At 67.4% G+C, this 102,258-nt stretch carries 95 protein-coding genes and 1 tRNA gene; 66 read left to right on the forward strand and 30 right to left on the reverse strand.

From position 1 onward, the window contains the following. Window positions 1-85: 85 nt before the first annotated feature. Window positions 86-973, reverse strand: coding sequence for a DNA adenine methylase (locus ACTICP_RS02875; protein ID WP_441889310.1), 888 nt, complete (start codon window positions 971-973; stop codon window positions 86-88). 591 nt (window positions 974-1,564) lie between these two features. Here ACTICP_RS02875 and ACTICP_RS02880 point away from each other — a divergent pair. Next, a tRNA-Pro gene (locus tag ACTICP_RS02880) sits at window positions 1,565-1,638 on the forward strand. A gap of 135 nt (window positions 1,639-1,773) precedes the next feature. Here ACTICP_RS02880 and ACTICP_RS02885 read toward each other — a convergent pair. Next, complete coding sequence (locus ACTICP_RS02885) at window positions 1,774-3,891, reverse strand: FAD-dependent oxidoreductase (RefSeq protein ID WP_441889312.1); 2,118 nt, start codon at window positions 3,889-3,891, stop codon at window positions 1,774-1,776. Window positions 3,892-3,999: 108 nt separating this feature from the next. Here ACTICP_RS02885 and ACTICP_RS02890 point away from each other — a divergent pair, with 108 nt between their 5' ends. After that, on the forward strand, window positions 4,000-4,371 hold the full coding sequence (locus ACTICP_RS02890) for a hypothetical protein (protein ID WP_441889314.1): 372 nt from the start codon (window positions 4,000-4,002) through the stop codon (window positions 4,369-4,371). Between the two features lie 42 nt (window positions 4,372-4,413). On the opposite strand, the gene ACTICP_RS02895 is transcribed toward ACTICP_RS02890, so the two are convergent. After that, window positions 4,414-6,036, reverse strand: a complete 1,623-nt coding sequence (locus ACTICP_RS02895) for an ATP-binding cassette domain-containing protein (protein WP_441889316.1) — start codon at window positions 6,034-6,036, stop codon at window positions 4,414-4,416. A gap of 248 nt (window positions 6,037-6,284) precedes the next feature. On the opposite strand from ACTICP_RS02895, the gene ACTICP_RS02900 reads away from it, so the two are divergent. Then, window positions 6,285-6,614, forward strand: coding sequence for a sugar ABC transporter ATPase (locus tag ACTICP_RS02900; protein WP_441889318.1), 330 nt, complete (start codon window positions 6,285-6,287; stop codon window positions 6,612-6,614). Here the strand turns inward: ACTICP_RS02900 and ACTICP_RS02905 are convergent, their stop codons facing one another. The 3 genes from ACTICP_RS02905 to ACTICP_RS02915 are packed head-to-tail and all read right to left on the reverse strand — an operon-like array spanning window position 6,615 to window position 8,193. After that, a complete protein-coding gene (locus tag ACTICP_RS02905; RefSeq protein WP_441889320.1) occupies window positions 6,615-7,319 on the reverse strand; it encodes an NADPH-dependent F420 reductase in 705 nt (234 codons plus the stop codon). It abuts the gene before it with no gap. 27 nt (window positions 7,320-7,346) lie between these two features. Next, window positions 7,347-7,751: a VOC family protein gene (locus ACTICP_RS02910; RefSeq protein WP_441889322.1), complete on the reverse strand. Its 405-nt coding sequence runs from the start codon at window positions 7,749-7,751 to the stop codon at window positions 7,347-7,349. 10 nt (window positions 7,752-7,761) lie between these two features. Next, on the reverse strand, window positions 7,762-8,193 hold the full coding sequence (locus ACTICP_RS02915; protein WP_441889324.1) for a helix-turn-helix transcriptional regulator: 432 nt from the start codon (window positions 8,191-8,193) through the stop codon (window positions 7,762-7,764). A 128-nt stretch (window positions 8,194-8,321) separates the two neighbouring features. Here ACTICP_RS02915 and ACTICP_RS02920 point away from each other — a divergent pair, with 128 nt between their 5' ends. Beyond that, window positions 8,322-8,777, forward strand: coding sequence for a DUF1801 domain-containing protein (locus tag ACTICP_RS02920; protein WP_441889326.1), 456 nt, complete (start codon window positions 8,322-8,324; stop codon window positions 8,775-8,777). Window positions 8,778-8,786: 9 nt separating this feature from the next. Continuing rightward, the gene (locus ACTICP_RS02925) at window positions 8,787-10,166 is read left to right on the forward strand and encodes an FAD-dependent oxidoreductase (RefSeq protein ID WP_441889328.1); all 1,380 of its coding nucleotides are present in this window, start codon (window positions 8,787-8,789) and stop codon (window positions 10,164-10,166) included. Window positions 10,167-10,181: 15 nt separating this feature from the next. Here ACTICP_RS02925 and ACTICP_RS02930 read toward each other — a convergent pair whose 3' ends face one another. Next, a complete protein-coding gene (locus ACTICP_RS02930) occupies window positions 10,182-10,841 on the reverse strand; it encodes a DedA family protein (RefSeq protein ID WP_441889330.1) in 660 nt (219 codons plus the stop codon). A 129-nt stretch (window positions 10,842-10,970) separates the two neighbouring features. Between ACTICP_RS02930 and ACTICP_RS02935 the strand changes: the two genes are divergently transcribed. Further along, window positions 10,971-11,348, forward strand: coding sequence for a hypothetical protein (locus ACTICP_RS02935; protein WP_441889332.1), 378 nt, complete (start codon window positions 10,971-10,973; stop codon window positions 11,346-11,348). A gap of 58 nt (window positions 11,349-11,406) precedes the next feature. Here ACTICP_RS02935 and ACTICP_RS02940 read toward each other — a convergent pair whose 3' ends face one another. From ACTICP_RS02940 to ACTICP_RS02955, 4 genes are read right to left on the reverse strand one after another with little or no spacing between them, the layout of a single operon-like run. Then, on the reverse strand, window positions 11,407-12,210 hold the full coding sequence (locus ACTICP_RS02940) for an alpha/beta fold hydrolase (protein ID WP_441889334.1): 804 nt from the start codon (window positions 12,208-12,210) through the stop codon (window positions 11,407-11,409). A 39-nt stretch (window positions 12,211-12,249) separates the two neighbouring features. Next, window positions 12,250-15,651 (reverse strand): error-prone DNA polymerase, encoded by a 3,402-nt coding sequence (locus tag ACTICP_RS02945; RefSeq protein ID WP_441889336.1) that lies wholly within the window; start codon window positions 15,649-15,651, stop codon window positions 12,250-12,252. Next, window positions 15,651-17,213 carry a DNA polymerase Y family protein gene (locus ACTICP_RS02950; RefSeq protein WP_441889338.1) on the reverse strand — a complete coding sequence of 521 codons (1,563 nt, stop codon included), beginning with the start codon at window positions 17,211-17,213 and terminating at the stop codon, window positions 15,651-15,653. Before ACTICP_RS02950 ends, ACTICP_RS02945 begins: the two co-directional genes overlap by 1 nt. Next, the gene (locus ACTICP_RS02955) at window positions 17,210-17,929 is read right to left on the reverse strand and encodes a hypothetical protein (protein ID WP_441889340.1); all 720 of its coding nucleotides are present in this window, start codon (window positions 17,927-17,929) and stop codon (window positions 17,210-17,212) included. The genes ACTICP_RS02950 and ACTICP_RS02955 overlap by 4 nt, the downstream gene beginning before the upstream one ends. 124 nt (window positions 17,930-18,053) lie before the next feature. Between ACTICP_RS02955 and ACTICP_RS02960 the strand changes: the two genes are divergently transcribed. The 7 genes from ACTICP_RS02960 to ACTICP_RS02990 all read left to right on the forward strand — a co-directional run bounded on the left by ACTICP_RS02960 (window position 18,054) and on the right by ACTICP_RS02990 (window position 24,746). After that, complete coding sequence (locus ACTICP_RS02960) at window positions 18,054-18,533, forward strand: prepilin peptidase (RefSeq protein ID WP_441889342.1); 480 nt, start codon at window positions 18,054-18,056, stop codon at window positions 18,531-18,533. Between the two features lie 47 nt (window positions 18,534-18,580). Continuing rightward, window positions 18,581-18,793, forward strand: a complete 213-nt coding sequence (locus tag ACTICP_RS02965; protein ID WP_441889344.1) for a response regulator — start codon at window positions 18,581-18,583, stop codon at window positions 18,791-18,793. Continuing rightward, window positions 18,786-19,433 (forward strand): CYTH domain-containing protein, encoded by a 648-nt coding sequence (locus ACTICP_RS02970; RefSeq protein WP_441889346.1) that lies wholly within the window; start codon window positions 18,786-18,788, stop codon window positions 19,431-19,433. Before ACTICP_RS02965 ends, ACTICP_RS02970 begins: the two co-directional genes overlap by 8 nt. 62 nt (window positions 19,434-19,495) lie before the next feature. Then, window positions 19,496-20,650, forward strand: coding sequence for a type III polyketide synthase (locus tag ACTICP_RS02975; RefSeq protein ID WP_441889348.1), 1,155 nt, complete (start codon window positions 19,496-19,498; stop codon window positions 20,648-20,650). Window positions 20,651-20,691: 41 nt separating this feature from the next. Further along, the gene (locus ACTICP_RS02980) at window positions 20,692-21,363 is read left to right on the forward strand and encodes a methyltransferase domain-containing protein (protein WP_441889350.1); all 672 of its coding nucleotides are present in this window, start codon (window positions 20,692-20,694) and stop codon (window positions 21,361-21,363) included. After that, complete coding sequence (locus ACTICP_RS02985) at window positions 21,350-22,459, forward strand: FAD-dependent oxidoreductase (RefSeq protein WP_441889352.1); 1,110 nt, start codon at window positions 21,350-21,352, stop codon at window positions 22,457-22,459. The genes ACTICP_RS02980 and ACTICP_RS02985 overlap by 14 nt, the downstream gene beginning before the upstream one ends. 22 nt (window positions 22,460-22,481) lie before the next feature. Further along, window positions 22,482-24,746 carry a TIM-barrel domain-containing protein gene (locus tag ACTICP_RS02990; RefSeq protein WP_441889353.1) on the forward strand — a complete coding sequence of 755 codons (2,265 nt, stop codon included), beginning with the start codon at window positions 22,482-22,484 and terminating at the stop codon, window positions 24,744-24,746. Here ACTICP_RS02990 and ACTICP_RS02995 read toward each other — a convergent pair whose 3' ends face one another. After that, the gene (locus ACTICP_RS02995; RefSeq protein WP_441838981.1) at window positions 24,747-25,646 is read right to left on the reverse strand and encodes a diacylglycerol kinase; all 900 of its coding nucleotides are present in this window, start codon (window positions 25,644-25,646) and stop codon (window positions 24,747-24,749) included. A gap of 1 nt (window position 25,647) precedes the next feature. Continuing rightward, window positions 25,648-27,279, reverse strand: a complete 1,632-nt coding sequence (locus tag ACTICP_RS03000) for an FAD-binding oxidoreductase (RefSeq protein ID WP_441889355.1) — start codon at window positions 27,277-27,279, stop codon at window positions 25,648-25,650. Window positions 27,280-27,299: 20 nt separating this feature from the next. Here ACTICP_RS03000 and ACTICP_RS03005 point away from each other — a divergent pair, with 20 nt between their 5' ends. Further along, window positions 27,300-27,908 (forward strand): TetR/AcrR family transcriptional regulator, encoded by a 609-nt coding sequence (locus ACTICP_RS03005; RefSeq protein WP_441889357.1) that lies wholly within the window; start codon window positions 27,300-27,302, stop codon window positions 27,906-27,908. After that, the gene (locus ACTICP_RS03010) at window positions 27,905-29,482 is read left to right on the forward strand and encodes an FAD-dependent oxidoreductase (protein WP_441889359.1); all 1,578 of its coding nucleotides are present in this window, start codon (window positions 27,905-27,907) and stop codon (window positions 29,480-29,482) included. The genes ACTICP_RS03005 and ACTICP_RS03010 overlap by 4 nt, the downstream gene beginning before the upstream one ends. Here ACTICP_RS03010 and lpdA read toward each other — a convergent pair. Continuing rightward, a complete protein-coding gene (lpdA, locus tag ACTICP_RS03015; RefSeq protein ID WP_441889361.1) occupies window positions 29,472-30,869 on the reverse strand; it encodes a dihydrolipoyl dehydrogenase in 1,398 nt (465 codons plus the stop codon). The two genes, ACTICP_RS03010 and lpdA, sit on opposite strands and share 11 nt — an antisense overlap. A 9-nt stretch (window positions 30,870-30,878) precedes the next feature. Further along, window positions 30,879-31,520, reverse strand: coding sequence for a copper resistance CopC family protein (locus ACTICP_RS03020; RefSeq protein ID WP_441889363.1), 642 nt, complete (start codon window positions 31,518-31,520; stop codon window positions 30,879-30,881). A gap of 100 nt (window positions 31,521-31,620) precedes the next feature. On the opposite strand from ACTICP_RS03020, the gene ACTICP_RS03025 reads away from it, so the two are divergent. The 3 genes from ACTICP_RS03025 (at window position 31,621) to ACTICP_RS03035 (ending at window position 33,458) form a co-directional block, all read left to right on the forward strand. Beyond that, entirely contained in the window at window positions 31,621-32,106 is a 486-nt protein-coding gene (locus ACTICP_RS03025; protein WP_441889365.1) for an FHA domain-containing protein, read from the forward strand. Continuing rightward, entirely contained in the window at window positions 32,106-32,795 is a 690-nt protein-coding gene (gene ftsR / locus ACTICP_RS03030) for a transcriptional regulator FtsR (RefSeq protein ID WP_441889367.1), read from the forward strand. Before ACTICP_RS03025 ends, ftsR begins: the two co-directional genes overlap by 1 nt. 117 nt (window positions 32,796-32,912) lie before the next feature. After that, window positions 32,913-33,458 carry a MerR family transcriptional regulator gene (locus ACTICP_RS03035; RefSeq protein ID WP_441889369.1) on the forward strand — a complete coding sequence of 182 codons (546 nt, stop codon included), beginning with the start codon at window positions 32,913-32,915 and terminating at the stop codon, window positions 33,456-33,458. A 202-nt stretch (window positions 33,459-33,660) separates the two neighbouring features. Here the strand turns inward: ACTICP_RS03035 and ACTICP_RS03040 are convergent, their stop codons facing one another. Beyond that, window positions 33,661-34,473: a ParA family protein gene (locus ACTICP_RS03040; RefSeq protein ID WP_441889493.1), complete on the reverse strand. Its 813-nt coding sequence runs from the start codon at window positions 34,471-34,473 to the stop codon at window positions 33,661-33,663. 93 nt (window positions 34,474-34,566) lie between these two features. On the opposite strand from ACTICP_RS03040, the gene ACTICP_RS03045 reads away from it, so the two are divergent. Genes ACTICP_RS03045 through ACTICP_RS03055 form a run of 3 tightly spaced genes read left to right on the forward strand, consistent with a single transcriptional unit; the run spans window position 34,567 to window position 39,989 of the window. Beyond that, the gene (locus ACTICP_RS03045) at window positions 34,567-37,974 is read left to right on the forward strand and encodes a pyruvate carboxylase (RefSeq protein WP_441889371.1); all 3,408 of its coding nucleotides are present in this window, start codon (window positions 34,567-34,569) and stop codon (window positions 37,972-37,974) included. A gap of 42 nt (window positions 37,975-38,016) precedes the next feature. After that, window positions 38,017-39,492, forward strand: coding sequence for a MinD/ParA family ATP-binding protein (locus ACTICP_RS03050; RefSeq protein ID WP_441889373.1), 1,476 nt, complete (start codon window positions 38,017-38,019; stop codon window positions 39,490-39,492). Next, window positions 39,492-39,989, forward strand: coding sequence for a peptide deformylase (locus ACTICP_RS03055; protein ID WP_441889375.1), 498 nt, complete (start codon window positions 39,492-39,494; stop codon window positions 39,987-39,989). Before ACTICP_RS03050 ends, ACTICP_RS03055 begins: the two co-directional genes overlap by 1 nt. A gap of 43 nt (window positions 39,990-40,032) precedes the next feature. On the opposite strand, the gene ACTICP_RS03060 is transcribed toward ACTICP_RS03055, so the two are convergent. Further along, on the reverse strand, window positions 40,033-41,859 hold the full coding sequence (locus ACTICP_RS03060) for an AMP-dependent synthetase/ligase (RefSeq protein WP_441889377.1): 1,827 nt from the start codon (window positions 41,857-41,859) through the stop codon (window positions 40,033-40,035). A 182-nt stretch (window positions 41,860-42,041) separates the two neighbouring features. On the opposite strand from ACTICP_RS03060, the gene ACTICP_RS03065 reads away from it, so the two are divergent. After that, on the forward strand, window positions 42,042-42,728 hold the full coding sequence (locus ACTICP_RS03065; RefSeq protein WP_441889379.1) for a lysophospholipid acyltransferase family protein: 687 nt from the start codon (window positions 42,042-42,044) through the stop codon (window positions 42,726-42,728). Window positions 42,729-42,766: 38 nt separating this feature from the next. Next, complete coding sequence (locus tag ACTICP_RS03070; RefSeq protein WP_441889381.1) at window positions 42,767-44,101, forward strand: class II 3-deoxy-7-phosphoheptulonate synthase; 1,335 nt, start codon at window positions 42,767-42,769, stop codon at window positions 44,099-44,101. Between the two features lie 225 nt (window positions 44,102-44,326). Here the strand turns inward: ACTICP_RS03070 and pknB are convergent, their stop codons facing one another. Both pknB and ACTICP_RS03080 read right to left on the reverse strand, forming a co-directional pair. Further along, window positions 44,327-46,279 (reverse strand): Stk1 family PASTA domain-containing Ser/Thr kinase, encoded by a 1,953-nt coding sequence (gene pknB, locus ACTICP_RS03075; RefSeq protein ID WP_441889383.1) that lies wholly within the window; start codon window positions 46,277-46,279, stop codon window positions 44,327-44,329. Between the two features lie 65 nt (window positions 46,280-46,344). Continuing rightward, window positions 46,345-47,334 (reverse strand): LysM peptidoglycan-binding domain-containing protein, encoded by a 990-nt coding sequence (locus ACTICP_RS03080; RefSeq protein WP_441889385.1) that lies wholly within the window; start codon window positions 47,332-47,334, stop codon window positions 46,345-46,347. Window positions 47,335-47,494: 160 nt separating this feature from the next. Between ACTICP_RS03080 and ACTICP_RS03085 the strand changes: the two genes are divergently transcribed. Beyond that, window positions 47,495-47,842, forward strand: a complete 348-nt coding sequence (locus ACTICP_RS03085; protein ID WP_441889387.1) for an Rv2175c family DNA-binding protein — start codon at window positions 47,495-47,497, stop codon at window positions 47,840-47,842. 3 nt (window positions 47,843-47,845) lie between these two features. On the opposite strand, the gene ACTICP_RS03090 is transcribed toward ACTICP_RS03085, so the two are convergent. Further along, window positions 47,846-48,934, reverse strand: a complete 1,089-nt coding sequence (locus ACTICP_RS03090) for a polyprenyl synthetase family protein (protein WP_441889389.1) — start codon at window positions 48,932-48,934, stop codon at window positions 47,846-47,848. A gap of 89 nt (window positions 48,935-49,023) precedes the next feature. On the opposite strand from ACTICP_RS03090, the gene ACTICP_RS03095 reads away from it, so the two are divergent. The 19 genes from ACTICP_RS03095 (at window position 49,024) to ACTICP_RS03185 (ending at window position 67,344) form a co-directional block, all read left to right on the forward strand. Further along, on the forward strand, window positions 49,024-49,413 hold the full coding sequence (locus tag ACTICP_RS03095; protein ID WP_441889391.1) for a DUF3040 domain-containing protein: 390 nt from the start codon (window positions 49,024-49,026) through the stop codon (window positions 49,411-49,413). Window positions 49,414-49,665: 252 nt separating this feature from the next. Next, window positions 49,666-50,097 (forward strand): division/cell wall cluster transcriptional repressor MraZ, encoded by a 432-nt coding sequence (gene mraZ / locus ACTICP_RS03100; RefSeq protein WP_441889393.1) that lies wholly within the window; start codon window positions 49,666-49,668, stop codon window positions 50,095-50,097. 100 nt (window positions 50,098-50,197) lie between these two features. After that, entirely contained in the window at window positions 50,198-51,136 is a 939-nt protein-coding gene (gene rsmH, locus ACTICP_RS03105; RefSeq protein WP_441889394.1) for a 16S rRNA (cytosine(1402)-N(4))-methyltransferase RsmH, read from the forward strand. After that, entirely contained in the window at window positions 51,133-51,708 is a 576-nt protein-coding gene (locus tag ACTICP_RS03110) for a hypothetical protein (protein ID WP_441889396.1), read from the forward strand. The genes rsmH and ACTICP_RS03110 overlap by 4 nt, the downstream gene beginning before the upstream one ends. A 20-nt stretch (window positions 51,709-51,728) precedes the next feature. Then, complete coding sequence (locus ACTICP_RS03115; protein ID WP_441889398.1) at window positions 51,729-53,507, forward strand: peptidoglycan D,D-transpeptidase FtsI family protein; 1,779 nt, start codon at window positions 51,729-51,731, stop codon at window positions 53,505-53,507. A gap of 28 nt (window positions 53,508-53,535) precedes the next feature. Next, on the forward strand, window positions 53,536-54,948 hold the full coding sequence (locus ACTICP_RS03120; protein ID WP_441889400.1) for a UDP-N-acetylmuramoyl-tripeptide--D-alanyl-D-alanine ligase: 1,413 nt from the start codon (window positions 53,536-53,538) through the stop codon (window positions 54,946-54,948). Further along, window positions 54,945-56,054, forward strand: a complete 1,110-nt coding sequence (gene mraY, locus ACTICP_RS03125) for a phospho-N-acetylmuramoyl-pentapeptide-transferase (RefSeq protein ID WP_441889402.1) — start codon at window positions 54,945-54,947, stop codon at window positions 56,052-56,054. The genes ACTICP_RS03120 and mraY overlap by 4 nt, the downstream gene beginning before the upstream one ends. After that, the gene (gene murD / locus ACTICP_RS03130) at window positions 56,051-57,583 is read left to right on the forward strand and encodes a UDP-N-acetylmuramoyl-L-alanine--D-glutamate ligase (RefSeq protein WP_441889404.1); all 1,533 of its coding nucleotides are present in this window, start codon (window positions 56,051-56,053) and stop codon (window positions 57,581-57,583) included. The genes mraY and murD overlap by 4 nt, the downstream gene beginning before the upstream one ends. Further along, window positions 57,552-58,739, forward strand: coding sequence for a putative lipid II flippase FtsW (gene ftsW, locus ACTICP_RS03135; protein ID WP_441889406.1), 1,188 nt, complete (start codon window positions 57,552-57,554; stop codon window positions 58,737-58,739). The genes murD and ftsW overlap by 32 nt, the downstream gene beginning before the upstream one ends. Continuing rightward, a complete protein-coding gene (locus ACTICP_RS03140; RefSeq protein WP_441889408.1) occupies window positions 58,736-59,815 on the forward strand; it encodes a UDP-N-acetylglucosamine--N-acetylmuramyl-(pentapeptide) pyrophosphoryl-undecaprenol N-acetylglucosamine transferase in 1,080 nt (359 codons plus the stop codon). Before ftsW ends, ACTICP_RS03140 begins: the two co-directional genes overlap by 4 nt. 23 nt (window positions 59,816-59,838) lie before the next feature. After that, entirely contained in the window at window positions 59,839-61,251 is a 1,413-nt protein-coding gene (gene murC, locus ACTICP_RS03145) for a UDP-N-acetylmuramate--L-alanine ligase (RefSeq protein WP_441889410.1), read from the forward strand. A 3-nt stretch (window positions 61,252-61,254) separates the two neighbouring features. Further along, window positions 61,255-62,175 (forward strand): FtsQ-type POTRA domain-containing protein, encoded by a 921-nt coding sequence (locus ACTICP_RS03150; protein WP_441889412.1) that lies wholly within the window; start codon window positions 61,255-61,257, stop codon window positions 62,173-62,175. A 181-nt stretch (window positions 62,176-62,356) separates the two neighbouring features. Further along, window positions 62,357-63,505, forward strand: a complete 1,149-nt coding sequence (ftsZ, locus tag ACTICP_RS03155; RefSeq protein WP_441889414.1) for a cell division protein FtsZ — start codon at window positions 62,357-62,359, stop codon at window positions 63,503-63,505. 8 nt (window positions 63,506-63,513) lie between these two features. Then, window positions 63,514-64,218 carry a YggS family pyridoxal phosphate-dependent enzyme gene (locus ACTICP_RS03160; protein WP_441889416.1) on the forward strand — a complete coding sequence of 235 codons (705 nt, stop codon included), beginning with the start codon at window positions 63,514-63,516 and terminating at the stop codon, window positions 64,216-64,218. A 40-nt stretch (window positions 64,219-64,258) separates the two neighbouring features. Continuing rightward, complete coding sequence (locus ACTICP_RS03165; protein ID WP_441889418.1) at window positions 64,259-64,735, forward strand: cell division protein SepF; 477 nt, start codon at window positions 64,259-64,261, stop codon at window positions 64,733-64,735. Window positions 64,736-64,738: 3 nt separating this feature from the next. Next, window positions 64,739-65,038 carry a YggT family protein gene (locus ACTICP_RS03170; protein WP_441889420.1) on the forward strand — a complete coding sequence of 100 codons (300 nt, stop codon included), beginning with the start codon at window positions 64,739-64,741 and terminating at the stop codon, window positions 65,036-65,038. Between the two features lie 108 nt (window positions 65,039-65,146). Further along, complete coding sequence (locus tag ACTICP_RS03175; protein ID WP_441889422.1) at window positions 65,147-65,776, forward strand: DivIVA domain-containing protein; 630 nt, start codon at window positions 65,147-65,149, stop codon at window positions 65,774-65,776. Between the two features lie 9 nt (window positions 65,777-65,785). Further along, window positions 65,786-66,421, forward strand: a complete 636-nt coding sequence (gene lspA, locus ACTICP_RS03180) for a signal peptidase II (RefSeq protein WP_441889424.1) — start codon at window positions 65,786-65,788, stop codon at window positions 66,419-66,421. A gap of 2 nt (window positions 66,422-66,423) precedes the next feature. Continuing rightward, on the forward strand, window positions 66,424-67,344 hold the full coding sequence (locus ACTICP_RS03185; protein WP_441889426.1) for an RluA family pseudouridine synthase: 921 nt from the start codon (window positions 66,424-66,426) through the stop codon (window positions 67,342-67,344). Between the two features lie 7 nt (window positions 67,345-67,351). Here ACTICP_RS03185 and ACTICP_RS03190 read toward each other — a convergent pair whose 3' ends face one another. Beyond that, on the reverse strand, window positions 67,352-67,951 hold the full coding sequence (locus ACTICP_RS03190) for a TetR/AcrR family transcriptional regulator (protein ID WP_441889428.1): 600 nt from the start codon (window positions 67,949-67,951) through the stop codon (window positions 67,352-67,354). Window positions 67,952-68,063: 112 nt separating this feature from the next. Here ACTICP_RS03190 and ACTICP_RS03195 point away from each other — a divergent pair, with 112 nt between their 5' ends. From ACTICP_RS03195 to ACTICP_RS03235, 9 genes are read left to right on the forward strand one after another with little or no spacing between them, the layout of a single operon-like run. Further along, window positions 68,064-68,660, forward strand: a complete 597-nt coding sequence (locus ACTICP_RS03195; RefSeq protein WP_441889430.1) for a DUF6230 family protein — start codon at window positions 68,064-68,066, stop codon at window positions 68,658-68,660. Further along, a complete protein-coding gene (locus ACTICP_RS03200; protein WP_441889432.1) occupies window positions 68,651-69,112 on the forward strand; it encodes a DUF6114 domain-containing protein in 462 nt (153 codons plus the stop codon). Before ACTICP_RS03195 ends, ACTICP_RS03200 begins: the two co-directional genes overlap by 10 nt. Continuing rightward, entirely contained in the window at window positions 69,109-69,882 is a 774-nt protein-coding gene (locus ACTICP_RS03205) for a hypothetical protein (RefSeq protein ID WP_441889434.1), read from the forward strand. The genes ACTICP_RS03200 and ACTICP_RS03205 overlap by 4 nt, the downstream gene beginning before the upstream one ends. An 11-nt stretch (window positions 69,883-69,893) precedes the next feature. After that, entirely contained in the window at window positions 69,894-70,337 is a 444-nt protein-coding gene (locus ACTICP_RS03210; protein ID WP_441889436.1) for a GNAT family N-acetyltransferase, read from the forward strand. Between the two features lie 41 nt (window positions 70,338-70,378). Further along, window positions 70,379-73,897, forward strand: a complete 3,519-nt coding sequence (gene dnaE, locus ACTICP_RS03215; RefSeq protein ID WP_441889438.1) for a DNA polymerase III subunit alpha — start codon at window positions 70,379-70,381, stop codon at window positions 73,895-73,897. An 11-nt stretch (window positions 73,898-73,908) separates the two neighbouring features. Next, on the forward strand, window positions 73,909-74,883 hold the full coding sequence (locus ACTICP_RS03220; RefSeq protein WP_441889440.1) for a hypothetical protein: 975 nt from the start codon (window positions 73,909-73,911) through the stop codon (window positions 74,881-74,883). Between the two features lies 1 nt (window position 74,884). Further along, on the forward strand, window positions 74,885-76,213 hold the full coding sequence (gene hisD, locus ACTICP_RS03225; protein WP_441889442.1) for a histidinol dehydrogenase: 1,329 nt from the start codon (window positions 74,885-74,887) through the stop codon (window positions 76,211-76,213). 4 nt (window positions 76,214-76,217) lie between these two features. After that, entirely contained in the window at window positions 76,218-76,694 is a 477-nt protein-coding gene (gene nrdR, locus ACTICP_RS03230; RefSeq protein ID WP_441889444.1) for a transcriptional regulator NrdR, read from the forward strand. Window positions 76,695-76,704: 10 nt separating this feature from the next. Further along, the gene (locus tag ACTICP_RS03235) at window positions 76,705-77,733 is read left to right on the forward strand and encodes a quinone-dependent dihydroorotate dehydrogenase (RefSeq protein ID WP_441889446.1); all 1,029 of its coding nucleotides are present in this window, start codon (window positions 76,705-76,707) and stop codon (window positions 77,731-77,733) included. A 244-nt stretch (window positions 77,734-77,977) separates the two neighbouring features. Here the strand turns inward: ACTICP_RS03235 and ACTICP_RS03240 are convergent, their stop codons facing one another. Next, the gene (locus tag ACTICP_RS03240) at window positions 77,978-78,541 is read right to left on the reverse strand and encodes a DUF3043 domain-containing protein (protein ID WP_441889448.1); all 564 of its coding nucleotides are present in this window, start codon (window positions 78,539-78,541) and stop codon (window positions 77,978-77,980) included. 46 nt (window positions 78,542-78,587) lie between these two features. On the opposite strand from ACTICP_RS03240, the gene ACTICP_RS03245 reads away from it, so the two are divergent. The 5 genes from ACTICP_RS03245 to ACTICP_RS03265 all read left to right on the forward strand — a co-directional run bounded on the left by ACTICP_RS03245 (window position 78,588) and on the right by ACTICP_RS03265 (window position 83,652). Next, on the forward strand, window positions 78,588-80,015 hold the full coding sequence (locus ACTICP_RS03245) for a dipeptidase (protein ID WP_441889450.1): 1,428 nt from the start codon (window positions 78,588-78,590) through the stop codon (window positions 80,013-80,015). An 83-nt stretch (window positions 80,016-80,098) separates the two neighbouring features. Continuing rightward, on the forward strand, window positions 80,099-80,461 hold the full coding sequence (gene erpA / locus ACTICP_RS03250; RefSeq protein ID WP_441889452.1) for an iron-sulfur cluster insertion protein ErpA: 363 nt from the start codon (window positions 80,099-80,101) through the stop codon (window positions 80,459-80,461). Window positions 80,462-80,557: 96 nt separating this feature from the next. Then, a complete protein-coding gene (gene ctaC, locus ACTICP_RS03255; protein ID WP_441889454.1) occupies window positions 80,558-81,463 on the forward strand; it encodes an aa3-type cytochrome oxidase subunit II in 906 nt (301 codons plus the stop codon). A 5-nt stretch (window positions 81,464-81,468) separates the two neighbouring features. Continuing rightward, window positions 81,469-83,214 (forward strand): aa3-type cytochrome oxidase subunit I, encoded by a 1,746-nt coding sequence (ctaD, locus tag ACTICP_RS03260; RefSeq protein WP_441889456.1) that lies wholly within the window; start codon window positions 81,469-81,471, stop codon window positions 83,212-83,214. 3 nt (window positions 83,215-83,217) lie between these two features. After that, a complete protein-coding gene (locus tag ACTICP_RS03265) occupies window positions 83,218-83,652 on the forward strand; it encodes a cytochrome c oxidase subunit 4 (protein WP_441889457.1) in 435 nt (144 codons plus the stop codon). A 156-nt stretch (window positions 83,653-83,808) separates the two neighbouring features. Here ACTICP_RS03265 and ACTICP_RS03270 read toward each other — a convergent pair whose 3' ends face one another. The 5 genes from ACTICP_RS03270 to ctaE form a co-directional block, all read right to left on the reverse strand. After that, on the reverse strand, window positions 83,809-84,228 hold the full coding sequence (locus ACTICP_RS03270) for a rhodanese-like domain-containing protein (protein WP_441889459.1): 420 nt from the start codon (window positions 84,226-84,228) through the stop codon (window positions 83,809-83,811). A gap of 93 nt (window positions 84,229-84,321) precedes the next feature. After that, window positions 84,322-86,136, reverse strand: coding sequence for a cytochrome bc1 complex cytochrome b subunit (gene qcrB / locus ACTICP_RS03275; RefSeq protein ID WP_441889461.1), 1,815 nt, complete (start codon window positions 86,134-86,136; stop codon window positions 84,322-84,324). Continuing rightward, window positions 86,133-87,209, reverse strand: coding sequence for a cytochrome bc1 complex Rieske iron-sulfur subunit (gene qcrA, locus ACTICP_RS03280; RefSeq protein WP_441889463.1), 1,077 nt, complete (start codon window positions 87,207-87,209; stop codon window positions 86,133-86,135). The genes qcrB and qcrA overlap by 4 nt, the downstream gene beginning before the upstream one ends. Window positions 87,210-87,245: 36 nt before the next feature. After that, on the reverse strand, window positions 87,246-88,049 hold the full coding sequence (gene qcrC, locus ACTICP_RS03285) for a cytochrome bc1 complex diheme cytochrome c subunit (RefSeq protein ID WP_441889465.1): 804 nt from the start codon (window positions 88,047-88,049) through the stop codon (window positions 87,246-87,248). A gap of 21 nt (window positions 88,050-88,070) precedes the next feature. Next, window positions 88,071-88,727 (reverse strand): aa3-type cytochrome oxidase subunit III, encoded by a 657-nt coding sequence (gene ctaE, locus ACTICP_RS03290; protein WP_441889467.1) that lies wholly within the window; start codon window positions 88,725-88,727, stop codon window positions 88,071-88,073. Between the two features lie 179 nt (window positions 88,728-88,906). Between ctaE and trpD the strand changes: the two genes are divergently transcribed. Genes trpD through ACTICP_RS03305 form a run of 3 tightly spaced genes read left to right on the forward strand, consistent with a single transcriptional unit; the run spans window position 88,907 to window position 92,208 of the window. After that, window positions 88,907-89,971: an anthranilate phosphoribosyltransferase gene (gene trpD / locus ACTICP_RS03295; protein ID WP_441889469.1), complete on the forward strand. Its 1,065-nt coding sequence runs from the start codon at window positions 88,907-88,909 to the stop codon at window positions 89,969-89,971. 6 nt (window positions 89,972-89,977) lie between these two features. Next, complete coding sequence (locus ACTICP_RS03300) at window positions 89,978-90,964, forward strand: PHP domain-containing protein (RefSeq protein WP_441889471.1); 987 nt, start codon at window positions 89,978-89,980, stop codon at window positions 90,962-90,964. Beyond that, window positions 90,961-92,208 (forward strand): MFS transporter, encoded by a 1,248-nt coding sequence (locus ACTICP_RS03305; protein WP_441889473.1) that lies wholly within the window; start codon window positions 90,961-90,963, stop codon window positions 92,206-92,208. Before ACTICP_RS03300 ends, ACTICP_RS03305 begins: the two co-directional genes overlap by 4 nt. A 16-nt stretch (window positions 92,209-92,224) precedes the next feature. On the opposite strand, the gene ACTICP_RS03310 is transcribed toward ACTICP_RS03305, so the two are convergent. From ACTICP_RS03310 to ACTICP_RS03320, 3 genes are read right to left on the reverse strand one after another with little or no spacing between them, the layout of a single operon-like run. After that, window positions 92,225-93,145, reverse strand: coding sequence for a 5'-3' exonuclease (locus ACTICP_RS03310; RefSeq protein ID WP_441889475.1), 921 nt, complete (start codon window positions 93,143-93,145; stop codon window positions 92,225-92,227). A 34-nt stretch (window positions 93,146-93,179) separates the two neighbouring features. Further along, a complete protein-coding gene (locus ACTICP_RS03315; RefSeq protein WP_441889477.1) occupies window positions 93,180-93,956 on the reverse strand; it encodes a hypothetical protein in 777 nt (258 codons plus the stop codon). A 59-nt stretch (window positions 93,957-94,015) separates the two neighbouring features. Then, the gene (locus ACTICP_RS03320; RefSeq protein WP_441889479.1) at window positions 94,016-94,558 is read right to left on the reverse strand and encodes a hypothetical protein; all 543 of its coding nucleotides are present in this window, start codon (window positions 94,556-94,558) and stop codon (window positions 94,016-94,018) included. A 209-nt stretch (window positions 94,559-94,767) separates the two neighbouring features. Between ACTICP_RS03320 and rpsA the strand changes: the two genes are divergently transcribed. The 6 genes from rpsA to ACTICP_RS03350 all read left to right on the forward strand — a co-directional run. Continuing rightward, window positions 94,768-96,234: a 30S ribosomal protein S1 gene (rpsA, locus tag ACTICP_RS03325; protein WP_441889481.1), complete on the forward strand. Its 1,467-nt coding sequence runs from the start codon at window positions 94,768-94,770 to the stop codon at window positions 96,232-96,234. A 149-nt stretch (window positions 96,235-96,383) separates the two neighbouring features. Continuing rightward, the gene (locus ACTICP_RS03330) at window positions 96,384-97,226 is read left to right on the forward strand and encodes an ABC transporter ATP-binding protein (protein ID WP_441889483.1); all 843 of its coding nucleotides are present in this window, start codon (window positions 96,384-96,386) and stop codon (window positions 97,224-97,226) included. Next, window positions 97,223-98,251, forward strand: coding sequence for an aliphatic sulfonate ABC transporter substrate-binding protein (locus ACTICP_RS03335; RefSeq protein WP_441889485.1), 1,029 nt, complete (start codon window positions 97,223-97,225; stop codon window positions 98,249-98,251). The genes ACTICP_RS03330 and ACTICP_RS03335 overlap by 4 nt, the downstream gene beginning before the upstream one ends. Further along, window positions 98,251-99,099, forward strand: a complete 849-nt coding sequence (locus ACTICP_RS03340; RefSeq protein ID WP_441889487.1) for an ABC transporter permease — start codon at window positions 98,251-98,253, stop codon at window positions 99,097-99,099. Before ACTICP_RS03335 ends, ACTICP_RS03340 begins: the two co-directional genes overlap by 1 nt. Then, a complete protein-coding gene (gene acs / locus ACTICP_RS03345) occupies window positions 99,090-101,126 on the forward strand; it encodes an acetate--CoA ligase (protein WP_441889489.1) in 2,037 nt (678 codons plus the stop codon). Before ACTICP_RS03340 ends, acs begins: the two co-directional genes overlap by 10 nt. Continuing rightward, window positions 101,123-102,258, forward strand: a 1,136-nt coding sequence (locus tag ACTICP_RS03350) for an O-acetylhomoserine aminocarboxypropyltransferase/cysteine synthase family protein (protein ID WP_441889491.1), incomplete at its 3' end; no start/stop codon positions are given. The genes acs and ACTICP_RS03350, both read left to right, overlap by 4 nt.

Consider the following 102,258-nt stretch of genomic DNA (forward strand, 5'->3'; position numbering starts at 1 on the left):
ACCGCCTAGGAATCAACTAAGCCGAAGCCCCGTACACAAAGGAACGGACAGACCCAGCAAGTCGAACCGATCATCCAGTTCATGCTCAAGCCACTAGATTCTGCAGCAGCGTAAGCGTGTGAGCGATGTCTGGTGAAGCGATCAGCAGCTCGTCCGAAGCGCCCGGATGACGCGCTGAATAGTTCAGTTCGTAGCGGCACATGAAATGGTGCTTGTACAGATCCTCGATCAGTGGAGAGACATCGTAGGTCATGAGCCACTGTGCCTTGTCGATGGTATCGACGATGCGGGCGAGTGCGCGGTGATCACGATGCTCGAAGGCATTCAGATATAGGCGTGAACCGGCTCGCACATAGGGGGGATCGATGTACATGAAGGCGTTGGAGTCTGACGAGTATTGAAGTATCACGCTTCGGCCATCAATCGATGTAACAGAAATGCTGTCTCGCAACTCGCCTATCGCCGACACTCGATCGATCAGAGTAGATCGGTTGAAACGGGCATCGATCTTGTAATTGCCAGTTTGCGCTTGCCCTCCGATAACTCCACCAGTTAACACGCCTGAGCGGTTGGTGCGATTCAGATAGAAGAAGGCAAACCCTAGATCTAGCGGATTCGAAACGTCAGCTTGCTTGTAGATCAGGCGTTGCCGCTGCCATTCATCGATCGTGAGCGGGGTGGTCTCGATCAGTTTGATGAAGGCTTCGGTGTGGGTGGTGATAGCGCTCCAGAACGCGTGGACGGTCGGGTCAAAGTCGTTGATGACGAGTTTTGAGATCAGCCCTTCTCGAAGCAATGCAACGCCTGCGCCAGCTCCGCCCGCGTAAGGCTCGATGTAGGTGGGGTCTGACATGCCGAGGCTTTCAATCAGGTCCGCGAACAGACCGGCGAGCGCCGCTTTACCTCCGGGGTAGCGCAACGGGGAGAGCGTGCCGTACCGACGGGAGGCTCTGATCTTTACCGATTCAGTCATGACTCAGCTCCTTTCGCGCCCGGAACGCCGACACACGGCACCGCGCTGAACAGTAGAGGGCTCCGCGCCGTGCGAGCCACTCAGTACCGCAGTGCAGGCAGCGCTGATATGAGCCCCGCCGCCGCAAGTGTTCCGATCGAAGCTGTCCGCCGAGCAGAGTCAGTTCGCCTGAAGACATCTTCTCGAGGTCTGCCACGTAACAAATACTAACTGTTACACAAGCAGTCCGCGGAAACGACGCGCTGGCTCTCTCAGTTTTCGGTCCGCGCTTCCACGGCGCGGTGGCATATAGGGCGAGGGAACTGTGGGGTCAACGCGACGGGCCTCTGAGTCGTGCCTGATGCGGGTAGGGGGTGCTGGACGCGTGCTTCGATAAACCCCACGTAAACTCGACGAGGTTGTCGGCGACTACCAAGAGCCGGGACCTGGCCGGGACCTGATGCATGCAAGCCATGCAATCCATGACGTGAAATAGGGCCGTTCGAGGGGCAGAGAAGCCCGGAAAATCAAGGATTCGGCCTGAACCGTCTACCTGGGGGTTAAGTGGTTTACCACTCTTCGGTCGGCCCAAACAACTGAAAAACAATGCCACGGGCTGTGGCGCAGCTTGGTAGCGCACTTGACTGGGGGTCAAGGGGTCGCAGGTTCAAATCCTGTCAGCCCGACAGAAACAGATCTAGGCCCGGGAATCTCGCAAGAGTTTCCCGGGCCTTCTGCATGTTCGGGAAGCGCGGGTTATCGGCGACTTATCGGCATAAACGTGTGGATGGCGTCGATTGCGGCCTGGCACGCCATCGCATTCACGCGGGGCTCCACCCCCGATGCAGGGCGGATGCTGCGAAGAACCAGGCGAACCGGGCGAGCGCTCGCGCCCGTCGCGGTCCGGTGAATCCCTGGCCGCGCATCGAGAGGAACAGGCGCGCGAGGTCACGCGGCGTGAAGTTGAGGAGCACACGCTCCTCACGAGCGGCAGAACCGGACCCGCTCGAGATCGTGGTGCGCAGCGTGGTGAGTCCGCGCACCAGCCCCCACGGCGTTCGCCCTCGCATGATCTTCACGCCCGTGATGAGCGGTGCGCCGTCGCTGAGCCCGCGCAGCGTGTAGACCATCGCCTCTGGCCGGCCGTTCGGAAACAACGAGAGGGTGCCGTCCACGGCAAGCGGTGCCGCAACCGCCCGCGCGAGCGATCCCGAGACCGAGATCGCGTGGGCGGGGTCCGCGAGGAAGCGGTCGATGGAGGGAATCCGTGCGGTCAGTGTGAGCGCGGTGCCGGTGCGATCCCGCATCCGCTCGGCGAAGGTGACGCCGTTCCCGGCCGTGGACGCGCGTCGTCGTGCCATGAACGCGAACGCGGCATCCTCTGGGACGGGCGCCGGGCTGACCTCGGGCCATTCCGGCGCGCGCCAGTCGTCGTGGCCGGCGTCTCGGATGATGTGTTCGAGCGCCCGCTCGGCGGCGGCCAGAATCGTCGCCGAGGGGTTCACGCCGGTCGCCGCCGGAATCGCTGCACCGTCCACGACGTAGAGGCCGTCGTACCCGTGGAGCTGCCCGACATCGTCGACCACACCCTCGGCAGTGCTGCCGCCAGTCGGCACCCCGCCGAGCGCGTGCACCGTGACGGAGCGGCGGAACAGCGACCACGAGAGCGGAGCAGCGACACGCGCTCCAAGGCCCCGGGCGATCACCGGACCGACCCGGCCTTGCGCACGATACAGGTGCGCCTGCCAACGGTTGCGCCAGGCCAGTGCCGCCCGGCCGTGCTTGTCCAGATGCAGCTTCCCCTCGGCGGCATCCTGACCCATCGCGAGTACCGCGAACCGGTGACGCGGATCGATCCCTCGCCATCGTCGCCAAGCCCGGCGGATGCCGCGGGCGGGCAGCATCTCGTCGATGAGGCGTCCGAGAGATGGGGGATATGCGCCGTCCTGCACCTGGAACCACACCGAGTCGCGCCCCTCAGGCACGTCGAGCACGGTGGTCGTCGTGATGGTGGGCCCGGTGGTCATATCTCCTTCTGCACGGGGCAGATTCGCGACGGCGAGATAGTCGCCGTTGCCCGAGAACCCGGTTCCGAGCCGCGCCGAGAGGCTGGGGAGGGTGCGGTCGACGTCGCGGGCGCGCAGCAGCAGCTCGGTCGTCGCGACCGCTCCGGCGGCGAGGAAGACGCGGGGAGCATGCCAGTCCCTCGTCGCCGTATTGGGATCGGACGGTTTCCTGCTGGTGACTGCGTAACCGCCGGGAACAGGACGGATGCCGGTCACCTCTGCGTCTGTCACGGCCCGAGCGCCCGCAGCCTCGGCGATGGCGAGATACGACGTATCGAGAGTGTTCTTCGCGCCGTGGTTGCAGCCGAGCACGCATTCGCCGACGAATGCGCAACCGCGGCGCGGCACACCGTGCCTGTTGTCGTGCCACGCGTCGGGGTCACCGAAGGTCACCGCGAGATTCGGGCGCACGACCGCCTCGCGGATGTCGGAGGCCGACATCATCGTCTCCACTGCCCGGGTGCGAGCGGGCAGGCGACCGGTTCGCGGGTCGAGTCCCGGCCGGTCGATGCCGATCATGTGTGCGGCGAGGTCGTAATACGGATCGAGCCCCGCCCGGCGCAGGTGTTGCGGCCAGCGCTCGGGGAGTGCTGCGTCGGAGGGGCGTGCGAATACATTCGCGTAGACGAGGGAGCCGCCGCCCCACCCGGCACCCTGAACCGATGCCATTCCGTCGAGCCAGCGGATGTCGTACAGGCCGTGGTCCTTCTGCCACAGCCATCCTTCGTCGAGGCTCGCGCTGCGGGGGAAGGATCCGAGCTCCCATCGTCGACCCCGTTCGAGCACGACGACGTCGAAACCGGCCTGGGCGAGTCGCGCAGCGGCGACCGCTCCGCCGAACCCGCTGCCGACCACGATCGCGTCTGCATCCATCAGCCGTTCCTCTCAAGCACGTACACGTGTGAGTGAGTATACACTCACTCTTTCGCACCCGTACGGGCCCTCAGGGTGCCTCATATGTGGTTTCGCTACCCTCGGAGCATGCGTCGCATCGTTTTCGTTCCACTCGTCCTTGCCGCAGGCCTCCTCGTCGCGGGCTGCTCGCAGGTGGCTCAGGTCGCCGGTGATGCCCTCGGCGTCGATGTCCAGGAGACCTGTACAACGATCGACGACGCCTACGCGCAGTACCAGACGCTGCTCGATCAGGGTGGCGCATCGGCCGAGCAGGTCGACTCCGCTCGCGACGAGCTCGTCACGACACTCGATACGCTCGCGGAAGATGTCGACGGACAGCTCGGTGATCTCATCGAGTCGGGTGCGCAGCAGATCAGCGGGCTGAGCGATCTGCAGGCACCCGAGACGATTGAGGCGATCGATCAGCTCAAGGACTCGCTCTCAGCCTTCTGTGATTGAAGCCACCCAGGCTCTGAACCGTCAGACTGAACGCGTCCGCCGTCAACCGGTCAGCCTGAGCTGCGGCCAGGCCGCGAGATCGCGGCGCATCTGCCGATCGTGGGTGGCGACGACGACCGCGGCTGCGGTGACCTCCAGTGCCTCGGTCAGCTCGTCGACCAGCGTGATCGAGAGGTGGTTGGTCGGCTCGTCGAGCAGCAGCACGTGCGGACGCGCCGCCAGCGCCAAGGCGAGGTCGACGCGGCGCTGCTGGCCCATCGACAGCGCGGAGAACGGCCGTCGGCGGTCCGCCGAACTGAGCAGTCCGAGCGAGGAGAGCGACGGGCTCTCGCCCGCACCGGCATCACGGCGCGTCTGCTCGAGCTGCGTCTCGAAGAGATCGTGGACGCTCCGGTCGCTCTCGCGCATCGACTCCTGCGAAAGCAGCCGCAGCCGAGCCGTGCGGGCGCGGCGCACCGTTCCGTCGGTCGGCTCCAGCGACCCTTCGAGCACGGCAAGAAGGCTGGACTTCCCGGCGCCGTTCGGGCCGGCGATCACGAGTCGATCGCCCGATTCGACGGTCAGCGAGACCGGCCCCCTCAATCGGTCGGCGACCTGCACGGCCTCGGCGCGCACGAACGCCGTCCCCGGACGTGCCGGGAGCTCGGGCATCCGGAACCGCAGGGGCGGATCGGGCACCGTGATCGCGTGCTTCTCGAGGTCGTCTCGACGGCGGTGCACCGAACGGACGAGAGCCGGCGCGCGCGTCGCTCGCTGATGCTTCCCGGTGCCCTTCGGGGGCCGCCACCCCGACACGAGACGATTCTGTGCTTCGGAGAGGTCTTGCGTGAGGCGGGCGTGATCGGCGCGCTGCTGCTCGTACTCGGCCACCCAGCGTTCCCACTCCGACTCGCGTCCTTCGCGGTACGTCTCGTACCCGCCGCCGTAGACGCGAGGACGGTCATCGATGCTGGGGTCGAGATCGAGGATCGTGGTGGCGACGTCGGACAGCAGCGCCCGATCATGGCTGACGAGCACGACGCCGCCGCGGTGGGCGCGCAGCGAGCTGGTGAGGAACGCGAGCCCGTCAGCATCGAGATGATTGGTCGGCTCATCCAGCAACAAGAAATCGTGCTCCGCGCCGAGCAGACACGCCAGACGCACCCGGTACCGCTGACCGACCGACAGCGTCGACAGCGGCCGGTCGCGGTTCGTCTCGGCGCCGAGGGCTTCGAGGGCGATGTCGACGCGCCTGTCGGCATCCCAAGCGTCGAGCTGCTCCGCAGCTGTCAGCGCATCGGCGAAGGCCTCGGCAGCTCCCTCGCGTTCATGGGAGAGGTCGGAGGCGGTGGCATCCAGCGCCGCGACCGCGGCATGGGCTGTGGCGAGCTCGATGTCGATCACATCGCCGACCGTACGGTCGTCGTGAATCGGCAGCGACTGCTCCGCCACTCCGAGAGTGCCGTGCCGGCGGATGGTTCCGGCATCCGGAGTCAGGGTTCCGGCGAGAACGTGCAACAGGGTCGACTTGCCGCGACCGTTCTCGCCGACGACACCCCATCGCGACTGCGGAGTGACGAGCATGTCGACGTCGGTGAGCACCGGGCGTCCGGAACGGGTGACGTGGATGCCGGAACCGGACAATTGTGCCTGCGCGCGCGCAGGCATGGGAAGCGTGAGAGGCATGGTGATTCCAATGAGTCTGAGTGCGGGCGCGCCGCCCACGGCGCGCAGATACGCGAAGGACCGTCCGCGGCCAGTAGGCGGGACGGTTGGCTCAGATCACAGGAAGTAGAGATGCACGAATCCAGGCTAACAGCCGTGCGCTGTGAGATCGAAGAGAGTCAACCCCCTGTTCGATGCGCATCGCGCCGCTGAAGATTGCAGATCAGGGCGGAGCATCCCGTCCTGACGACCGAGCCGAAGGAGGACTCATGGAATCGACATCGGGCGCGATCTCCGACGCCGGAGACGATGAAGAGATGCAACCGCTTCGTGACGGCGATGCGACCACGACCGACGATGCGAATGACGACGCCGCCCAGGCGGAATGGGACCGGACCCGTGTCGCTGAAGCGGGCGACGGCACGGTGCCCGCGACGGCGACCGGACGTGATCCGGATGAGATCCCTGACCCGGAGGACGAAGTGCCGTTCGAAGACCTGCCGGCTCCGGGAGCGGAGCCCGATACACAGGGCGATGAACCCGTCGATGCGGAGCTCGGAGAAGAAGGGCAGGGCGACCTCGCGCCAGAGGATCTCTGATCAGCAGTCGTACGAGGGGCGACCGCGGCGGGTCCGCGCCACGACGATGCCGCGCTGAGAGTCCCAGAACCGGTCGAGCATGGCGCGCAACTCGTCGGCATCCACGTCGGCGCCGAACGCCTCGGCGCCCGGCTCGAGCATGATTCCCACAGCGAGGGAACCGGCGTGGACCGGATCGAAGCCGAGCGCATCGACGAGCGCCGAGACGACCGCGACATCGTCGGCATCGTCACCGGCGACCGCGATCGCCTTGCGCTCCGGCGCGCCGGCCGGCCGTGCTTCGTCCTCGAGATCCTCGTACCCCATATGACTCAGCGCCTTCACCACGCGTGCGTCGGAAAGGTGGGCCTGCACGAGCTCGCTGGTCGACGTGCGCGGATCACTCAGATCGTCGCGGATGCCGTCGGTTGCCCACCAGTAGTTCATGGCGTCGATGACGAGTTTGCCGCGCAGCGTCTCGGCGGGCAGCATCCGGTACTTCCCGAGCGGGAGCGCGAGGACGACAGCATCCGACTCCTCGATCACCGCCGCGGTCGATGCGGCCGTCGCCCCGATCGCGCGCATGCGCTGGGCGATCGGCGCCGGGTCGCCCGAGCGCGCGATGAGGACGCGCAGTCCTGCCCTCTCGGCGAGCCGAGCGAGCACCGTGCCGACGCGGCCGGCGCCGAGGATGCCGAGCGTCTGAATCCTGTGCGGGGTCTCCACGGGGCCATCGTACGGCCGCGTCGGTCCTCAGAGCTGGTTGACCCGGATGAGATTGCCGGCGGGGTCCCGGAACGCGCAGTCGCGCACGCCGTAGTCCTGATCGGTCGGCTCCTGGACGATGTCCGCTTCAGCGGCCTCCAGCCGCTCGAACAGCGCGTCGAGATCGTCGGTGGCGAGCGTCACAGCGCCGTAGACGCCCTTGGCGATGAGGTTCATGATCGTCTCGCGCTCCTCGTCGGTGATGCCCGGGTCGACGGCCGGAGGAGTCAGCACGATCGAGGTCGAGCTGCCCTCAGGCGCCACCGTGATCCAGCGCATGTCCTCATAGCCGACGTCATTGCGCACCTCGAAACCGAGCAGGTCGCGGTAGAAGCCGAGCGCCGCTTCGGCGTCGGTGTGGGGCAGGAACGCGTAGTGGATGTTGATGTTCATGCAGGCAACGTTAGGCGGATGCTGTCGGCTGCGCTTCTCGATTCCTGACCGGTCTGGTCACCTGCTTCGCCAAGCACGGCGGGATGCCCTCGACCGAATGGGACGGGTCGTCGCGGTAGCTGCTCGGTGACACCCCGACGAGTTCGGAGAATCGGGAGCTGAAGGTGCCGAGCGACGAGAAGCCCACCGCGAAGCAGATATCGGTCACGCTGAGATCGCCGCGGCGCAGCAACGTCATGGCGCGCTCGATCCGTCTCGTCATCAGATACGAGTACGGCGGTTCGCCATAGATGCGTCGGAACTCGCGACTGAGATGCCCCGCAGACATGTGCACGCCCCGGGCGAGGACTTCGATGTTGAGCGGATGCGCGAACTCGCGGTCGATCCGATCGCGCACGCGGCGCATGACAGTGATGTCCGCCCGGGTGTTCGCGTCCGCCATGCGTCCATCCTGACACCATCGTGTGCACCCTTGGATGCCGTGTGCCGAACCGGTCAGGAATCGAGAAGTGCCGGGGTGGAGGCCACCGATAGCGTGGACGCCACAAGCCCCGTGAAGGAGATGCACTCATGACGAAGAGCGATGCCGGAGGATTCTCCGCACAGGAGCGGCAGTCGATGAAGGAGCGCGCCGCCGAGCTCAAAGCCGAGGCGAAGCGCGCCAAGGGCGCCGAGAAGGCGGCGGCCGAGGAGGCCGAACTGCTCGCGAAGATCGCGCAAATGCCGGACGGTGACCGAGAGATGGCAGAGCGCGTGCATCAGATCGTGGCGAGGGTCGCGCCCAGCCTCGCGCCGAAGCTCTACTACGGGCAGCCCGGTTATGCGCGCGGCGGCAAGGTCGTCGTGTTCTTCCGCAGTGGACAGATGGACAAGGAGCGGTACTCGACATTCGGGGTCAGTGCGCAGGCGGCGCTCGACGCGCCGAGCGGTTTCTGGCCCACCTCGTATGCGCTCATCGACCCGACCGAGAAGGCCTGGGAGCAGCTGGCGGAGATCGTCGAGCGCGCGGCGGGTGACGCGTCGTAGGGTGCTGTCATGGCAGATATCGACGTCGACGTGCTGGTCATCGGCTGGGGCAAGGGCGGCAAGACGCTCGCCGGAGCCGTGGGGAAGCAGGGGCGCACGGTCGCGCTCGTGGAGCAGTCCGCCTCGATGTACGGCGGAAGCTGCATCAACGTCGCCTGCGTGCCGACCAAGGACCTCGTGCACAGCGCCGCTCGACGTCGTGCAGAGGATGATCCGCAGGCGTGGTTCACGGATGCCGTCGCCGGACGTGACGCTCTCACCGAGAAGCTTCGGGCGCGCAACCATGCCATGCTCGCCGACGTCGAAACGATCACCCTCATCGACGGCAGAGCCGAATTCACCGGTCCGCACGACGTCGAGGTGACCGCCGGCACGGACCGCCTCAGCATCCATGCCCAGTCGATCGTCGTCAACATCGGGACGGTTCCAGCGGCGCCGATGTTCGACGTCGAGAGCGCGCGGGTGTTCGATTCGACGACGATCCAGCACATCGACCCGCTGCCGGAGCGCCTCGTCATCGTCGGCGGCGGCTACGTCGGGCTGGAGTTCGCAGCCATGTTCGCGAGTTTCGGTTCTCGGGTGACGCTGCTCGACCACGGCGGGACCTTCCTCAAGAACGAGGACCGCGATGTGGTGGACGCCGTGCGGTCACTGCTCGAGGAGTCCGGGGTGCAGATCATCCTGGGCGCCGATGTCCGAAGCGTTCGAGACAGTGTGGACAGTGCGGTCGTCGAGGCCGCCATCGGCGACGAGACGCGCGAACTCACCGCAGATGCCGTGCTGGTCGCGGTCGGTCGGCGACCAGTCACCGACGACCTGAACCTCGGTGCCGCCGGTGTGGAGGTCGACGAGCGCGGCTTCATCGTCGTCGACGACGGACTGCGCACCGCGGCGGAGCACATCTTCGCCGTCGGAGACGTCAACGGCGGGCCCCAATTCACCTACATCTCGCTCGACGACAACCGGATCGTCATGGACCAGCTCAGCGGTGCGGGGCGTCGATCGACAGCCGATCGGGTCGCCGTGCCGTACACCGTCTTCCTCACCCCGCCGCTCGCCCGCGTCGGGATGAACGAAGCGGAGGCGCGTACGAGCGGGCAGAACGTCGTCGTCGCCGCGAAGGCCGTCGCCGACATCGCCGCGATGCCGCGCCCGAAGATCGTCGGCGAGACCCATGGCCTGATCAAGGTGCTCATCGATGCCGACACCGATCTGGTCCTGGGCGCCACCGTGTTCTCGATCGATGCGCAAGAGGTGATCAACCTCATCGCCCTCGCCATGCGTCAGGGAGTGACGGCGAGCGAGCTGCGAGACAGTATCTGGACCCATCCGTCGAGCACGGAGGCGCTCAACGAGGTACTCGCCGCTGCGCAGCCGCTGACCGGTTGAACCCCGCCATTTCGATCAGTCGACGGCGACGCTCTCGTCGGCGGCCCGATTGCGCCGCACCTGGCGTATGCGGAGGACGATCCAGGCCACGACCGCGATCACGACGACGGCGATGACGACCTTCTGGAAGATTCCCGCGTACTCCTCGACGATGTGCCAGTTGGCGCCGAGATAGAAACCGGCCAGCACGAAGATCGTGTTCCAGATCGCGCTGCCAGCCAGCGTCAGCAGCGTGAACCGCATCAGCGGCATCCGCTCGATGCCGGCCGGAATCGAGATCAGACTGCGGAAGATCGGGATCATCCGCCCGAAGAACACCGCCTTCGAGCCGTGCCTGTCGAACCACGCCTCGGTGCGCTCGACGTCCTCGACCTTGATGAGCGGCATCCGCTGGGCGATCGCGTACATCCGTCGGCGCCCGAGCCACGCCCCGACGCCGTACAGGGCCAGCGCGCCGACGACCGACCCGATCGTCGTCCAGATCAGCACCTCGATCAGCCCGAGCGTGCCCTGGGCGGCGGCGAAACCAGCCAGCGGCAGAATGATCTCGCTCGGCAGCGGCGGGAACAGATTCTCCGCGGCGATGGCGACGCCGGCGCCGACACCGCCGAGGGTTTCCATGAGAGAGACGGCCCACGCCGCGATCGCGTTGAGGTTCTCTGCTCCGGCATCCATGACCTTCAGCGTAGGAGAACCAGTCTGGGGATCTGCGCAGAGACACTGGATGTTCACGTTCGTGCGCCGCGCACGAGACGTCGACGGAATCAGTACCCCTCGAACCACTCGAGTTCGTAGGCTGTAGTCATGGACAGGACGATCGTCATCGCGATTCCCGCACCGATCCCGCACGGCCACCGTGTCGAGGTGGTCGAGCGGGCGAATGAGAACGGTGAGCGCACGGTCCTGACTGTGACGGATCTGGAGACCCGAATCCGTTATCAGCATGGTGTCTCGGCCGCCGGTGCGGCGACCTGGGTCGGTCGGGTGCTGGAGTGCACGATCATGCCCGTCCGTACCGGTGTCAGCACGACGCTCCTGGTCGACCCGGTCGGCCCCGGCGCAGCCGAGGCGGATATCGCGCTTCGCGGGGCGGATGCTGCGGCATCCACGGTCACGAGCGAAGCACTCCGCTGGGGTGGCGCAGATCGCGTCCCCGAGCCGGAAACGCCGCGATTCTGGTGAAGCCCTGCGTCGCGGGGTGAATCCGCGGGGCTGGTAGCCGGCTGTTCTGGTGGGCGCGTCAGCGCAGCGCGGTGAGGAGCACGTCGGCGACCGCTTCGGGTGCGTCCAGCGGCGCGGTGTGTCCCGCGCCGGGAATGACATGTTCCACGATGCCTTCGGTGTCTGCCCAGTGCGGCATGGCGGTGGCGATGTTGCCGGTGCGATCCTCCGCGCCACGGATGAGCGTCAGCGGAACCGGCGATCGATAGTCGGCATCAGGTCCGACCAACGACACGGTCGCGCGCCAGACATCGAGGAACGTCTGCTTCGGTATCCGCGCGAAGCAGTCCCTGGCGTACTCGATCGCGTCGGGCGTGGTGGCGGATGCCGTCGCCATCAGTCCAGGAAGACGCGAAGCGGGGATCAGCGCGAGGAGAGGCGCAGCGAGACGCAGGCTCGTTCTCTCCAGCCAGGTGAGCGGCCCCGCATTCCACGTCGAGTCGACCACCACGAGGTGTGCCGACTGATCCGGGCGTCGCCGCGCGAACTCCTGCACGAGGTTGCCACCGAGGGAATGACCGACAAGGGTCGGGCGGATGAGCCCGAGGTGATCGATCAGGGCGGCGAGATCGTCAAGAGCATCCTCGCCGCGAAAACGGATGCCGTCTTCGATGGTCGAAGAACCGTGACCGCGCATGTCCCAGTTGATCGAGCGGAATCCGGCTTCGCTCGCCGCCGCGAACTGCGGATCGAACATCGTATGGTCCACACCGGCGCCGTGCGTGAACACGATGGGGGAACCATCGCCTCCTGAATCGACACCGGAATCAACATAGTGCAGTGTTGCGCCGGGTCGAGTGAGCGTCTCGGCAAGGTGCACCATGTCTTCGAACCTAGCGGCTCGTGCACGATTCTGGGGCGCTCACCGGAAGTCGCGGGAGCGGTGCTCGAGCCCGGTGCGCAGATCCTGGAAGGCATCCGCGAGCACGTTGATCACACCCTCGGGTGAGCGCTCCAGGATGCCGCGCACGATCAGCGCAGGGGAATCCCGGGCGATACGGCGGTAGCGGCCCCAGACCCCCGCCGAGCAGACCACGTTGACGAGACCGTACTCGTCTTCGAGATTCATGAACGTGATGCCGGATGCCGTCGCCGGCCGCTGCCGGTGAGTGACCAGGCCCGCCACCTCGATGCGTCTGTCGACCTCGTGGTCGCGCAGCTGCTCGGCGGTGAGCACTCCGCGATCAGCCAACGCGGCACGGAAGTGCGTCATCGGATGGTCGTCGACGGAGACTCCGGTGGCCGACAGGTCAGAGGCCAGCAGCTCGTAGCTGGACTGGTCGGTGAACAGCGGCGGCTGCACAGACATGGTCGTGCCAGGGAGGAAGCGTGCCCGATCCTCGGCGGCGGAGCCTGCGAGCCAGACGGCCTCGCGTCTGCTCAGCCCGAGGCATTCGAAGGCACCGGCGGTTGCCAGAGCCTCCAACTGTGCGGCCGTGGCATCCGTCCGCCGCACCAGATCATGCAGATCCTGGTACGGACCGTTCGCCTCGCGCTCTGCGACGATGCGCTCCGCCATCGGCATCCCGATCCCGCGCACGCTGCCGATTCCGAGCCGCACGGCGAACGCGCCGTCGCGGCGGTGCTCTGCCGACTCGTCCGGTGCGTCACGGTCGAACTCGCCCGGCGTCGGCTGCGCGTACACGGTGCAGGAATCGAGCCCGGTGACGCCTGCTTCGGCATCGTCACGCGGCTCCAGCGATGCCGCAGCACCCGAGGCGTGCAGATCAGGTCGCTGCACCTGCACACCGTGCCGTCTGGCGTCGGATGTGAGCGTGGCGGCGGAGTAGAACCCCATCGGCTGAGCGTTCAGGAGCCCGGCGAGGAACGCGGCCGGATAGTGCAGCTTCAGCCACGAACTGGCGTAGACCAGCAGCGCGAAAGACAGCGAGTGCGACTCGGCGAACCCGAAGTGCGCGAACGCCTGGATCTGCTCGTAGATGCGGTCGGACTGCTCGTCGGACAGTCCGTGCCGCGCCATGCCGGTGTACAGCTTCTCGCGGATGCTGTCGATCCGTTCCAGCCCGCGCTTGGAGCCCATCGCGCGGCGCAGAGTATCGGCCTCATCGGCGGTGCAGTCGCCGATCGTCGTCGCCATCTGGATGAGCTGCTCCTGGAACACCGGAATCCCCATCGTGCGCTCCAGCACCGGTTCGAGCACCGGATGCGGGTAGGTGACCGTGTCGGTTCCCATCTTGCGGCGCACGAACGGATGCACGGCGCCGCCCTGGATGGGGCCGGGGCGGATGAGGGCGATCTGGATAGCGAGATCGTAGAAGCGCCGCGGCTGCAGTCGGGGGAGCAGCCCGATCTGTGCCCGGGACTCCACTTGGAACACCCCGATCGAGTCGGCACGGCACAGCATGTCGTAGACCGCTGCCTCCTCTTTGGGGATCGTCTCCAGTTTCCACGTCTCACCGGTTGCCGCGGCGATGAGATCGAAGCAGTTCTGCAGGGCGGCGAGCATGCCCAGGCCCAGCAGATCGAACTTCACCAGCCCCATCCATGCCGCGTCGTCCTTGTCCCACTGGATGACCGTGCGATTCTCCATCCGGGCATGTTCGAGGGGAACCACCTCGCCCACCGGACGTGCGGTGAGCACCATGCCGCCGGAATGGATGCCGAGATGCCGGGGAGCCTTCATCACCTGGCCGGCATACTCCAGCACCGTCTCGGGGATGTCGTGGCCGTCCGCGAGCGTCAGATCGGCTCCCCAGCCGTCGACCTGACGCGACCAGGCATCCTGCTGGCCGGGGGAGTAGCCCAGTGCCCTCGCCATGTCTCGCACGGCGTTCTTCGGTCGGTACTGGATGATGTTCGCCACCTGCGCCGCGCGCTCGCGCCCGTACTGCTCGTAGACCCACTGGATGATCTCCTCGCGACGACCGGAGTCGAAATCCACGTCGATATCGGGCTCTTCCTCGCGGGTGCTGGCGAGGAACCGCTCGAACGGCAACCCGTAGAGGATCGGATCGACGGCGGTGATGCCCAGCAGATAGCAGACCGCGCTCGCCGCTGCCGACCCCCGGCCCTGACAGAGGATGCCGCGGCGCTTCGCCTCGGCGACGATGCCGTGCACGATGAGGAAGTAGCCGGGGAAGTCCTTCTCCTCGATCACATTCAGCTCGCGCTCGATGCGCGCTCGGCCGGCATCGTCCAGGTTCGGATAGCGGGTGGGCACGGCATCGCGCACCAGATGCCGCAGCCAGCTCATCGGGGTGTGACCGTCCGGAACCTTCTGCGACGGCAGATCCGGACGGGCGCGGCGCAGCTCGAACGCCGACTCCCCGGCGATGCGCAGCCCGTGCGCGATCGCGCCGGGGTAGCGGCGGAACCTCTCGGTCATCTCGGCCCCGCTGCGCAGATGCGCCGCGCCATGCGCGGGCAGCCAGCCGTCCAGATCGTCCATGCTGCGCACCGCGCGCACCGCAGCGACCGCCTCGGCGAGCCCGGCGCGGTGGGGGGCGGCATAGTGCACATTGTTCGTCGCGACGACGGGGAGCCGGTGTGCTGCGGCGAGATCGGCGAGGGCGTCGTTGCGGCGGGAGTCCTGCGGATCGCCGTGGTCGAACAGCTCGACGGTTACGCTGTCATGCCCGAACAGGTCGACCAGCCGCCGCAGCGGGGTCTCGGCATCTCCGCGCGCCAGCCCCTGGCGGACTCCGCCCTTGCGGCACCCGGTGAGGATCGTCCACTGCCCGTCCGCACTGGCCGCGAGGTCGTCGAGATCGTAGACCGGGCGGCCCTTCTCGCCGCCGCGCAGCTGCGCGCGGGTGATCGCGCCGGAAAGCCGGTGATACCCCGCCATGCCGCGGGCGAGCACGAGCAGATGCTCGCCGACCGGGTCGGGCTCCCCGCCCTGCGGCGCGGGCAGATCCAGCGACAGCTCGGCGCCGAAGATGGTCTGCAGATCGATCTCCGGGTTGCGAGTCTTCATGAGATCGGCCGTCTCGGCGAACCGTGCTGCGCCGTAGAAGCCGTCGTGATCGGTGATCGCGAGCGCGCTGAGACCGAGCCGGGCGGCTTCGGCGAGAAGATCCTCGGCCGGCGAGGCGCCGTCGAGGAACGAATAGGACGTATGCGCGTGCAGTTCGGCGTAGGGGACGGCGTTCTCGGGAGGGGTGATCGGCGGTGGCGGCTCGGCTCTCCGGCGCCGACTGACCGGCCCCGGATCTGTCCTCGTCATCGATGGCTCCGGCGCACCGCGCCCGCTGAGAGTCTGCTCGAGCTCCTTCCAGGGCATCGCCGGGTTATGCCAGCCCATCAGCGATACCGCCCCTCGACCCACCAGGATCCGTCCTCCCAGATGGCGAGCCAGGCTCGCTGGGATTCGTCGACGATCTGGAATCTCTGCGCCGTGCGGGCGCGTTCGGCATCCCACGCTCGCTCCCGCAGCGGCCACGGCCCCGCCCAACTGCGCACGGGGACATCTTCGATCCGCGCCGGCGGTGCCGACAGTGCTCCGCGCTCGTCCACCGTCGGGGCGGTGCCGTCGGCGGCCGTCACCCGGGCGGGCAGCGGCGGGATGAAAACCTCGGAGGGGAGCGGCGCCGGAAGACTCCCCGGCCACGGCAGCGTCGCGTTGCGCTCGTGCGGCGTCTTGTCGCCCCAGGGCTGGAACAGCTGCCGCTCGGCGAGCCGGCGCCCGCCGGTGACCTGTGGGGTGACCACACCGCGATGCCCGAGCAGCGCCTGCACGCGAGACACGGCGTGGTGCAGCCGCTGCTCCGGACCCTGCCCGAACAGCCCCGGTTGGTGGTGCGCGCTGTCGTCGACACGGGTGGGCGTGATCCGCACCTCGAGGATGCCGGCGGCGGTTCGATCGGTGGAGGCCCGTTCGGTCGCGGCGAAGGCGCCCGCCAGCCCCTCGAGCTGCCACCGCACCCGATCGACCAGGTCGCTCGCCTCGAATGAGGTGGGGTGCATCCAGACGCGTGAGTTCACTGCTCCGTCGTCGTCGGTGAGGTCGATGCGCACCTCGGTGCACACCTGAGAGAGCTCGGCGAGGCCGGCGGTGACGGCATCCGCCGTCCGGCGTACCGCGAAGGCGACCTGTTCGGCCTGCGTCAGCGGGCCGTCGAACACGATCTCGCGGGCGAGCTGCGGTTCCGGCGCCTGCGGCACCAGCGGTCGCGAATCAGCCCCGCCCGCCAGATCATGCAGACGCACACCACGCTCGCCGAGCCGGTCGCGGACGAGATCTGCCTCGAGTGCTGCGAAATCGGCCAGTGTGCGCACACCGAGCTTCGTCAGCAGCGCCGTGATCTGCGCATCGTCCAGCGCCTGGACGGGGAGCGGGGCGAGGAAATCGCGCGATGCGCCCGGCTCGACCACGCGCACGGGGGCGGCGTCAGACGACGCAGGTCCGGTCAGACGCGCGGCCTGCTCTGCCGTGAACAGGCCGTCGGCGACCCCCGCTCGGACTCCGGGATGGGTGTGGTCGGCGAGGGCGTCGATGAGATGGAGCGCCGCCTGCTCCTCTCCGCCGTAGTAGCGGGCGGCACCGCGTGCGCGCAGGGCGACCAGTCCCGGCCGCAGGGGCTGGATGCCGGGCACGAGCTCTTCGAGCAGTCGCAGCACGGGCACGAACATGCGCTGCTCCTGCTGCGGATCGGCGGGGAAGATCCGCAACCCGGGGGAACGGGTCTGCGCGAGCCGACGGCGCTGTCCGCGCCGCACCCCCTGGGCGCGCGCCGACGCCGAGCAGGCGACGATGGTGTTCGCCGCCGCGACCGCGACCGGCTCGTCTCCGGGAGGAGTGCCGAGTGCCGCCCGGACCGGCCAGTCCGGCAGCCACAGCACGAGATGACGGGGAGGGGCGTTCATCCGGCAACCGCCAGCCGATCAGGAGCAGATGCCGGCGTCGGCAGAGCGGCCATCGGCCGCAATGCGGCGGGGGCGGCTCCCACCCGCCCGAGCGAGGTGGGCATCTGCACGCGCACCCGGCGGCCGGACTCGAACCGGCGCCCCGAGGCCCGCAGCGTCACAGAGCGATCGGAGAGCAGCCCCCACCCCGAGCCCAGGCCGTGCCACTCGGTCTCTTCCACCCGGATCGTCGCCTCGGCCTGCGGCCAGGGTGCGGTGACCAGCAGGGTGCAGCCGCGATCGCGCAGCCGTGCGTTGAGTCGGGCGATGTCGGCGTCGGCGACGCGGCTGCGCGGATGCACCGCGATGATCGGGATCACCTCGGACAGAGCCGTCGCGACGGTGAGCCAACGCGGGCCGGGATCGGGCACGAGGATGAGGCGCTCGAGCTCGACGCCGAGATCGCTCATCGCTTCGACTCCGAGCGTGGGCATGCCGACGACCGCGCACCACGATCCTTTCTGCGACGGTGCGGCCAGCAGCGCTCCCAGCAGACTCGGAGAGGGGGAGAGGGAGTAGGCGGAGCCGACCCGCAGACCGGGATCGGGCAGCAGCCCTTCCAACGCGGGATCGAGCGGAAGAAAGGGCACGTCGCTGCGCCGCCGCTGCATGCGGGAGATCTCGCTGCGCAGGCGATGGACCTCCTGCGCGCGAGAGGCGGTGTTCACGGTGCTCATGCATCCATCCTCGAATTTATGTACGAATAAATCAAGCTGTGTTCTGATCGTAATTCGCACATCGGACATCGAGGTTATCCACAGGCGGAAATCACCGCATCCGCTTTTCTCATAACCTTCGGGCATGCCCTCCGTCTCTGTGTACGACATCGTCGTCACGGTCGTGCACCTGGGTCTGGCGGGCATCGGTATCTGGCTGCTGGCGATCGATGCACGTACGCACCGACTGCCGAACCGCATCGTGCTGCCGACCCTGGGGGCATCCCTCGTGCTGGCCTGCGCTGACGCGCTCGTGACGCAGCGCACCGGCGCCCTGATCGGCGCGCTGGCGGGCATGCTGATCCTCGGCGCTCTCTACGCCGTGCTCCGCGGCACGAGCGGAGGTGGGATCGGCGGAGGAGACGTCAAGCTCGCAGCCCTCATCGGCCTGGTGCTGGGCTGGCATGGCTGGCAGGTGCTCGTGATCGGCGCGGCATCCGCATTCGTCCTCGGTGCGCTCTACGCGCTCGCTCTCATGGCGCTCCGGCGGGCGAACAGATCCACGCGCATCGCGTTCGGGCCCTGGATGATCATCGGCGCCGTGCTCGGCATCGCGGTCGGGTGAGGGGGCAGCATCGCGAAGAGGGCGGTGAAGAGGACTATGGTGTGCTCATGGCAATCGCACGACTCCACGGCGGCCCGCTGGACGGGCAGATCGTTCCCATCGAAGACGTCGAAGACCGACTGATCGTCCCCTACAGCGAGACGCAGGTGGTCTACGACCGCCGTGGCGACGCGCACAACACCGGAACCGACGACGGCCCCACCGAGATCGATTACTGGTTCGACGAGTCGCTGGAAGATCTCACCCTCGACGATGACTGAGGGCACCCGCACTGTCGAGATCGAGCGCAAGTACGACGTCGACGTCGGTACGCCGCTGCCCGAATGGATCGGGATCGACGCCGTCGACAGCGTCACCGATGGCGAGCTGCGTGAGCTCGACGCCCGCTATTTCGACACGACGGATACGGATCTCGCCCGCGCGGGCGTCGCCGTGCGCCGCCGCACGGGCGGACCGGATGCCGGCTGGCACATCAAGGGTCCTCGCGAAGGGGATGGGCGCCTCGAGATCGCCTGGCCGCTGGATATCGGCGGCCCCGATCACGACGGTGCGATCCCGGATGCCGTCACCGCAGCCCTCGTCCGCTGGACGACCGCGCCGCTGACACCGCTCGCGCGCATTGAGAACAGCCGAACCGCCTACCTGCTCACCGGGCCGGACGGTGTCATCGCCGAGTTCGTCGACGATCGTGTCCGCGCCACGGATCTGCGGCGGCCGGAATCACCGCATACCCCCGTACCGCGCGAATGGCGGGAGTGGGAAGTCGAGCTGGGCCCGGCCGCTCCGACCGACGAGGCGGGGCGCACCGCCCTGTTCGCGGCGGTCGAGAACGTCGTCTTCGCCGCGGGCGCCCGTCCCGCAGCATCCGATTCGAAGCTCGCCCGCGCACTCGGCCACTGACGACCTCGGTTTTCTGACGCAACCCCCTTCTGCCGGAGGAGCCGGCGTGCTTGAGTGACCTCATGAGCCACTCCGCCATACTGCGCTCGCTGCAGACGATCGTCCCCGACACCGAGCTGCGACAGGACGAGGTGCGCGACGTCTTCGCCGCTCAACCCGACCTCGGCAGGCTGGCCCAGCGCATCGTGACGGCGTCGTTCAACGGCTCGGGGATCGACACCCGGTACACCGTGCTCGACGAGCTGTCGCTAATCTCAGACGCGGAATCGCCGCAGTTCTATGACCGGGCGAGCGGAGCGCTGCTGTCGCCGGCGACGAAGGTACGCAACGAGATCTACGTGCGCGAGGCATGGAAGCTCTACGTCGACGCTGCTCGGCGGAGCCTCGAATCCGACCCGGACATCACCGCCGCCGACATCACCCACGTGATCACCGTGTCGTGCACCGGCTTCTACGCACCCGGCCCCGACTACGAGATCGTGCGCGCTCTCGGGTTGGCGGACAGCGTGCAGCGCTATCACCTCGGGTTCATGGGATGCTACGCGTCGGTGCCCGCGCTGCGAGCCGCGAGCCAGTTCTGCGCCGCCGATCCGGATGCTGTGGTGCTCGTTGTCAGCGTCGAACTGTGCACTCTGCACCTGCGCTCCTCCGAGGACCCCGACATGATCGTGGCCACATCGCTGTTCGCCGACGGCGCGGCCGCCGGTCTCGTCACCGCGCGGAAGTTCGTCTCCGCCGTACCGGGCTTCGCGCTGGACCGCTTCCACACCGGGATCATCCCGGAGGGCAAGAAGGACATGGCCTGGATGATCGGCGACGAAGGGTTCGAGATGATCCTGTCGACCGCGGTACCGCAGCTCATCGGGGACCACATATTCGACGCGCTCCGCCCGCTGTACGCTGACCGGGCAGAGCTCGCCACGGCCTTCGATGACGGAACGATCGGCGAACAGATCGCACACTGGGCGATTCACCCGGGTGGGCGCAGCATCTTGGATCGCGTCGAGGAGCGATTGGGCCTCTCCGAGCAGCAGCTCGGCCCCGCACGAAAGGTGCTCCGGCAGTACGGCAACATGTCCAGCGCCACCGTGCTGTTCGTGCTGCGGCGCATCTTGGAGCAGGAGGGCGCCCGCGACGGCGACCGGGTGGCGGCGATGGCGTTCGGGCCCGGCCTGACGGCAGAGGCGGCGCTCCTGACCGTCGTCGCGCCCACGTGATGGCAGACCTCTCCTCCCGCGCGGTCGACGCACGAGAACTGATGGACGACCCCGCAGCGGATGCCCGGATGCTGGAGCGGACCTACGAGCGCTTCCCGCTCGTCAACGCCGTGGTCTCTCGGTGGCGGGCGGTGTACCGGCGCGACATCCGCCCGCGAGCCCGACGAAAGCCGATCCGTCTGCTCGACGTCGGGTCGGGCGGCGGAGACGTGTCGCGGGCGCTCGCCGCGTGGGCCCGCCGCGATGCTCTGCCGGTCTCGATCACGGCGCTGGATGCCGACGAGCGGGCGATCCGCTGGGCGCGCCCGCGCGGAGGCGGGGTCGAATACCGGTGTGCGAGCACGACCGCGCTGGTGGATGCCGGTGACCGCTTCGACATCGTCATCTCCAACCATCTGTTGCATCACCTGTCCCGTACGGAACTGCCGACGGTCCTGGCGGACTCCGTCGCGCTCGCCGCGGACGACGGGCTCGTACTGCACCGCGACATCGAACGCGGCCGGTTCGCGTACTGGGGATTCGCGGCCGGGACGCTGCCGTTCGCGAGGAATCTGCTCGCGGACTCGTTCATCCGCGATGACGGGCTCACCAGCATCCGCCGTGCGTACACGGCGTCGGAGCTCACGGCGATCGCACCACCGGGATGGCAGGTGCGGCGGGCGATCCCTGCGCGACTCGAACTGCGATGGGAGGCGTGGGATGCCCGACCATGACGTCGCGATCGTCGGCGCAGGGCCGGTCGGGCTGCTCCTGGCCTGTCTGCTCGCGCAGCGCGGCGTCGACGTCGCGGTGTACGAGATGCGTGCGGGCGCTGACGACCGTTCTCGGGCGATCGGCATCCATCCGCCCGGTCGTGCCGCGCTCGACGATGCCGGGATCAGTGCCGAGGTGCGCGCCGAGGCGCTCGCGCTCGAGGGCGGCGACGTCGTCTGCGACGGCCGCATCCTCGCGTCGCTCTCGTTCACCGCAGCGCAGCGTGTGCTGATCCTGCCGCAGCACCGTACCGACGCGCTGCTGCGGCAACGGCTGTCGCGGCTGCAGGAAGGAGCGCTGCACTTCGCCCACCGCGTCACCCGGGTGCACGACGAGGGTGCAGCCGTCAGCCTGTCGTTCGAGACAGGCAGAGAGAAAACCGCCTCGTTCGTCATCGCCGCCGACGGGGTGCGCAGCGGCATCCGTCGTCAGCTCGGTATCGACTGGCGTGAGCGACCGGGCACCGGATGGTACGCGATGGTCGATGTCCCCGATGCTCACGCCGACCTGCGCGCGCGGCTGCACTGCGAATCTGCCGGGCTCGTCGAATCGTTCCCGCTTCCGGAGGGCCGGCGGCGGTGGGTCGCCTCGGATCCGCAGCGGATGCTCGATGATGCGCCGACCTTCATCGATGCGATCCGTCGACGCACCGGCATCCGTCTCGACCTGCCCGACGGCACTGCGCCGACTGTTTTCGCGGCCAGGCAGCATCGTGCGTCACGTCTCACGGCCGGACGGATCGTCCTCGTCGGCGACGCCGCGCACGAGACGAGCCCCATCGGCGGGCAGGGGATGAACCTCGGCTGGGCGGCGGCAGGCCGTCTTGCCGCGGCCATCGAACGCTCTCTCGGTACCGGGGTGTTGGTGTTGAGCGACTACGAGCGCCCCACGATGCGCGCTGTCGCCGGGGCGCAGCGCCGCTCGTTCTTCTACATGACGATGGGGCGTCCGGCCCGCGGCCCCGTGCTGTGGGGGCGCAACGTCGTGATCGGGGCGCTCGGCACGGCGCCCCTGCGCCGTCGAACGGCCGACATGATCACGATGCGGGGCGCGTGAGCGGCGAATCTATACTGAACGGGTGACCGACAACGATGCCGTCCCTCGCCGTCGTGGGCGTATCGGACGCCGAGTCGGACTCGCAGCTCTCGCACTTGTCGTCGCCGCAGCGATCCTCGGCACCGTGTTCGTCATCTTCAGACTGCCGGCGCCGTCGACAGCTCTCGCCGATCCGCCGCGCGGTGAGCTGCTTGCGGACGGGGCCGAGGGGGAGTGGCAGGTCGGCGGTTTCACCGTCCGCCTCGACACCGCCCTGCACATCACCCATCCGGATGCGGCAGCCGCGGTGTGGGAGACGGTGCCCGGAGAGGCCTTTCTCAACGCGGCAGATGCCGACGCGCAGTTCGTCGACGATCTGGGCCTCGTACGCGTCAGCGATCATCAGACCACAGCCTGGGCGGATCAGCACGTCGTCTCTGCGACCGCCGATCCGGACGGTTCGCTCCTGCTGAGCGGCACCTTCGACGACGACCTCATCTGGGAGATGCGGTTGACCGAGCGCGCACCGGGCCGACTGGATGCTGCGGTCTCGGTCGATCCCGCCGCGAACCGTCTGTATCTCTCCGCGGCGCTGGAGGCCGATGAAGGTGTTCACGGACTCGGTGCGCAGTCCGCCGGGTGGGATCTGCGCGGCGACCGCATTCCGCTCATCCCGCGCGAGCAGGGGATCGGGCGCGGAGAGCAGCCGTTGTCCTTCCTCGTGGATCTCGCGGCGAGCTCGGCCGGGGGGCAGGACACGACGTATCTCCCGAGCGCCGTCAACGTCACCGACCGTGCGCGCAGTCTCGTCTACCGGGGCGATGCGATCTCGTCGGTCGACCTGCGACCCGACGATCGGATGATCTGGGAGGTCTGGGACGACCGGGCCGAGTTCTCACTCACGGCCGCGGCGACACCGGCTGAGGCGGTAGCCATCCAATCCGAGTGGATCGGTGCGGCTGAGCCTGCTCCGGCATGGACCTCGACGGGGATGATCGCCGGAATCCAGGGCGGCACCGAAGAGGTGCGCGCGAAGGTCGGCACGCTGCAAGAGGCGGGCGTTCCGCTTGCCGCCGTCTGGCTGCAGGACTGGGTGGGCAGACGCACGACCGACTTCGGCGAGCGGCTGCAGTGGAACTGGGAGCTCGACGAGGAGCAGTACCCCGGCTGGGACGAACTGGTCGCCGATCTTGAGGAGCAGGGCATTCGCGTGCTCACCTACGTGAATCCGTCGCTCTCGGTCGACAGCGGTGCGGCCGCGGCCGAGCGCGGCGGTCGTGACCTCTATGCCGAGGCGGCCGCTGCCGGCTACCTGGCACGGGACGAGGACGGCGCCGTGATCGATGCCGACCAGCACGGATTCACTGCGGCCACGGTCGATCTGTCGAATCCCGACGCCCGCGAATGGTTCGCGCAGGTCATCGCCGACGAGGTCGCCGGTGCCGGAGCATCCGGCTGGATGGCGGATTTCGCCGAAGGCCCACCGCTGGATGCCGTGCTCGCAGGCGGCTCCGGCGCAGACTGGCGCGTGCAGTGGCCGGTGCTGTGGCAGCAGGTCAACGAGCGGGCGCTGGAGCTCGCCGGACTCACCGATGACGGATTCGTCTGGCACCGCAGCGGCGGTACCGTGTCGGCCGGGGCAGCGGATGCTCTGTGGCTGGGCGATCAGACCCAGGACTGGTCGCGCACCGATGGGCTCGCGTCGACCGTCACGCTCACCCAGGCGCTGTCGGCGAGCGGCATGGCGCAGGTGCACGGCGACATCGGCGGGTACACCAGCGTCGAGCTGCCCGTCATCCCCGATGTCGTCCGCGACGACGAGCTCGTGCTGCGGTGGGCGGAGGCGTCTCTGCTGCAGCCGGTGTTCCGCACCCACGAGGGCAACCGTCCGGCATTCTCCTCGCAGCCCGCCGAAGACGCAGTGCTCGCCGCGCGCCTGGCAGATCTTACCCGCGTGTTCGTCGCGCTGGCGCCGGAGCGCGAGCGCCTGGCCGCCCAGGGGCCACTCGCGGGAGCGGTGCAGCACCCCTGGATGCTGGATTCCACTGCCGATCTGAACGGCGGCGCCGACGATGAGCTGCAGCTCGGACCGGACGTGCTGCTCGCGCCCGTGCTCACCGCCGGGGCGAACACGGTGGAAGTCGCTTTCCCGCCCGGCCGCTGGCAGAACATCTGGACCGGTGAGGTCTTCGGCGACGATTCGTCGGTGATCCGGGCGAACGTCGATGCGCAGCTCGGACGGCCGGCACTGTTCGTCCGTGCGGGGACCGCTGCGGCGAACGACCTCGCGGGGTTCGCCGCAGACTGATCACTCCGGCAGCAGAATGCTGAGCGCTCCGGCGACCACCCGGATCCGGACGCTCTCGGTCCCGACGCGCTCGCCGTCGGCGTAGACCACGAGCCCCGGGGCTGAGACCTCGACCTCGCTTCCGCGCATCGTCGTGACCTGCGGAAGCTGCACATGTGTGCCGCGCAGCAGATGCGGGAAGAAACGGATCAGCTCGAACCGCCCGATCGCCGCGACATGGACGACGTCGAGCAACCCGTCATGCGGATCGGCATCCGGGCACACGGGCATCCCGCCGCCGTAGCTGCGCGTGTTGCCGACCGCGACGAGCGTGCCGTCGGAGACCGGGCTGTCGGTGCCGTCGACGCGCAGGGAGAAGCGCATCGGTGCCAGGCGCAGCAGTTCGATGACCAGCGCCAGGTAGTAGCGGGCGCGCCCGCGCGGCCACCGCAGCCGGTTGGTGCGTTCGCTGACCTTGGCATCGAATCCGATGGCCGCGACCGTGAGGAAATGGGTCATGCCGTCCGCGCAGATGGCCTGGCCGATATCCAGGGATCGTACGACGCCGTCGACAGCGGCGGCTGCGGCGTCGGCCGCCGCCTCGTCGGAACCGAACGGAATGCCCAGCGAACGGGCGAGGTCGTTGCCGGTCCCGGCCGGGACGAGGACGAGCGGGACGCCGGAGCCGGCCAGCACGTCCACCACGGTCGAGAGCGTTCCGTCCCCACCGACGATGACGAGGGCGTCCGGCTTCGCCGCGACAGCAACAGCTGCGAGTCGGCACGACTCCTCGGGTGACGCGCCGGAGTGGATGACGGGGTCGAGCCCGCGCGCGCGCAGCGCCGTGATCGCGGCATCCGCTCTCGTGGATCCGGTGCCGCGCCCGGCATCCGGGTTGATCAGAACGTGGACGTTCCGCACGTCAGCCCGCCTGGGGAGCCGCGAGCAGCGCGCCGGGGTTCATGATCCCGGTCGGGTCGAGTTCGGTCTTGAGCGCCCGCAGCATCCGAACGCCGCCGTCGCCGATCTCCGTCGCCAACCAGGGGGCGTGATCGCGGCCGACACCGTGGTGATGGCTGATCGTGCCGGCATTTTCGAGGATCGTGTCGTTCACCCGCGACTTGATCGTGTCCCATTGCGCGAGGACGTCGCTCTCTTCGGTGCCCTTCAGATTCCCGATGATCGTGAAGTAGAGGGCGGCGCCGGTGGGGTACACATGCGAGATGTGACACATCACCAGGGACTTCGCATCGTGGTCGGCGAAGCCGGCACGGAGCGTCTCGGTGACCGCGGTCTTCAGTCGGTCGATGTTCGCCCAGACGGTCGCGGTCTCCAGCGTCTCGCAGAACACCCCGTGATCGATGAGCGCATCGCGCAGGTACGGCGCGCCGAAGCGGCCCTTTGCCCAGTCTTCGGCCGGAGAGGCGCCGGAAGACCGTCCGCCCGCGGCGGTGAGCACGCGCTCGGTCAGCGCCTGGCGGGCGGCAGCGACCTCCGGCCTGCCCTCGAACACTGTCACCGCACTGCACCCCTTCGACAGTGCCTTGCCGATCTTGCCGTGCTGCGCGAGTCCGATCCCGGTCTCGGCCTCATCGGAGAGACGGATCACCGTCGGTCCCGTGCCGAGCTGTGCGACCTGTCGCAGCGCATCGACGCCGGTCGCGAAGTCGGGGAATGTCCACCCCTGGTGGATGCGGCTTTCCGGCAGGCGGTGCACGCGCAGCCGGAGCTCGGTGATCACCCCGAGGATCCCCTCTGAGCCGAGGAACATCCGCATGAGGTCGGGGCCCGCGGCGGTTCCCGGGGCCCCGCCGAGCGCGATCTCGCCGGTCGGCGTCGCAACGCGCAACGCCGTGACCATCGTGTCGAACCTGCCGTTGCCTGCCGAGTTCTGACCCGACGAGCGCGCCGCGGCGAAACCGCCGAGCGTGGCGTAGAGGAAGCTCTGCGGGTAGTGGCCGAGCTCGAAGCCGCGCTCGGCGAGCAGACGCTCGGCCTCCGGGCCGGTGGTGCCGGCGAGGAACCGTGCTTCGCCGCTGACCTCGTCGAGGTGCAGTAGGCCGCTGAGCCGTCGCAGGTCGAGGGCGATCACAGCGCGGTGGTCGCCGCGCTCCGGGTCCAGCGCGCCGACGACGCTCGTGCCGCCGCCGAACGGCACGACCGCGATCGAGCGCTCTGCCGCGAGCATGATGACGGCGAGCACCTCGTCGTGACCAGCGGGGGAGACGACAGCATCCGGCGCATCCTGATCGGTGGCACGCCGGTGCATGAGATCGATCGTCGACCGACCCCCGGCATGGCGGATCCGCGTTTCGTTATCGGTGCTGACGTGCGCGTCGCCGACGATCGCGGCCAGTGCCGCCCGGTCGTCCGCGGTCAGTGCGGAGGCGGCGATGCGCACATCCGAGAGATCGACAGCCGCGTCCGGACGGTGCACCTTGCCGAGGACCGTGGGCAGCAGTGCGCGCACGGCGAGCGGCAGATCCTTCGCGAGCGCCGGGTCGCCCCAACCGTTCCATCGCATCGTCGCTGCTGGTGTCGTTTCCGTCGTCATGCGTTACAGTGTGACACATCATGAAAGAACGTCAAGATGTCATGAGCTCATTCCTCGAGCAGCTCCCGGTCTGGGACGAGGTCGAGGCGCGGCTGCTCGATCACGCTGCCGCACTCATCGCCACGCGCGGGACCGGCGGTCTCACCATCGCCGAGCTCTCGCGGGAAGCCGGTGTGAGCCGGCCGACGATCTACCGTCGCTGGCCCGGTGTCGACGAGGTGGTGCGAGCGGCGCTGCTTCGCCAGACCGTCTCGATCCTGGCGCGCTTCTCACCCGCGATCAGCGCTCGTGACGAGTTCGTCGACGAGATCCTCGACTTCGCCGATGCATTCGCCGCCGACCCGGTGTTCGAGCGGCTGCTGGCCAGAGAGCCCGAGGCGTTCACCCAGTACAGCCTCGAGCGTGTGGGATCGAGCCAGCGCGTCATGCTCCGCTGGCTCGCCGAAGCCATCGCACGCGGACAGCACGGCGGAACGGTGCGGGAGGGCGATGCGGACGACATGTCCGTGATGCTCCTGCTCATCGTGCAGTCCGCCGTCCTCTCGCACAACGCGGTCTCATCGCTGATCGGAGCGGCCGAATGGCGCGCCGAGCTCGCCCACGCCGTGGACGGATACCTGCGATCATGACCCGCGAGAACGGCGTGCGCGCCTCATCCATGCTGAACGCCGCTCGGCGCTCGCGCGAGCTCGACGCGCTCGCGGGCGACGGCGAGGTCGACCTTCTTGTGATCGGCGGTGGGATCACCGGCGCCGGCGTCGCCCTGGATGCCGCGAGCCGCGGCCTCTCCGTCGTCCTCGTCGAAGCACAGGATCTCGCCTTCGGAACGAGCCGGTGGAGTTCGAAGCTCGTGCACGGCGGCCTCCGCTATCTGGCGTCGGGAGACTTCGCAGTCGCGCAGGAGAGCGCGCGCGAGCGGCATCTGCTCATGACGCGCATCGCCCCGCACCTCACTCGCACGCTGCCGCAGCTGCTGCCGTACGTCGAGGGTGTGACGACCACGCAGCGCGTGATCAGCAGTCTGGGTTTCTGGCTCGGCGATGGCCTGCGCCGCGTGGCGCGGACGCCGGGTTCGGTGCTGCCGCGGCCGCACCGGGTGTCACCGGCCGAGTCCGTGGCGATCTTCCCCGCTCTGAGCCGACGAGGTCTGCGCGGCGGGATCGTCAGCACGGACGGTCAGCTCATCGACGACGCACGTCTGGTCACCGCCATCGCACGCACCGCCGCTGCCCACGGCGCGACGGTGCTGACCCGAACCCGGGCGGCCGACGTCGACGGCGGCGGTGCGACACTGCACGACGAGGTCGGCGGGGGCTCGCTGCGCCTGCGCGCTCGGGCCGTCGTGAATGCCGCCGGTGTCTGGGCGGCCGAGCTGGATCCCGACATCCGACTGCGGCCGAGCCGGGGAACCCACCTGGTGCTGGATGCCGCGGCGCTCGGCAACCCGACCGCAGCGCTCACCGTTCCGCACCCCGGTTCCATCAGCCGATTCGTGTTCGCGCTGCCCGTTCAACTCGGGCGCGTGATCGTCGGACTCACCGACGTCGACGCTCCGGGGCAGGTTCCGGATGTACCGACGGCGACCGATGACGAAGTTGATTTCCTCCTGGACACCGTGTCCCGAGCGCTGAACCGACCGCTGACGCGCGAGGACGTGCGCGGAACCTTCTCGGGCCTGCGTCCGCTCGTCGAGTCCGGCGCGGGCGAGTCGACCGCAGACATCTCGCGCCGCCACCGCGTCGAGGTGTCGTCGAACGGGAGCATCGGCATCCTCGGTGGAAAGCTGACGACGTATCGCGCTATGGCGAAGGACGCCGTCGGTCTCGCGCTGCAGCAGGCAGGGCTCGTTGACCCCGGATGCCGGACCGATCGCCTGCCACTCGTCGGTGCGCCCGACTCGCCGGTGCCGATCCCGGATGCCGGCGCTGCCCGTCGCCCGTCGTCAGCGCTTCGCGCGCGTTACGGCGCGGAAGCGGCATCCGTTCTCGCCGCCGGAGGAACCAGTGGCGCCGAGCGCGTGGCCGACGGGATCGACGTCGTGCGGGCCGAGGTCGCGTTCGCCGTGCGCGCGGAGGGTGCTCTCGACGCGGACGACGTCCTCGACCGGCGCACCCGCATCGGGCTGGTTGCCGAAGAGCGGGCGGCCGCGGCCGAGGTCGTCGCGCAGGTCGTCGCAGAGACGCTCGAAGACCTCAGAAGTTGATCATGTGGCCGGCCAGGCCGTGGAAGCCCTCCTGCAGTGCCTCCGACAGCGTCGGATGCGTGTGCACGTTGCGCGCGAGCTCGAGAGCGGTGAGATCCCACTTCTGAGCCAGCGTCAGCTCGGGGAGGAGCTCGGAGACATCCGGGCCGATCATGTGGGCGCCGAGCAGTTCGAGGTGCTCGGTGTCGGCGATCATCTTCACGAACCCGACGGGCTCGCCCAGGCCGTGCGCCTTGCCATTGGCCATGAACGGGAAGGTGACGACCTTGACGTCGTGCCCGTCGTCCTTGGCCTGCTGCTCGGTGAGACCGAACGAGGCGACCTGCGGCGAGCAGAACGTTGCACGAGGCATCATGCGGTAATCGCCCAGGGTCTGGGTCTCGGCGCCGCCGATGGTCTCCGCCGCTACGACGCCCTGGGCCTCGGCGACGTGGGCGAGCTGCAGCTTCATCGTGACGTCACCGATGGCGTAGATGCCGTCGACGTTCGTCTTCATGTGGTCGTCGATATCGATAGCACCGCGCTCGGTGAGGGCGACGCCAGTCTTGTCGAGTCCGTAGCCCTCGACGTTCGGGGCGAACCCGACGGACATGAGCACCTTGCCGGCGTCGATCGACGCCGGCTGGCCATCCTTGCCGGTGTAGGTGACGGTGACAGAGGAGCCGTTGTCGACGACCTTCTCGACCTTCGTGGAGGTCAGGATGTCGACGCCGTAGTTCTTGTACTGCTTGGTGATCTCCTTCGACACGTCAGCGTCCTCATTGGGGAGCGCGCGGTCGAGGAACTCGATGATCGTGACCTTGACGCCGTAGTTCGTCAGGACGTATGCGAATTCCATGCCGATGGCGCCGGCGCCGACGATGACGATCGACTCGGGCAGCTCGCGGCTGAGGATCTGCTCCTCGAAGGTGACGACGTTCTCGCTGAGCTCGACGCCTGGCAGCAGACGTACCTTCGAGCCGGTCGCGATGATGACGTTGTCGAACGTGACCTCTTCGGTGGAGCCGTCGGACTTCGCGACCGAGATCGCCTTCGGTCCGGTGAAGGTGCCGCGACCGTCGTACTCGGTCACCTTGTTCTTCTTCATCAGGAAGTGGATGCCCTTGACCCGGCCATCGGCGACCTCGCGCGAGCGGTCGAACGCCTTGCCGAAGTCGATGGTGAAATCACCCGAAATGCCGAAGAAGTCGGCCTTGTGGTTCAGGGTGTGAGCGAGCTCGGCATTCTTCAGGAGCGACTTGGAGGGGATGCAGCCGACGTTGAGGCAGATACCTCCCCAGTACTTCTCTTCGATGATCGCGGTGGACAGTCCGAGCTGTGCGCTGCGGACTGCGGCGACGTACCCGCCGGGGCCCGCGCCGAGGATGACGACGTCGTAGTGTGGCATGCCTTAAGCCTAGCGCTCTGCGGGGTCGTCCGACTCGGAATCGGCGGGCTTGCGACGGCGCAGCAGAAGGAACAGCAGAACCACCACGATGAGCACGACGACGGCTCCGCCGATGAGCCAGCCCGGAGAGAATCCGGCCGGGGACTCCACGTTCGAATCTTCGGGCGCATCGGCTGACTGCGTCTCATCGGGCGCCGGGCCGACGGTCTCCTCGGCGGTGGGGGCGGCGGAGGGATCAGAGGTGACCGTGCTCGTCGTCACGGTGAAAGTGAACTCTCCCGAGGTGGGGTGTCCGTCGCTGGAGACGATCTTCCAGAGCACGTGATACTCGCCGGCATCTGCCTCGGCGACGAGCGGCTGGGTCACCATGGCTCCGTCGAGTGCGGCGGCGCCATCTGTGACCGACTCGCCAGCGGCATCTGTCACGACGATCTCCGTCGATCCTTCACCGCCGATCGGCACGGCGCTGAACGTCAGGGTGAGTTCCTCCGGCAGTGTGTCCACGGTCGAATCGGCGGCAGGAGTGGAGTCGATGAGGGTGTCGTGCGCGGCCGCGGACTGCGGCCAGGCGAACAGCAGCACGAACGCGACGAGCAGTGTCACTGCGGTGATGAGAGGGGCGGTGGAGCGGGAGATCGTTAGGGTGCGCACAACTCAAGCATAGGAAATCGCGATGTGCACCCGTTGAGTCGCACACACCCTCGCTCGTCGGCCAGCCGATCCGTTAGTCTGGATCGGAAGGAGGGCCACCGTGACAGATTTTGAGAGCCGACCGGCGAACGACGCGGCTATTCACCGCGACGGAGAGCAGCGGAGCGATGCCACACAGACGTTCGGACATGATTCCGACCTTTCCTTCGTGCCCTTCGGTGCCGAGCTCACCGATGTCGAGCAGGGGGCCATCGCCGCGCTTCCCTCCGGCTCCGCGCTGCTGCTGGTTCGCTCCGGTGCCCTAGCCGGCGCGCGTTACCTGCTCGACACCGACGTCACCACGATCGGACGTCACCCCGAGGCGGACATCTTCTTCGACGACGTCACTGTCTCGCGTCGTCACGCCGAGATCACCCGTTCGGGCAGCGCTTTCGAGATCGTCGACCAGCGTTCGCTCAACGGCACCTATGTCAACGGCGAGCGCGTCGACCGCAGCGCTCTGGCCAACGGCTATGAACTGCGTGTCGGCAAATTCCGATTGAATTTCTTCGTCTCACCCATCGATCTCGCTGCGGCGACTGAGTGATGGCGGCACTTCCTGCCCGCGATCGCTCAGCGTCCGCGGGTCTTCTGAGTATCGGTCAGGTGCTCGCCAGGCTGACGCCGGATTTTCCTGATCTCACTTCGAGCAAGCTGCGCTTCCTCGAAGTGCAGGGCATCGTCAGTCCCTCGCGCACCGAGTCCGGGTACCGGAAGTTCTCGCAGTCCGACATCGAGAGACTGCGGATCGGGCTCACACTTCAGCGCGATCATTATCTGCCGCTCAGCGTCATCCGCGAGCAGCTCGACGAGGCCGAGGCCAATGGTCGCACCGGTCCGGCTTTCGCTCCACCGCAGTCGATCGCACCGGCACCGCGCCGGTATCGGCGCGGTGAGCTGCTGTCTGCCGCCGGTGCGGGACCGCAGATCCTCAATGACGCCATCAGCACCGGCATCATCGCTGCCGCCGAGACCTACCCGGAATCGACCGTCACGCTGCTGCGGGGCCTGGTCGCTCTCGACCGTCACGGCATCGAGCCGCGACACCTGCGCACCCTGCGGCAGAGTGCGGAGCGCGAGGTGTCCCTGATTGAATCGGCCATGTCGGCGCTGCTGCGCAGAACCGACGCCACCTCCCGCGGCAAGGCGCGCGAGATGGCACCGGAGCTGGCGACGAAGATCGGTGAGGTGCGCGCGGTGTTCGTCGGCGAGGCGCTCAGCCGCGTTCTCTCGTAGCGACCGGCGCTTTCGTAACGAACAGGTTGCGACACACCTTCGACCCGATGCGGATGTCGTTGCCCGGGATCGGGCACTGCTCTAGCGTGGGGGATAACCCATCAGAGAGGAAGTCATATGAGTGCGGATGAGCGTGCAGGCGACCCGCAGTTCGTGACCGAACTCCTCTTCACGGACGGTCTTCCCGCCATGGACGACGAGGTCGGCTACCGTGGCGCCGTGGCGGCGCGCGCCGCTGGCATCACCTATCGTCAGCTCGACTACTGGGCGCGCACCGAACTCGTCGAGCCCACCGTGCGCGGTGCGAGCGGCTCCGGGTCGCAGCGTCTGTACGGCTTCCGCGACATCCTGGTGCTCAAGCTCGTCAAACGACTGCTCGATACCGGCATCTCGCTGCAGCAGATCCGCACGGCCGTGGACCAGCTCCGCGCCGCCGGCATCCGCGATCTCGCCGGCACCACGCTGATGAGCGACGGAGCCTCGGTGTACCTGTGCACCTCGAACGACGAGGTCATCGACCTCGTCAGTCGCGGCCAGGGCGTGTTCGGCATCGCCGTGGGCAAGGTGCTGCGCGAGGTCGAGACGACGCTGGTCGAGTTCGACCCCACGGCCCCCGACCCGGTCGACGAATTGTCCGCGCGACGCGCGAAGCGCACGGCGTAGCGGGGCGTCGGGGTCGCGGCCGAGGTCGAGGCTTCGACTCGCTGCGCTCGCTCAACCCGTTTCGTCTCGCTGACGCTCGCTCAACGCCCGTTGTGTCTCCGTGGGGCGTAGCGTTCGCGGGTCGTTGAGCAAGGGAGCCGCAGGCGACCGCGACGAAACGCGTTGAGCGAGAAGCGCAGCGACGAGTCGAAACGGGCCCGCCTCAGGCCTGCGCGCCGACTTCCTGCACAGGCACTCGGCCGGTGCGAATGATGCGATCCAGCAGCAGATCGAAGTCGCCCGCAAGCTCCTGAGCGGAGTCTCCCGGCCAGATGTGCAGCGGCTTCGCGGCCCCCTGCGCCTGCTGCAGCGATGTGCGCTCCGGCAGCTGCGGCGAGAGCACGAGCGGTCCGAACATGTCGCGCAGTTCTTTGATGCGGAACTGGTGCTCGATCGACTGGGGTCGCACACGGTTCACGACGATCCCGAGCGGCTGCAGTCGCGGTGACAGCCCCCGGCGGATCTCTTCGATCGCGCGCAGCGCGCGGTCGGCGGCGGCGACAGAGAACAGTCCGGGCTCCGTGACGACCATGACGCGGTCACTGGCGGCCCAGGCCGTGCGGGTGAGGGCATTCAGTGACGGAGCGCAGTCAATGAGCACGAGGTCGTAGTCGGCCTCGACGGCGGCCAGCGCCTCTTCGAGCTTCCACACGTCGCGCACGCTCGGGTGCGGGCCGTCATAGTTGATCGCCGACGGGCTGCCGATGAGCACGTCGATGGTTCCGGGGTGCACCTTCGCCCAACCGCTGGCGGTGATCGCCTGGCGGACCACCTTCTCTTTGGGGTTGGCGAGCACGTCGGCGATGTTCAGGCGCCCCGCGACCTGGATGTCCATCCCGGTCGAGACGTCTGATTGCGGATCGAGGTCGACGACGAGGGTACGGATGCCCCGGGCGAAGGCCGCGGAGGCCAGGCCGAGAGTCACGGTCGTCTTACCGACACCGCCTTTGAGAGAGCTGACGCTGAGTACGTGCACGGAGACCACGTTACCTTCCTCTAGGCTTGGAAAACACTCAGCCCCGCCCCGTGTGCGTCGATCGTGCCGCACATCGAGCTATCAGAGGTGTGCATGTTCCAGAAGATCCTTGTGGCCAATCGTGGAGAGATCGCGATCCGCGCATTCCGTGCGGCGTTCGAGATGGGGGCGCGCACGGTCGCGGTGTTCCCCTACGAAGATCGCGGTTCACAGCACCGGCTGAAGGCGGACGAGGCGTACGAGATCGGCGAACGAGGACACCCGGTTCGCGCGTACCTCGATGTCGACGAGATCATCCGCGTCGCCCGCGAATCCGGTGCAGATGCGATCTACCCGGGGTACGGATTCCTTTCCGAGAACCCCGACCTCGCTGAGCGTGCCGCAGCATCCGGGATCGTCTTCATCGGCCCGCCGTCGAACGTGCTCGAGATGGCCGGGAACAAGGTCGAGGCGAAGCGCCACGCGATCGAGGCGGGTGTGCCCGTCCTGCGCTCGACCGAAGCCTCTGACGACGTCGACGCCCTTGTCGCCCAGGCCGACGAGATCGGCTTTCCGCTGTTCGCGAAGGCGGTCGCCGGCGGAGGCGGGCGCGGGATGCGCCGTGTCGAGTCGAAGAGCGAACTCGCTCCGGCCCTCGCCGAGGCGATGCGCGAGGCACAGAGCGCATTCGGAGACCCGCGCATGTTCCTCGAGCAGGCAGTGCTCCGGCCCCGCCACATCGAGGTGCAGATCGTCGCAGACAAGACCGGCGAGACCGTGCACATGTTCGAACGCGACTGCTCCGTACAGCGCCGCCACCAGAAGGTCGTCGAGATCGCCCCCGCGCCGAACCTCGATGACAGCATCCGCACCGCTCTGCACGGCCATGCCATCGCCTTCGCCCGTTCGATCGGCTACGAGAACGCCGGCACGGTGGAGTTCCTGCTGGAGACGGCGGGGGAGCGCACGGGCGAGGTCGTTTTCATCGAGATGAACCCGCGCATCCAGGTCGAGCACACCGTGACCGAGGAGATCACCGACGTCGACCTCGTGCAGACGCAGATGCGCATCGCCGCTGGTGAGACACTCGCCGAGCTCGGTCTGCAGCAGGGCGACATCCGCCTGCGCGGCGCGGCGCTGCAGTGCCGCATCACCACAGAGGATCCGACGCAGGGATTCCGGCCGGACACGGGCAAGATCACCACCTACCGGTCGCCCGGCGGGGCCGGCATCCGTCTGGACGGCGGCACCGTGCACCAGGGCGCGCAGATCAGCCCGCACTTCGACTCCATGCTCTCCAAGCTGACCTGTCGCGGGCGTGACTTCCCTGCCGCTGTAGGACGGGCCCGCCGCGCGCTGGCCGAGTTCCGCATCCGCGGGGTCTCCACCAACATCCCGTTCCTGCAGGCCCTGCTGGACGACGAGGCCTTCGTCGCCGGCGACGTGAGCACTTCCTTCATCGATGAGCGACCCGATCTGCTGCAGGGTCGTGTCTCGAAGGACCGCGGTACGAAGCTGCTGAACTGGCTCGTCGACGTCACCGTCAACAAGCCCAACGGTGAGCACCCCGGCGCGATCGCTCCCGCTGAAAAGCTGCCGCAGATCGACCTGAACTCAGAACCCGTCGCCGGTTCCCGCCAGCGGCTGCAGGAGCTCGGCCCGGAGGGATTCGCCCGCAGCCTGCGCGAGCAGGCGGCTCTGGCGATCACCGACACCACTTTCCGCGACGCGCATCAGTCGCTGCTGGCGACCCGGGTGCGCACCAAAGACCTCGTCGCTGCGGCTCCGTATCTCGCGCGACTCACCCCCGGACTTCTTTCGGTCGAGGCCTGGGGAGGGGCGACCTACGACGTCGCGCTCCGCTTCCTCGGCGAAGACCCCTGGGAGCGGCTCGACAAGCTGCGCACCGCGCTTCCCAACATCAACATCCAGATGCTGCTGCGTGGGCGCAACACGGTCGGCTACACCCCGTACCCGACGGCGGTGACCGAGGCTTTCGTGAGCGAGGCCGCCGCGAGCGGCGTCGACATCTTCCGCATCTTCGACGCCCTCAACGACGTCTCGCAGATGCGCCCGGCCATCGATGCGGTACGCGCGACGGGAACCTCCGTCGCCGAGGTGGCGCTGTGCTACACCGGCGACCTGCTGAACCCGGCCGAAGACCTGTACACGCTGGATTACTACCTGCGCCTGGCGGAGCAGATCGTGGATGCCGGTGCCCACGTCCTCGCCATCAAGGACATGGCGGGGCTGCTGCGCCCCGCGGCGGCGGCGAAGCTCGTCACCGCCCTGCGCGACCGCTTCGAGCTGCCGGTGCATCTGCACACGCACGACACCCCCGGCGGTCAGCTCGCAACCCTGCTCGCGGCCAGCGCCGCCGGCGTGGATGCTGCGGATGCGGCATCCGCCCCGCTTTCGGGCACCACCAGCCAGCCGTCGCTCTCATCTCTCGTGGCCGCTCTCGCCCATACCGATCGCGACAGCGGCATCGACCTCGGTGGCGTCTCGGATCTCGAGCCGTACTGGGAGGCGGTCCGCAATCAGTACGCGCCGTTCGAGTCGGGGCTTCCCGGGCCGACGGGGCGCGTCTACCACCACGAGATCCCGGGCGGCCAGCTGTCGAACCTGCGTCAGCAGGCCAAGGCGCTGGGCCTTGCCGATGATTTCGAGCTCATTGAGAACATGTACGCCGCCGCCGACCGCATCCTCGGCCGCGTGCCGAAGGTGACGCCGTCGTCGAAGGTCGTCGGCGATCTCGCCCTGCACCTCGCAGCGGTCCGGGCCGACCCCGCCGATTTCGAGGCGAATCCGGAGAAGTACGATGTGCCCGATTCGGTCGTGAGCTTCATGGCGGGAGAGCTGGGAGACCTTCCCGGCGGGTGGCCGGAGCCGTTCCGCTCCAAGGTGCTGGCCGGGCGCGAGGTGCGGGTCGGTCTCACCGAGATCTCCGCCGACGACGAGAAGGCGCTCGGCGGCTCCAGTGCCGAGCGGCGCGATCGGCTGAACACGCTGCTGTTCCCCGCTCCGACCCGCGATTTCGCCCAGCAGCGCGAGCTGTTCGGCGACCTGTCCGTGCTCGACACTGCCGACTACCTGTACGGGCTCGTCCAGGGGCAGGAGCATCTCGTCGAGATCGACCGCGGCGTGCAGCTCTATGTCGGTCTCGAGGCGATCGGCGAGGCCGATGATCGCGGCATGCGCACGGTGATGACCACGCTCAACGGCCAACTGCGGCCGGTGTTCGTGCGTGATCGAACCGTTGCGGTGGACGCGCATGAGGTCGAAAAGGCCGACACCTCGAAGCCTGGGCAGGTGGCGGCTCCGTTCTCGGGCGTCGTCTCGTTGAAAGTCGAGGTCGGCACGACGATCCGTGCCGGAGAATCGGTGGCGTCCATCGAGGCGATGAAGATGGAAGCGGCCATCACCGCCCCCGTCGGCGGAGTCGTCGAACGCCTCGCGATCGGCGCGACGCAGCAGGTGGATGCCGGTGATCTTTTGGTCGTCATCACTCCGGCCAAGTAATCTTGTGCGGGCGACGCGCTCGCACAGGCTTGGAGTGAGAAAGTGACATCGAAGAACAACACCGACCCGGAGGGCGACGACTTCGGCGTCCTCGATGAGGCGGCCTCTCTGGATACGACCTCGTTCGGCATCCTCGGACAGACCGCGCAGGTCCGCGTGACGCTGCCGGGCGGTGGGGACGACGATGATGACCTCGCGGAGGACTCCGTCGTCGACGGCGAGATCCCGACGGAGGTGTTCGAGGGCGTGATCGAGGTGGAGATCAGCGCGGAATCGGATGCCGGGGCCACGGCATCCGACATCCACGACGCCGAGCCGATCGAAGAGCCCGCCGACGTCGAGCCCGTGACGGAACCGGAGTCTGCACCAGAGCCGGAGCCCGAACCGGAGCCGGAGTCCGCGCCACAGCCCGAGCCCGCACCGGAACCCACGCCAGAGCCTGAGCCGGAGCCCGCACCTGTCGCCGCTGTGGCGCCCGCGCCCGCGGTGGCCGCCGAGCCCGCTCGGGATGCCGAGGCGGCCGAGGTCGTGCTCGCGTCGAAGCGTCTCGACGACCAGCGCGGCCACTCCCACCGGGAGACCGCTGACCTTCTGACGGCCGACCGCCTGCTCAACCCCAGCCAGGTCGTCAAGCCCGAGCCTGAGGGCGCCTGGAGCCACCTGCTCTACACTCTCTCAGGCCGTCGCATCAACATCGGTGACGGCAAGCGAGCTACGGAGCGCAAGGCTCTCACCGCGCGCATCGCGAGTCCGCTGGGCGGCAGTGCCCGCTTCGTCCCCGTGCTCTCACGCAAGGGCGGCGTCGGCAAGACGACCATCACGGCGCTGCTGGGCATGGCGCTGGCAGACGCCCGCGAAGATCGTGTGATCGCTGTGGACGCCAACCCCGACCGCGGAACCCTCGCCGACCGGATCGTCCGCTCGGGCGCCGGAAAGTCGGTGCGCGACCTCGTGCGCATCCATGACGAGGTGAAGGGCTACCACGACATCTCGGCGATCGTCGCCCGCGATTCCACACGCCTGGACGTGCTGGCATCCGATGTCGACCCGCGCATCGCCGAGGCGTTCAGCGATGAGGACTACCGCAACGTCGCCGATGTCGCGGCGCACTATTACTCGCTCGTGCTCACCGACACCGGAACCGGGATCGTCCACTCGGTGATGGACGCAACGCTCGATATCGCGGATCAGATCGTCATCGTGTCGGGGCTCAGTGTCGATGAGGCCCGTCTGGCATCTGAGACGCTGACGTGGCTCGAGACCAACGGTCGCGAAGAGCAGGCGCGCAACGCCGTCATCGTCCTCAACCAGTCCACCCCCGGCAGCCCCCTGGTGCGCCTCAACGAGCTGGAGGCGCACTTCAAGACCCGCGCCAGGAACGTCGTGCGCATGCCGTACGACAGCCAGATCGCCGGCGGGGGAGCGATTGTCTTCGCGAATCTGCAGCCCGAGACACGGCAGGCTGCCCGCGAACTGGCGGCACTGCTCATCGAGGGGCTGCGGGCGAGGGCTGCCTGATGACCGCTCGTGAGATCCGGGTCTTCGGCGACCCGGTACTGCGATCCGTGTGCGCACCCATCGACGAGATCGATGACGGTGTGCGGTCGCTCATCGCCGATCTCGTCGACAGCGTGGAGCTGCCCGGTCGTGCCGGTGTCGCAGCACCCCAGATCGGTGTTGCTGCACGTGCATTCAGCTACAACATCGATGGAGATATCGGCTACGTCATCAACCCGGTGCTCACCGAGGTGCGCGGCGAACCCGTGCCGACAGGGGAGGGATGCCTCTCGGTGCCCGGTCTCTGGCATGATGCGCTCCGGCATCCGTGGGCGCGGGTCGAGGGCATCGACCTCGAAGGGAACCCGGTCGTCCTCGAAGGCGAGGGGCTGCTCGCGCAGGCACTGCAGCACGAGACCGACCACCTCGACGGGATGCTGTACCTGTCCCGACTCACGCCCGAAGATCGCAGACGCGCCATGCGCGAAGTGCGGGAGAGTGACTGGTTCTTGACGTGAGTCGGGTCAATGCTGCGCAGCAGCGTTGACCCGCCTCTCACGATCAGCCGATGGCGACGTTCGTCGTCTTGACGGGCTCGTCGTAGATCTCAGCGATCTGGTCGGCGAAGTCCGACACGATCACGTTGCGCTTGATCGACAGCTTCGGGGTCAGATGACCGCTCTCCTCGGTCCACTCGCTGTCGAGGATCGTGAACTTGCGGATCGACTCGGCGCGCGAGACATTGTTGTTCGCGATGTCGACGGCCCGCTGCACCTCGGCGCGGACGGCCTCATTCTTGGCGGCATCCGTCAACGGCATGTCCGCAGGCAGGCCGTTGTTGCCCAGCCACGTCGGAAGCATCTCCGGGTCGAGCGTGATCAGAGCCGAGATGAACGGCTTCTGATCTCCGAGGACGACGACCTGCCCGACGATCGGGTTCGCGCGGATCGGGTCCTCGAGCGCGGCGGGTGCGACGTTCTTGCCGCCGGCCGTGACGATGATCTCCTTCTTGCGGCCGGTGACCGTGAGGAACCCCTCGGAGTCGAAGCTGCCGATGTCGCCGGTGTGGAACCATCCGTCGTCGAATGCTTCGGCCGTCGCCTCGGGGTTGTTCCAATACTCCTTGAAGACGTTGATGCCCTTGACCTCGATCTCGCCGTCTTCGGCCAGACGCACGCCGACACCGGGAAGCGCGGGGCCGACGGTGCCGATCTTCGACTTGTCGGCGAGGTTCACCGTCGCGGGGGCCGTCGTCTCGGTGAGACCGTAGCCCTCGAGGATCACGACGCCGAGACTGTGGAAGAAGTGGCCGAGACGCGCACCGAGCGGTGCTGACCCCGAGACGGCGTACTGGATGTTGCCGCCCATCGCCTCGCGCAGCTTGTTGTAGACGAGCTTGTCGAACAGCGCGAACTTGATCTTGAGGCCGAACGGCACCTTCTTGCCCTCTTCGAGCAGACGCGAGTGCTCGATCGCCGCCGCAGCGGCGGCGCGGAAGATCTTGCCCTTTCCGCCGCCCTCGGCCTTCTGCTCGGCGGAGTTGTAGACCTTCTCGAACACACGAGGCACGGCAAGGAGGAAGGTCGGCTTGAACGATCCGAGCGCCGGCAGCAGCTGCTTCGTGTCAGGCTGATGGCCGGTGCGGACGCCCGCATGGATGTTAAGAATCGAGATGAAGCGTGCGAACACGTGCGCGGTCGTGATGAAGAGCACGGTCGATGCGCCCTTCGTCTGCACGACCTTGTCCAGCGACTTCGCGGAGTTGCGGCAGAGCTCGACGAAGTTGCTGTGCGTGAGCACGCAGCCCTTGGGCCGGCCGGTGGAGCCGGAGGTGTAGATCAGGGTCGAGATGTCGGAACCGACGGCGAGGTTGCGGCGACGCTCGATCTCGGCATCTTCGACGCCGGCGCCAGCCGCCGTCAAGGTGTCGATCGCGCCGAGGTGCAGTTGCCAGACCTCGCGGATAAGGGGCAGGTCGCCGCGGATCTCATCGACCTTGACGAAGTGCTCCGCTGACTCGACGATGAGGGCGATCGCACCGGAGTCCTCCATGATCCACTGAATCTGGGCCGGGGAGCTGGTCTCGTAGATCGGGACCATCAACGCGCCGGCATAGAACAGTGCGAAGTCGACCAGTGTCCACTCGTAGGTGGTGCGAGCCAGGAACCCGACCTTGTCGCCGGGCTGGATGCCGGCCGAGACGAAGCCCTTGGCGAGGGCGATCACGGCAGTCTGGAAGTCGGCTGCGGTGATGTCGCGCCAGCCTTCCCCTTCCGGAACGGAGAACAGGGCGAGGTTTGGCGTCGCCTCGACGCGCTTCACCAGAAGATCGGTGATGTTCGCTTCGGGATCGGCGGGAACGATCGCGGGAACTTCGAATTGGACCACGGCAACTCCTTCGGTACCGGTCGGGCACGGCTTCCCCTGAGTCTAGGGCACATGCTCGCGCTGACTCGGCGACATTTGGTATTCAGTAGCGTATCAATTGACACTGAGTCGCATCGACAAGAACAGGCTGTGAAAGGTCGTGGTGCTCGGCGGTCGGATGCCCGGCGATAGACTTCCTGACGATGTTCTACTGGCTGATGAAGTACGTGGTGGTCGGCCCCATCGTCAAGGCGGTCTTCCGGCCTTGGATCGTGGGGCGCGGCAACGTGCCGCGCAACGGTGCGGCGATCCTGGCGAGCAATCACCTGTCCGTGTCGGACTCGGTCTTCCTGCCGCTGCTGATCGACCGGCCGATGAGCTTCCTCGCCAAGAGCGACTACTTCACCGGGCGCGGTCTCAAGGGGTGGGCGACGAAGCACTTCATGAAGGCGACCGGGCAGATCCCCATCGATCGCTCCGGGGGGAAGGCATCCGAAGCATCCCTGAACACCGGCCTGCAGGTGCTCGGTCGGGGCGACCTGCTCGGCATCTATCCCGAGGGCACCCGCAGCCCCGACGGTCGGCTCTACCGTGGGCGCACCGGCATCGCCCGGATGGCACTCGAGGCGAAGGTGCCCGTGGTCCCGATCGTCATGGTCGACACCGACACCGCGATGCCGATCGGGCGCAGCGTGCCGCGCGTCGTGCGCGTCGGAATCGTCATCGGTGAGCCGCTCGACTTCTCGCGCTACGCGGGCATGGAGAACGATCGCTACATCCTGCGGTCGGTCACCGACGAGATCATGGTTGCCCTGCAGAGATTGGGCGAACAGCGATACGACGACGTGTACGCATCGTCGGTGAAAGATCGGATGCCGCGCGCCGTCTGACGGTCCGACGGGGCGCGTTGCCCCAGTAAGCTGGGGCAATGCCACAGCAGCACGACCTCGACACCTGGCGCGACCTCCCGATCAAGCAGCAGCCGACCTGGCCGGACTCCGAGCGGGTCGCCGACATCTCGCGGCAGATCGCGGCGCTTCCACCCCTGGTGTTCGCCGGTGAGGTTGATAACCTTCGCGACCGTCTGGCGCGCGCGGCATCCGGTGGGGCCTTCCTGCTTCAGGGCGGTGACTGCGCCGAGACGTTCGCCGGTGCGACCGCCGAGCAGATCCGCAATCGCATCAAGACCGTGCTGCAGATGGCCGTCGTCCTCACCTACGGTGCATCGATGCCGATCGTGAAGATGGGCCGGATGGCCGGGCAGTTCGCCAAGCCCCGCTCCAGCGACTCCGAGACACGCGGTGACGTGACGCTGCCCGCCTACCGCGGCGACATCGTCAACGGCTACGACTTCACCGAGGGCTCACGGCAGGCTGACCCCGGACGACTGCTGCAGGGCTACCACACCGCAGCATCCACGCTCAATCTCATCCGCGCGTTCACGCAGGGCGGTTTCGCGGACCTCCGCGAAGTGCACTCCTGGAACAAGGGATTCGCGCAGAACCCCGCCAATCAGCGGTACGAGCGCATGGCCGCCGAGATCGACCGTGCCATCAAGTTCATGGAGGCTGCCGGCGCCGACTTCGACGAGCTCAAGCGGGTGGAGTTCTTCACCGGTCACGAGGGTCTGCTGATGGACTATGAGCACCCGATGACCCGGATCGACTCGCGCACCGACACGCCGTACAACACCTCGGCGCACTTCCTCTGGGTCGGGGAGCGCACGCGCGACCTCGACGGCGCGCACATCGAGTACTTCTCGAAGATCCGCAACCCTATCGGCGTCAAGCTCGGGCCCACGACGACCCCCGAGACGGCGCTCGCGCTGATCGACAAGCTCGACCCGGAGCGCGAGCCGGGGCGTCTCACCTTCATCACCCGCATGGGCGCGGGCCAGATCCGCGATGCTCTGCCCCCGTTGCTGGAGGCCGTGCGCGACTCCGGTGCGACACCACTGTGGGTCACGGACCCGATGCACGGCAACGGCATCACCACGCCCACGGGCTACAAAACGCGCCGCTTCGACGACGTCGTCGACGAGGTGCGCGGCTTCTTCGAGGCGCACCGGGCCGTGGGCACGTTCCCCGGCGGCATCCACGTCGAACTCACCGGTGATGACGTCACGGAATGCCTGGGCGGCTCGGAGCACATCGATGAGGAGCGCCTCGCGACGCGCTACGAGAGCCTGTGCGACCCGCGGCTGAATCACATGCAGAGCCTCGAGCTCGCATTCCTCGTGGCCGAGGAGCTCGAGAAGCGCTGAGGTTCGAGGGGGCTGCGGCAGTTTCGACTCCGTCGCCTTCGGCTCCCTCGCTCAACCCGTTTCGTCTCGCTCCGCTCGCTCAACGACCCGCAAGACTGAACTCGTCCTCACGCCGGCGCTGACTGCGCGGGGCGTTGAGCGGAGGCGCGGAGCGCCGGAGACGAAACGGATTGAGCGAGCGCAGCGAGTCGAAATCGGACCGGCCGAGCGACTCCGCCCGGCGACTCACCCGCTGATCTGAATGGTGAGCTCGACCTCGGCACCGGATCGGAGCGGATCGCCGGAACCGGGGTTCTGTGCCGTCACCGTCGCCATGTCGCCGAAACCGGGCAGGTCGCCCCAGGCGGCGTACGTCGCAGCGAAGCCGCCCTCGCTCGAGGAGAGTGCTTCCTTGGCTTCCGTGAGAGTCATGCCGGTGACATCAGGCACCTCGAACAGTTGCGGCCCGAGCGAGACCACGAGCGTCATGGTGTCTCCGGGGCGCCAGTTGCCGCCGGAGTCCCGATCGGCGACGCGGATCACGCGACCCTCTTCGACGTCGTTGCTGTACTCTTCGACGGTCGTCGTCTGAATGTCCTTCTCTGCCAGGCCCGAGGAAGCTTCGGATGCGGACATCCCCGTAACATCCGGAAGGCCGCCGAGCGACACGATGAGGTCGACGGTGTCGGCCTCGAACGCCTCGCAGCCCTCGCCGCACGCGATCGGGTCGCCGCCCGCGCGCGGGGTGACGTCGGCGTTGATAACAATACCGTCGTCGGCGCCCGAGTAGAGCAGCAGGGGATCGTCGGAGACGGTGAGGCCGAGTTCGGTGAGATAGGCGCGCGCGTCGTCGGCGGTCTTGCCGTTGAGCGCCTCGATACTGCGCGATGCGGGGCCGCTCGAGACGAAGACCGTCACGTCGGCGCCGTCCTCGAGTCGCTCGCCCTCGGCTGGATCGGTGTGGATGGTGAGCCCGGGTTCGACGTCGACTGAACTCTCGTCCGCTTGCACGGGTACGAATCCGTCGGCCTCGAGGGCACCAGCGGCATCCTCATAGCTGAGTCCCGCGACCGACGGCACCGCGATCAGCGAGCCGGGCCCCGAGCCGAACCACCAGCCGACGCCGCCGGCGAGCACGGCGAGCAGCAGGACGAGCGTCATCAGGAACGCCCCGCGCGCACGTCGCTTCGAGGTCTTGCGGCGCAGGAGAGTGGCGTTATCGACCGGCTGAGGGGTGACGACCGGGCCGGTGGGATCGTCGACGACCATGGTCGCCGGCATGACCTTGGTCAGATCCCCGGAGTCGGCCTGCGCGCGCATCGGCATCGTCGTCGCGGCAGGGGTGGGGGAGATGTCGAGTTGGCGCTCCACCTCGCGGAGTCGATCGAGCATCTCCTGGGCATCGTCCGGTCGCTCATCCGGCGACTTCTCTGTCGACCACAGCACGAGCTCGTCGAGCTGCTCGGGAACGCCGGGGTTGCGAACGCTGGGACGCGGGACCGATTCTGTGGCGTGCTGGAACGCGATCTGCATCGGCTGCTCGCCCTTGTACGGCTGTTCGCCGACGAGCATCTCGTAGAGCATGATGCCGAGCGCGTAGATGTCGCTGCGGGCATCCGCGGTGCCGCGGGTGACGAGTTCCGGCGCCAGGTAGGCGATCGTCCCCAGGAGCTGCTGCCCGGTGGCGGTGTTCGCCGTCGTCGCGCGGGCCAGGCCGAAGTCGCCGATCTTGATGCGCCCGTCCTCGGCGAGGAGCACGTTCTCCGGCTTGACGTCGCGGTGCACGATTCCGGCTTTGTGCGCCGCGGAGAGGCCGGAGAGGATCGCATCCATGATCGAGATCGTCTGCGGGATCGAGAGCCGCTTCTGCTCCCGCAGCAGTTCGCGCAGCGTGATGCCGGGCAGATACTCCATTACCAGGTAGGCCAGCTCGCCGTCCTGCCCCTGGTCGAACACGTTGACCACATGCGGATCGGCGAGGCGTGCGGCCGCGCGGGCCTCCTGGATGAAGCGGCTCTGGAACACCGAGTCGTCGCTCAGGTGCCCGTGCATGACCTTCAACGCGATGCGCCGTTCGAGCCGGAGGTCGGTCGCGACATACACAGTGGCCATGCCACCACGCGCGATTCGAGCCCGCACGCGGTAGCGGCCGTCGACAAGCCGCCCGATGAGGGGGTCGGCCTGCTGATTGGTCGTCACGTACAGATTCTATGGAGAACAGGCTGTGAGCCCTGGGAACGCCTCACCCCTTTAGCCAGGCCGGATCAGCCGTAGAGGGCGAGCCATTCGTGGGCTGCAGCCTCCCATTTCGCGTATCGGTCGGGGTATGCCGAGATCTGAACCGCCTGTGCGGCGTCGGCGAACGACATGTTCTCCCAGCCAGCGATGTCGAGCAGCCCGCGGGTGCTCGTGCCGTCGGCGTTCGATGCGCCGTGGAAGAACGTGCGGATGCTGTACTCGCGGTTCATGATCTGATCGTGGGTGCCCCAGCCGGTGCTCGGACGCTGCTGGAACAGTCCCAGTGAGTCGCGATCACCCCAGTCGAGGTTGCGCAGCCAGGACTCGACCATCGAGGTTCCCAGGGCGATCACAATGCCACGGTCCGAGACGCCGAGCTCTCGGCCGACGCGGATGATGAGCGCCGCGTTCTCGGCCTGCGGACCGTTGAGAGCAGCCGAGGGGGCCGCAGCGGGCTCGGGTTTCGGCGACGCGGCCGGAGCCGGGTCTGCGGACGCAGCAGCAGATTCGATGGTGAGACTCTGCCCGGGGTAGATGATCGCGCCGCGCCCGAGCCCGTTCGCGGCGAGGATCGCATCGACGGTGGTGCCGTGCTTCTGCGCGATCGCGAAGACGGTATCTCCCGCGGCGACAGTGTGCGTCGTGGCCGCGGCGGCGGGTGCGGGGGCGGCAGCGGGCGCCGGGGCCGATCCTCCGGGGGCGGCGAGCTTGAGCGTCTGACCCGGATAGATGACAGACCGCCAGCCGAGTCCGTTCCAGTTCAGGACGTCGGCGGCCGGGAGTTCGAAACGAGCGGCGATCGTCGAGACGGTGTCGCCTGCCTGCACCGTGTAGGTCGCCGGCAGCTTCGTCGTCGGCATGACGCGCGCGGTGGGTGCCTCGCCTGTCGTGGCGCCGGATTTGGCGGGCGGTGGTGCGGTGTCGGTGGCGACGGCGGCATCGGCCGGTGCGGCGGCCAGCCCTCCGGCCAGCACGCCAGCGATGGCGGCGGGCGCCCCGATTGCGGCGTACCTCATGCGGTTCTGCGTTGCGGTGAGTCTCAAGGCATTCCCCCCCTTTTCAGACCTCTGCAACGCTGACACGGATGGATACGCCTGTCAACCAATGTGGCGTGTGTGACAGAAGTGAAAACGGGCGAGATGTGCGCCGTGATGCCGGAAGTGAGATAGTCGAGTCGTGTCTGAAGCAGCAGAAGCCCCCGCACTCGAATGGCTGACCACTCCCGACCTCGTCGAGGTCCTGGGTGAACCTCTCGGCCGGGTGCGCCGGCTCCTGGCGGAGCAGCATCTGGTCGGATCCACGCGGACCGGAGCGTTCGCCGTCCCGAGCGTGTTCATCGTCGACGGCCGCCCGCTGTCGTCGCTCCGCGGCACGATCATCGTTCTCGCGGATGCCGGTTTCTCCGATGACGAGATCATCGACTGGCTGCTCGCCGAAGAGGAGGAGCTGGGGCGCACGCCGATCGCCGCGCTTCTGGACGGACACAAGAGTGCCGTTCGCCGCGTGGCGCGCACGCTCGCCTGAGCGTCAGGCAGTACGCACGGTCGCGGCCCGCGCGAGGTCGCGCAAGTCGCCGACCGATGCGTTGTCGAGCCGCGCGCCGGAGAGGGCACGGTCGGCCTCGGTCGCGTACGCCCCGATCATCTCCTCGACCCGCTCCAGCGCACCGGATGCCGAGATGGTGGCCTGCAGGGCGGCGACCTGCTCGTCGTCGAGTTCCGGGTCGCCGATGAGATCGTCGAGCACGCGACGCGCTGAGCCGTCGAGCCGCTCGCGTGTCAGGGCGATCAGCACCGTGCGCTTGCCCTCGCGCAGATCATCACCGGCGGGTTTGCCGGTGATGGACTCGTCGCCGAAGACGCCCAGGATGTCGTCGCGCAGTTGGAACGCCATCCCGATCGGATGTCCGAAGGCGCGCAGAGCATTCTGCTGATCGGCATCCGCTCCGGCGAGTGCAGCGCCGAGGACGAGTGGCTGCTCGATGCTGTATCTGGCCGACTTCAGCGAGACGACCCTCAGTGCGCGCTCGGCATGCTCGTCGTCGGGGCTGACCCGCCATGCCGATTCCTCGGCGATGTCGAGGAACTGCCCGACCGTTACGTCTCGGCGCATGCGCGCGTAGGCGGCGCGGACGTCCGCGCCGTACCGGTGTACGGACAGCGCCTGCTCCAGCAGGTCATCGCTCCACGAGATCAACAGGTCGCCGAGGAGGATGGCCGCGGACCGCCCGAACGACTCGGCGTCACCGGCCCAGGAGTTCTCGCCGTGCCGACGCTGCAGAGCGCGGTGGGCCGCCGGCTTGCCCCGCCGGGTGTCGGAGTTGTCGATCAGGTCATCGTGCACGAGCGCTGCGGACTGGAAGATCTCTAGTGCTGCGCACAGATCCCAGACGTCTGGGGTCTCGACGGCATTCCGATCGGCGAATCGCGCCACTGCGCGCCAACCGACGTGGCAGAATCGGGCTCGCAGTCGCTTGCCGCCCCGCAGGGTCTCGGCGGCCGCGTCGAGGAAGAGAGCGGTATCGGGCCCGTAATCGGCGGCCTCCGCCGAGCGGTCCGAGACGAAGCGATTCAGGTGGTCGGTGACCGCCTGCTGGACTTGGGTGGAGAGGGGCACGATAATCAGCTTAGGTTCTCAGCGGAACCCTAGCCTCGGCCGGTTCCGCAGGCGTAAACTGGAAGACATTCAAACCCGAGGGGGGCGTCATGCCACTGTCTGAACAGGAGCAGCGTCTGCTCGACGAGATGGAACGCCATCTCCTGCACAACGACGCGGACATCGTCAGTGCGCCGTCCGGCGACCGCGCACTGAGCTATCGCAATCTCGTCTACGGCGCGGTTCTGCTGCTCGTCGGCATCGGCGCGCTCGTCGCGGGAGTCGCACTGGGCGGACAGCTCGGCGCGGTCGCGAGCATCATCATCGGCGTGATCGGTTTCGTCGCAATGCTCGGCGGCGTCATCCTCGCGGCCACCCCGGTGCGCCGGAACGGTCCGGCGCGCCCGGCCAAGAGCGGTCCTGCCAAGGCTCCTGAGAATCCGTCTTCGTTCATGGATCGTATGAACGATCGTTGGGATCGTCGCCAAGACGGTCGCTGACCTTTCCCACTTCACAGGCCCGGATGCATACAGCATCCGGGCCTTTCTGTGTTTCTGAGCACTTTCCCTCCACTGGCGCTCCACCGTCCTCCACCGACGCTCCACTCCGATATCCCGCGGAATAACGCGGGTGAGTTCCTGCTCGCCGAGATCTGTGGCATTCTTTTCGTGATCCTTCATATGAATGTGGAGGAAAGTGGAGTAAAGTGGGGCGCACCTCGAGTTGGCCGGACGAAGAGGGGGTGATGGCCGATGTTGCTGGGGACGCATTCACCGAAGCTCGACGACAAAGGCCGGGTCATCCTGCCCGCCAAGTTCCGCGAGGATCTCGGCGGCGGCATCGTCGTCACCCGTGGCCAGGAGCGGTGCCTCTACGTCTTCAGCACCGCAGAATTCGAGGCCATGCACGAGCGGATCCGGCAAGCACCGCTCACCAACAAGCAGGCCCGTGACTTCCTGCGCATGTTCCTCTCGGGGGCCAGCGCCGAGATGCCGGACAGCCAGAACCGCATCACGATCCCCAGTCACCTCCGCCAGTACGCGGGCCTCGAAAAGGAGCTCGTCGTCACCGGCGTCGGCGCGCACGCCGAGATCTGGGATGCCGCGGCCTGGAACGACTACCTCGCCGCCGGCGAGGACAACTACTCAGAACTGGAGCAGGAGGTGATTCCCGGACTCTTCTGACCTCGGCTGTGATGCCCCGCCGCTCCCGCCCCGACACACTTCCCCGGTGCCGGGTCGAGAAGCGGAGGGGGATCAGAGCCGAAGGTCACCGGAAACGATCATGAACCTCCGCGATATCCATACCCCCGTGCTCCTCGAGCGCTGCATCGAACTCATGGCCCCGGCCCTGCAGCACGACGGCGCCGTCGTCGTCGACGCAACTCTCGGCATGGGCGGGCACTCCGAGGCACTGCTCGAGCGTTTCGACAACATCCACCTCGTCGGCCTCGACCGCGACACCGACGCGCTCCGCATCGCCGGGGAGCGTCTGGAGCGCTTCGCCGACCGCATCACCCTCGTGCACACCGTCTACGACGAGATCGGCCGCTACGCGCAGGGCGCCTCCGCGATCCTCATGGACCTCGGCGTCTCGTCGCTCCAACTCGATGAGGCCGAGCGCGGGTTCGCGTACTCGAAGGACGCGCCGCTGGACATGCGCATGGACCAGACCAGCGGTGTCACCGCTGCCGAAGTCCTGGCCACGTACAGCGAAGGCAACCTGCGGCGCATCTTCGAGCGCTACGGCGAAGAGAAGCTCGCCGCTCGCTACGCCCGCTTCATCGTCCGAGCCCGCGATGCGAACCCGTTGATCCGCTCGCAGGATCTGGTCGACGTGTTGCAGGCTGCGACTCCGGCGGCGGCACAGCGCAGTGGTCACCCCGCCAAGCGGGTCTTCCAAGCGCTGCGCATCGAGGTCAACGCCGAGCTCACCGTGCTGGCCGAAGCCATTCCCGCCGCGATGGACGCACTTGCCGTCGGGGGGCGCATCATCGTGATGAGCTACCAGTCGCTCGAGGATCGCCTCGTCAAGCAGGCGTTCGCTGCGGCATCCGCATCCACTGCTCCGGCCGGGCTTCCGGTCGAACTGCCACAGCACGCGCCGCGTTTCCGCACCCTCACCAAAGGTGCCGAGTTCGCCGGCGACGACGAGAAGGCTCGCAACCCGCGCGCCATTCCGGTGCGTCTGCGTGCCGCCGAGCGATTGAGGGAGGCAGCATGAGCCGTGCCACCGCCGCAGCGATGCGGACCCAGACCCAGCCGGAGACGCCGACACGGACCAGCACCGAGCGGCGTCTGCGGACGGTGACGGCTCCGGCTCCTCGCCGCCGGCCGAAGCTCGTGTACGCGCTCGTCGCCCTCGGCGGCGCCGCCGCGATCGGCGCCGCGCAGATCGGTCTCTCACTGGCGATCACCAACGACTCCTTCGTGCTCGCTGATCTCACCTCGCAGCAGCGCGAGTTGAACCTGCAGACCAGCGCACTGCAGGACGACCTCGCAGGCATCTCCTCTCCGCAGCTGTTGGCGACCAAGGCAGCCGACCTCGGCATGGTCGTCGCCGGATCAGCCTCGTACCTGCGGCTGAGCGATGCGGCAGTGCTCGGCGCGAATACCGGGGCCGCCGGGGAGTCGACCGTCGACCCGACCGGCAGCGGCGCGGTGCACAACGCTCTGCTGAACGAAGACGCGCGGGAGGCGGCCGCTGAGAAGAAAGAGGCCGACCCCGCCGACAAGCCCGACCCCGATCTCCCGCCGCCCATCACCGACGGACTTCCGAGTCCGACGACCCGCTGACGCAGACACGGAGAAGCAGTATGACGACTCGAGCAACGCGCGGCCCTCGCCGCCGGACCGTCGTCGCCCTCGCGGTGATCCTCGCGGTCCTGTCCGCCTTCGTTGTCCGCCTCGTCGACATCCAGGTTGTCAGCGCGAACGAACACATCGACAACTCCCTGCACGTGGGCGAGCTCGGGTACACCGAGACGCTCTATGGCGACCGGGGCTCGATCGTCGACGAGAACGGCGAGACGCTCGCCTCGAGTGTGAAGGTCTACGACGCACAGCTGAGCCCGAGCCTGATCATGCAGCTCGAAAGCGATCCGGACAGGCCGCCGAAGCTGCCGTGGGACGAAGCCGCCGACAAGATCGCGGCCATCATCGGCCAGGATGCCGGTGAACTGCGGGCCGCCGTCGCCGATAACCTCGAGGAAGACCCGAGCTCGCAGTACTACCAGCTCGCCAAGGGGCTGAGCACAGAGGAATATCTCGAGCTGCGTGATCTGGGCCTGGTCTACATCGCCGCCAAGGCGCGCGAGACGCGGGTGTACCCGAACGGCGCCGTCGCCGGCAACGTCGTCGGCTACGTCGACAACGCCGGCGACGGCCAGGCGGGCATCGAGCGGATGGAGAGCGCGTGCCTGGCGCCGGAGAACGGCGAGCGCACGTATCTGCGCGGCAAAGACGGAATCGTCATCCCCGGCAGCGAGCGCACTGTGGATGCTGTCAGCGGCGGGTCCGTGCAGCTCACGATCAACGGCGATCTGCAGTGGTATATGCAGCAGATGATCGCCGAAGAGGCGCAGAAGCAGGGAGCCCAGGCCGGAACCGTCACCGTCGTCGAGGTCGAAACCGGCAAGATCCGTGCCGCTGCCGAGTGGCCTTCGCTCGACCCGAACGACCTCAATGCCTCCTCACCGGACGACTGGGGAACGCGCGTGTTCGGTACGACGTTCGAGCCGGGGTCGACGTTCAAGGCCGTCACAGCGGCGGCTGCGCTCGATTCGGGCGCCGTCGATATGAAGACGACGGTGTCCGCCGCCGGGAATGAGACGTTCCCCAACGGCGCCGTGATCAACGACGCGTTCCAGCACGAGGCGTATCAGTACACGCTCGCCGGCGCGCTCATCGACTCCTCGAACGTCGCCGTCTCGAAGTTCGGCACCATGGTCGACTCGCAGACCCGCTTCGAATACATGCAGAAGTTCGGCGTCGGCAGCGAGACCATCGGCTTTCCCCGCGAAGAGGGCGGCGTCGTCCACTCACCCGACAGTTGGGACTCCCAGTCGCTCTACACCACGACCTTCGGCCAGGCGTTCACGGTCACCGCGCCGCAGGTCGCGGCCGCGTACCAGGCGATCGCCAACGGCGGCGAGAAGATCGACCTGTCGCTCATCGAGTCCTGCACCGGTGACGACGGCACGGCCGTGACACCCGACGCGCCCGAGCGCGAGCAGATCGTGTCGGAGAAGACTGCCGCCCAGGTGAGCAGAATGCTCGAGAACGTCTCGGTGCAGGGCGGACTGAGCGAACAGATCAAGATCCCCGGCTACCGCGTCGCGACGAAGACCGGTACAGCGCAGAAGGCTGACGCCGGCGGGTACATCGCCGGGAAGTATTTCACCAGCATGGTCGGGTTCGCCCCGGTCGACGACCCGCAGTACGTCGTGGTCGTGACGCTCGACGAGCCGACTAAGGTTGTATCGTCCGCAGCCACAGCATCCGCTTTCCAGAAGGCGATGACCCAGGTCCTGAAGACCTACCGCGTCTCGCCGTCCACCGAACCGATGGACGAGCTGCTCCCGAAGTTCAACTAGCCGGCATCCCGCCGTGCATGGAGATGCCATGATCGCCCTGTCGCTCGCCGAGATCGCCGCCGTAACCGGCGGTGAGCTGCGTGTCGTCGGCACCGACACCGCCGACACAGTGGTGAGCGGCGTCGTCGACACCGATTCTCGGAACATGACCGCCGGCGGCATCTTCGTCGCCAAACCTGGCGCCGAGACCGACGGGCACCGATTCGTGAAGGCCGCCGTCGAGAACGGTGCCGTCCTCGCCCTCGTCGAGCACGTGGTCGACGACGCCGTCTCGCAGATAGTCGTGCCGGATGCCGTGGGCGCGCTGGCCGATCTTGCCAGAGCGGTCGTCGCGCGTGTTCGCGAGGCCGGAGAGCTGAAGATCGTCGGCATCACCGGCTCCAACGGCAAGACCACGACCAAGAATCTGCTCGCCCGCATCCTGCAGGACGCCGGCGAGACGGTCGCGCCGATCAACTCCTACAACAACGAGGTCGGCGCTCCGGTCACCATGCTGCGCGTCACCGAAAGCACGCGCTACCTCGTGAGTGAATTCGGCGCTGCCGGGCCCGGCAGCATCGCGCGTCTGGCCGGTCTGATCGAGCCGGACGTCGCCGTGGTCCTGATGGTGGGCATGGCGCACGCCGCTGGGTTCGGCGGCATCGAGGAGACCGCGAAGGCCAAGACCGAGCTGGTCACGGCATCCCGCGCCGGCGGCACCGCCGTCCTCAACGCCGACGACCCGCGCGTGTGGGCGATGACCGATGCGGCGGCGGCGCACGGCATGGCCGTCATCGGCTTCGGACAGAACCAGAGCGCCCAGGTGCGCGCGTCAGAGGTCCAGGTGGCGCCCGACGGCACCCGCGCGCTGATCACGGCTGGCGGCGAGACGCTGCCGCTGTGGTTGAAGGTGCTCGGCGCCCACCACATCACGAACGCGCTGGCCGCCATCGCTGCGGCCGGTGTCCTCGGCATCCCCGCAGCCGACGCGATCGCCCGCCTTGAGACGGTCGAGGTGGCCGAGCGGTGGCGGATGGAGCCGATGGGGAACGACCGCGTGCGCATTATCAATGATGCCTACAACGCCAGCCCCGACTCGATGGCCGCGGCCCTGCGCACGCTGGCGCAGATCACCGGTCCCGACGAGCGCACCGTCGCCGTCCTCGGCGCGATGAGCGAACTCGGCGAGAGTGCGGGGGAGGAGCACGATCGGATCGGGCTGCTCGCGGTACGACTGAACATCCGTCGCATCGTCGTGGTCGGACCGGCGGCGCGCCGTCTGTATCTCGCCGCCGTCGGCGAGGGCTCCTGGGACAGCGAGGCCGTGCACCTGCCCGATCAGGATGCCGCGTACGAGTACCTGCGCACGGAGCTGCGCGACGGCGACCGCGTGCTCGTGAAATCGTCCAATTCCGTCGGGCTCCGGCATCTCGGCGATCGTCTGGGAGAATTGTTCACGTGAGATCACTCCTCATGGCGGCGGCGATATCGCTCGCCTTCACTCTGTTCCTGACTCCCGTCTTCCTCCGGCTGTTCCGCCGGTGGGGCTGGGGGCAGGTCATCCGCACCCCCGAAGACATCGCGAATCCGAGTCACGAGGCCAAGCGCGGCACGCCGACCATGGGCGGCGTGATCTTCATCGTCGGCACGCTGGTCGGCTACTTAGTGGGCGTCTACGCCGGCGGCAGCGAACCGGCGCTCTCTGCCATCCTCGTGCTCTGGCTCATGGTCGGCTTCGGCGCCGTGGGGTTCATCGACGACTACATGAAGGTGAGATCTCAGCGCAGCCTCGGGTTGTCCGGGTGGCGGAAGGTCATCGGCCAGCTCGTGGTCATGGTGCCGTTCGGCGTCGTGGCGCTGAACTTCCCGAACCAGTTCGGTCAGACCCCCGCCAGCGGCTCGATCTCGCTGTTCCGCGACATCTCCTGGCTCGACCTGTTCAGCTTCGGCGTGATCATCGGCTGGATCCTCTACCTGATCTGGATCGCCGTGATCGGCATTGCGACCTCGAACAGCGTGAACCTCACCGACGGCCTCGACGGGCTCGCGTCCGGCGCGGGTGTCTTCGTCGTCAGCGCGTACAGTCTCATCGCGTTCTGGCAGTTCAAGCAGTCCTGTGCGGGAACGGGCGTCGCCCAGGACGCACTGGACGCCTGCTACGAGGTCCGCGATCCGTTCAACCTCGCGATCGTCGCCGCCTCGTTCGCAGCCGGGCTCGTCGGCTTCCTCTGGTGGAATGCTCCCAAGGCGAAGGTGTTCATGGGAGACGTGGGCTCGATGGCCATCGGCGGCGTGGTGACCGCCATGGCGATCCTCACCCGCACCGAACTGCTGCTGTTCGTCATCGCCGGCGTCTTCGTGCTGTCCTCGGGATCGGTCATCCTGCAGCGTTTCTACTTCAAGATCACGCGCGGCAAGCGCCTGTTCCTCATGAGCCCGTTCCACCACCACCTCGAGATGCGCGGGTGGCCAGAGGTGACGATCGTCGTGCGACTGTGGATCATCGCCGGCCTTCTCGCCGTCGCCGCCGTCGGCCTCTTCTACGTCGAGTGGCTCACCCTGGCATGACCTCTCGATTGGACTCCCTGACCAGTTGGCACGCCGATTGGAAGGGTCTGCGAGTCGCCGTCCTCGGCCTGTCGATGACCGGCTTCTCCGCGGCCGACACGCTGACCGAGCTCGGCGCCGAGGTCCTCGTGCTCAGCGCCTCCGCTTCGGAGGACTACGAACGGCTGGTCCCCGCCATCGGCGCCCGGCTCGTGCTCGACCCGCTCGATGAGGCCCCGCCGGAGCTCGTCGCGTTCGCTCCGGACGTCGTCATCGCATCGCCGGGTTTCTCGCCGTCGCATCCGCTGGTGCGGTGGACGCAGAGCGCCGGGATCGCGCTATGGGGCGACGTCGAGCTGGCCTGGCGCGTGCGCGACAAGGTCGTGCGCGCCGACGGCACCCCGGCCGATTGGGTGCTGATCACCGGTACCAACGGCAAGACCACCACGACCCAGCTCACCGCGACGCTGCTCGTCGAAGGCGGGCTGCGCGCCGCGCCGTGTGGAAATATCGGGGTCCCGGTGCTGGATGCCGTGCGCGACCCCGGCGGTTTCGACGTGCTCGTCGTCGAGCTGTCCAGCCACCAGCTCTGGTATCTCGGCCCGAGCGACCCCGCCGGTCAGCCGGTGCCGCATTCCGCCGTATGCCTGAATCTCGCCGCCGACCACCTCGTCTGGCACGGCAGCGCCGAGGCCTACCGCGCCGCCAAGGCGCTCGTGTACCGCAACACGCGCGTCGCCTGCGTCTACAACAAAGCCGACGAGGCGACTCGCGAGATGGTCGAAGATGCCGATGTGACCGAAGGTGCTCGTGCCGTCGGCTTCGACCTCGGCGTGCCCGGCCCCAGCGATCTCGGCGTGGTGGACGGCATCATCGCCGACCGTGCATTCCTGGATGACCGCCGCAACAGCGCCCTCGAACTGACCACCATCGCCGACCTCGAGCAGGCGGGGCTCGCCGCCCCGCACATCGTGCAGAACATCCTCGCCGCCGGCGCACTCGCCCGCGCGCTCGGAACCGAACCGGCGGCGATCCGGCGCGGGCTGGAGGGCTTCCGCCTCGATGAGCACCGCATCCAGGTCGTCGCGCGGCACGCGGGCGTCACTTGGGTCGATGACTCCAAGGCGACCAACCCGCACGCGGCCGCTTCATCGCTGCGCGCGTACCCCAGCGCGGTCTGGATCGTCGGCGGGGATCTGAAGGGCGTGGACCTGTCCGACCTGGTGGCCGATGCCGGCCGCACAGCGAGCGCGGCGCTGGTCATCGGTACCGAACGCGATGACGTCGTCGCGGCATTCGCGCGACACGCGCCCGACGTGCGGGTGTACGAGGTCGGCACTGGTGAGACTGAAGGGGTTATGACCCGCGTGGTGGAGATCGCCGCAGGGATCGTCACCGAAGGGGGCACCGTGCTGCTGGCCCCGGCGGCGGCATCCTTCGACCAGTTCACCGGTTACGCGGATCGTGGCCACCGCTTCGCCGAGGCGGTGCGCAGGTGGATCGACAGGGGGAGCGCCGATGACACAGGTGGCTCGCCCTCCGCGCTCTGAGCCCGGCGGAAGCCGCGGACTCGCCGCCCGCGTCTCGCTCGGGCGGATCTTCACACCGCCGTCGAGCGAGTTCGTACTCATCGCCTCGACCGCGCTGCTGCTGACGATCTTCGGGCTCGTGATGGTGCTCTCCGCGACCAGCGCCACGGCGTCGGGCCAGTTCGACACCGCGCTGAAGCAGGGCGTGTTCGCTCTCCTGGGCGTGCCGATGATGTTCCTCGTGAGCAGGATGTCGGTTGCGTTCCTCAAGCGGCTGGCCTGGCCCGCCCTGATCCTCGCCGTCGTCTTCCAGCTTCTGGTGTTCACCCCGCTCGGCGTCGAAGATGCCGGAAACCGCAACTGGATCGACCTCGGGTTCTCCTCGGTGCAGCCTTCGGAATTCATGAAGCTCGCCCTCGCGCTCTGGGTCGCCTACGTGCTGCTGCGCAAGCAGGCGCGTCTGGGTATCTGGCACCACGTGTTCATCCCGGTCATTCCGGTCGCCGTGCTGGCGATCGGCACGGTCATCGCCGGCAACGACCTCGGCACGGCGATGATCCTGGTGCTCGTCCTGCTCGGCTGCCTGTTCTTCTCCGGGGTGAAGCTGCGGCTGTTCATCCTGCCGATGATCGTGGGCACGGGCGCGGTGCTCGCCTACGCGTTCTCGAGCGAAGACCGCCTGCGGCGCATCACGGCGACCTGCAGCGATATGTCGCTCTACTACGGCGACTGCTACCAGTCGATCCACGGCATCTGGGGCATGGCCTCCGGAGGCATCTTCGGTCTCGGGCTGGGCAATTCGCAGGAGAAGTACGGCTGGCTCCCCGCCGCAGCGAACGACTTCATCTTCGCGATCGTCGGGGAGGAGCTCGGGCTCATCGGCTGCCTGGTCGTGCTCGCCCTGTTCACGTTCTTCGCGGTCGGCGCCTTCCACATCATCCGCAAGACCGACGACCCCTTCATCCGCGTCGCCGCCGGCGGGATCACCGTCTGGCTCATCGGCCAGGCGCTGATCAACGTCGGCGTCGTGATCGGGATCTTCCCGGTTCTGGGCGTGCCGTTGCCGTTCATGTCGCAGGGCGGCACGGCACTCCTCTCGGTGCTCCTCGCGTGCGGGGTGCTGCTGGCCTTCGCCCGAACGATTCCCCAGGCGGAGCGGGGTAAGGTCGCGAGGTGACCTCGTACCTTCTCGCCGGCGGCGGCACCGCCGGCCATGTCAACCCCCTGCTCGCCGTCGCCGACTCCCTGCGCGACCGCGATCCCGACGCCACCGTGCTCGTGCTCGGCACGCGGGAGGGCCTGGAGGCGCGACTGGTGCCCGAGCGCGGTTACGAACTCCTCATCGTCGACAAGGTGCCATTCCCCCGGCGTCTGAACGGTCAGGCCATCGGATTCCCCGGGCGCCTGGCACGGGCGGTATCGCAGGTCCGCACGCACATCCGCACGCACGCCGTCGATGTCGTGGTGGGCTTCGGCGGTTACGCCTCGGCGCCGGCGTACATGGCCGCGCGTCGCGAGAAAGTGCCCTACATCGTGCACGAAGCCAATGCGAAGCCGGGCCTGGCGAACAGACTCGGCGCCGCAGGGTCGGCCGGGAACGGCGTCGCGTTCGCCGGTACGCCGCTCAAGGGCAGTCAGGTCGTGGGCATGCCGCTGCGGCGCGAGATCGTCGATCTCGACCGCGCCGCGCGCCGCGCCGAGGCCGCGGAGTATTTCGGCCTGGATGCTGCGCGCCCGGTGCTGCTGGTCTTCGGCGGCTCGCTCGGCGCCCAGCGCCTCAACGAGGCGTTGGCGGATTCCTGGGGCGATGTGCTCGCGGCCGGCTGGCAGCTGCTGCATGTCACGGGGGAGCGCAGCGACCTCGCAGACCCCGAGGTGCCCGGATACGCGATGCGCCGCTACGTCGACCGCATGGACCTCGCGTTCTCGCTGGCCGACCTCATCGTCTCGCGCGCCGGGTCCGCGACGGTCAGCGAGATCAGCGCCCTCGGCATCCCCGCGGTGTACGTGCCGTACGCCGTCGGCAACGGCGAGCAGCGGCTGAATGCGGCATCCGCGGTGGGGGCAGGCGCCGCCATCCTGCTGGACGACGGCAGCTTCACCGGCGACACCGTGCGCGCTGAGGTCGTCCCGCTGCTGGGCGATCGCGAGCGGATCGCCACCATGGCAGCGGCGGCCGGACACGTCGGCACACGCACTGGCACGGAGAACGTCATCGCGATGATCGATCGTGCACTCGCCGCCGGCCGTTGAGCGCGAATTAGGATGGATGCGACATGATCAGACCTGACCTCTCGCTCCCGATCCCGGAGTCCATCACCGCCGCCCACTTCATCGGGATCGGTGGTTCGGGCATGAGCGGGCTGGCGAAGATGTTCCTTGACGCCGGCATCCGCGTGTCCGGCTCCGACCGGGCGGACAGCGACAATCTGCGTGCCCTCGCCGCGGCGGGGGCGACGGTGCACGTCGGTCATGATGCCGCGCATCTCGGCGATGCCGACACCGTCGTGCACACCGGCGCGATCTGGCCCGAGAACCCGGAGTTCGTCACGGCGAAGGAGCGGGGGCTGCATGTCATCCACCGCTCCCAGGCCCTGTACTGGCTGATCGGTGGGCGCCGCCTCGTCTCGGTTGCCGGGGCGCACGGCAAGACGACGTCCACCGGCATGATCGTCACCGCGCTGCAGGCACTCGGTGCCGACCCGAGCTTCGTCAATGGCGGGGTGATCGAGCAGCTCGGCACCTCGAGCGCCTCCGGAGCCGATGAGCTGTTCGTCGTCGAGGCCGATGAGTCCGACGGCACGTTCCTGCTGTACGAAACCGCGGTCGCGCTGATCACCAACGTCGACCCGGATCACCTGGACCACTTCGGTTCGGACGAGGCTTTCCACGACGCGTTCATTCGGTTCGCGGATGCCGCGCGCGAGGCGGTCGTCATCTCCAGCGACGATCCGGGTGCTGCGCGGGTGCGGGTCGGGCTGTCGCACGAGAACGTGCTCACCTTTGGCCGCGCCGAAGATGCCGACGTACGGCTCGACGACGTCTCGACCACGGGGGCGGCGTCGGCGACGATCATCCACGGTGGGCAGAGTGTGCGCATGCAGCTGGCCGTTCCCGGCGAGCACAACGTGATCAACGCCGCCGGTTCCGCAGCCGTCCTCATCGCGCTCGGGTACGGGCTCGCCGAGTCGGTCCGCGCGGTCGAGGGGTTCGCCGGCACGGTGCGCCGCTTCGAGCTGCACGGCGTCGAGCACGGCGTGAGCGTCTTCGACGACTACGCCCACCACCCGACCGAGGTGCGCGCGGCGCTCGAGGCTGCCCGCGGCGTTGTGGGCGGGGGGCGGCTCATCGCGATCCAGCAGCCGCACACCTATTCGCGCACGCAGCACATGTACCGCGAGTTCGCCGAGGTGCTCGAGACCTACGCCGATCACACCGTCATGCTCGATGTCTACGGCGCGCGCGAAGACCCCGTGCCCGGCGTGACCGGTGAGCTCGTCAGCGGCGCGTTCGCCGATCAGGGCAACGTCCGTTTCGTCGCCGATTGGCAGCAGGCCGCCGACTACACCGCGTCTGTGGCCCGAGAGGGCGACTTCGTCATCACGCTCGGCTGCGGCAACGTGTACCTGATCATTCCGCAGGTGCTCGACGCTCTTCGCCGGCACCCCGTGCCGAGCGCAGGAGCCTGATCGATGCGTCGCCCGGCACCGCTTCCGACTCCGCCGGACGAGGCGGAGTCCGTACCAGCGCGGTCCGAGCGGCGCCGAGCCGAGACCGAGCCCGCCGACCCCGTTGAGCTGTCGCATGCGGACCCCGATACCGAAGAGGATGCCGCACTCGCAGACGAGCACTCCGGCGAGCTCACCGCGCGCGATGTGTGGCGAGCCGCCCGTGCCCGGCGTCGGCGCCTGCGCGCCGAGATCCGGCGATTCACGCAGCGCTCGCGTCGCCGGCGGATGATCTGGCTCGGCGCGCTGGGGGCCGTCGTGCTGCTGATCGGAGGCAGCGTGATCGCCGCCTACAGTCCACTTTTCGCGGTTGAGAAGATCACGGTGGTCGGAGCGTCCACGGTCGATCCTGCGGCCGTGGAGGCGGCGCTGGCCGATCAGATCGGCACGCCGCTCGCCCTCGTCGACGACGGCGATGTGAAGGCGGCGCTGGTCGCCTTCCCCCTCATCGAGACGTACGCCCTCGAGGCCAAGCCGCCGCACGATCTCACTCTGCGCATCGTCGAGCGGACGCCCATCGGCGTGATCGAATCGGATGCCGGATACACCCTGGTCGACGCCGCCGGTGTCGCCCTGACGACGACCGCGGAGCCGCCGGAGGGACAGCCGGTGCTGAGCGTCGACGGCGGAGTCGAATCCGACGCGTTCGAGTCCGTCGGTCTCGTCGTCCGGTCGCTGCCGAAGGACGTGCGGGCGGCACTCACCGAGGTCACGGCGACCACTCTCGACGATGTGACGCTGACGCTCTCGAGCGGGGTGACCGTGGTGTGGGGGAGTTCCGAGGACTCCGCGCTGAAGAGCGTGACTCTCAGCAGCGTGCTCACCGCCCGGCCCGATGCGCAGACCATCGACGTGTCGTCGTATCAGGTTCCCGTCGTCGGCTGAAACGCCGTCGTCGGACCGGCGCCGGGGCGAAACGCCCGACACGCCCGTGTCGCTGCGCGCGCACGACGAAACGCCGCATACCTTCGATCAGAGAGAACGCAATACCGGGAAACACTTTACACCTCTACTTGAGGTTTAAGGTTCACATTCTTTTCCAGGCTCGAAACATCGGAGGCCGGCCATGAGCCAGAACCAGAACTACCTCGCCGTGATCAAGGTCGTCGGCGTCGGCGGTGGCGGTGTCAACGCCGTCAACCGCATGATCGAGCTCGGCCTTCGCGGCGTCGAGTTCATCGCCGTCAACACCGACGCCCAGGCGCTCCTTATGAGCGATGCCGACATCAAACTTGACGTCGGGCGCGAACTCACCCGCGGTCTCGGCGCGGGCGCCGACCCTGAGGTCGGCCGTCGCGCTGCCGAAGACCACGCCGAAGAGATCGAGCAGGCGCTCACCGGCGCCGACATGGTCTTCGTCACCGCTGGCGAGGGCGGCGGCACCGGCACCGGCGGTGCGCCCGTCGTCGCACGGATCGCCAAGTCGATCGGCGCGCTGACCATCGGTGTGGTGACCAAGCCGTTCTCGTTCGAGGGCCGTCGTCGTCAGAGCCAGGCCGAGGCGGGCGTCGCCCAGCTGAAGGAAGAGGTCGACACCCTCATCGTCGTCCCGAACGACCGCCTGCTCGAGATCAGCGACCGCGGCATCTCGATGATCGAGGCGTTCGCGACCGCCGACCAGGTGCTCCTCGCTGGTGTGCAGGGCATCACCGACCTCATCACGACGCCCGGACTCATCAACCTCGACTTCGCCGATGTGAAGTCGGTCATGCAGGGGGCGGGGTCCGCGCTCATGGGCATCGGCTCCGCGCGCGGTGCCGACCGGGCGATCAAGGCCGCCGAGCTCGCGGTGGAATCGCCGCTGCTCGAGGCATCCATCGAAGGCGCACACGGAGTGCTGCTGTCGGTCCAGGGTGGTTCGAATCTCGGCATCTTCGAGATCCACGACGCCGCCGACCTCGTCAAGGAGGCCGCGCACCCCGAGGCGAACATCATCTTCGGAACCGTCATCGACGATACGCTCGGCGACGAGGTGCGGGTCACCGTCATCGCGGCGGGCTTCGACGGCGGTGAGCCCTCGATGCGCCTGGACCCGATGGTCGTCTCGCGCCCCGAGCCGGCGACACTGCCCGAGGTCACACTGTCGGATGATGAGGCCGAGGCCCCGAAGGCGACCGAGCCCGCCGAGACGCAGCCGGCGCCGCGCGCTCCGACGACGAGCCTCGAGCCGGCCTTCGCGGATGACGACATCGACATCCCCGAGTTCCTGAAGTAAGGGGCACGTTGACCGACCTCACGGAGCGGCTGTCCGCGATCGACGCACAGATCGCGGACGCCGCTCGGACCGCCGGACGGGATGCCGGTGAGATCACCCGCATCGTGGTGACGAAGTTCCACCCGGCCTCCCTCGTTCGTGATCTGCACGCTCTGGGCGTGCACGACGTCGGCGAGAATCGGCAGCAGGAGCTCACTGCGAAGCGCGATGAGCTCGAGCAGGCAGGTCAATCGCCGCTCGCCGGGCTGCGCTGGCACTTCATCGGCCAGGCGCAGACGAACAAAGCGGCCGCGATCCGGCGCAGCGCGGATGCCGTGCACTCGGTCGATCGCATCAAGCTGGCCGATGCACTGCACCGTGCCTCCGAACCCGACAACGGAGACGCCCTCGACGTCCTCGTGCAGGTGAACCTCACCGCCGACGAGGGGCGCGGGGGAGCAGAGCCCGCCGAAGCCGGGCGACTGGCCGAGCACATCCTCACGCTGCCGTCCCTGCGGCTGCGCGGCGTGATGGGCGTCGCTCCTCTCGGGGAGCACCCCGCACCCGCGTTCGAACGACTGCGCGGGATCGCCGACAGCATCCGATCGGTGCAGCCGGACGCCACCTGGATATCCGCCGGCATGACCGGCGACTTCGCCGAGGCGATCGCCGCAGGCGCGACACACCTGCGGATCGGCTCGGCAATCACCGGACCGCGCCCCGACCGGGGTTAACCTCGAAACAGATCAGCCCACGTCGAACACGGAGGACACGATGGGAAACCCGCTGAAGAAGACCATGGTGTACTTGGGTCTCGCCGACGAAGAAGAGGCCTACGAGGAGCAGCTCGCTCCGGCCCCCGCACGCGCACAGCGCGAGCGTGAGCGCGAGCAGGGCGATGCGGCCCCCGCTCCCGTGACACCGCTGCGTCGCCCGGTCGCCGTGCGCCAGCCCTCGGCGGGCGCGGTCAACGAAATCCTCACCGTGCACCCCAAGCAGTATCGCGACGCACAACTGATCGCGGAGAGCTTCCGCGAGGGCGTTCCGGTGATCATCAACCTGTCGCAGATGTCGGATGCTGATGCACGCCGCCTCATCGACTTCGCGAGCGGGCTCTCGCTCGGCCTCTACGGCCGGATCGAGCGCGTCACCAGCAAGGTGTTCCTGCTCTCGCCCGAGAACATCGCCGTGTCGGGTCACGGAGGCATCGCGCACGCGGATCCGGAGTCCGCGGGCTTCGACCAGTCCTGATCCGTGGCCGTGGTGGTCTCCTGGATCGCGTCGATCGTTCACCTGATCCTGCTGATCTACATCTTCGTGCTGTTCGCCCGGCTCATCCTCGACTACATTCCGATGTTCAACCGTGAGTGGCGTCCGAAGGGCGCCGGTCTCATTGCGGCCGAAGTGGTGTACTCCGTCACCGACCCGCCGATCCGACTGTTCCGACGCTTCATTCCTCCATTGCGCATCGGAACGCTGTCACTGGATTTCGGGTTCACGTTCACGATGCTCGCTGTGCTGATCGTGATGGCGATCGTGAGGCAGTTCATCTGATCGGGGACTATGCTTGCACGAGGTGCGCGCCCCGGGTACGCGCCGGATCATTACCCCGCCACGTGTCAGACACTGGCAGCAGAACTCATCGAAAGAGGAGCCGAGATAATGGCACTGACCCCGGATGACGTCGTCACCAAGCAGTTTCAGCACGTTCGCTTCAAGGACGGCTTCGACCCGGACGAGGTCGATGACTTCCTCGACGAGATCGTTGTCGAGTGGCGCAAGGCGCTTGAAGAGAACGCCGAGCTGAAGGCCAAGCTCGCCGAGTACGAGTCCGGCGCGCAGCCGGCTGCAGAGAAGCCCGCTGAAGAGCAGCCCGCGGTCGTCGATGAGGTTCCCGCCCCGGTCGCGGCAGCTCCGGCAGCTGCCCCGGCACCCGCCGTTTCCGCAGAGGTCGGCGCCGGTTCGACCACCGCCACCGCCGGCATCATCGAGCTCGCGCAGCGTCTGCACGACGAGCACGTGGCCGAGGGTGAGGCGAAGAAGAGCCAGCTCATCTCTGAGGCCGAGACCGAGGTCGACCGCATCCGCACGGAGGCCCAGGCGAAGCAGCGTGAGGAGTCCGCTCGCCTCGAGCGCGAGCGCAACACCCTCGAAGCGCGCATCACCGAGCTGCGCAACTTCGAGCGCGACTACCGCACGCAGCTGCGCGGTTACATCGAAGGTCAGCTGCGCGACCTCGACGAGAAGTCCAACACCACGGACTCGACGCCGGTCTCCGCGATCGGTCTGTAGGTCCTTTCTTTGTCCGGACGTCGCCCCGTTCGTCGGTCGGCGGCCGGCATCACCGTCGCACTTCTCGCGGCGCTGGTGCTGGCCGCCGATCAGTTCGTGAAGTACCTCACGGTCGAGAATCTGCCGTTGCACGAGGTCGTTCCGGTTCTCGGCGAGTTTCTACAGCTGTACTACATCCGCAACTCCGGAGCCGCTTTCTCGCTCGGCAGCGAGGTGACGTGGATCTTCACGATCGCTCTCACCGTCGTCGCAGTGATCATCATCTGGAAAGCTTTCGACCTGCGTTCGCGGCTCTGGGCCGTGGTGCTCGGCTGTCTGCTCGGCGGCGTGCTCGGCAACCTGACCGATCGGCTCCTACGTGAGCCGGGCTTCGCGGTTGGCCACGTGGTCGACATGATCTCGATGCCCTGGATGATGCCAGCGATCTTCAACGTCGCCGACATCTTCATCGTCTGCGGCATGATCACCGTCGCACTGCTCGTCGTCCTCGGCATCCGCTTCGACGGAACGCGCGAGAAGGATCACGTCGAGAACGCCGACTCCGAGGCTGACGTCGATTCCGAGACGGATGCCGGCACGGAAACGGATGCCGGCGCGGAGTCGGATGCCGGCACCGGGCCGGAGGCCGTCGAGAAGGACGCCTGACCGTGGAATCGCGCTCGCTTCCGGTGCCCGACGGACTGGAGGGCGCTCGCGTGGACGCGGCCCTGGCGAAGATGCTCGGCTTCTCCCGCACGTTTGCGGCCGAGGTGGTCACCGCCGGTGGTGTGCGTCAGGACGGCCTGGTGCTCGATAAATCCGACCGCCTGCACGGCGGCGGGTGGCTCGACGTCGAGTGGCAGCCCAAGCAGGAGCCGATGATCGTTCCGGTGCAGGTGCCGGAGCTGGGCATCGTCTACGACGATGACGACATCGTCGTCGTCGACAAGCCCACCGGTGTCGCGGCGCATCCGTCGCTCGGGTGGGACGGTCCGACCGTGCTCGGCGCTCTTGCCGGTGCCGGATTCCGCATCGCGACCAGCGGGGCCGCCGAGCGCGCCGGAATCGTCCACCGCCTCGACGTCGGAACCAGCGGCCTGATGGTCGTGGCGAAGACGGAGTCGGCGTACACGATCCTCAAGCGCGCCTTCAAAGAGCGCACGGTCGAGAAGATCTACCACGCGGTCGTGCAGGGCCATCCTGACCCGCTCGCCGGCACGATCGAGGCCCCGATCGGCCGGCATCCGAACCATTCGTGGAAGTTCGCCGTGGTGCCGGACGGCAAACCGTCGGTCACTCACTACGAGACTCTCGAGGCATTTCCCGGCGCGTCGCTGCTCGAGATCCACCTCGAAACGGGGCGTACGCACCAGATCCGCGTGCACATGGCAGCGCACCGGCATCCCTGCGTCGGCGATCCGCTCTACGGCGCCGACCCGACGCTGTCAGCGCGGCTCGGCCTGACACGGCAATGGCTGCACGCCCACAAGCTCGCGTTCGCGCACCCGGCGACGGGGGAGCGGGTGCAATTCGAATCGCCTTACCCGGACGATTTCGTGCACGCACTCGAGGTCCTGCGCGGCGACTGAGCCCGATTCAGAGGGTGCTGTCGCGAGCGACGGCGACAGCGGCATCGAGGGTGCGGACCAGAAAAGCGACGAGCTGCTCGTCGTCGGCGAGGTCGCCCGATGCGAGGCTGACGAACATCTCCTCGGCGAACGAGACCCATGCGCGCAGTGCCAGGCGCACCGTGCGGGTGTCGGTCACACCGAGCTCAGCGAACGCCTCCCAGAGGTGCTCGGCATTGATCTCGCGCGATTCGTCGACGAGCGCACGGACGGTCGGGTCGCCACTGGCGGTGCCGCGCACGAGCGAGACGAAGGTGCCGCTGTGGTCGCGCACGAACGCGGCGAACCGCCGCAGTGTGTCGTCGATCCGCTCGCGGGGTGGTAGGTGCGCACGCGGTGCGGTCGCACGCAGCAGACTGTCGCGCGCCGCGGTCACGACGGCGAGATGCATGCCCTGTTTCGATGCGAAGTAGTGGAACAGCAGCGCCCGCGATACCCCGGCGCGCCGGGCGAGCTCATCCAGGGAGAGCTCCTCGAGCGGATGATCCGCAAGGAAGTTCACGCCGAGCGCCAGCAGCTGCGTCCGCCTGTCCTCGGGTGTCAGGCGACTGCGGCGTTCTTCGGGCATCCGACCAGCCTACCGATCAGTGCAACATACGGGTGCCGTATTGACTCTGAGTCAATGGGCGTTATGCTCGAACACGCGCCGTCGAAGACGACGGCCCGACACAGGAGGATCGATGAAGTTCCCGTCACTCACAAAGTCCCACGCCGGCCGGGTCACCCTCGCCGCTGTTCCCGTCGGCGTCGTCGCAGCGCTCCTCCTCGGCGGTGTCGCGCAGGGGCAGGTCCCGGTCTCATTCGCCGTCTCGGGCAGCCAGTTCCAGATCTCCGCCAGCCAGCTCGAGGGCACCGGTTTCTCGCAGTACGCCGGCGTCGCAACCGATTCAGAGGGTGATGATCACACTGTTGCGATCGCCAACATCAAGAGTGCGACGCTGAGCGACCTGTGCCAGTCCGTGGTCACGGAGACCCCGCTGGGCACCGTGGGACTGCTCATCAAGGCCGGTGGGGGCGATAACCCCGCGAGCGCCTCAGACCTGCAGATCGGCATGACGGGACTGGCCGGTGACGCCTCCTTCGGCAACATCCGCATCGGCGTTGACGCTTCGACCGTGCAGACCGAGGCCAAGGGCACCGCCGGCGACTTCTCGCAGGATGCTGACACCGTATCGATCGCGAATCTGCAGCAGACCGCGTGGAGCACGCAGGCGTCGGTGTTCACGCTGACCGGCATGACGCTCGAGCTCACCGACGGATCGACCCCGTGCTTCTGACCGAGGTGACCACGATGGCCCCCTCCCGCCGTTCCGCTCGCGGTGCGCCGCGCCGATTCTCGGCGTGGCGCAGGCAGCGCCCGTTCATCGGGGGGCTGCTGATCGTCGTGGCCGGGATCGAGATGTTCTTCTCGGGGCAGCTCGACATCGGGCACCTCCGTGTGCAACTGGGCATCGAAGGCCTGCAAGCCACGGTCATCCCGATCGCGCTCGTGCTGCTCGGCATTCTCTCGGTGGCGATGCCCGCCCACCATGTGTTCTACGGCGTGCTCGCACTCATTCTGGGGCTGTACGCACTCATCGGGGTGAACCTCGGAGGATTCCTGATCGGCACGATCCTCGCCGCCATCGGGGGCATTCTCGTCGTGGCGTGGATGACGCCCGAGGCGAAAGCTGCAGCCAAGGCACGCCGTGCAGCGCCGCAGGAGGAATCCGAGGAGGACGCCGGGTGAGGCATTCTCGTCGACTGCGTGCCGCCGCCGTCATCGCGGCGCTGCTGATCACCGCGCCGCTGGTTGTCAACGCTGCGCCCGCGCCGCGTATGGCAGGCTTCTGCGACTCGTTCCTGTCGTTCCTGTGCCCGAAGGACGAACAGCCGGCGCCGGATGAGACGGACTCCCCCGCGGACCCGGAGGCGCCGGATGAGACCGACCCCTCCGATTCATCTGATGAGGCCGATGAGGCGGGGGAGGCGGATCCGGATGCTGCGGACCCAGATGCTGCGGACCCGGAGGCTCCGGCGCCGGAGGAACCAGCCCCGGAAGAGGAGCCGGTGCCCGCGCCTGTGGATGACGCGGCACCGATTTTCAGCGGCATCCCGGCGTCGATGCGCTCAGGCGGGCTGTCGTTCACGGGGCTGAGAGGACTCAGCATCGTCAGCGTTCCCACCGTCGACGGCGGCAGCGTGCGCGCTCTGAAGATCGACGCCGAATCCATCACGATCAGCGGCTTCTCGCTCACCGTCCGCCCGCCGGACGGCCCGGGACTCGTCACCACGGCCGATACGATGTCGCTGCAGGGGAACGTCTCGGTGTACCTCGGATCGATCTCGGCATCATCGATGGGTGGTGACCCGCTCACGCTCGGTACAGACACGCCGCCGTCTCTGGAAGAGATCGAGCCCGGGCTGCTGGATGTGACCATGGGGCTGGTCGGCAGCACCGCCGAGTCCATCACCTACTCGAACACCGATCAGAACATCGTCGAGGTCGACGAAGGCTGATGCCGTAGCGCATGTCGGCGGCACGTGCCGAACGCGTGCGTGACCTGTGCCATCAGGACCCACCGCCGGGAGTGATCGCCTACCTCGACGATGAACCGGCAGGGTGGGCGGCGCTGCAGCTGCGGCGCGACACGAGCTTCGCGACGAATCGGCGAATTCCGCATCTCGACGATCTCGACGTGTGGTCGCTGTGGTGCGTTCGCGTGCGCCCCGGCTTCCGCAAGCGGGGCATCATGCACGATCTGGTCGACGGGGCCGTCTCCTACGCGAGAGAGCGGGGCGCGCACGCCGTCGAGGCGTACCCGGTGGACAACCGCGGCGAAAAGGTCGACATGACGATGGCCTACGTCGGCACGAAGGCGCTGTTCGAGCGGGCCGGATTCACGCACGAGTCCGAGACTGACTCCGTGCTCAACGGGTTTCCGAGGGTGCTCATGCGGCTCGATCTGCGGTGAGACCTGAGCCGGTGTCCCGGCCCCGACGTAGACTCGAAGACGTGGCATCAGACTCCTTCGTACACCTGCACGTGCACAGCGAATACTCGATGCTCGACGGCGCAGCGAAGATCAATGCGATGACCCAGGCAGCCGCCGATTACGACATGCCTGCCATCGCCGTCACCGACCACGGCAACACCTTCGCCGCCTTCGAGTTCTACAACGCGGCCAAGAATGTCGGCGTCAAGCCGATCATCGGTCTCGAGGCGTACGTGACCCCCGGCACGCATCGCAGCGACAGGTCGCGCGTCGCGTGGGGATCGCCCGACCAGAAGAGCGACGACGTCTCGGGCTCAGGCGCTTACACGCACATGACGATGTGGGCCGAGAGCACCGAGGGCATGCACAACCTCTTCCGGTTGAGCTCGCTCTCGAGCATCGAGGGGTACTACTTCAAGCCCCGCATGGATCGCGAGCTGCTGCAGAAATACGGCAAGGGCCTCATCGCGACCACCGGCTGCCCGTCCGGCGAGATCCAGACCCGACTGCGACTCGGGCAGTACGACGCGGCGCGCGCCGCAGCCGCCGAGTTCCAAGACATCTTCGGCAAGGAGAACTACTTCACCGAGATCATGGATCACGGGCTGTCGATCGAGCGGCGCGTCATCTCCGATCTGCTGAAGATCTCGAAGGATCTGAACATCCCGGTGGTCGGTACGAACGACTCGCACTACACGCACCAGCACGAGGCCGACGCGCACGAGGCGCTGCTGTGCGTGCAGTCCGGCTCGACGATGGATGACCCGAACCGGTTCAAGTTCAATGGTGACGGGTACTACGTCAAGACCGCGCAGGAGATGCGCCAGCTCTTCCGTGACAATCCCGAGGCCTGCGACAACACGCTCCTGATCGCCGAGCGCTGCGAGGTCGAGTTCAACACCTCGGCGAACTACATGCCGCGCTTCCCTGTACCCGACGGTGAGACCGAAGACAGCTGGCTCATCAAGGAGGTCGAGACCGGCCTGCACTACCGGTATCCCGGCGGGATCCCCGACAGGGTGCGCAAGCAGGCCGAGTACGAGACTGGAATCATCCTGCAGATGGGGTTCCCCGGCTACTTCCTCGTGGTCGCCGACTTCATCAACTGGGCCAAGGACAACGGCATCCGCGTCGGTCCGGGGCGTGGCTCCGGTGCGGGCTCCATGGTCGCCTACGCCATGAAGATCACCGACCTCGACCCACTCGAGCATGGCCTCATCTTCGAGCGGTTCCTCAACCCCGACCGCGTCTCGATGCCCGACTTCGACGTCGACTTCGACGACCGGCGACGCGGCGAGGTCATCGACTACGTCACCGAGAAGTACGGCGACGAGCGCGTGGCGCAGATCGTGACGTACGGCACGATCAAGTCCAAGCAGGCACTGAAGGATGCCGGGCGCGTGCTCGGGTTCCCGTTCAGCATGGGCGAGCGTCTGACGAAGGCCATGCCGCCGCCCGTGATGGGCAAGGACATGCCGCTGGATGGGATGTTCGACTCCGCGCACCCGCGCTACAAGGAGGCGAGCGAGTTCCGCGCGCTCATCGAGACCGACCCCGAGGCGAAGACGGTGTTCGACCGTGCCATCGGGCTCGAGGGCCTCAAGCGTCAGTGGGGTGTGCACGCCGCAGGCGTGATCATGTCGTCCGAACCGCTGCTCGACATCATCCCGATCATGAAGCGCGAGCAGGACGGCCAGATCGTCACGCAGTTCGACTATCCCTCGTGCGAGACGCTCGGCCTCATCAAGATGGACTTCCTGGGGCTGCGCAACCTCACGATCATCTCCGATGCGCTCGATAACATCCGCATGAACCGCAACGAGGAAGTCGATCTCGAGCACCTCGAACTCGACGACCGCCCCTCCTACGATCTGCTCGCGCGCGGCGATTCGCTGGGCGTGTTCCAGCTCGACGGCGGACCGATGCGATCGCTCATGCGCTTGATGAAGCCCGACAACTTCGGCGACATTTCGGCGCTCATCGCGCTGTACCGACCGGGCCCGATGGGTGCGAACTCACACACCAACTACGCGTTGCGCAAGAACGGAATGCAGCCCATCAGCCCGATCCATCCCGAGCTCGAAGAGCCGCTGAAGGACATCCTCGACGAGTCGTACGGCCTGATCATCTATCAGGAGCAGGTGATGGCCATCGCCCAGAAAGTGGCCGGCTTCAGCCTCGGTCAAGCAGACATCCTGCGTCGCGCGATGGGCAAGAAGAAGAAGTCCGAGCTCGACAAGCAGTACGAGGGCTTCCAGAGCGGCATGCATGCGAACGGGTTCGGCGACGGCGCCGTCAAGGCGCTGTGGGACATCCTGCTGCCCTTCTCGGACTACGCCTTCAACAAGGCGCACTCGGCCGCATACGGGCTCGTGTCGTACTGGACCGCGTACCTCAAGGCGCACTATCCCGCTGAGTACATGGCTGCGCTTCTGACCAGCGTCGGCGACTCGAAGGACAAGATGGCGATCTACCTCAACGAGTGCCGCCGCATGGGCATCAGGGTGCTGCCGCCGGACGTGCGCGAGTCGATCAACTTCTTCGCCGCGGTCGGGGAAGACATCCGCTTCGGGCTCGGTGCAGTGCGCAACGTCGGCAGCAACGTCGTCGACGGCATCGTCGAGTCGCGCAAGAAGGAGAGCTTCGACTCGTTCCACGACTTCCTCAAGAAGGTTCCGCTGCACGTCTCGAACAAGCGCACGGTCGAGTCTCTGATCAAGGCCGGCGCGTTCGACTCGATGGGCAGCACTCGTCGAGCGCTGATGGAGATCCATGAGGATGCCACAGAGGCCGCGGTCGACCAGAAGCGCAACGAGGCGCAGGGAGCGATCGGATTCGACTTCGACAGTCTCTACGACGAGCACGAGGATGCTCCGCCTGCCAAGGTGCCCGAGCGCCCCGAATGGACCAAGAAGGACAAGCTCAGCTTCGAGCGCGAGATGCTCGGGCTCTATGTGTCCGACCATCCGCTCGCCGGGCTCGAAGTGCCGCTCGCGAAGCACTCGTCGATCTCGATCCACAACCTGCTCGCCTCCGAAGACCTTCAGGACGGCGATCAGGTCACCGTCGCGGGGCTGGTCACCAGCGTGCAGCATCGCGTCGCCAAGGCGAGCGGCAACCCGTACGGCATGATCACCGTCGAGGATTTCAACGGCGAGGTGACGGTCATGTTCATGGGCAAGACATACACCGAGTTCCAGCACACCCTGCAGCAGGATGCGATCCTGGCGGTGCGCGGGCGGGTGTCCCGCCGCGACGACGGGCTGAACCTGCACGCGCAGTCGGCGTTCTCCCCTGATGTCGGCTCCTTCGACACTGCCGGCCCCCTCTCGCTGGTGCTGGCCGAGCAGCGCGCAACCGAGAAGGTGATGAACGAGCTCGCCGAGGTGCTGCGTCGGCACAACGGCGAGACGGAGGTCGTGCTCCGCGTGCACCGCGGGCAGACGGCCAAGGTGTTCGACGTGCCGATGCCGGTGAAGGTCTCCGCCGACCTGTTCGGTGACCTGAAGTCACTGCTCGGCCCCAGTTGCCTCGGGTAGGGTATTGACTCATGAGTACGGACGAACCAGAAGAGCTCTTTTCCGAAGAAGAAGGCGTTCTCTACGCCGAAGAGGTCGCTCCGCAGCACGGCATCCTCGGTCTGACGCTGAGAGAGCTGCTCATTGTGGCAGCCTGGCTCGTCATGTTCGTCACCTCGTTCTTCCCGGTGGGATGGGCGCCGACGCTGTGGGCGCAGGGCGTCTCGTGGCTGCTGCCTCTCGGGCTCCCCACCGCGGCCGTGTTCCTGATCGTGCTGCGGCGTTTCTCGCCCGACGGCATCCGCCGGTTCGGCTCGCTGGGCATCGACCAGTTCGCCTCGGTGGCGTTCTCGGTCGCCGCGCTGTGGTGGATCCAGATCAATTGGGCCGCCGTCCTGAACGGCACCGCCGGAACGGTCTGGGTCCCCTGGGTGCAGCTTGTAGCTCTCCTGGCCCTCGTCGTGTTCAGTGTCTTCGCGCCCTTCATCCCGGGCCTGCGCGAGGACTTCCGCGGGCGCCTGGTGACGTTGGCGCACCGCAACGCGAACCCCGCTCGTCCGATCGCCGAGCGGCCGAAGGCTCCGCGCCCGGCTGCGCCGGCAGCCCCGGTCGCAGAGGGCGGCCCGCAGGATTCCGCCGAGTTGCTCGATGAAGACGGTGTCGACGAGTCGACGCACGAGGCCGTCGCGCGCCTCGGGCTCGGCGAGAGCATTCCGCTGACCGACCACGCCTCGAACAGCGACCCGGGCACCGTCACCGAGCTCGGTGATGACTACGTCCCCGGCTACGTGCGATCCTCCGGCGAAGCCGTCGAGCCGCAGCAGCCCTTCTGGGCCCTGGCGCCCACCGAGCGCGAGGTTTTCGACGAGCAGGGCGAACCGCTGTTCCGCATCGGACCGGATGCCTGGGCGCTCGTGCTCGAAGACCGCGGCGGTGCCTACGTCGTGCGGCACGATGACGGTCGCGTCGGCTATCTGCACGACATCGTCGACCTCACCAGGGGCTGACGTGCGGACGATCGACCTGCGAGGGCGGCAGCTCTCTCCGGCGGATATGCTCGCGGCCGTGCCCCGTGCCGCGCAGGCCAGGGCCGAGGCGCTGGAGACGGCAACGCGCATCGTCGAGGACGTGCGCATCGGCGGAGAATCGGCGCTGCGCGCGCAGGCCGAGCGGTTCGACGGTGTCACCGGCCACGAGATCCGCGTTCCCGCCGCCCACATCGACGACGCTGTCGCTGCTCTCGACCCGGAGATCCGCGCGGCGCTCGAAGAGGCGATCCGTCGGGTGCGTCAGGCGTCCGCAGCCCAAGTGCCAGACACGCGCGTGACGCAGATCGGTGACGGCGCCCTCATCACGCAGCGCTGGCAGCCCGTCGAGCGCGTCGGCGTGTACATTCCGGGCGGCAAGGCCGTCTACCCCTCGAGCGTGATCATGAACGTCGTGCCCGCGCAGATCGCCGGCGTCAGCCGGATCGCCCTGGCGTCACCGCCGCAGGCGGATCAGGACGGCCGGATCCACCCCGTGATCCTCGCCGCCGCCGGACTTCTCGGCATAACCGACGTGTATGCGATGGGCGGTGCGGGGGCTATCGGCGCTTTCGCACACGGTGTCGCCGATCTCGACCTCGACCCGGTCGATGTCGTCTCCGGCCCCGGCAACAACTACGTCGCCTCCGCCAAACGCGCCGTCGCCGGCGTCGTCGGCACCGACTCCGAGGCAGGGGCGACCGAGATCCTCGTCGTCGCCGATCGCACGGCCGATGCGCGTCTGATCGCCGCCGACCTTGTCAGCCAGGCCGAGCACGACGAACAGGCATCGGCGGTGCTCGTCACCGACGATGAAGCCCTCGCCGAGCGCGTCGCTGCTGAGGTCGCCCGGCTGGCAGCATCCACGAAGCACTCCGAGCGGGTCGGCGTTTCGCTGGCAGGGGAGCAGTCGGCCATCGTCCTCGTCGACGACCTCGCGATGGCGACCGCGTTCAGCAACGCCTACGCCCCCGAGCACCTCGAGCTCCACCTCGCGGACGCGCACGGCGCCGCAGCGGCCTTCACGAGCGCCGGAGCGATCTTCGTCGGTGATCAGACGCCGGTGAGTCTCGGTGACTATATGGCGGGCAGCAACCACATCCTCCCCACCGGGGGACAGGCGCGCTACGCGCCGGGGCTGGGCGCCTACACGTTCCTGCGTCCGCAGCAGATCATCTCCTACGATCACGCCGCTCTCGCCGCCGTCCGCAGCGGAGTCGTCGCCCTCGCGAACACCGAAGTGCTGCCCGCACACGGCGAGGCCATCGAAGCCCGGTTCGCGGACGAGGACGAGGAAACGACTACGCTGTAACACCATGCACTGCCCGTTCTGCCGACACCCCGACTCCCGCGTGATCGACTCGCGCACCAGCGACGACGGGTTGTCGATCCGCCGGCGGCGGCAGTGCCCGGAATGCGGCGGACGCTTCAGCACCACCGAAACGGCGAGCCTGAACGTCATCAAGCGCTCGGGGGTCATGGAGCCGTTCAGCCGCGAGAAGGTGATTGCGGGCGTCCGAAAGGCCTGCCAGGGCCGGCCGGTCACTGAGGGCGACCTTGCGGTGCTCGCGCAGCGGGTCGAAGAGGCTGTGCGCCAGACCGGCGTCTCCCAACTCGACGCGAACGAGATCGGGCTGGCCATCCTCGGGCCGCTCCGCGACCTCGACGAGGTCGCCTACCTGCGCTTCGCCAGTGTGTACCGGGCTTTCGACTCGCTCGAGGACTTCGAGAGCGCGATCACCGACCTGCGCGCCGACCACGCCGAGTCAGAGGCGGCACCGGCCGAACGGTAATCTGGCAGGGATGTATCCCCTCCTCTTCCGCACCGTCCTCTCGCGCTTCGACGCGGAATTCGCGCACCACGCCGGCATGGCCGTGATCCGGGTGCTCGGCGTACCGCCGTTCGCATGGATCGCGCGTGCGCTGTGCGCACCGGCAATAGGAGACCGGGTCACCGCTCTCGGGCTCGAGTTCGACTCGCCCTTCGGAGTCGCTGCTGGTTTCGACAAGAACGCGGTCGGCGTGCGCGGGCTGGCGGCGCTGGGGTTCGGCCATGTCGAGATCGGCACCGTCACTGCGATCCCGCAGGACGGCAACCCGAAGCCGCGGCTGTTCCGTCTCATACCCGATCGTGCGGTCATCAACCGGATGGGCTTCAACAACGCCGGCGCGGATGCCGCGGCTGGGCGCCTCGCGAAGCTGCGCCGGCGCCGTCCGAAGACGGTCATCGGCGTGAACATCGGCAAGAGCCGGGTCGTCGATGTCCACGCCGCCACGGCCGATTACGCCGCCAGTGCCACGAAGCTCGCTCCGCTCGCCGACTATCTCGCCGTCAACGTGTCATCGCCCAACACCCCCGGGCTGCGCGGGCTGCAGGCCGTCGAGACGCTCGCCCCGCTCCTGCGCGCGGTCAAGGATGCCGCCGGTGCGACACCGTTGCTCGTCAAGATCGCCCCCGACCTGCCAGACGACGAGATCGCCGCGATCGCGCGTCTCGCCGTCGCGGAGGGGCTTGACGGGATCATCGCGCACAACACCACCATCGGTCGCGAGGGGCTGAGAACGGATGCGGCGGTCGTCGAGGCTGCGGGGGCCGGCGGCCTCTCCGGGGCGCCGCTGCGCGAGCGCTCGATGGAGGTGCTGCGGGTCGTGCGCGACGCTGTTCCGGCCGACTTCTGCGTCATCTCGGTCGGGGGAGTGGAGACCGCCTCCGACGTCAGGGCGCGACTGGATGCCGGTGCCACCCTCGTGCAGGGATACACGGCTTTCCTCTACCGCGGCCCGCTCTGGGCGCGTCAGATCAACCGGGGACTGCAGCGCAGGGTCGGCTGAGGTCGAGTGGGCGGCGTGGTTTCGACTCGCCTTCGGCTCGCTCAACCCGTTTCGTCTCGCTGCGCTCGCTCAACGCCCGGCGGGGATGCGGACCGACTGCGGTGACGCACTGCGGGGCGTTGAGAATGGAACGACCGCGGTGGACGCCTGCGGGGCGTTGAGCGGAGTCGCCGGAGGCGACGAAGACGAAACGGGTTGAGCGAGCGGAGCGAGTCGAAACCTCAAACCTCCCACCCGGCGCGGCTCAGTCCGGGTACTGCCCGCGCTTGACCTGGGGCTTGGGCAGGCGCATGAAGCGCATCTGCAGCGAACGCATCGCTGCGTACCAGCCCAGGCCCTTTTCCACGCGCTCCTTGCCGAACTTCACCGCGATCTTCCGCTTCACGCGGGCGCCGAGCAGGATCATGTCGAGCACGGCGACGATGATGAAGCCCCAGAGGCCGATGAAGGCGTAGAACGAGAACGTCGGGTTCGGCACGAGCGAGACGAGGATGACGATGACCATCAGAGCCATCACCCATTCGGAGACGTGCCAGCCGGCATCCACATAGTCGCGCACCCAGCGGCGCTGGGGGCCCTTGTCGCGCGGCGGCAGGTACTTGTCGTCACCGGCGGCCATGCCGGCCTGCGCGCGTTCGCGCTGCTCCCGCAGTTGAGCCCTCGCCGCGACCTTGGCCTCTTTGGTATTCGCGACCAGCGGACGGCGGCGCGCGGCCTCCTGCTCCGCACGGCTCGGCGTCGGCCGTCCCTTGCCGACGACCGGCGTCTCGGCGGACTCGTCGTTCGTCGGTGGGGTGGTAGCGGCCACGGGTCTCCTCGGGTGGTGTTACGGGTGAAGCCTTAAGATTACCCGCATGACCTCCGCGCAGTCTCCAAACCCCGTGCCGTCCGCGGCAGACCCCGCCACCGAATCCGCCGTTTCCGAGGCTGTGGCCATCGGTATCCCGAAGGCGCTCGCGGATCTCGGCGATCTCGTCCGCATCCCCGGCATCGCCTGGCCCTCGTTCGATCAGACGCAGCTCGAGCGCAGTGCAGAACGCGTGGCCGCGCTCGCGGAGGGCACCAGCGTCTTCGACGAGGTGCACGTGCTGCGTGCTGCCGTTCCGGGCACGGATGAGTACGGCCAACCCGCGGTGCTCGCCACCCGTGCCGCGCGCAACGGCAAACCGACCATCCTGCTGTACGCGCATCACGACGTGCAGCCTCCCGGTGACGACGCTCTGTGGGAGACACCGCCCTTCGAGCCGACCGTGCGCGATGGACGTCTCTACGGCCGCGGAGCGGCAGACGACAAGGCGGGCATCATGACGCACATCGCCTCCCTGCGCGCACTGCATGAGGTGCTCGGCGACGACCTCGACCTCGGCATCTCGCTGTTCATCGAGGGGGAGGAGGAGTACGGCTCGCGCTCGTTCACGCAGTTCCTCAGTGACAACGCCGACGCGCTGCGCGCGGATGCCATCGTCGTCGCGGACTCGGGGAACTGGGACTCCCAGACGCCAGGGCTGACGGTTTCCCTCCGCGGCAACGCCCGATTCACGCTCACAGTCCGCACGCTCGACCACGCTTCGCACTCCGGAATGTTCGGCGGGGCCGTGCCGGACGCCATGATGGCGACCGTGCGGCTGCTGTCGACACTGTGGGATGCCGACGGCGCGGTCGCCGTCGACGGGCTGACCGAACTCGACGCCCCGACTCCCGAATACTCCGAGGAGACGTTGCGCGATGAGGCGGGTTTCCTGCCCGGCACGACGCCGATCGGCCGGGACAGCATCCTCAGTCGCATCTGGAACAAGCCGGCCGTGACGGTGATCGGCATCGACGCGACCAGTGTGGAATCGGCATCCAATACTCTGCTGCCCGAGGTGACCGTCGTCATCAGCGCCCGTGTCGCACCGGGCCAGAGCGGAGAAGAGGCGTACGCGGCTCTCGAGCGCCACCTGCGCGCACACGCGCCGTTCGGTGCCGAATTGACGTTCTCGGATGCGGATCTCGGCAATGGGTTCCTCGTCGACACGAGCGGTTGGGCCGTCGCCCTCGCGCGGCAGGCGATGACGGACGGGTACGGCGTGGAGGCCGTCGATCTGGGGGTGGGCGGATCGATACCGTTCATCGCCGACCTCGTGCGCGAGTTCCCCGAGGCGCAGATCCTGGTCACCGGTGTGGAGGACCCGCACGCGCGGGCGCACAGCCCCAACGAGTCGCTGCACCTGGAGACGTTCCGGCACGCTGTCGCCACCGAGGCGCTCATGCTGGCGCGGATGGACGCCACCACGCGGTGAGGCGGGTCGGGGCCTTCTGCGGGCAGCGGCGGTAGACTCTGATCGACAGCCGCGTGCCGGCGCGGCCTGACCCAAGGAGCGACATGAGCGACACCATCACCACGACCGAGACCACCACCGCCCACGGCGTCACCCTGACCGATGCGGCCGCGACGAAGGTGAAGAACCTGCTCGAGCAGGAGGGCCGCGACGACCTGCGTCTGCGCGTCGCCGTCCAGCCGGGCGGATGCTCCGGACTCATCTACCAGCTCTACTTCGACGAGCGCTACCTCGACGGTGACGAGACCGTCGACTTCGACGGTGTCGAGGTCATCGTCGACAACATGAGCGTCCCGTACCTCGACGGCGCAGCCATCGACTTCAAGGACACGATCTCCGAGCAGGGGTTCACGATCGACAACCCGAACGCGGGCGGAAGCTGCGCCTGCGGAGACAGCTTTCACTGAACGTCAGCCGTGTCCGACCTGCGTGGTTGGCATGAATCACGTGTGAGCTTGCTCTAGACTGGGATACGCCCTGTCCGCGATCTTGAAAGGTGCATCGTGCCCTCGAAACGCAGCCTTCGTTGGGCCGCCATTCCGGTTGGAATTGCGGCAGCCGTGGCCCTGGCGGGATGTTCTCCCACCGAGCTTCACGGATTCCTCCCGGGCTTCGTAGAAGACGGCACTCCCGCGACGAACCAGACCGACCGCGTCGCCGGTCTCTGGGTCAACTCGTGGATCGTGCTGCTCGCGGTCGGTGTGATCACCTGGGCACTGATGGGTTGGGCCGCGGTCGCGTACCGTCGCCGTAAGGGCCAGACGGGTCTGCCGGTGCAGATGCGTTACAACATGCCGATCGAGATCTTCTACACGGTGATCCCGCTGATCCTCGTGATGGGCATGTTCTTCTTCACCGCCCGCGATCAGGCCGAGATCGAGACGCAGTGGGATGACCCCGACGTCGAGATCACCGCCATCGGGAAGCAGTGGGCGTTCGACTTCATGTACGCCGGCGATGATGAAGACCTCTCCGATGCCGTATGGACTATGGGAGTCCAGGCGCAGCCGGATGCCGAAGGCAACATCGACAAGGAGGAGCTGCCGACGCTGGTGCTCCCCGTCGATCAGAAGGTGCACATCAGCCTGCAGTCCCGTGATGTCATCCACTCGTTCTGGATCATCGACTTCCTCTACAAGAAGGACATGTACATCGGCAAGGACAATTCCTGGTCCTTCATCCCGACGCGTGTCGGCGAGTACGACGGCAAGTGTGCCGAGCTCTGCGGCGAGTACCACTCGATGATGATGTTCAACGTCAAGGTCGTCGAGCAGGACGAGTACGACGACTACGTCGCGTCGCTGCGCGAGCAGGGCAACACCGGTGACATCAACAACGCCTACGACCGGCTCGGCAACCTTCCGGGCACCGGCGCTCCGGGGACGGACTCCGAGGAAGAGGGAGAGTAATCCTCATGACAACAACAGAGGCCCCGAGCCAGCCCGCCGGCTCTCGCCCCACGGCGATTCCGGCCCGCCAGGCCGCTCTGCTGAGTTCCTCTCGGACCGAGCAGAAGGGCAACATCGTCGTCAAGTGGCTCACGTCCACTGACCACAAGACCATCGGGTACATGTACCTGATCAGCTCCGTGCTGTTCTTCCTGCTCGGCGGCGTGATGGCACTCGTCATCCGCGCAGAACTGTTCGCTCCCGGGATGCAGATCGTCCCGACCAAGGAGCAGTACAACCAGCTGTTCACAATGCACGGCACGATCATGCTGCTGATGTTCGCGACGCCGCTGTTCGCTGGCTTCGCCAACGCGATCCTCCCGTTGCAGTTGGGGGCACCCGACGTCGCCTTCCCGCGTCTGAACGCCTTCGCGTTCTGGCTGTTCGGCTTCGGCTCGATCATCGCCGTCGCCGGCTTCCTCACCCCGCAGGGTGCGGCCTCGTTCGGCTGGTTCGCGTATCAGCCGCTCGCGAACGCGTCGTTCTCTCCAGGAGCGGGCGGAAACTTGTGGATGGTCGGGCTCGGCATGTCCGGTTTCGGCACGATCCTCGGAGCGGTGAACTTCATCACCACGATCATCACCATGCGCGCGCCCGGTATGACGATGTGGCGCATGCCGATCTTCTCCTGGAACACGCTGATCACCAGCCTTCTGATCCTGATGGCGTTCCCCGTGCTGGCCGCGGCGATCTTCGCGGCCGCGACCGACCGCATCCTCGGTGCCCACGTCTACGATCCCGCCAACGGCGGCGTCCTGCTCTGGCAGCACCTGTTCTGGTTCTTCGGACACCCAGAGGTGTACATCATCGCCCTGCCGTTCTTCGGCATCGTCTCCGAGATCTTCCCGGTCTTCAGTCGCAAGCCGATCTTCGGGTACAAGACCCTCGTCTACGCGACGATCGCCATCGCCGCCCTGTCGGTGTCGGTATGGGCGCACCACATGTACGTGACGGGCTCTGTGCTGCTGCCGTTCTTCGCGCTGATGACCATGCTCATCGCCGTACCGACCGGCGTGAAGATCTTCAACTGGATCGGAACGCTCTGGCGAGGGTCGGTGACGTTCGAAACACCGATGGTGTTCTCACTCGGCTTCCTCGTCTCGTTCGTCTTCGGTGGCCTGACCGGTGTCATCCTCGCGGCTCCGCCGCTGGACTTCCACATCAGCGATAGCTACTTTGTCGTCGCCCACTTCCACTACGTGGTCTTCGGCACGGTGGTGTTCGCGATGTTCGCGGGCTTCTACTTCTGGTGGCCGAAGTGGACCGGACGCATGCTCAACGAGCGCCTCGGCTACGTGCACTTCTGGATGCTGTTCGTCGGCTTCCACATGACGTTCCTCATCCAGCACTGGCTGGGTGTCGACGGCATGGTGCGCCGCTACGCCGACTACTCGGCCGCAGATGGCTGGACGTGGGGCAACCAGGTCTCCACGATCGGTGCGATCATCCTCGGCGCATCAATGATCCCGTTCTTCCTGAACGTGTGGATCACGGCTCGCAAGGCTCCCAAGGTCACCGTCAACGACCCGTGGGGTTACGGCGGTTCGCTCGAATGGGCGACCAGCTGCCCGCCGCCGCGTCACAACTTCACGTCGATCCCGCGCATCCGCAGCGAGCGGCCCGCATTCGATCTGAACCACCCCGAGGCTGCCGAACACCCGGTCGAGGCCGCAGACCGCGGACTTGCAACGGCGAGCGGAGAGGCGAAGTAAGCCATGCGTTCAAATATCGTTCTGTGGTGGATCCTCGCGGTCTTCTTCCTGCTGGTCGGCACCGCGTATACGGTGTGGCACATCCTCGCCTACCCCGAGCTCACCGGCGCGATGAGCGTCGAGTGGGTCGGTACCGTCGCCCTGTTCTTCGGCATGTTCATGTCGGCGATGGTCGCGGTCTACCTGCAGCGCACGCACAAGGCGCAGGGTGGAGAGCTGCCCGAAGACATTCTGACCTCTGACATCGACGACGGCGACCCGGAGCTCGGTGAATTCAGTCCGTGGTCCTGGTGGCCGCTCGTGCTGGCCGGTTCTGCCGCGGTCTTCCTGATCGGCATGGCCGTGGGCCAGTTCCTGTTGCCGATCGGCGTCGCGATCTTCGCCGTCGCCATCGTCGGCTGGGTGTACGAGTACTACCGCGGTCACTTCGCCCGCTGATCACGCCTCACCCGAGAACGCCCCCGGATTCCTCCGGGGGCGTTCTCGCGCGTTGCGCGGTGTCGCGTTTCCGGGTGAGACTGCACTCCGCGGACGAGACGCGCCGGAATCCTGGCGGTGTCATCCGCGGAATGCAGTCTCACACGCGGAGGCGGGTCAGGCGCGCGAGCGGATGCGGGGGACGCCGGTCAAGGGATCGATCGGGCGCCGGTGGATGCCGTCGTGGTCCTCGACCGGATAGCCCTCACGCGCCCAGTACTCGAAGCCGCCGATCATCTCGCGCACGTCGTATCCCAGCTTGGCGAACTCGAGGGCGCCCTTCGCCCCTGCGTTGCAACCCGGGCTCCAGCAGTACACGATGACCTCCGTGCCCTGTGGAATCTCCTGTGGCGCGCGGGAAGCGATCTCGCTGTAGTGCATGTGGACGGCGCCGGCGACGCGTCCCTGAGCCCACGCCTCATCGGAGCGGACATCGATGACAACGACGGCATGCCCGGCCTTCTGACGGGCGTACAGGTCGCTGGCGTCGGTCTCGGACGCGAGCTTGGCCGCGAAGAAATCAGCGCGTTCGTTCATGCCCCCAGCCTATGACCCTCCAGTCGATGACGCTCCTGAGGACGAAGAAGGCCCCGCAGCTCGAAAGCTGCGGGGCCGAGGGGGAGGGGCGGACTACTTGTCGTCGCCCTCATCCTGCTTCTTGGGCTTCTTCACCGGGTCGGTGGCGATCACCGAGCTCGGTGTGTTCGCCGTCTCGTCGATGTGGGTCTCACTGGAGCTGAGCGGAGCATCCGGAGCCCCTGCGCGCTCGTGAGCGCCCTGGATCTCGGCGGCCTCCGCCTCGTCCATGTCGGAGGTGACGTGGTGCTGGTGGGCATCCGCAGCCTCCACCTCGGCCTGCGTGAGCGGGGCGATACGGTCTTCGTAGAACCAGCGCGAGATGGCGGAGCGCAGGTTCTGGTGCCACGGGATGCGGCCCTTGTCGTTCGGGCGCACGACGAGCGGCTCATAGCCGTCGACGTCGATGAGCTTCCAACGGTCGTACTGGTCGACCGGCTGGTGCACCTCGATGAACTCGCCGCCGGGGAGACGGACGATGCGGCCCGACTCGTAGCCGTGCAGGACGATCTCACGGTCCTTCTTCTGCAGCGCGATGCAGATGCGCTTGGTGATGAAGTAGCCGAGGATGGGGCCCACGAACAGCAGCGCCTGCAGCGAGTGGATGACGCCTTCCATCGTGAGATGGAAGTGGGTGGCCATGAGGTCGGACGATGCCGCAGCCCACATCACCGCGTAGAAGATGACACCCGCGACACCGATCGCCGTGCGGGTCGCGGCGTTGCGCGGACGCTCGGCGATGTGGTGCTCGCGCTTGTCGCCGGTGATCCACGCTTCGATGAACGGGTACAGGGCCACGAGGACGATGAACAGCCCGAGCACCGCGACGGGGATCAGGATGCCCAACGACAGGGTGTGGTCCAGGAACACGATGTCCAGGTTCGGCGGTGCGAGGCGCAGCGCGCCGTCAGCGAATCCGATGTACCAGTCCGGCTGGGTTCCGGCAGAGACAGGCGATGGATCGTACGGGCCGTAGTTCCAGACCGGGTTGATCTGGAAGAACGTGGCTATGAGCACGATCGCACCGAAGACGATGAACAGGAAGCCGCCCATCTTCGACATGTACACCGGCATCATCGGGTAGCCGACGACGTTGTCGTTCGTGCGGCCAGGGCCGGCGAACTGGGTGTGCTTGTTGATCACCATCAGCATGAGGTGCAGGACGATGAGGCCGATGACCAGCAGAGGCAGCAGCAGGATGTGCAGCGTGTACAGGCGACCCACGATGTCAGTGCCGGGGAACTCGCCGCCGAAGAGCAGGAACGAGGTCCAGGTGCCGATCAGGGGGAGACCCTTGACCATGCCGTCGATGATGCGCAGACCGTTGCCCGAGAGCAGGTCGTCCGGCAGCGAGTAGCCGGTGAAGCCCTCGGCCATGGCGAGGATGAACAGCACGAAGCCGATCACCCAGTTGAGCTCACGGGGTTTGCGGAATGCACCGGTGAAGAAGATGCGGAGCATGTGGATGCCGATGCCGGCCACGAAGACGAGCGCCGCCCAGTGGTGGATCTGCCGGACGAGGAGGCCACCGCGCAGGTCGAACGAAATGTGCAGTGTCGACTCGAGTGCAGCAGACATCTCGATGCCGCGCATCGGGGCGTAAGCACCGGTGTAGTGCGTCTCGACCATCGACGCGTCGAAGAAGAACGTCAGGAAGGTTCCGGACAGGAACACGACCACGAAGCTCCACAGCGCGATCTCGCCGAGCATGAACGACCAGTGGTCGGGGAAGATCTTGCGGCCCAGCTCCTTGACGAAGCCGGAGAGGCTGGTGCGCTCATCGATGTAGTTCGACGCGGCGCCGACGAAGCGGCCGCCGAGAGGGGCCTTATTGTCCTTGTCCTCTTTGGACAGCGTTGCGGTGCTCAATGGCGCTCCCAGAAGCTCGGGCCGACAGGCTCGGTGAAGTCGCTGCGTGCGACGAGGTAGCCCTCGTCATCGACCATAATCGGCAGCTGCGGCAGCGGGCGCGCAGCAGGCCCGAAGATGACCTTGGCGTGGTCGGTGACGTCGAACTGCGACTGATGGCACGGGCACAGCAGATGGTGCGTCTGCTGCTCGTAGAGGGCCACCGGGCAACCGACGTGGGTGCAGACCTTCGAGTACGCGACGATGCCGTCGTACGACCAGTCCTTGCGCTCCTCGGACTCGATGAGCTGTTCAGGACGCAGGCGCATCATCAGCACGATGGCCTTGGCCTTCTCTTCGAGGTAGCCGTCGTGGTGCGACAGGCTGGCGAGGTCCTCGGGGATCACGTGGAACGCGGAGCCGAGCGTGACATCTGCCGCACGGATCGGCGTGCCGTCGGGGTCACGGACCAGCCGCTGACCTTCGGCCCACATGGTGTGCTGCAGAAGAACGACCGGGTCGCCGGCGGTGGGGTTGTCGGGCGTGCTGTGCGGTGCGAGGCCGCGGAACAGTGCCACGCCGGGGACGATGGAGGCGACGACCGCGGCGATCAGCGAGTTGCGAATCATTACACGGCGACCGAAGCCGGACTCCTCGTTCGCCTCGGCGAACGCCTCGACCGCGGCTTCACGGGTCGAATCCTTGCCGCGGGTCGGATGCCGGTACTCGATGTGCTCCTTGTCGCTCATCAGTGCCTTGGACCAGTGGATGGCGCCGATGCCGATCGACAGCAGCGCGAGGGCGATGCCGAGACCGATGAAGAAGTTGTTGTTGCGGATCGAGGCGAGCGACCCGTCTTCGATGGGGAACAGCATGTAGGCCGCGACGGCCCAGATGCTGCCGGCGAGAGACAGGTAGAACAGCGTGTAGACGGTACGGTCTGCCCGCTTCTCAGCCTTCGGATCCTGATCCGTTATGCGCTCTCGGTGCGACGGCAGACCGGGGTTCTGCACGGGGTCGCTGACTGCGACACCCAGCCCGGGGGCGGGCTGGTAGGCCCGGTCAAGGGCCTGTGAGTCGTCGTCGTGTGCCATGGTGCTCCTCGTACGTTCCTCTTCGTTGAATATGCGTCAGTTGGACTTCGCCGTGATCCACACGGTCGCGCCGACGAGGGCGCCGATTCCGAAGATCCAGATGAAAAGGCCCTCAGAGACCGGTCCGAGTGAGCCGAGCGTGAAACCGCCGATCTGGACTTCCTCCTGCTGGTAGAGCAGGGCGGAGATGATGTCGCGCTTGTCTTCGTCGGACAGGTTCATGTCGCCGAACACCGGCATGTTCTGCGGACCGGTGACCATCGCCGCGTAGATGTGCAGGGCGCTCGTGCCGGACAGTCCCGGAGCGTACTTGCCCTCCGTGAGCGCACCGCCGGCCGCGGCGACGTTGTGGCACATCGCGCAGTTGACGCGGAACAGCTCGGCGCCGTGAGCCACGTCGCCTTCGCCGTCGAGGATCTCGTCCTCCGGGTAGGTGGGGCCGGGGGCGACCGACTGGACGTACGCGCCCATGGCCTCGATCTGGTCCTGCGTGAACTGCACTGGCTTCTGCGGGGCCTGCGGACCCTGCATCTGCAGCGGCATGCGCCCGGTGGCGACCTGGAACTCGACGGACAGCTCGCCGACGCCGTAAAGACTCGGTCCGTTCTCGGTTCCTTGTAGGTCGAGACCGTGGCAGGTGGCGCAGTTCGCCTGGAACAGCTTCTCGCCGTCAGCCACGGTGAGCTGCGTCTTCGTCGTTGTCGGGGTCTCGGTCGCGGCCATCGCCGCGGAAGCACCGGCGTAGATGCCCCCGGTGATCAGGAGTCCCGCTCCGATGAGCGCTGCAGCGGCTAGGGGGCTACGACGTCCGTTCGAACGACGCTTCTTCTCTCGTGCCATTTCGCAGGTCAGCTCCGCTCTTTATTTCAGGAAGTAGATGACGAAGAACAGCACGATCCAGACGACGTCGACGAAGTGCCAGTAGTACGACACGACGATCGAGGAGGTCGCCTCCTTGTGTGCGAAGTTCTTGACCGCGTACGCGCGCCCGATGACGAGCAGGAACGCGATCAGTCCACCGGTGACGTGGAGGGCGTGGAAGCCCGTGGTCAGGTAGAACGCCGAAGCGTAAGAGTCGGCCTGGATCGGCATACCCTCGGCGACCAGCTGGGCGTACTCCCAGACCTGGCCGGAGACGAAGATCGCGCCCAGCGCGAACGTGACCCAGAACCACTCGACCATTCCCCAGCCGAAGAGACGACGGCGCCCTGCGACGTTGAGCTGCCCCTTCTTGATGCGGTAGGACTGCAGGTCCTCGGCCGCGAACACGCCCATCTGGCAGGTCACAGAGGAGAAGACCAGGATGGCGGTGTTGACAGCGGCGAAGGGGACATTCAGCAGTTCGGTGCGGTCGGCCCAGAGTTCAGGAGACGTGCTTCGGAGCGTGAAGTAGATCGCGAACAGTCCCGCGAAGAACATCACTTCGCTGCCGAGCCACACGATGGTGCCGACAGCTACCGGATTCGGGCGCTTGATCGTTCTTGCCGCCGGGGCATAGGTCGCTGAGGTGGTCACCATTCCATTATGGCCGATCCTCGAGCGTGATTCTTGCACCTCGGCCACCCGATTCGCTGTTCCGTGACTTAGGAGACCCTAAGAGAACCCTGCGAATTCACGGTGAATCCGCGGTACGCGGGCCCATGTCGCGAGCTGTCACTGTGCGCGAGGAATCCTGCCGCGCCGATAAGATCGCAGACATGGCTGATTCCCTGACCTGGCCCGATGTGCTCACGACGCTTCTGGAGAGGCGCGACCTCAGTGTGTGGGAGTCGACCTGGGCGATGCGGCAGGTGATGCAGGGCAAAGTCTCCGACGCACAGATCGCTGGATTCCTCGTGGCTCTCCGCGCCAAGGGCGAGACGATCGATGAGATCGTCGGCTTCCGCGACGCCATCCTCGAATCCGCTGTGCCGCTCCCGGTCTCGCCGAACGTCCTCGACATCGTCGGCACCGGCGGCGACCGCGTCGGCACCGTCAACGTGTCGACCACTGCGGCCATCATCATCGGTGCCACCGGTATCCCGGTCGTCAAGCACGGAAACCGCGCGGCGAGCTCGGCATCCGGGTCCTCCGATGTGCTCGGTGCCCTCGGCCTTCAGCTCTCCCTGTCGCCTGCCGACGTTGCGAGTGTGCTCGACCGGACCGGCATCACCTTCGCTTGGGCTGCGGCGTTCCACCCCGGGTTCAAGCACGCCGGCGGCGCACGCGGCCAGCTCGGAATCCCGACCGTTTTCAACATGCTCGGTCCGCTCTGCAACCCGGCACGGGCCGAGGCGAACGCGGTGGGTGTGGCCCAGCTCGAGCGCGTACCGCTGATCACGGGCGTGTTCCGCACCCGTGGTGCGACAGCGCTCGTATTCCGCGGCGATGACGGGCTGGACGAGCTGACGACGACCGGGCACAGCAGGATCTGGGAGGTCTCGCTCGGCGACATTCACGAGCACGACCTCGATCCTCGTGATCTCGGCATTCCCACAGCAGATCTCGCCGACCTGATCGGCGGCTCCCCGGAGCACAACGCCGGTGTGCTGAAGGACACGCTCAGCGGCACGAAGGGCCCGGTGCGCGAGATCGTGCTGCTGAATGCGGCCGCGGGGATCGTCGCCTACGAGCTGTCGCAGGATGCGACGCTCGTCACACGCCCGATCCTCGACCGGCTCCGCGACGGGTACGCGCGCGCCGAGGCCGCGATCGACGACGGCAGCGCCGCGGCGAAGCTCGAATCCTGGGTGTCGGCCACGCGCGAGCTGGCCACGGCGTGAGGTGACATGGATCCGATCGACGCGCTGCTGGAGATCGCGTCACTGCTCGAGCGGGAACGCGCTTCGCGCTACCGAGCGAAGGCGTTCCGCAAAGCGGCTGCCACGCTGAAGGCGCTGCCTGCCGACGTGGTGAACGATCCGACGCGGCTGCGCGCCGCCGAGGGCATCGGCGAGTCGACGTTCGGCGTGATCCGCCAGGCGCAGTCGGGCGCGGTGCCCGAGTACCTCACTGATCTGCGAGGTGAGGTTGCACCGGAGCGCACGTCGGCGCTGCGCGCGAAACTGCGCGGAGACCTGCACGCGCACACCGAGTGGTCGGACGGCACGACGCCGATCGAGGTGATGGTGGACGCCGCGCGGGCTCTCGGGCACGAATATCTCGCGATCACGGACCATTCGCCGCGTCTGAGGGTCGCTCGGGGGCTCTCGGCGGAACGGCTGCGCGAGCAGATGCCGCTGGTGCGGAAAGCATCCGCAGGCACGCTCACCGTGCTCGCCGGCATCGAGGTCGATATCCTCGACGATGGCGCGCTCGATCAGGATGCCGCGCTGTTGACAGAGCTCGACATCGTCGTGGCATCCGTTCATTCCAAATTGCGCATGCCCTCCCGCGAGATGACCCGGCGCATGGTCGCGGCCGTCTCGCAGCCGCACGTGAATGTGCTGGGGCATTGCACCGGCCGGCTCGTGCAGGGGGAGCGCGGCACGCGCCCGCCGTCGCAGTTCGACGCGCACGCCGTTTTCGACGCGTGCGCCGAGCACGGCGTTGCCGTCGAGATCAATTCGCGACCCGAACGTCAGGATCCGCCGGATGAGCTGATCGCGATCGCGATGGATGCCGGATGCCTGTTCTCGATCGACTCGGATGCCCACGCGCCCGGCCAGCTCTCGCTGCTCGACTACGGCGCGGAGCGCGCTGAGAAGGCCGGGGTTCCTGCGGAGCGGGTCGTGACGACCTGGGGTCTTGACCGGTTGAAGGCGTGGGCGGAATGACACGACGCGCCATCCCGTGGTTGGTGCTGATCGGCATCCTCGTCGCGGCGCTGAGCTTGCGCGGGCCGATCATCGCGCTGACCCCCGTACTGCCGGACATCATCGCGGACCTCGGGATCAGCACGGCATCGGCCGGTCTGCTCACGACGGCGCCGGTGGTCATGTTCGCCGTGATCACACCGCTCGCGGCGCTCGTGATCCGGCGTGCCGGTGCCGAGATCGCCCTGCTGCTCTCGCTCGCCGGCGTCATGGTCGGAACGCTCGTGCGCGCGCTCCCGGGGTTCGGGTCGATGCTCGCCGGAATGATCATCATCGGAGCGGCGATCGCGATCGGAAACGTCGTGATCCCGGTGATCATCCGGCGGGATCTCCCGCCCGAGCGCACCGCGATCGCGACCGCGGCGTACTCCGCGACGCTGAACGCCGGGTCGCTGCTCACGGCGCTGGCCACGGTGCCGGTGGCCGAGGCCACCGGATGGTCGCTCGCGCTGGTGCTGTGGGGCGGCTTCACCATTCTCGGCATAGCGCTGTGGATCGTGCACATCGTGCGGTCGCGGTCGTGGGGATCGGCCGAGCGGGCCTCGGGAGAGGCCCCGGAGTACCGCGGGAATCGCCATGTGGACACGGCGAGTATCACCGGGCCGATGCCGGTGGTCGTCGACAACAGGGTCGCCGCGATCCTGCGACGCCCGATCGTGTGGCTGCTGCTGGTCGCGTTCGCCTCGCAGTCGGCGGTGTACTACGCACTGTCGACCTGGCTGCCGACGATCCTGCTCGATGCGACCGACGTGGATGCCGCGGCCGCCGGCGCGCTGGCATCGGTGTTCCAGGGTGTTGCGATCGCGGGGGCGATGATCGCCCCGTTGCTGCTGCGCTATGTCGGTGCGGTTCCGTCTGGCCTGCTTCTCGGCGGCTGCTTCACGGTCATGGTGATCGGGATGCTGGTCGCCCCCGACCTTGCGGCCCTGTGGGCATCGTTCGGTGCCGTGGCGCATTCGAGCGGATTCGTGCTGATCTTCACCGGTCTCGTGCGGGCGTCTCGGTCGGATGCCGAAGCCGCCACGATGTCGGCGCTGGTGCAGGGCGGCGGATATCTGTTCGCCGCCCTCGGCGCACCGATCATGGGCGCTGTGCAGGAGGCGAGCGGAGGCTGGCAGGTGCCGCTGATCGCGGTGCTCGCCGTGGTCGTGCTCTATACGAGCGCGTTGATATCGGCGATGGCGGTGGCGTTCCGTCGCAGCTGATGGCCGCGCTGCGCCGTCAGCGAGCGAGTGCCGCGACCGCGCGGTTCATGGATGATCCGAGATTCCACTGGGCCGCGAGGGCGGTCGCGGCGTCCACTTCCGACGGATCGAGCGCACGCACCGGCTCGGCGGGCACCTCGATGTTGAGGTTTCGTGCGACCTCGACGACCGTGGGCGCGACGTCGAGATAGTCGGATGCGGCGATGACCTTCGCCCGCACGCCGGCGCTCATCCCCTCGCCAGCGGCGGCGGCAGCGCGGATGCCGGCAAGGTCGCCGTGCGCCTGCAGGAGCGTCGCGGCGGTCTTCTCGCCGACGCCCGCGACCCCGGGGAGCCCATCGGAGGCGTCGCCGCGCATGGTCGCGAAGTCGGCGTACTGCGTCGGGAGCACACCGTACTTCGCGACGATCGACTCATCCGTGAGCACCTCGAGGTTGCTCATGCCGCGGGCGGTGTATACCACGCGGACGCCGCGGCCGTCATCGACGAGCTGGAACAGATCGCGGTCACCGGTGACGACGTCGACGGGCATGGTCGACCGCGTGGCGAGTGTGCCGATGACGTCATCGGCCTCGTGCTCGGCGACGCCGATGATCGGGATGCGCAGGGCTGCGAGCGACTCGCGGATGAGGGGGAGCTGCGCTTCGAGCGGATCGGGAACCTCTTCGACGTCGGGCCCTGCGGCCACGACTTCGACGACGCGGTGCGTCTTGTACGTCGGGATGAGATCGACGCGCCACTGCGGACGCCAGTCGTCGTCCCAGCACGCGACGATGTGCGTGGGCTCGTACAGGGTGACGAGCTTCGCGATGATGTCGAGCAGGCCGCGGGCGGCGTTGACCGAGGTGCCGTCCGGAGCCTTGACCTTGTCCGGCACGCCGAAGAAGGCGCGGAAGTAGAGAGACGCGGTGTCCAGAAGCATCAGTCTGTCGCTCATGGGATCAGCTTGTCACAGGGAGTGGTGCGGGCGGTCAGCAGCCGGGGGAGCTGGGTGCCTGTTCGCAGGTGTGCGCGACGAGCGCGGTGTGCGCTTCGAAGATGCGGATCTCCTGTGGCGCGCCGGGGGAGGTGACCTCACCCGTGATCGGGAACCAGCCGATGCCGAAGTCGACTTCGGCGGTGTAGCGGACGTCGGCCTGGGCTGTGTATGTGCCGCGTTCGCGATAGGTATGGCTCGTGTCAGTCGGTGTGAACTGCGCCTGATCGAGGTCGGCCCAGGTCGCACCGCCGGAGGTGGTGGTGACCGTCGTGCCGTCGCCGAAGGAGAAGTCGTATGCGGCGGGAGTGAAGCGGACGGAGACGGGGAACCCGAACAGGGTGGCATCGACGGTCTGTTCGGATGCGGTGGTCACGAAGTTCGTCGGCAGACCGGCGACGCCGACGTTGTCGGGCTCGCCCGTGACGACGGCACCGTCGGGCGCGAACCGGGCGAGATCGGAGATCGTGATCGCAGGGAGAGCGGCGGCATCCTCCTCCTCGTCCCTGGCTTCGTCAGGCTTCTCCTGCTCGAGGAAGCACCGTCGGTACGAGTCCCAGACGACGAGGCACCTGGAGAAAACCTCATCCCGAGTCGGAGGGGGCTCAGCATCGGCGACGGGTGGCTGCCATCCAGCGTCGTCGACGGGCGTCGTTCCGGGGTCGTGCGGAGTCTGCTTCGACCCGTCGATGATGATCTCGGACCCGGTGTTGGTATCGCATAGGCCGAGGATCTCAAGTTCCTTGGCGCAAGGAGCGCCGGACGCTGCCACGCCGGTAGGTATAGACAGCAGTGCGCACCCGGTAGCCAGAATGGCGGCGCCAACCAGTCTCATTGACACGGCTCTCCCTCTGCTGAATCCTCCAGCGAGATCAGGAGGCTCTGTTCGACCTCGATTAGCGAAACTGCTTGGGCAATCAACAGATCTCGGCTGGTTGGAGTTACATCAGTTCCGTCATCGTCAACGACGTGAGTGTCGGTTACATCAAGGCAGACGATAATGTCCACCTGCGTCTCGCCGTCGCCGATGTCGGCGGCCACCGGCTTGACTGAAGCGACAGCCACTTCGCCAATAAGGTGCCTGCCGGCAGTCCGCAGTTGATTAAGCGCGTCGATATCTCCGTTGAGAGCGGTGCCAGTCAAGAAATCTTGTGGGTTTGGATCCTGGTCACCATTTCGGCGTGCGTTACCTGCATCGTTGTAAGCCCGATACGTCTCTTCTGCGGCAGCGAAGGCTTCCTCTTCGCTGGCGAATGCGGCGGTCGGCGTGGGGGTCGGCTCGGGTGTCGGGGCGCACGCGCTGAGTGTTGCGCCGGCCAGGGCCAGCAGCGCCAGCATCCTGATCCGGCTCGTCTTCGATCGCAGGGAACTCACGGGCCAACGCTAACGTGAACCCGCGGCATCCCATCGAAGTTATCCACAGCACCAGAGATGGCCGATCTCTGATAATCTGAAGTGTCACTCGTGACGTGCATACGCGCGCCCATGTGTCATCAACCAAATCCATCTGCTTCTCCAGCGGGTTCACGCATGCGCGAATTCCGGAGAGGCCTGAGTATCCACCCACAAGGACAACCCACTACATGACTACCGCAACGACCGCCCCGGCCACCAAGCAGGTCGCCATCAATGACATCGGATCTGCTGAGGACTTCCTGGCCGCGGTCGAGAAGACTCTGAAGTTCTTCAACGACGGCGACATCATCGAAGGCACGATCGTCAAGATCGACCGCGATGAGGTTCTGCTCGACGTCGGATACAAGACCGAGGGTGTCATCCCCTCCCGCGAACTTTCCATCAAGCACGACGTCGACCCCAATGAGGTCGTCCAGGTCGGCGACGAGGTCGAGGCTCTCGTTCTCCAGAAGGAGGACAAGGAAGGCCGTCTGATCCTCTCCAAGAAGCGCGCACAGTACGAGCGCGCCTGGGGAGACGTCGAGAAGATCAAGGAAGACGACGGCGTCGTCACCGGCACCGTCATCGAGGTCGTCAAGGGCGGCCTCATCGTCGACATCGGCCTGCGCGGCTTCCTGCCGGCATCGCTCATCGAGCTGCGCCGCGTCCGCGACCTGACCCCGTACCTGGGCCAGGAGATCGAGGCGAAGATCCTCGAGCTGGACAAGAACCGCAACAACGTCGTGCTCAGCCGCCGTGCGCTGCTCGAGCAGACGCAGTCCGAGTCGCGCTCGAACTTCCTCAACAACCTGCACAAGGGCCAGGTCCGCAAGGGCCAGGTCTCGTCGATCGTCAACTTCGGTGCGTTCGTCGACCTGGGCGGCGTTGACGGCCTCGTGCACGTCTCCGAGCTGTCTTGGAAGCACATCGAGCACGCCTCCGAGGTCGTCGAGGTCGGCCAGGAGGTCACCGTCGAGATCCTTGAGGTCGACCTCGACCGCGAGCGCGTCTCCCTGTCGCTCAAGGCGACGCAGGAGGACCCGTGGCAGGTCTTCGCCCGCACCCACGCGATCGGCCAGATCGCTCCGGGCAAGGTCACCAAGCTCGTTCCGTTCGGTGCGTTCGTGCGCGTCGCAGACGGCATCGAGGGCCTCGTGCACATCTCCGAGCTCTCCAGCAAGCACGTCGAGCTGGCTGAGCAGGTCGTCTCCGTCGGTGAAGAGGTCTTCGTCAAGGTCATTGACATCGACCTCGAGCGTCGTCGCATCTCGCTGTCGCTCAAGCAGGCCAACGAGTCGGTCGACCCCAACGGCACCGAGTTCGACCCGGCCCTGTACGGCATGCTCGCCGAGTACGACGAGAACGGCGAGTACAAGTACCCGGAGGGCTTCGACCCCGAGACCGGTGCATGGAAGGAAGGCTTCGACGCTCAGCGCGAGGCCTGGGAGCAGGACTACGCGGCCGCCCAGGGTCGCTGGGAAGCGCACAAGGCTGCGGTCGTCAAGGCAGCAGAGGCCGAGGCCGCTGCGGGTGACGACTTCGGTGCTGCTGTTGCCGGCCAGTCGTTCGCGGCCGACGCATCCGGCGCCGGCACGCTTGCTGATGACGAGGCTCTCGCCGCTCTGCGCGAGAAGCTCTCGGGCGGCAACGTGTAACAACGTCTCACTCGAATCGGGCCGTCATCCCGCCTTCACAGGCGTGGGTGGCGGCCCGTTTCGCGTTCCATATACACGAGATTCGCAATGTGTGACGGAACATTACGTTCCGACTCGTCACATTCGGGCGGCTCCGCGACGATGGACAGATGACCTCCGCACTCCTCTCACCGCGCACCGAGACGCCCGCGGGCGCCGCTACCGCCGTGCGTCTGCAGGGCGTGGAGCGACACTTCGCCGTCGCCGAGGAGCGCCGTCAGGTGCTGCGCGGCCTCGACACAGACCTCGGTGCCGGTGAGATCGTCGCCGTCGTCGGACCATCCGGATGCGGCAAGTCGACGCTCCTGCGACTGGTCGCCGGTCTCGACACCCCCACCGGCGGTGTCATCACCATCGACGGCTCAGGCGTCACAGACACCGATGAGCGCACCGCGGTCGCGTTCCAAGAGCCGCGGCTTCTGCCGTGGCGCACCCTGGCGCAGAACGTCGAACTCGGCCTGCCGCGCCGTCTGCGCGGAAGCGCCCGCAAGGAGCGCGTCGGTGAATTGCTGCGCCTGGTCGGGCTCGAGCATGCCGCCACGCAGCGGCCCCGTGAGGTCTCCGGCGGCATGGCGCAGCGCGCGTCGCTCGCCCGCGCCCTCGCCCGAAACCCCAGCGTGCTGCTGCTCGACGAGCCCTTCGGCGCGCTCGACGCTCTGACCCGACTGCGTATGCAGGATCTGCTGCTCGACATCCACGCAGCCGAACCGACCACCATCCTCCTCGTCACCCACGACGTCGAAGAGGCCCTCTACCTCGCGGACCGCGTGCTGCTGTTGCGCTCGCTGACCGGCGACCCCGACCCGGATGCCGCATCGATCGCCCGCACGATCGACGTCCCCGGCATCCGCCCGCGCGACCGTGCCGATCGCGGTATCGCGGCCCTGCGCGCCGAACTCCTCGAAGGACTCGGCGTCGACACCCACCACAGCAACACCCTGGAGAACCGATGAGCATCAACACCGGCCGAATCGTCCCTGCGACCGCGATCGCCGGTGCGATGATGCTCATCGCGACCGGTTGCGTCGCCGGCGAGAATGCCGGGGCCGCCCCTGCCGACGCCTCCAGTGAGTGGTCCGCGAGCACCGTGACCGTCGACTGGGCCACCTACAACCCGCTGAGCCTGGTCATCAAGGACCAGGGCATCCTCGACGAGATCCTCGGCGACGATGTGACGGTCGAGTGGGTGCAGTCGGCCGGCTCCAACAAGGCCAACGAGCTGCTGCGCTCGGGCTCGGTCGACGTCGGCTCCACCGCCGGCTCCGCGGCCCTGCTCGCTCGCGCCAATGGCTCGCCCATCAAGGTCATCGACATCTACTCGCAGCCCGAATGGTCGGCGATCGTCACCGGGCCCGACAGCGACATCACCGCGCTGGAGGACCTCGCCGGCACCTCGGTGGCCGCGACCAAGGGCACCGACCCGTACTTCTTCTTGCTGCAGGCGCTCGAAGAGGGCGGCCTCACCGTCGACGACATCGAGGTGCAGAACCTGCAGCACGCCGATGGCCGCGCGGCGCTCGACGGGGGATCCGTCGACGCCTGGGCGGGCCTGGACCCGATCATGGCCGCCGCGGAGGTCGAGTCCGGCGACGAGCTGATCTACCGCAACGTCGACTTCAACACCTACGGCTTCCTCAACGCCACCGAGGAGTTCATCACCGAGCACGCCGACCTCGCGCAGGCCGTCGTCGACGCTTACGAAGACGCGCGCGTGTGGGCACTCGAGAACCCCGAGGAGACCGCGCAGCTGCTCGCCGATGCCGCCGGCATCGACATCGCCGTGGCCACCACGGTCATCGAGGAGCGCTCCAACCTGGACGTCGACGGCGTTCCCGGCGACGCGCAGCTCGAGGTCCTCGAGAAGATCGCTCCGGTGATCGTCGACTCCGGTGACGTGCAGGGCGGTCAGGATGCCGTCGACACGGCACTGTCCGAGATCGTCCACGCCGAGTTCGCTGAGAAGGCCGTCGAGGGCTGATGAGCAACGTCTCCGAGGCCGCCGCGCTCGAAGGATCCCGGAGGGCGCTCGAACTCCCGGGCGCCACGACCCGCACTGGCGGTCGCGGCGTGTGGCGCCGCCCGGGAGTTCGCCTCATCGGCGGGCTCCTGCTGCCCGTCGTCATTCTCCTCGTCTGGCAGATCGCCACGACGTCAGGGCTCGTCCCCGCGTACCGGCTGCCGACCCCGGCATCCGTGTTCACCGCCGGTGTCGAACTCGCCGAACGCGGCGAGCTCTGGACCCACATCGCGATCTCGGTGCAGCGCGTGCTGCTCGGCTTCGCGATCGGATCGCTCGTCGGTCTCGCCGTCGCCGCGATCGTCGGCCTGTCGAGGCTCGGCGACGTGCTGCTGAGCCCGACGCTCGCCGCGCTCCGGGCCGTTCCCTCGCTGGCCTGGGTGCCGCTGTTGATCCTGTGGATGCAGATCGGCGAGGAATCCAAGATCACATTGATCACGATCGGTGCGTTCTTCCCCGTGTACACCACGGTTGCCGACGCGCTGCGGCACGTCGACCCGCAGCTCGTCGAGGCCGGACGCTCCTTCAGCCTGCGCGGTTGGTCGCTGTTCCGCACGGTGCAGCTGCCCGCCGTCATCCCCTCGGTCATGTCCGGCCTGCGACTGGCCCTCGCCCAGTCGTGGCTGTTCCTCGTCGCCGCCGAGCTGATTGCCTCGTCGATGGGGCTCGGATTCTTGCTTGACGACTCGCAGAACAACGGCCGTGTCGACCGCATCCTCCTCGCGATCGTGCTGCTCGCGCTGCTGGGCACCATCACGAACGCGATCCTCGGCTTCATCGAGAGGCGACTGCTCAAGAGATGGACGTGATCGACGAGACATCGCCGACCCCGGAAGCCCGGCTGATCGAGGATCGCGTCTATCCGCCGTCACCGGAGTTGCACGCGCAGGCGAACGTCACCGCAGAGATATACGACCGGGCGGATGACGACCCGATCGCCTTCTGGGAAGATGCCGCCAGGCGCCTGGACTGGGCGACGCCATGGCACACCGCCCTCGACTGGCAACCGCCGACCGACGGAGCGATCCCCGCGGCCCGCTGGTTCGACGGCGGCACTCTGAACGTCGCATACAACTGCGTCGACCGTCACGTCGACGCCGGTCGCGGAAACAAGGTCGCCCTGCACTTCGAGGGCGAACCCGGCGACCGCACCGCGGTCAGCTACGCCGATCTGCAGCGCCGCGTGTCGCAGGCCGCGAACGCGCTGACGGCGCTGGGTATCGTGCCGGGGGACCGGGTCGTGGTCTACCTGCCGGTTCTCATCGAGACCGTGGTCATCGCGCTCGCCTGTGCGCGCATCGGCGCCGTGCATTCGCTCGTGTTCGGCGGATTCTCCGCGGAGGCCGTGCGATTCCGGCTCGCCGACACCGGTGCCAAGCTGCTCGTCACCAGCGACGGACAGTACCGGCGCGGCAACGCAGTCGAGGTGAAATCGGCCGCCGACATCGCCGCCGCCGACCTCCCGGACCTCGAGCACGTGCTCGTGGTCCGCCGCACCGGTCAGGACGTCCCGTGGACCGACGGCCGTGACCTCTGGTGGCACGACGTGGTCGACACGGCCGCCGAGACGCATGAGGCCCAGCCGTTCGATGCGGAGCATCCGCTCTTCATCATCTACACGTCTGGCACCACAGGGAAACCGAAGGGCCTGGTGCACACCTCCGGCGGCTATCTCGCACATGCGAGCTGGGCGCACTGGGCCCACTTCGACGCCAAGCCCGACGACGTGCACTGGTGCACCGCCGACCTCGCCTGGGTCACCGCGCACACCTACGAGATCTACGGGCCGCTGTCGAACGGCCTGACGCAGGTCATCTACGAGGGCACGCCCGACAGCCCGCACCGCGAGCGGCACCTCGAGATCATCGAGCGCTACGGCGTGACGGTCTACTACACGGCGCCCACGCTGATCCGCACGTTCATGACTTGGTTCGGCGATGAGCTGCCCGGCGAGCACGACCTGTCCAGCATCCGCCTGCTCGGCACCGTCGGCGAGGCGATCAACCCCGAGGCGTGGGTCTGGTTCCGTCGCACGTTCGGACGCGACGCTCTGCCGATCATCGACACCTGGTGGCAGTCCGAGACGGGCGCGGCGATGATCGTGCCGCTGCCCGGGGTGACCACGCTCAAACCCGGCTCGGCATCCGTGGCGCTGCCCGGCATCGATGTCGCCGTCGTCGACGAGAACGGCGCCGAAGCCCCTGCTGGCCGCTCCGGAACGCTCGTCGTACGAGGCCCCTGGCCGGGCATGGCGCGCACGGTGTGGGGCAACCCGCAGCGGTACCGCGATTCGTATTGGGCCACGTACGCCGGGCACGGTGAGTACGGCGGCTACTACGTCGCCGGTGACGGCGCCACGCGCGATGCTGACGGACACATCTGGATCCTCGGCCGGCTGGATGACGTCGTCAACGTCTCCGGCCACAGACTGTCGACCATCGAGATCGAGTCGGCCCTCGTCGCCGATCCGACCGTAGGCGAGGCTGGCACCGCCGGGGTCTCCGACGCCCTGACCGGGCAGGCCGTGGTCGCGTTCGTCATGCCATCCGGAAACGGCGAGGTGACGGCATCCGCTCTGCAGAGCCGCGTCGCGCGTGAGATCGGCCCCGTCGCGAAACCGCGGCACGTCGTCGTCGTGCCCGACCTGCCCAAGACCCGCTCGGGCAAGATCATGCGCAGGCTGCTCGCGCAGCTGTGGGAGGCTGAACAGGATCGCCGCGCCAACCGCGAACCGCAGCCGCTCGGCGACACCACCTCGCTGCAGAACCCGGATGCCGTCGATGGCGTCGCCGCGGCCCTCGCAGAGTTTTCGAGATCAGATCTAAGGAAGTCATGACGGAAGAACACCGCTTCGGGTTCCGCACCCGCGCCCTCCACGCCGGCGGAACACCGGATGCCGCCACCGGCGCGCGCGCCGTGCCGATCTACCAGACCACCTCGTTCGTATTCGACGACGCCCAGGATGCCGGAAACCTGTTCGCCCTGCAGAAGTACGGCAACATCTACTCCCGCATCGGCAACCCCACGGTCGCAGCTCTCGAGGAGCGACTGGCATCACTCGAGGGCGGCATCGGAGCGGTGGCCACGGCATCCGGCATGAGCGCCGAATTCATCACATTCGCCGCCCTCGTCGGCGCCGGTGACCACGTCGTCGCCTCCGCGCAGCTCTACGGCGGCACGGTCACCCAGCTCGACGTCACGCTGCGCCGATTCGGCGTCGAGACGACCTTCGTGGCCTCGACCGACCCGGCCGACTACGCTGCCGCGATCCGCCCCGAGACCAAGGTCGTCTACGTCGAGATGATCGGCAACCCGTCCGGCGAGATCGCCGACATCGAGGGGCTGGCTGCCGTCGCGCATGAGGCCGGCGTGCCGCTCGTCGTCGATGCGACCCTGGCGACCCCGTACCTGGCGCGTCCGCTCGAGCACGGCGCTGACATCGTCATCCACTCGGTGACGAAGTTCCTCGGCGGTCACGGAACGACCCTGGGCGGCATCGTCATCGAGAAGGGCACGTTCGACTGGGGGAACGGCAAGTTCCCCGAGATGACCGAGCCGGTCTCGACGTACGGCGGCATCAAGTGGTGGGACAACTTCGGCGAGTACGGATTCCTCACCAAGCTCCGCTCCGAGCAGTTGCGTGACATCGGGCCCGCGCTCAGCCCGCAGGCCGCGTTCAACCTGCTGCAGGGTATCGAGACGCTGCCGCAGCGCATCGACGCCCATCTCGCGAACGCTCGGATCGTCGCGGAGTGGCTGGAGTCCGACCCGCGCATCTCGTACGTCACCTGGGCGGGGCTCGAGTCGCACGCGCACCACGAGCGCGCAGCGAAGTACCTGCCGCTGGGGCCCGGCTCGGTCTTCGCGTTCGGCGTCGCGGCATCCGATGGGCGTGCCGCGGGCGAGACCCTGATCGAGAATCTGCAGCTCGCCTCGCACCTCGCGAACATCGGTGATGCGCGCAGACT

This window comes from Microbacterium sp., from assembly GCF_052102115.1.
In the GTDB taxonomy this organism is placed as follows: Bacteria; Actinomycetota; Actinomycetes; order Actinomycetales; family Microbacteriaceae; genus Microbacterium.

What these genes read in the sequence shown, in the direction of transcription:
- ACTICP_RS02875 (WP_441889310.1), bottom strand. Translation starts at nt 973, where the DNA reads ATGACTGAATCGGTAAAGATCAGAGCCTCCCGTCGGTACGGCACGCTC.
- ACTICP_RS02885 (WP_441889312.1), bottom strand. Translation starts at nt 3,891, where the DNA reads ATGGATGCAGACGCGATCGTGGTCGGCAGCGGGTTCGGCGGAGCGGTC.
- ACTICP_RS02890 (WP_441889314.1), top strand. Translation starts at nt 4,000, where the DNA reads ATGCGTCGCATCGTTTTCGTTCCACTCGTCCTTGCCGCAGGCCTCCTC.
- ACTICP_RS02895 (WP_441889316.1), bottom strand. Translation starts at nt 6,036, where the DNA reads ATGCCTCTCACGCTTCCCATGCCTGCGCGCGCGCAGGCACAATTGTCC.
- ACTICP_RS02900 (WP_441889318.1), top strand. Translation starts at nt 6,285, where the DNA reads ATGGAATCGACATCGGGCGCGATCTCCGACGCCGGAGACGATGAAGAG.
- ACTICP_RS02910 (WP_441889322.1), bottom strand. Translation starts at nt 7,751, where the DNA reads ATGAACATCAACATCCACTACGCGTTCCTGCCCCACACCGACGCCGAA.
- ACTICP_RS02915 (WP_441889324.1), bottom strand. Translation starts at nt 8,193, where the DNA reads ATGGCGGACGCGAACACCCGGGCGGACATCACTGTCATGCGCCGCGTG.
- ACTICP_RS02920 (WP_441889326.1), top strand. Translation starts at nt 8,322, where the DNA reads ATGACGAAGAGCGATGCCGGAGGATTCTCCGCACAGGAGCGGCAGTCG.
- ACTICP_RS02925 (WP_441889328.1), top strand. Translation starts at nt 8,787, where the DNA reads ATGGCAGATATCGACGTCGACGTGCTGGTCATCGGCTGGGGCAAGGGC.
- ACTICP_RS02930 (WP_441889330.1), bottom strand. Translation starts at nt 10,841, where the DNA reads ATGGATGCCGGAGCAGAGAACCTCAACGCGATCGCGGCGTGGGCCGTC.
- ACTICP_RS02935 (WP_441889332.1), top strand. Translation starts at nt 10,971, where the DNA reads ATGGACAGGACGATCGTCATCGCGATTCCCGCACCGATCCCGCACGGC.
- ACTICP_RS02940 (WP_441889334.1), bottom strand. Translation starts at nt 12,210, where the DNA reads ATGGTGCACCTTGCCGAGACGCTCACTCGACCCGGCGCAACACTGCAC.
- ACTICP_RS02945 (WP_441889336.1), bottom strand. Translation starts at nt 15,651, where the DNA reads ATGGGCTGGCATAACCCGGCGATGCCCTGGAAGGAGCTCGAGCAGACT.
- ACTICP_RS02950 (WP_441889338.1), bottom strand. Translation starts at nt 17,213, where the DNA reads ATGAACGCCCCTCCCCGTCATCTCGTGCTGTGGCTGCCGGACTGGCCG.
- ACTICP_RS02955 (WP_441889340.1), bottom strand. Translation starts at nt 17,929, where the DNA reads ATGAGCACCGTGAACACCGCCTCTCGCGCGCAGGAGGTCCATCGCCTG.
- ACTICP_RS02960 (WP_441889342.1), top strand. Translation starts at nt 18,054, where the DNA reads ATGCCCTCCGTCTCTGTGTACGACATCGTCGTCACGGTCGTGCACCTG.
- ACTICP_RS02965 (WP_441889344.1), top strand. Translation starts at nt 18,581, where the DNA reads ATGGCAATCGCACGACTCCACGGCGGCCCGCTGGACGGGCAGATCGTT.
- ACTICP_RS02970 (WP_441889346.1), top strand. Translation starts at nt 18,786, where the DNA reads ATGACTGAGGGCACCCGCACTGTCGAGATCGAGCGCAAGTACGACGTC.
- ACTICP_RS02975 (WP_441889348.1), top strand. Translation starts at nt 19,496, where the DNA reads ATGAGCCACTCCGCCATACTGCGCTCGCTGCAGACGATCGTCCCCGAC.
- ACTICP_RS02980 (WP_441889350.1), top strand. Translation starts at nt 20,692, where the DNA reads ATGGACGACCCCGCAGCGGATGCCCGGATGCTGGAGCGGACCTACGAG.
- ACTICP_RS02985 (WP_441889352.1), top strand. Translation starts at nt 21,350, where the DNA reads ATGCCCGACCATGACGTCGCGATCGTCGGCGCAGGGCCGGTCGGGCTG.
- ACTICP_RS03000 (WP_441889355.1), bottom strand. Translation starts at nt 27,279, where the DNA reads ATGACGACGGAAACGACACCAGCAGCGACGATGCGATGGAACGGTTGG.
- ACTICP_RS03005 (WP_441889357.1), top strand. Translation starts at nt 27,300, where the DNA reads ATGAAAGAACGTCAAGATGTCATGAGCTCATTCCTCGAGCAGCTCCCG.
- ACTICP_RS03010 (WP_441889359.1), top strand. Translation starts at nt 27,905, where the DNA reads ATGACCCGCGAGAACGGCGTGCGCGCCTCATCCATGCTGAACGCCGCT.
- lpdA (WP_441889361.1), bottom strand. Translation starts at nt 30,869, where the DNA reads ATGCCACACTACGACGTCGTCATCCTCGGCGCGGGCCCCGGCGGGTAC.
- ftsR (WP_441889367.1), top strand. Translation starts at nt 32,106, where the DNA reads ATGGCGGCACTTCCTGCCCGCGATCGCTCAGCGTCCGCGGGTCTTCTG.
- ACTICP_RS03035 (WP_441889369.1), top strand. Translation starts at nt 32,913, where the DNA reads ATGAGTGCGGATGAGCGTGCAGGCGACCCGCAGTTCGTGACCGAACTC.
- ACTICP_RS03045 (WP_441889371.1), top strand. Translation starts at nt 34,567, where the DNA reads ATGTTCCAGAAGATCCTTGTGGCCAATCGTGGAGAGATCGCGATCCGC.
- ACTICP_RS03055 (WP_441889375.1), top strand. Translation starts at nt 39,492, where the DNA reads ATGACCGCTCGTGAGATCCGGGTCTTCGGCGACCCGGTACTGCGATCC.
- ACTICP_RS03065 (WP_441889379.1), top strand. Translation starts at nt 42,042, where the DNA reads ATGTTCTACTGGCTGATGAAGTACGTGGTGGTCGGCCCCATCGTCAAG.
- ACTICP_RS03070 (WP_441889381.1), top strand. Translation starts at nt 42,767, where the DNA reads ATGCCACAGCAGCACGACCTCGACACCTGGCGCGACCTCCCGATCAAG.
- ACTICP_RS03080 (WP_441889385.1), bottom strand. Translation starts at nt 47,334, where the DNA reads ATGAGGTACGCCGCAATCGGGGCGCCCGCCGCCATCGCTGGCGTGCTG.
- ACTICP_RS03095 (WP_441889391.1), top strand. Translation starts at nt 49,024, where the DNA reads ATGCCACTGTCTGAACAGGAGCAGCGTCTGCTCGACGAGATGGAACGC.
- mraZ (WP_441889393.1), top strand. Translation starts at nt 49,666, where the DNA reads ATGTTGCTGGGGACGCATTCACCGAAGCTCGACGACAAAGGCCGGGTC.
- rsmH (WP_441889394.1), top strand. Translation starts at nt 50,198, where the DNA reads ATGAACCTCCGCGATATCCATACCCCCGTGCTCCTCGAGCGCTGCATC.
- ACTICP_RS03110 (WP_441889396.1), top strand. Translation starts at nt 51,133, where the DNA reads ATGAGCCGTGCCACCGCCGCAGCGATGCGGACCCAGACCCAGCCGGAG.
- ACTICP_RS03115 (WP_441889398.1), top strand. Translation starts at nt 51,729, where the DNA reads ATGACGACTCGAGCAACGCGCGGCCCTCGCCGCCGGACCGTCGTCGCC.
- ACTICP_RS03120 (WP_441889400.1), top strand. Translation starts at nt 53,536, where the DNA reads ATGATCGCCCTGTCGCTCGCCGAGATCGCCGCCGTAACCGGCGGTGAG.
- murD (WP_441889404.1), top strand. Translation starts at nt 56,051, where the DNA reads ATGACCTCTCGATTGGACTCCCTGACCAGTTGGCACGCCGATTGGAAG.
- ftsW (WP_441889406.1), top strand. Translation starts at nt 57,552, where the DNA reads ATGACACAGGTGGCTCGCCCTCCGCGCTCTGAGCCCGGCGGAAGCCGC.
- murC (WP_441889410.1), top strand. Translation starts at nt 59,839, where the DNA reads ATGATCAGACCTGACCTCTCGCTCCCGATCCCGGAGTCCATCACCGCC.
- ACTICP_RS03150 (WP_441889412.1), top strand. Translation starts at nt 61,255, where the DNA reads ATGCGTCGCCCGGCACCGCTTCCGACTCCGCCGGACGAGGCGGAGTCC.
- ftsZ (WP_441889414.1), top strand. Translation starts at nt 62,357, where the DNA reads ATGAGCCAGAACCAGAACTACCTCGCCGTGATCAAGGTCGTCGGCGTC.
- ACTICP_RS03165 (WP_441889418.1), top strand. Translation starts at nt 64,259, where the DNA reads ATGGGAAACCCGCTGAAGAAGACCATGGTGTACTTGGGTCTCGCCGAC.
- ACTICP_RS03175 (WP_441889422.1), top strand. Translation starts at nt 65,147, where the DNA reads ATGGCACTGACCCCGGATGACGTCGTCACCAAGCAGTTTCAGCACGTT.
- ACTICP_RS03190 (WP_441889428.1), bottom strand. Translation starts at nt 67,951, where the DNA reads ATGCCCGAAGAACGCCGCAGTCGCCTGACACCCGAGGACAGGCGGACG.
- ACTICP_RS03195 (WP_441889430.1), top strand. Translation starts at nt 68,064, where the DNA reads ATGAAGTTCCCGTCACTCACAAAGTCCCACGCCGGCCGGGTCACCCTC.
- ACTICP_RS03210 (WP_441889436.1), top strand. Translation starts at nt 69,894, where the DNA reads ATGTCGGCGGCACGTGCCGAACGCGTGCGTGACCTGTGCCATCAGGAC.
- ACTICP_RS03220 (WP_441889440.1), top strand. Translation starts at nt 73,909, where the DNA reads ATGAGTACGGACGAACCAGAAGAGCTCTTTTCCGAAGAAGAAGGCGTT.
- nrdR (WP_441889444.1), top strand. Translation starts at nt 76,218, where the DNA reads ATGCACTGCCCGTTCTGCCGACACCCCGACTCCCGCGTGATCGACTCG.
- ACTICP_RS03235 (WP_441889446.1), top strand. Translation starts at nt 76,705, where the DNA reads ATGTATCCCCTCCTCTTCCGCACCGTCCTCTCGCGCTTCGACGCGGAA.
- ACTICP_RS03245 (WP_441889450.1), top strand. Translation starts at nt 78,588, where the DNA reads ATGACCTCCGCGCAGTCTCCAAACCCCGTGCCGTCCGCGGCAGACCCC.
- erpA (WP_441889452.1), top strand. Translation starts at nt 80,099, where the DNA reads ATGAGCGACACCATCACCACGACCGAGACCACCACCGCCCACGGCGTC.
- ctaD (WP_441889456.1), top strand. Translation starts at nt 81,469, where the DNA reads ATGACAACAACAGAGGCCCCGAGCCAGCCCGCCGGCTCTCGCCCCACG.
- ACTICP_RS03265 (WP_441889457.1), top strand. Translation starts at nt 83,218, where the DNA reads ATGCGTTCAAATATCGTTCTGTGGTGGATCCTCGCGGTCTTCTTCCTG.
- ACTICP_RS03270 (WP_441889459.1), bottom strand. Translation starts at nt 84,228, where the DNA reads ATGAACGAACGCGCTGATTTCTTCGCGGCCAAGCTCGCGTCCGAGACC.
- qcrA (WP_441889463.1), bottom strand. Translation starts at nt 87,209, where the DNA reads ATGGCACACGACGACGACTCACAGGCCCTTGACCGGGCCTACCAGCCC.
- qcrC (WP_441889465.1), bottom strand. Translation starts at nt 88,049, where the DNA reads ATGGCACGAGAGAAGAAGCGTCGTTCGAACGGACGTCGTAGCCCCCTA.
- ctaE (WP_441889467.1), bottom strand. Translation starts at nt 88,727, where the DNA reads ATGGTGACCACCTCAGCGACCTATGCCCCGGCGGCAAGAACGATCAAG.
- trpD (WP_441889469.1), top strand. Translation starts at nt 88,907, where the DNA reads ATGGCTGATTCCCTGACCTGGCCCGATGTGCTCACGACGCTTCTGGAG.
- ACTICP_RS03300 (WP_441889471.1), top strand. Translation starts at nt 89,978, where the DNA reads ATGGATCCGATCGACGCGCTGCTGGAGATCGCGTCACTGCTCGAGCGG.
- ACTICP_RS03305 (WP_441889473.1), top strand. Translation starts at nt 90,961, where the DNA reads ATGACACGACGCGCCATCCCGTGGTTGGTGCTGATCGGCATCCTCGTC.
- ACTICP_RS03310 (WP_441889475.1), bottom strand. Translation starts at nt 93,145, where the DNA reads ATGAGCGACAGACTGATGCTTCTGGACACCGCGTCTCTCTACTTCCGC.
- rpsA (WP_441889481.1), top strand. Translation starts at nt 94,768, where the DNA reads ATGACTACCGCAACGACCGCCCCGGCCACCAAGCAGGTCGCCATCAAT.
- ACTICP_RS03330 (WP_441889483.1), top strand. Translation starts at nt 96,384, where the DNA reads ATGACCTCCGCACTCCTCTCACCGCGCACCGAGACGCCCGCGGGCGCC.
- ACTICP_RS03335 (WP_441889485.1), top strand. Translation starts at nt 97,223, where the DNA reads ATGAGCATCAACACCGGCCGAATCGTCCCTGCGACCGCGATCGCCGGT.
- ACTICP_RS03340 (WP_441889487.1), top strand. Translation starts at nt 98,251, where the DNA reads ATGAGCAACGTCTCCGAGGCCGCCGCGCTCGAAGGATCCCGGAGGGCG.
- acs (WP_441889489.1), top strand. Translation starts at nt 99,090, where the DNA reads ATGGACGTGATCGACGAGACATCGCCGACCCCGGAAGCCCGGCTGATC.